Raw genomic sequence first — 115,343 nt, forward strand, 5'->3', positions numbered from 1 at the left:
GCGCTTTACATGCCCGGCTTTTTGAGGCCGACCAGCGCCTCGCAAGGGCCCCGAAGTCAAGCGCCAATCGCAATCGTCGCGAAGCGGCGATGAAAAACCAAAGCTCGTCAATACCTACGCAACCACCTACGCAAGGTGACATCACGCAAGCCAGGCGACCACCAAGCCGAACCGGCTCAGCCAGGCCGAAGATCAGTCACCGGTACCCCGAACTCGGCCTGCACCCGCGCAGCCACGAGCGACCGATGGCACGCCTCAGGATCCCATTCCACACAGAACAACGCCGCAAAGCCGGGAAGCGCCCCAACCAGCGCACCAAGGTCGAACGGTTCGAGGATCTCCCGGCTGTACCGCGACGCGAACGCTGGCGCCAGCACGGCCCGGTCCCGCTTGCCCACCCCGTGCAGTTCATCCTCGCGGTACTGCAGCTGCCGCATTTCCGTCGTAGGCGCGAGCTCCTTCACATGCCGGTACCCGACGCCCGCATCAGCAAGCAGCCGCTGCAGCCGCGCCGAGTTCGCCCACGAGTACTCGGAACCCCGGACGCCACGACGCTGCCGAACATCGACCAGCAGGTCCACGCCGGCACCGGTGAGCGTCGAGACGAAGGTGGCGGCCGTGAACCCGTAGACGCCGATCGTCGCGATCCGCTTCGTCGCAGTGTGTTTCACGGCCACCACCTCCAGGAGAGCCTCTACGGTACGAGCGGCACGAGCATCGGCTGGTCAACGACCCACAACCATGACCCGTCCGGTTGACGCCGGGCGATCTCGACCGTCATCTCACCGGTGGTCAAGGTGGTGGCGGTGAGTGCCAGGTCGCCGCACACCAGCGCTGGATGCTGCGTGCCTGGTGCCAGCACCGGTGCCGCCGCCACGAACTGCTCGTACACCTTGCGGATCTCGGCGTGTCCGGTGGCGATGCTGCCCGGCGGGAACGCCAGGACCGCGTCCGGCTCGTACAACGCCACCAGGCCGTCGACGTCGCCCGCGTTGCCGCGCTCGATGAAGAACCTGCTCAGGTCGTTGGGCTCGGTGGCCACTGCCTCACTTGTCATGGAAGCCAGCCTGCCAACGAATCACGACATCCTGTGTCATGTATTCCGTAGAGTTTTCGAACGTGCGCGCGGATCGGTTGGTATCGCTGGTGTTGCTGTTGCGCCGGCATGGGAGGTTGTCCGCGGCTGCGCTCGCCCGCGAGCTCGAGGTGTCGACTCGAACGGTGCTGCGGGACATCGAGGCGCTGTCCGCGGCCGGTGTCCCCGTCTACGCCGAGCGCGGCCGGCACGGCGGGTTCGCTTTGCTGCCTGGGTTTCAGACCGAGCTCACCGGGTTGAACCACGACGAGGCGCTCGCGTTGCTGGTCGCCGGGTCGCGGCGGGGTGCGCAGGCGTTCGGGCTCGGGGCGGCGCTCGCGTCGGCCATGTGCAAGGTTGTCGACGCGCTGCCCGAGAGTTATCGGGTCACCGCGGCCGGGGCTGCGCAGAGGTTGCTCATCGACCCCGACACCGATCTCCTCGCGCGCAGGCAGGTTCCTGACGAGGTGCCCGATACCGTCGTGGCCGAGGTGCGCCGTGCGGTGTTCGCGGGGCACAAGGTGCGCATCCACTACGCGGCTGCCGGACAGGCGCCGAAGTGGCGCACGGTTGACCCGATCGGGCTGGTCACCGTGCGGGGGCAGGGGTATCTGCTGGCGATCAGGTCGGGTGAGGATCGGACGTACAGGTTGTCGAGGATCGTGGCCGCCGAGGAGCTCGACGAACCCGCGCAGCGACCGGACCGGGTCGATCTGGACCGGGCGTGGCAGGAGCGCGGCACGCGGTTCCGGACCGGGGGTGACCAGGTCGACGTGGTGCTGCGGCTCAACCCGGCACGAAGGGATGACTTGGTGGCCACCGCACTGGCCATCAGGACCGAGGAAGCGGAGGCGGACGGCTGGCTGCGGCTGGAAGTGACCTTTCAGGACTCGCGCCACGCCGAATGGGCGGTGTGGCAGCTCGCGACGAACGCGGAAGTGCTTGCGCCGCAATGGTTGCGCGCGGCCGTCCGGGACCGTGCCGCGGCGTTGGCCGCCCGCTACGACGCGATGTGATCTGCTGTCTCAGCGCTGGGGAGCGCGGGACGATGGGATCTCGGTCCGGCTCGCGGAGGCGAGCAGCAGTGCGACCATCACCAGGCCGAAGCCGATCAGGCCCAGCACGACCATGATTCCGAGGTGGAGGGCGGCGCCCGCGATCACCGCCCACCGCCGGACGCGGACACCGCAGAATGCCGACACCGCGAGGAACGCCTCGAGCGCGAGCGTGCTCCACGTCATCAGCGGGCCCAGGCCTTCGACGAGCTCGGCCAGTGCGGGTCTCGCGCCGAAGTACGCGTCCTGCATCGCGTAGTGCATCGCCTCGCCGGTGCGCCACTCAGGTTCGCGTAGTTTGAACCACACCGCTTCGCCGTAGACAACGGCGACCTGGACCCGGATCGCCAGGTGGGCGGCGACCGCCGCGCCGTGCCAGCGAGGGGCCATCGGTGTGCTCGGGGTGGTCCAGTGCCAGCGGCGGTCGTCGCCCAGCAGCAACGGGATCAGGAGCAGGGCGAGGATTTTGCTGATGTGCTCGCCGCCGTTGGACGCGACCAGGGCGGCGCTGAAGCTGAACGCCACGTACCAGTGCGGGACGCACGTCCACCGCGGTCGATAGCCGACGGCCACGGCGACCAGCACCGCGATGGCGGTCCAGCGGGCGATCAACGGGTTGAAACCCAGGCACCACAAGGAAGTTCCGCGCAGACCGGTGCACTGCGGGCCGTCCGGCGCGCCGTCGAGGCCGGGGAACAGGCCGGCGTCGGAGGTGAACCCGAGGGTCAGCAGCTGCGCCGCGGCGACGAGGGTGCGGGCCGCGCCGAGCAGCGGTGATCTCGGGTCGGCTGCCAGGAGCCGGTTCAGCACGTCAGCTCCACGGCGGCGACGCGCGTGACGCGTCTGGTCGTGCGGTCGGCGGACGGACGTTCGACGGCGAAGACGACCGGGCCGCACACGTGGGGTGCGAACCGGTCGGGGATCGGTGTGCGCGGGGCTTCGGTGATCACGCCAGAGCACCCGGCGATGTCCGCGGCGTCGCAGTCGCGCCACTGGCCGGGCTGAACGGACCTCGCGGCCGACACCAACCGGGCCATGTCGCCGTAGGACGTTCTGTTCAGTCCGTACTGGTAACGGGCGTCGGCGGCAGGGCGGGTCAGCGGGACGAACGAGTCGCCGGACTGCCGATAGGCGACGGTGAACTCGCGTTCAGCGGAATTGACGTAGAAGCGCCACGCCATCGGCCAGATCAATTTAGCGGTGTCCTGGCGCGCGTTGATCGAATCGCCGACGACACCTGTCGGCAGATATGTGACGGCGATGCCGATCGTGAGTGCCAAAAGCGCCGCGCAGGTGAAGGCGAAACCCCGCGCGGCGCCTGTCCGGTCGTCAGGGTCGCCGGGCACCGAACCAGCTCAGCATCCGGTCGAGCACGGCGCGAGGCCGGCCTGCACGGTCTCGGACGAGCCGGGGCCCGATTTGTCCGAACCGGCCAGGAGGAGCGCCGCAGCCAGTGCCAACACCGCTGACAGCGCTCCCAGTAAGGCGTACCACCGCATTTCGAATGCCCCCTCGTCACGTTGGACCGCCACAGCAACTGTGGCGGCGGTTACACATAAGAGCCGGTCCAGCGCGCGCTGTCAACGTTTACTGCACGTGTCCGAATGGGTTCGAAGCGTAGTCGGAATGATCCTTTTAAAACAGTTCTTCGGTTCCGCGCGGATGTGGTATTCAAAAGGTTCCCACATTGATTCGGGGGAGTCCGTGGTTCTTGAATATCGGATGCTCGGCCCGCTGGAACTCCGGCGGGCCGGCAGTCCTGTCGAGCTCGGAGGAGAACGGCAGCAGAAGCTGCTCGCGGTGCTGTTGCTCAACCCCGGTTCGGTCGTCTCGTTCGACCGGCTCGTGGACGAACTGTGGGACGACCCTCCGCAGACAGCGCGCCGTCAGGTGTCCAACGCGGCGGCGGGCGTGCGCCGCGTGATCGGTGCGGCCGGAGGGCGCCTCGTCACCACGACGCACGGCTACCGAGTGCAGATCGACGGCGAGACCCTCGACACCCATGTCTTCAGAGCCCTCGTGCGTGATGCGGACGCCGCGGCCGAAGCGGGACGCCTGAAGGAGGCAGCCGCCGCGCTGACCGATGCGCTGGCGTTGTGGCGCGGGCCGTTGCTGGACGGGCTCGTCTCGTCGTCGATCACGGCCGCCCGCGACGCGATGGCGGAGCAACGGCTGGTCGCGGTGGAACGGCTCGCCCTATTACGTCTCGAGCTCGACGACCCCGCCCTGGTCGCCGAGCTCGTCGCGCACGTGGCCGAGAACCCGTTCCGGGAGTCGTTGCGCGCCACCCTGATGCGGGCGTTGTACCGAGCCGGACGGCAGGGCGACGCGCTGGCCGTGTTCGAGGAGGGCCGCCGGCTGCTCGCCGAGGAGCTGGGCGCGGATCCCGGTCCCGAACTGCGCGCGCTGCACGAACGGATGTTGCGCTCCGAGCCCACCGGAGAGCTCGCGCAACCATTGACCACAGAGCCGGTCGGCTCGTTTCTTCCTTACGACACACCGGATTTCACCGGCCGCGGCGCCGAGGTGGAGCAGTTGCTCGCCTCTGCGGCCGACGGCTTGATGATCCTCGTGGTCGAGGGCATGGGCGGTGTCGGGAAAACCGCGCTCGCCGTGCACGTCGCGCATCTGCTGGTCGATCGTTACCCGGACGGTCAGTACTTCGTCGATCTGCGCGGCCACACCGACGACGTGCGGCCGATGACGGCGGACGAGGCGGTGGACGCGCTGCTGTGGCAGACCGGCGTTCCCGCGCACCAGATGCCGGGCGATCCGGCGTCGCGGCGGGACCGCTGGCGCGAACGCACGGCGGGCAAGCGGGTCCTGGTCCTGCTCGACAACGCCGCCGACTCCGCGCAGGTGCGGCCGTTGCTGCCGGGTGGGCCGAGATCGCTCGTGCTGGTGACCAGCAGGCGGCAGCTGCTCGATCTGCCCGGCGCGGTGCCGCTGCCGTTGGACGTGCTCGAACGGGACGGGGCGGTGGAGCTGTTCGGACGGATCGCGTCGGCCGACCGCGTCAACGCCGAACGCGAGGCGACGGAGGCGGTGGTCGCGTTGTGCGGTGGCCTGCCGCTGGCCGTGCGCATCGCCGCGTCCCGCTTCCGCCGCCGTCCCAAGTGGACGATGGCGGACCTCGCCGACCAGCTGCGCGACCGGCGCCGGCGCGACCGCACGTTCACGATGGAGGACCAGAGCGTCTCCGGTGTGATCGCGTTGTCCTACCGCCACCTGAACCCGGTGCGGCAGCGGCTGTTCCGGCTCCTCGGACTCGTGCCGGGACACGACTTCGACGCGTACGTGGCGGCCGCGCTGACCGGCATGTCGCCCGCCGACGCCGAGGACGTGCTGGAGGCGTTGCTGGAGACGAACCTGGTGATGCAGCGCGATTCCGGCCGTTACTGCCTGCACGACCTGGTGCGCGACTGCGCCCGCGGCATGGCCGAGCAGCTGAGCGCCGACGAGGTGCGCGGCGCCCGGCACCGGCTCTTCGACCACTACCTCGGGTTCGCTGAGAAGCACTGCGCGTTGCTGACGATGGGCTATCCGCGGTTCACCCCGGAGATCGCGCACGCGTCACCGGCACCCGCGCCGGACAGTGCCGAGGTGGCGCTGCGCGGCTTGCGGGCCGAGCACAGGAACTTCGTCGCGGTCGTCGAGCACGCTGCGACGCATGGCTGGCTGACGCACGCGTGGCAGCTGCCGTGCGCGCTGGTGCCGTACTTCCAGCGGATCGGCCAGCGGGCCGGTGTGCTGGAGCTGGCCGACCAGGCGGTGCGGGCGGCCCGCGAGCAGGGCGACCAGCGCGGGCTCGCGCTGGCGTGGCAGACGGTGGCGTTCGCGTTGCGCGAGCAGGGCCGCAGCCTCGAAGTGAGGGACGTGCTGGAGCGGTCCGTCGCGATCTGCCGGGAGCTCGACGACCTGCCCGCGCTCGCCGGCGGGCTGCGCGATCTCGGCGTCTCGCTGCTGCAGGCCGGTGACCTGACCGAGTCCGCGCTGCGGTTCGAGGAGGCACGTCAGGTCGCGCAGACGCTCGGCGACGCGGACAACAGCGTCAACTCCGCGATCAACCTCGGCATCGTCGCCTGCCAGCTCGGCATGTACGACCGGGCCCGGCTGCTGTTCGAACAGGCTCTCGTGCACCACCAGCGGGTGGGGTCGGTCGAGGGCGAGGCCATCACGCTGATCAACATCGGCTGGCTGGAGCACAACCGGGAACGCGACGAGTTCGCGGTCGACCCGCTCGACCGGGCGATCCGGCTGAGCCGCACCATCGGGTTCGTGCGCGGTGAAGTCGTGGCGCTGTCGTGGTTGTCGGTGACCTACCGGGCGCAGGGCCGTCTCGACGAGGCGAAGTCCGTCGCCGTCGAGTCCCGGGAAGCCGCGCGGTCGTCGGATCTGCACGAACCTGAGTGCGACGCGATCACCGCCGTGGCCGAGGCGGATCTGGCGGCCGGTCGGCTGACCGAGGCACAGGCGGGGTTCCACGAGGCGGAACGGGTGTCGCTGGAGGGCGACCTGCCGCTGGCTCTCGCCAGGGCGCGGGAAGGCCTGGCCCACGTCGCCGCCGCGCTCGGTGAGCACGACAGGGCCCGCAACCTGTGGGGCAAGGCGTTGCCCGTCTATCACGACGAGGCGCCGGAGAGCACGCAGATCCGGGCTCACCTGGTCGCGCCCGGTGACAAGTCGGTGCTGTGCAGCCGCTGCCGGACCCGCGCGGGTGTCCTGCGTCAGATGACCGAGGTGCTTGTTCCGCGGAAGGTGCGCGCGTAGGACCCGGCCGATGTCGAGCGAAGGCCGAGCGGATGCTGAGCGTTGCTTGACTCCCCATCCAGCGGTGACGCCGGAAGGGACCGGGGGGTCGGATGCGTCTGCACGTGCTGGGTCCGATGGAGGTGCACGGGGCTGAGGGGCGCCTCGCCATCGGCGGGGTGAAACGGCAGGGGGTGCTGGTCGCGCTGTTGCTGCGCGCCGGCGAGATGGTCTCCACCGACAGGCTGGTGGAGACGTTGTGGGGTGAGGCGCCGCCGCGGTCGGCACCGTCGAACGTGCGCACGTACGTGTCGGATCTGCGGCGGATGCTCATGGGGACCGCCCAGGTCAGCAGCGTGGGTGTCGGTTATCGGATGGAGGTCGATCCCGGCGAGGTCGACCTGCACGTGTTCCACCGGCTCGCCGACGAGGGCGACGAAGCGGTCCGTGCGGGGGAGCACGGGCACGCGGTCGACCTCCTGACGCGGGCGCTCGGGTTGTGGCGGGGGCGGGCGTTCGGCGGGGCCGAGCTGGGGCCGTGGGTGGACGCGGCGGCGACCGCGCTCGACGACCGGCGCTGGGCGGCGTTGTCCGCGCTGGTGGAGGCGCTCACCGCGACGGATCGTGGGGACGACGCGATCTGCCTGCTGCGCGAGATGGTCGCCGAACGCCCGCTGGCGGAGGGCACCTGGGCGCAGCTGGTCGGGGCGCTGCACCGGGCCGGTCGGACGGCGGACGCCCTGGCCGTCTTCGGCAAGGCGCGCGATGTGCTGCGCGCCGAGCTCGGACTGGATCCCGGAGCCGCGCTGCGCGACGCCCAGCGCCGGGTGTTCGCCGCGGTGCCGCGCGGCCTGCCGCCGGGTCCGGCCGACTTCGCAGGACGCAGAAGGGAACTCGCCGCGATCGTGGCCTCGACCAGCCGGATGACGGTGGTGTGCGGCCCGCCGGGGATCGGCAAGTCCGCCCTGGTCCTGAGGGCGGCCGAGCGCCTCGCACCGTCCTTTCCGGACGGTCAGCTCTACCACGCCGTCACGCGTGGCACGGGTGAGGCCCTCACGGAGCTGTTGTGCGCGCTGGGTGTCCGCCGGGACGACGTGCCGAGCGAGATCGCCGACAGGGCCACGGCGTACCGGTCGCTGCTGGCGCAACGGCGCGTGCTGATCGTGCTGGACGGCGCGCGGGAGATCGCCCCGTTCGTGCTCGGCGCGGGACAGAGCCGCGTGCTCGTCTCGACCCGCCGCACACCCGCCGGGTTCGACGCGCTGAGACTCGGGCCGCTCCCGGACCGGGATGCCGTCCGCGTGCTCGGCGTGGCGAGAGCCGCGGCCGAGCCCGCTGCCGCGCGGGCGGTGGTCCGTGCCTGCGCCGGCAACCCCCGTGCGTTGCGGATCATCGCGGAACGCCTGGCGTTGCGGCCGGGGATGTCGTTGCGGCGCCTGGCCGACCGGATGGCCGACGACGCCGGAGTGCTGGACGAGCTCGCCATCGGCACGACCAGCGTGCGCGCGGAGATCGCCACCAGCCTCGACGCGCTGTCACCCGCGGCACTGCGGGCGTTGCGCGCGCTCTCCACCACCGGCTCCGCCCGCGAGCCGGGACGCACCGAGTCCGCCATGGACCTCGCCGTCGAGGAACTCGTGGCGGCCGGTCTCGTCGATCCCGCCGGCCGGGTCGACGCGCTGGTGCGGCTGTGCGCCCGCGAGCTGTCCGCCGAGTCCGTCCCGCTCTGACCGGAGGTTCTCCCGATGTCACTCGACCCGATCGTCGACGAGTTCCTGGTGAGCGGTGAGCCGGACGTCGCCGTGCTCGAACAGGCGCTCACCGCGGAAGCCGCGCGGCGCGTGGAGCTGCGCGCGTACTTCCGCGAACTGGACGGCGCCCCGGTGCGGCTGGTCGCCCGCCGGATCGCCGTCAAGATCAACGACGACACCCCGCTCGACCCCGCGAACCCGCCGCTGTTCCGGATCTCGCTCGCGGACGGCGTGCTCAGGGTGGTGATCCACCCGTTGCTCGACAGCCATCCGCTGCCCGGCGCAGATCTGCCCCCGCGCACGAACGGCCCAGGTGAGGCCAGCGGGTGGATCGAACTCGACGGCGTCACCGAGGAAACGGTGGCCGCGCTCGGCGGGCTGCTCGTCGAGGACGACTCACCCTCCACAGTGGACTTGGCCGGGCACGTGCTGACGCGGTCCGTCCCAGTCGTCTCCGCCGACGAACCGGTTGTTCGCGTGCGGGGCGGGCAGGTCCGCGTCGAGCATGCCGACGCGGAACGGTGGCTGGCTCGCCTGCGGTCGTTCGTGACGACCGGCGAACTCCTTCCACCCGAGGAGATCGCCCAGCTCCGCGCCTGGTCGGCGGGTCCGGTCGCGCCCGCGTCGCCGCCCGTGCACGAACTGGTGGAAGCCGCGGCAAGGAACCACCCCGACGCCATCGCCGTCCGGTACCACCAGGACGAACTGAGCTATCGCGAACTCGACGAGCGAGCGAACCGGCTGGCGAACGCGTTGCGGGCCAGGGGAGTGCGCGTCGAGGACCGGGTGGCGGTGTGCCTGGACCGCGGCCTGGACCTGCCGGTCGCGTTGCTCGGCGTGCTCAAGGCCGGTGCCGCGTACCTGCCGCTCGATCCCGCCAACCCGCCGGGACGGCTCGCGTTCCTCGTGGCCGACGGCGGGGCGCGCCAGCTCGTCACCTCGCCCGAGCTCGCGGGCCGCGTTCCCGTGCTGCCACGCAAGACCGTGCTGACCACCAGCCTCGACCGCTTTCCGGCCACGAGGCCGGAGATCGAGGTCCACCCGGACAACCTGGCCTACGTCCTGCACACCTCGGGCTCGACCGGAGTGCCGAAGGGCGTCGGCGTGACGCACGGCGGGTTCGCCAACTACGTCACGTGGGCGCGTGAGTCCTACGAGCTCGACCTGGGTGCCGGTTCACCGCTGCACTCCTCGATCGGGTTCGACCTCACCGTGACCTCGCTGTTCCCCGCTCTGGTCGCAGGACGCACGGTCACGCTGACCGACGCCGACGTCACCGGGCTGGCGCGGGTGCTGGGCGGGCAGAGCCTCGTCAAGCTCACGCCCGCGCACCTCGACCTGCTGGGCGCGCTGCTGTCGCCCGCCGAGGTGGCGGCCGCGACCAGACGGCTGGTGGTCGGCGGCGAAGCGTTGTCCGGTCAGGCGTTGCGGGCGTGGACCGAGCACGCGCCGGACACGCTGGTGGTCAACGAGTACGGGCCCACGGAGACCGTCGTCGGCTGTTGCGTGCACGAGGTGGCGGCCGGCGCCGCACCACCCGGACAGGTCCCCATCGGCAAACCGATCGTCAACACCCGCCTGTACGTCCTGGACGACGAGCTGCGTCCGGTGCCCGTCGGGGCGGTCGGGGAGCTGTTCATCGGCGGAGCCGGCGTGGCCCGCGGGTATCTGGGCCGTCCTGGGCTCACGGCCGAACGGTTCGTGCCGGACCCCGCGCAGCCCGGCGAACGCCTTTACCGCACCGGGGACCTCGTCCGCTACCGCGCGGACGGCGTGCTGGAGTACCTCGGGCGCAACGACGACCAGGTCAAGGTGCGTGGCCACCGGATCGAGCTCAGCGAGATCGAGATGACGCTGGTGCGCCACCCCGCGATCACCGCCGTGGCCGTGCTGGCCCGCGAGGACGTGCCCGGCGACCGCAGGCTGGTGGCCTACCACGTGCCGGGCGGGGCGCCGGCCGACGACCTGGCCGGGTTCCTGCGGCGCACGTTGCCCGAGTACATGGTGCCCGCGCACTACGTCGGGCTGCCCGAACTCCCGTTGACCCGCAACGGGAAGGTGGACAGGGCCGCGTTGCCCGCTCCCGGCGCGAAGAGCGAGCTCGAACGGGACGCGGTGCTCGACGACGACATCTCGCCCGCACCGATCCGGGCGGACGTCCTGCACCCGCGGCACGTCCTGATCACCGGCACGACCGGCTACCTCGGCGCGTTCCTTCTCGCCGAACTCCTGCACACCGGCGACGCGATCATGTACTGCCTGGTCAGGGCCGACGACGACACCGCCGCCTGGCAACGGCTCGAACGCTGCCTGAGCGACTACGAGATCTGGGACGAGGAGTTCCGCGACCGGATCGTCGTGGTGCCGGGAAGCCTCGACCAGCCGGGACTCGGGCTCGGCAAGGAGCGGTACGAGCAGCTGGCGGGCGAGATCGACGTGATCTACCACTGCGGCGCGCAGGTCAACTTCGTCTTCCCGTACTCGGCGCTGCGCCGGGTGAACGTGCTCGGCACCAAGGAGATCCTGCGCCTGGCCTGCACGACCAGGACGAAAGCCGTGCACCACTTGTCCACGTTGGACGTCCTGATGCACGGCAGCGAGCGCGATGTCCGCGAGGACACCGTGATCCCGCCGTCCGAGGTCGTCGGTGGCTACGACCAGAGCAAGTGGGTCGCCGAACAGCTCGTCGCCGCCGCCGGTGCGCGAGGCCTCCCGGTCGTGCGGTACCGGCCGGGCGCCATGCTCGGCCACAGCGCCACCGGGGTGGCGAACCCCGCCGACTACTCGTGCGTGCTGGTGAAGGGCTGCGTCCAGCTCGGGATCGGGCCCGACCACGACCTGACGCTCAACTTCATGCCGGTGGACCACGTCAGCCGGGCGATCGCGCACCTGTCACGGCAGCAGGCCTCGTTCGGCCGCGTCTTCCACCTGAACAACCCTCAGTCGTTGCCGCTGAAGGACGTCTGGCAGTGGATCACCGACTTCGGCTACCCGTTCGAGGTCGTGGACGACGACCGCTGGCGTGCCGCGCTCGCCGGGGTCGGCCCGGACAACGCCCTGTTCCCGGTCGTCCCGCTGCTGTTGCGGGAGGACTTCGTCGATCCGCGCGCCGGCGGCGAGTACCGGGTGGACCGCACCAACACCGAGACCGCGCTGGCCGGCACCGGTCTCACCTGCCCGCCGCTGGACGCCGCGCACGGTTCGCGAGTGCTGGACCACCTGGTGCGCACCGGTTTCCTGCCGCCGGTTGTGCGGGGAATGTGCGCCGCCGCACCAGCATTGCGCGACACGGCCCGGCGAACGGATTCGACTGGAGTGATCTCGCTATGAGCGACACCGATGCCCGGCTGCTGCACCGCTTGGTCGAGCAGCAGGCCGATCGCGCCCCGCAGGCGTGCGCCGTCACCCACCTCGGTGCGGACCTGAGCTACGCGGAGCTGGACGTGTGGGCCAACCGGCTGGCGGACGCCCTGCGAGAGGCGGGCGTCGGCGTCGAGACCAAGGTCGCGGTCATCGCCGAACGTTGCACGGAGACGGTCGTGGCGCTGCTCGCGGTGCTCAAGGCCGGTGGCGTGTACGTGCCGATCGACCCGGCGAACCCGCCGCGCCGGTTCCACTACCTGATGACAGACTCCGGCGCGTCCGTGCTGGTCACGCCGGAAGCGTTGCGCGGAGCCGCACCGGAGGGCGAGTGGACGACCGTCCTGTCCGACGCCGAGCACCTGACGGGCCGCTCGGCCGACCGCCCAGAGTCCGGGGTGCGGCCGGAGAACGCCGCGTACGTGATCTACACGTCCGGCTCGACCGGTGAGCCCAAGGGCGTCACGGTGGCGCACCACCAGATCGTGCACACCACGTTGGCGCACGACGACTTCGACCGGCAGCCGCCGGCGTGCTTCCTGATGCCGATCTCGTTCTCGTTCGACGCCAGCGCGGTCGGCCTGTACTGGACGCTCGCGACGGGCGGGCAGGTCGTCCTGCCGTCGCCGGAGGAGCACCGCGACCCGCGCAAGCTGCGCGACCTGATCGCCAAGCACCAGGTCACCCACCTCGACTGCACGCCGTCGCTGTACTCGTTGATCCACGCCGACGACGCCGGTCCGCTCGGCAGCCTGCGGTGTGTGATCGTCGGTGGTGAGGCGTGCCCGAAGTCGTTGGTGGACCGGCACTACGCGCTGCTGCCGGACTGCCAGCTGGTCAACAACTACGGCCCGACCGAGCTGACGGTGTGGGCCACCACGGCCCTGCTCGACCCGAAGGCCGACGTCGTCCCGATCGGAACGCCGATCCCCGGTTCCGGTGCGCACCTGCTGAACGAGGACGGCGAGCCCGTTGCCGACGGCGAGATCGGCGAGCTGTTCGTCGGTGGGGTCAACGTGGCCCGCGGCTACCACAACCGGCCGGGGCTGACCGGTGAGCGGTTCCTGCCCGACCCGTGGACCTCCGGCGGCCGGATGTACCGCACCGGCGACCGCGCCCGCCGCCTGCCCGACGGCCAGCTGGAGTACTGCGGCAGGGTCGACCACCAGGTCAAGGTGCGCGGCTACCGGATCGAGCTGGCCGAGGTCGAGCACGCGCTCCTCTCGCATCCCGGCGTGACCGAGGCCGTCGCGGACGTCCGCCAGATCGGCGAGAGCCGCAACCTCGTGGCGTGGATCGCCGGCGAGGTGGACGCGGACGAGGTGCGGGCTCACCTGGCCGAGATCGTCCCCGCGCACATGGTGCCCAGCTCGCTGGTCGTGCTGGACGTGTTGCCCCGCAACGTGGCCGGCAAGCTCGACCGCGCCCAGCTGCCGGAGCCCGTGCGGCAGACCGGCAACGGCCGCGAGATGACCGCGCTCGAGACCGAGGTCGCCGAGCTGGTCGGCGAGATCCTCGGCGCCGAACGGGTCGGCGTGCTGGACCCGTTCTTCGAGCTGGGGGCCAACTCGCTGCACCTGGCCAGGCTCGCGCTCGCGCTCTGGAGCAGGTTCGGCGTGAGCATCCCGATGCACCAGCTGTTCGAGGTCCCGCACGTGGCGGGCGTGACCAAGATGGTCGAGGCCGCCAAGCGCAGTGCCGCCGCCGAGCAGACCGGCACCCTGGAGGAGATCCTCGCGGAGACCGTGCTGGACGAGTCGATCCGGCCGGCCGCCGACCTGCCCGACGCGTCCTGGACCACGCCGTCGCACGTGTTGCTCACCGGTGCCACCGGCTACTTGGGTGCGTTCCTGGTCAAGGAACTCCTCGACCGCACCGACGCCACCGTGTGGTGCCTGGTGCGCGCAAGTTCCGTCAGCGCCGCCAAGGACCGCCTGCGCGACGTCATGCGCCAGTACCTCATCTGGGACGACAGGTACGAGGACCGGATCGTGGCCGTCGTCGGCGACCTCGCGGAACCGTTGCTGGGCGTGGGCGAGGAGGGGTTCGCCAAGCTCGGCGAGATGATCGACTCGATCTACCACGTCGGCGCGCTGGTCAACTTCGTGTACCCGTACAGCGCGCTGAAGCCCGCGAACGTCGACTCCGTCGTCGACGTGCTGCGGCTCGCGGTGACCGGGCGGCGCAAGGCCGTGCACTACATCTCCAGCATCGACACGTTCCTCCACACCGGACTGAACCGGCCGTACATGGAGGACGAGGAACTGGTGCCCGCGGAGGCGCCGGAGGCGTACGCGCGCAGCAAGTGGGCCGGTGACCACCTCGTGCGGATCGGCCGTGAGCGCGGCATCCCGGTCGCGCTGTACCGGCCCGGCATGATGATCAGCCACACCGAGACGGGCGCGACGCAGACCAGCGACTACCTGTTGCTGCAGATCAAGGGCCTGCTCGAGTTCGGCGTGGTGCCGTCGATGGACTACCTCTTCGACGCCATCCCGATCGACTACGCGGCCAGGGCCATCGCGCACATCTCGTTGCGGGACAAGTCACTCGGCCGCAACTTCCACCTCTGGAACCAGAACCCGGTGCCGCTCGTCGAGGTCTACGGCTGGGTGCGGTCGTTCGGCTACGACTTCGAGATCGTGCCGCTGGAGACCGCGGTGCAGCACCTCGTCACGCTCGGACCGGACAACCCGCTGTTCCCGTTGCTGCCGCTGCTGTTCGAGGAGCGGACGACGTCCGTGCTGCCCGCCTTCACCCGCGAGGTGCTCGCGGTGACGGACCTGCACGCGGAGTGCGCCAACACGCTGGACGCGTTGCGGGACATCGGGGTCGAGTGCCCGTTGATGACGGCGGAGCTGGCGCACAAGTGCTTCGCCTACATGGTCGACATCGGGTTCCTGCCGACGCCGGAGGAGCAGCGGGCCCGGCTGCGGGACAAGGCCGAGGTCGCTCGATGACCCTCATCCTGTTGCACCCCACCAGCCTGCCGCGCCGGGAGGAGCAGCTGAGCCTCGCCGTCGACGCGCCGGCCCCGTTGCGGCTGGCGCGGCGGCTGGCGGCCGGGGTGTCCGGTACCGATCTGCTGGACCGGTTGCGTGCGTTGCCCGCGCGCAGCGGCTCGGTCGCGCTGCCCGAACGCGTGAAGTCCGGGGTGCCGTACACGTACGACCACCGCCTGCGCGAGTTCGACGAGCACTTCGGCGTGGAGCGGGTGGACGTCGACACCGACGGCGTGTTCGCGAGGTCGTTGCTGGTGGCCTACCGATCGTTGCTGGAAGAGGGCCTCGCGAGCGGCACCAGGATGAGCTGGGCGCGGTGGTCCGCGCTGGTGTCGATGCTGCAGACGATGATCGTGCGCTGCGCGGGGGAGACGGCCGATCTCCCCGTCGCGGTGCGGCCGCCGTTGTTGCGCTGGCACCTCGACCCGGAACGGCGCTGGCGGGTCGGGCACCACGTGTTCTTCGTGGTGACGCAGTGCCTGATCGTGGCGCTCCAGTCGTTCGTGACGGCGCTGCGCGAGGACGACCTCGCGGGCGCCAGGCGGGGGCTGCGGCTCGCGACGAGGCTGCTGGACGCCTCCAGCGCCGCGTTCGTGTTCACCGCGGAGTTCGGCGCGAACCAGTACCACCACACGGTCCGCCCGACGATGGAACCGCCGTTCGTCTCCGCCGGGTTCAGCGGCCTGCTCTCGCCGGACCACCACTACCTCGTGCGGCTGTTCGCCGAGGTGCGGCCGACGCTGCGGGCCCTGCCCGCCGACCTGGTCGCCGACCACGCCGCCTTCGTCCGTGCGCTGGGCGCGGTCTACGAGTCGCACAAGTACGTCTGCGCCCGCTTCGGCGGTGACACCGGCGCGAGCCTGCGCACCGGCGCACTGCCCGCCGTGGAGGTCCTGCACGCGTTGAAGCTGGCCCGAACCAAGATCGTGGGGCGTCCATGAACTTCGCACACGTGCTGTGGGAGCGCGCACAGGCCACACCCTCGCGGAAGGCCTTGACGTTCGACGACGTCGCGCTCGACTACGGCGGGTTGCACCAGCGGGCGGCGGTCGTGGCCGCGCGACTGGCCGAGGTCACGCGGCCCGGTGATCGGGCGGTGCTGTTGCTGCCGCCCGGCCTGGAGTACGTGGCGGCGTTCTTCGGCTGCCTGTACGCCGGGGTGATCGCGGTGCCGACCTACCCGCCGCTCGACGAACGGCAGATCCCGCGCCTGGTGTCCGTGCTGCGCGACGCCCGTCCCGCCGCGGTGCTCACGCTGCCCGCGCTGGCTGACTCGGCACGGGAAAGCCTGGCCCGCCAAGGGTTCGCCGAGCCCGTCGTGTGGCTGTCGGCGGAGGCCGGGCACGGTGAGGACGAGATCACCGCTGTGGCCGACGGTGAGGTCGCGTTCCTGCAGTACACCTCGGGGTCGACCAGCACGCCCAAGGGAACGGTGGTCACGCACGACAACCTGCTGCACAACTCCACGGCGATCCAGACCCTGTTCGGCACCACCGAGAACAGCGTCGGCGTGATCTGGCTTCCGCCGTACCACGACATGGGGCTGATCGGCGGAATCCTGCAGCCGATCCACGGCGGGTTCCCGGTCCACCTGATGTCCCCGCTGGACTTCCTGGCCGACCCGCGAAAGTGGCTGGCGGCGATCAGCGAGCACGGCGGCACGGCCAGCGGTGGCCCGAACTTCGCGTTCGACCTGTGCGTGCGCAAGATCGCGCCGGAGCAGCGCGCGGGGCTGGACCTGTCGAGCTGGGAGGTCGCGTTCTGCGGTGCCGAGCCGATCCGGCCGGCGGCGCTGGAGCGGTTCACCGAGGCGTTCGAGCCGCACGGGTTCCGGCGCGAGGCGTTCTACCCCTGCTACGGCCTGGCGGAGAGCACCTTGATCGCCACGGGCGGGGTGCGGCTGACCGGGTACCGCACGCGGGACGGCGTCGTGTCGTGCGGCACGCCGATCGCCGGTCATTCGCTGGAAATCCGCTCTGCCGAAGGGGAACTGCTGCCCGACGGCGAGGTCGGCGAGATCTGGCTGCGCGGGCCGAGCGTGGCGCGCGGGTACTGGGGTGACGAGGCGTTGTCCGCCGCGACGTTCACCCCTGACGGCCTGCGCACCGGCGACCTCGGCTCCCTCGTCGACGGTGAGCTGTACGTCTCCGGACGGCTCAAGGACGTCGTGATCGTGCGTGGCCGCAACCTGTTCGCCGAGGACGTCGAGCACGCGCTCGCCGGCTGTCACGCCGCGATCCGGCCGGGGGCGGTGGCCGCGTTCGAGGTCGACGGCGAACTCGCTGTCCTCGCCGAACTGGTCGGGTCCGCCGACGGGGTGGCGGCTGCCGTCCAGTCGACGTTGATCGCCACGTTCGGGGTGCGTGCCGAGCCCGTCCTGCTCGTGGCGCGCGGCACGATTCCCAAGACGCCGAGCGGCAAGATCCGGCGGGCCGAATGCGCGCGGATGCATCGTGACGGCGAACTGTCGTTCCTCGCTCCGGCCGCGTCCACCGTGGACTCTGATGCTGATCCGCGTGCGGCGCGGATCGCCGAGCTGGCGACGGCCGTGCTGGAGACTTCGGTGGCTGTCGACGCCTCGTTGACCGCGGCTGGCCTCGACTCGTTGCGTGCGGTCGAGCTGCGCCAAGCGGTGCAGCGCGAACTGGGGGTGGAGCTGCCACTCGCGGACCTGCTCGGCGGGGCGAGCGCGCGACGGCTGGCCGAGGCCGCCGTGGCAGCCCGGCCGGTCGAGGCAGAGTCCTCCGACGGGAGCCTGCTCAGCGACGGCGAACGCGGGCTGTGGCTCGCCACGAGACTCTCCGGCGACCCCGACCACTACGTGCTGGCGATCGGGCTGGAGGTCTCCGGCGGGATCGACGCGGAGATCGCCACGCACACGATCGACTTCCTCGCCGAACGGCATCCCGCGCTGCGCACCTACTTCCCGGACGTGGCCGGTGTCCCGCGCCGCGAGCCGTGCCCGAAACCGCTGGCACTGCGCGTGGTGGACACGGCGCCGGACGAGTTCGACGCGGTGGTGGCCCGGCACGCGGCCGAGGGCATCGACCCCGCGGGCGGGTCGCTGTGGCGGGCGGCGCTGATCCGTGCTGCCGGACGCGACGACACGCTTGTGCTGTGCGCGCACCACATGGCGTGCGACGTGTGGTCTCTGGACGTGCTGGCACGGGAGTTCGGCGAGGCCTATCGCTCACTCGCCGCAGGCATCACTCCACAATGGACCGAACCTGGTGACCCGGCACGTTGTGCGGCCAGGCAGGAGGCGCTGCTCAGCGGGGACCGCGGACGTGAGCTCGCCGAGTTCTGGCGTTCCGAGCTGGCCGAGCTGCCGCCGTCCGCCGCACTGCCGCAGGCCCGTCCGCACCGGCGGGTGGCCGCCCCGACCGGACGGCACCGGATGCGGCTGTCCCCGGAGGTGCTGGCCGCCGTGCGCGCAGTGGCCGCGCAGGCTGACGCGACGCCATACTCCGTGCTGGCCACCAGCTTCGCGTGGACGTTGCACCGCTATACCTCCGAACACCGGTTCGTGCTCGGTGTTCCCGCGCCTGGGAGGCTCGACCCGGAGTCCGCCTCCGCGGTCGGCTACTTCGTCAACCCGCTGCCGCTGGTGTGCGAGATCGACTCCGAGGCGGACTTCACCGCACACCTGGCGGCGTTCAGCCGCCGTGTCGCTGCGGTGCAGGCTCATCAGGAGTACCCGTACCAGCGGATCGTGGAGAACTTCGTGCCGGCCGAACGCGGGTCGGACCTGATCCGCGTGCTGTTGCTGCAACAGCAGACTCCTGGCGGGCACGCGCTGTCGTTGCTGGCCGACGAAGGTGATCTCGGCGGACTCACGGCACGAACCCGGTTCGTCACCCAGCGGACCGCGCCGTTCGAGCTGACCGTGGAGATCGTCGCGACGGCCACCGGGCTGACCTGCTCGCTGACCTACGACAGCGAAGCGCTGCGCGGGTCCGAGGTGGCCGCGTTCGCCGGGCACTGGGCGAACGTCCTCGACGCCGTGGTGACCACTCCTTCGCTGCGTCCGCACGAGGTCGCGATGCTCACCGCCGCCGAACGGCAGGCCGCGCTGGAGCTCAATGCCGGCTCACCGGTCAGTGGGATGTCGATTCCGGAGGCGGTGCTCGCGATGTGCGCGGAACACCCTTCGGAGATCGCCGTCGAGGACGAGGAAGGCTCGCTGACCTACGCCGAACTGGCGGCACGTTCCGCCGGGCTCGCCCTGGCTTTGGGCGAGGTGCCTGCGGAAGCACCGATCGCCGTGCTGCTGCCTCGCGGACGCGACCTCGTCGTGGCGATGCTGGCCGCCCAGCGCATCGGCTCGCCGTACCTGCCGCTGGACGTCGACCACCCGGATGCCCGGTTGTCCGCGATCCTGGCCGACGCCGGCCCTCCGGTTCTGGTGACGAACGCCGAACTGGCCCGTGACCGCGCGTCGTTGCTGCGCGGCCGGGTGGTGCTCGTCGAGGACGTTCCGGCGGACGCCGAGGCGCCCGCGGGTCCCACGCACCCGGACCGGTTGGCGCACCTCATCTACACGTCCGGCTCGACCGGCACGCCCAAGGGTGTCGCATGTGGACACAGAGGTGTGCTCAACCTGGTCGCCGACTACCGCGCCCGCGTGCCGCTCGGCCCCGGCGACGCGTGCGGCTGGTGGACGAGCCCCGGCTTCGACGTCTCGGTGCACGAGGTCTTCACCGCGCTGACGGCGGGTGCGACGGTGCACATCTGCCCGGCCGGCATCCGCAACGACGCCGACGCCGTGATGCGTTGGCTGGCCGACCGCCGGATCGTGAGTGCGTATCTGCCACCGCACCTCCTACCCGCCGCGGCCGACTGGCTGGCCACGCATCCCGTCTCGCTGCGGGCGTTGCTGGTCGGGGTCGAGCCGATCCCGCAACCGTTGCTGCGCCGGATCGCCTCGTCCGTGCCGTTGGTGATCAACGGTTATGGCCCGACCGAGACCACCGTGTGGGCCACGTTCCACCACCTGGATCCCGAGGGTTCCGAGGAGGGCATCACGCCGCTCGGGTTCTCGGTGACGAACGGCCCGATCCACCTGCTCGACGCCGCGGGCAACCTCGTGCCGCCCGGCGGGGTGGGCGAGATCCACATCGGCGGCCTGGGCGTCGCGCGCGGCTACCACGGCCGTCCCGGTCTGACCGCCGAGCGGTTCGTCCCGTCGCCTTTCGTCGCGGGACAACGGCTCTACCGCACCGGTGACCGCGCCTACCACCGCGCCGACGGGCAGCTCGTGTTCCTCGGCCGGTCCGACTCCCAGGTGAAGGTGCGCGGCATGCGCGTCGAGCCGCGGGAGGTGGAGGCCGCGCTGGCGGCGCACCCGGACGTGCGGACCGCGCTCGTCATCGCCTCGGGTGCGGCGCCGGACACCAGGCTCGTCGGGTACGCCCAGGTCGACGATCTCTCGCTCCCGGCGGATCTGCAGCAGCACCTGCGTTCCCGGCTGCCGGGTCCGATGGTGCCCGACCAGGTGGTGCTGCTGACCGAGTGGCCGATGACGGTCAACGGCAAGATCGACAGGACTCGCCTGCCCCACCCGGTGACCGCCGAGTACGAGCCGCCGTCCGGCGAGATCGAGTCGGTTCTCGCGTCGATCTTCGCGGAACTGCTGGCCCAGCCACGTGTGGGCCGCACCGACAACTTCTTCCACCTGGGCGGGCACTCGTTGCTCGCGGCACGGGTGTCGGCCGAGGTGGCTTCCCGCCTGGACCTGGCGGTGGAGCTCCGGCACGTCCTCGAGCACCCGACGGTCGCGGCGCTCGGCGCCGTGCTGGCCGGGCAGACCGCCGCGGCACCGACCGGCATCGACCTGAGCGAGGTGCTGCTGAGCCACGTGGCGGCGCTGCCGGTGGAGGCACTGGAGCAGCTGGAGGGTGATCGGCCGTGACCACGACCCTGACCGAGGCCCAGCGCGCGCTGCTGGCCCGCATGAGCGCTCCGCCCGGCGAGCGCGAGGGGCTCTTCCCGGTGACGGCGGCCCAGCGCGGTCTGTGGCTGCACGACCAGGTTCACCCCGGCGACAACGCCTACCACATGCCCGCGTTGTTGCGGCTGCACGGCGAGCTCGACGTCGCTCTCCTGGAGCGCCGGTTGCAGGACCTGGTGGATCGGCACGAGTCGTTGCGCACGACGTTCGTCGCGGTCGACGGCCAGCCGCTGCAACGGGTCGTCGCCTCACGGCAACACCCTCTGTCCGTTGTGGACGCCGCGTCGCTCGACGAGGCGCTCGCTTCCGCGCGATCTCTCGCGATGGAGCCGTTCTCGCTGCGGTCCGGTCCGTTGTTCCGGTCCGTGTTGTGGCGGTTGAGCCCTGTCGACCACCTGCTGCTGCTCGTGGTGCACCACATCGTGGCAGACGGCGTGGCGGTGTCGGTGCTGTTCGCCGAACTCGCGGGTGCGCCAGCCGCGTCGGCGTCGCACCCGGTCGACCTGGCGCTGCGTGAGGTCGCGGCCGGTTCTGACGACGGCTACTGGACAGCGTCGCTGGAGGACTGGACACCCGCGCTGCTGCCGTTGATCGCGGGCTCAGCGGGCTGCCGGACTTCGCACCACGACGCTCCGGACGTGGCTGTGCTCGCGCGGGAGACCACCGAGTACACGGTGTGGCTGGCGGCTCTGGCCGCCGCGTGGGGACGGCTGACCGGCCGGACCGACGTGGTGATCGGCATGCCGTTCGCCGGTCGCGGCACACCGGACACCCAGCACACCGTCGGCTTCCTGGTGATGACGCTGCCCGTGCGGCTGCGCTGGGACGGTGCCACCACGTTCCACGAGCTGGTGGAGATCGCGGGAGCGGCGATCCGTTCGGCGGTGGGGCATGCCGCGGTGGTGCAGCGGCCGCGTCTTTTCGACGTCCTGCTGACGATCACCCCGGATCTGCCCGTGGACTTGCTGGCCGGCGCCCGTGCCTCGACGGTGCCGGTGGAGGCGCGGTCGGCGAAGTTCCCGCTCACGGTGGACGTGAACTCCGAGGGGCTGACCTGTGTTCACGACACCGCTGTCCTGGACACCGACATCGTCGCCGGTGTCGTGACGGCGATGCGCGCGGTGATCGCGGCGCCGTCACGGCCGGTGGAGGACGTCCCGCTCGCGCGGTTCACTCCTCGTTGGCCTGGTGTGCTGGCGCCTCGCGATGAGCTGACGCGTCGTGCGGACCGGTTGGCGCGCACGATCCGCAGCCACTGCGACGACGTGACGCTGGCGAGCCGCCCGGTCGCGGTGTTCGCCTCGGCGGGACCCGATCTCGCGATGGCGTGCCTGGCTGTCGTGCGGGCGGGCGGACATCACCTCGTGCTGAACCCCGACGACCCGGCCGACCGGATCTGGACGGCGGTGGCCGAGCACGACCCGTGCCTGGTGGTCACGGCGGGGTCGGCGTCGATGGTCGGGTTCTCCGGGGTGCCTCGGATCAGCGCCGACAGCACGGCCGACCCCGGTGGGGAGTTGCCGGTGCCGCACCCGAGTCTGCCCGCGGCGGTGCTGCCGCCGGGGGTCGTGGTGAGTCAGGGTGATCTCGCGCGGTTGGCCGCGGGCCCGCCCGCCGGAGGCTTCGCGCCGGTCGGTTCCGCGGAGGCCGTGATCGAGCTGTGGCGCACCCTGTTGGTGGACGAGGAAACCCGGCGCGACCAGCGGCCGGTGCGGCACGACGATGGCGCCGTGGTGATCGGCGACCGGCCGTGGTGGCACGACGGCGACACCGCCGTCCTCGACTCCCGGCTCCGCCCGCAGCCTCCGGGCTGGCCCGGTGAGCTGTGCGTGGCCCTGGACGGCATCGGCTTCGCCGACCTGCCGCGCCTCACCGCCGAACGGCTCGTGCCGGGCGACCACACCCGTTTGTTGCGCACAGGCCTGCACGCCGTTGTCCGCACCGACGGCATCGAACTCGTGTCGCTGGAGCGCTGGCTGTGCGCGCAACCCGACATCACGGACGCGGCGGTCGTGCACCGAGACGACGCCACCGTCGCCTATCTCGTCGGCGCGGCCGACCACGAGGACCTGCGTGCCCGCCTCGGCGGACACGCGCCGGACGCGTTCGTCACCCTCGACGTCATCCCGCGCACCCAGGACGGCGAACCGGACACCGGCCGACTCACCCCGCCGCCCGACCGCGAACCGCCCGCCGGCGCGCTGGAGGAGCTGGTCGCCCGGTGCTGGGCGGACGTGCTGGGCGTCGACCAGGCCGCCATCGCCAGGACCGACGACTTCTTCGCGCTCGGCGGTCACTCGCTGCTGGCGACCAGGCTGGCCGCGCGCCTGTCGCGTGAGCTCGACCGCGACATCGGTGTGGCGGCGGTGTTCGGGCATCCGACGGTCGCGGGCACCGCACGGGCCATCGAGCAGCAACAGGATCGCAGTCCGTTGCAGCGCACGGGAAGCGCGGAGTCGCCGCTGTCGTTCACCCAGCAGCGCCTGTGGTTCACGCAGCAGTACGACCCGGACTCGCCGCGCTTCACGGTTCCGCTGACCGTGCGGCTGGAAGGCGACCTCGATCTGACGGCACTGCGCCAGGCGCTCGCGGTCGTGGTCGAGCGGCACGAGCCGTTGCGGTCGCTTGTCGACGACGGAATCCTGCTCGTGTCGGAGAATTCTGCTCCCGAACTGTCCGTTGTGGACGCTGTCCCGGAGGGTGCGCTGGGGATCCTCGAAGCAGCCGCGCGCAAGCCGTTCGACCTCACCACCGAACACCCGTTGCGCGCGCTCGTCGTGCGGCTGGCGGACACCGAGCACATCCTCCTGCTCACGGTCCACCACATCGCCTGCGACGGCTGGTCGGTCGGTGTCCTGGCCGGCGAGCTGTCCGCCGCGTACGGCGCGATCCGGGAGAACCGGGAGCCCGACCTGCCCGAACTGCCCATCGGCTACGGCGACTTCGCCCGCTGGCAACGCGAACTGCCGCACGACGACCTGCTCCGCCATTGGGAACACCGCCTCGCCGACGCGCCGCTCGTCCTCGACCTGCCCGCCGACAAGCCGCGCCCAGCCGTGTTCCGCGGGCGGGGCGGCACGGTGCCGATCGGGCTGGAGGTCAGTGGCACCTCCGCCGTGCGCAAGGTCGCGGCCGCCCACGACGTCACGCCGTTCATGGTGTTGCTGGCGGGGCTCGCGATCGTGTTGCGCCGGTGTGCCGGGCAGGACGACATGGTCATCGGCACGCCGATCGCCGGGCGGGAGCGGCCGGAGGTCGAGCACCTCATCGGCTGCTTCATCGACGTGGCACCGCTGCGGCTGGACCTGACCGGTGACCCGTCGGTCGGTGAGGTGCTGCGCAGGGTGCGGGACACCTGCCTGGACGCCTACGCGCACCAGGGCCTGCCGTTCGAACGGCTCGTCGAACACCTGAAGCCGGAACGCGACCTGTCCAGGACGCCGGTGTTCCAGGTGATGCTCGCGCTGGAGAGCGGACCGGTGCCGACACCGGAGTTCCCCGGCGTGGCGGCCACGCCGATCCGGGTCGACAACGGCACGGCCCAGCACGACCTCACGTTCTGGTTGCGCGACCAGCCCCACGAGATCGGCGGTCACGTCGAGTTCAACCTCGACGTGTTCTCCGAGTGCGGGGTGGAACGGCTCGTCGAACGCCTCGGCACCGTGCTCGAACGGCTCGCCGACACCGCCGACGACACTCCGGTGTCCGAAGTGGACGTGATGTCCGACGGTGAACGGCGCTGGCTGCGCAGCCTAGGCCAGGGTGTCAGCGTGCCCATCAGGCCCGGCACGATGGCCGTAGCGGTCGACCCGCTGGCGGTCGTGGCGGACGACGCCGTCGAGCTGACCGCGAGCCAGGTTCTCCAGCGTGCCAACGAGATCGCCACCTCGCTCGCGAACAAGGGCGTGCGAAGGGGGGACGTCGTCGGAGTGCTGCTGCCCCGATCCGCGCACGTGGTGGAGGCGCTGCTGGGCGTGTGGCTGGCGGGCGCGGCCTACCTGCCGCTCGATCCAGCGTTCCCCGAGCAGCGGTTGCGCGCGATGGTGGCCGACTCCCACGCGAGGCTCGTCATCCACACGACTGACGACCTGACCGGAGAACAGCACCCGTTGCCAGAGGTCACCGGCGACGATCGGGCGTACGTGATGTACACGTCCGGTTCGACCGGGCGGCCCAAGGGTGTGCTCGTGCCGCACAGCGCGGTGCTGAACCTTCTCGGTTCCATGACGGAGGCCTGGCAGCTCACACCGGCGGACACCGTGGTCGCGGTGACGACCCTGTCGTTCGACATCTCGGTGCTGGAGCTGTTCGGGCCGCTGCTCACGGGCTCGCGGCTGGTGGTGGCGTCGGCGGACCAGGCGACCGACCCGGTGTTGCTGGCGGATCTGATCACACGGACGAAGGCGACGGTCGTGCAGGCCACGCCGTCCACCTGGCGGATGCTGCTCGACTCCGGCGCACAGCTGCCCGCGGGACTGCGGGCGTGGTGCGGTGGCGAAGCGCTGCCGGCCGATGTGGCGAAGGCGTTGCTCGAGGCCGGCCTGGTGGTGGGCAACCAGTACGGCCCGACCGAGACGACGATCTGGTCCACAGTGGACAGCGTCACCGACCCGGACGCGATCGGTCTCGGCCGGCCGATCGCCAACACCGACGTGATGATCCTCGACGACGCGTTGCGGCCGGTACCGGTGGGCGTGCTCGGCGAGGTGTGCCTGGGCGGCGCCGGTGTCGCGCACGGCTACCACGGCCGTCCGGGCCTGACCGCCGAACGGTTCGTCCCGTCGACTTGGGCCGCGGGGCAACGGATGTACCGCACGGGCGACCTCGCCCGGTTCACCCAGGACGGGGTGCTGCGGTTCGAGGGCAGGCGCGACGCCCAGGTGAAGATCCGCGGGCACCGGATCGAACCCGGCGAGGTCGAGGCACGGCTGGCCGAGCACGACGGTGTGACCGAGGCGGTCGTGGTCGCGCGGGACGAACGGCTCGTCGCCTACGTCGTCGGACCGGCTTCTGCGGAGGAGCTGCGCGCACACCTTCGGGAGTCCCTGCCCGAGTACATGGTTCCGTCCGTGTTCGTCGAGCTGGCGCACGTCCCGCACACGCCCAACGGCAAGGTCGACCGCGCGGCGCTGCCCGATCCGGCCGCGACGACGGCCACCGCGCACCACGTCGCCCCACGCACACCGCAGGAACAGACCCTCGCACGGATCTGGGCGGACGTGCTGGACGTGAGCGAGAAGGACATCTCCGTCCTCGACTCGTTCTTCGACCTCGGCGGCCACTCGATGCTGGCCACCCGGATGGTGACGAAGCTGGGCCACCGGATCGCGCTGCGCGAGGTCTTCGAGCACCCGACCATCGCCGAACTGGCACCACGGCTGGCGGACGAGGCGATCCAGTCGCCGATCGAACCGTCGACGAGGGACGAGTTGTCGTCGGCACAGGAACGACTCTGGTTCCTGCACCGCCTGGACGGCCCGAACCCCGTCTACAACATGCCTTTCGCGCTGCGGCTGACCGGTGTGCTGGACGTGTCGGCGTTGTCCGCCGCGCTCATCGACCTCCAGGAACGGCACGACGTGCTGCGCACGGTGTTCGCCGAACGTGGCGGCGTGCCACGGCCGGTCGTGCACGAACCCGCGGACGTCCTGACAGTCCGCGGCATCACGGAACCCGACCTGAACGCCCAGGTCGTCGCCGCTGCGGCGCACGCGTTCGACCTGACCACCGCCGCACCCTTGCGGGCCTGGTTGTTCCGGCTCGGCGAGCAGGACCACGTGCTGCTGATCGTGCTGCACCACATCGCGGGTGACGAGTCGTCGATGCGACCGCTCCTCACCGATCTCACCACCGCGTACAAGGCCCGCGCGAGTGGAAACGCCCCGGGCTGGACACCGTTGCGGGTGCAGTACGCGGACTACGCGGCTTGGCAACGGCATCAGCGCGACGACTCGCTGCCGTTCTGGCGCGACCGGCTCGCGGACCTGCCCGCACGGCTGAGCCTGCCCGGCGAGCGGCGCGGACCGGCCCACCCGACCCACCGCGGCAACACCGTCCACTTCGGACTCGAAACCGACCTGCGCCAGGCACTGCTGGACCTCGCGGCACGCCACAACGCGACGCCGTTCATGGTCTGGCAGGCCGCCGTCGCGGTGCTGTTGCACCGGATGGGCGCGGGCACGGACATCCCGCTCGGCACCCCGGCCGACACCCGCGGCCACGGCGAGCTCGACGACCTCGTCGGGCTCTTCCTCAACGCGGTGGTGCTGCGCACCGACGTCACCGGTGATCCAGGCTTCGCCGGGCTGCTGGCACGGGTGCGTGACGCGGACCTGGAAGCCTTCGAGCACGCCGACCTGCCGTTCGACCGGCTGGTCGAGGCGCTGAACCCGGCTCGCTCACCCGGTTCGCACCCGTTGTTCGGCGTGTACGTCGCCTACCGCGACAAGCCCGTCGCGTCACCCGCCCTGCCGGGGCTGATCGCTCGCCCGCACCCCGTGCCGGAGCTGTCCGCCAAGGCCGACCTCGCGTTCGCCCTCGACCACACGGGCCAGGCCTCGATCATCTACGCCACCGACAGGTTCGACCGGGCCACGGTGGAAGGCATCGCCGCACGCCTGCACGAGGTGCTGCGCCAGGTCGCGGCCGATCCGGACCTCCCGATCAGCGGCATCGAGGTGCTGACGGACAACGAGCGGACCACCTTGCTGACCGACTGGAACGACACGGTCTGCACGATGCCGGACGCCTGCTTCGCGGACCTGTTCGAGGAGCGGGCGAAGGTCCGCCCGGACCACTCGGCGGTCGTGTTCGGCGACACGGCCCTGACGTACCGCCGGCTCGACGAGGCCGCGAACCGGCTGGCGCACAAGTTGACAGAGCACGGTGCGGCGCCGGACCGCCTCGTCGGGATCATGCTCCCACGATCGCTGGAGATGATCGTCGCGATGGTGGCCGTCCTGAAGTCCGGCGCCGGTTACCTGCCACTGGACCCCGCCTACCCGGCACACCGCGTGGAGCTCATGAAGGCCGACGCGAAGCCGGTGTTCGTCATCGGACCGGACGACCTCGACACCACCGGTTACCCGGACCATGCCCCCGAACGGACAGCACAACCCACCTCGTTGGCGTACGTGATCTACACGTCCGGTTCCACCGGAACGCCGAAGGGTGTGGCGGTCACGCACGCGGGAGTACCGGGACTGATCGCCACCGCGACCGAACGCTGTGGCGTGACCGAGAACAGCCGCGTGGTCCAGTTCGCCTCGATCAGCTTCGACGTCGCGTTCTGGGAGCTGTGCATGTCGCTGCTGGTCGGTGGCACGCTGGTGGTCGCGCCGAGCGAGGTCCGCCTGCCCGACCGGGTGCTGACGGACTTCCTGGCCCGCAACGAGATCACGCACCTGGCGTTGCCGCCCTCGCTGCTCGCGGTGCTGCCGGAAGGCTGCGAACTGCCCGCGAACGGCACGGTGCTGACCGGCTCGGAAACGGTGCCCGCCGAGGTCGTCGGCCGCCACGGACCGGGCCGCACGCTGTTCAACGCCTACGGCCCAACGGAAGCCACGGTGAACTCGACGTTGTGGCGTGCCACCGGCGGGCCGGTCACGACGGTGCCGATCGGCGTGCCGGACCCGGACACCACCGTGTACGTGCTGGACGGCCTCGACCTCGTGCCACCCGGCGTGATCGGCGAGCTGTGCATCGCCGGCAGGGGCCTCGCCCGCGGGTACCTGAACAGGCCTGGCGCGACGGCGACGGCCTTCGTGCCCAACCCGTTCGGCCCGCCCGGCAGCCGGATGTACCGGACAGGCGACCTCGTGCGGTGGACGACCGAGGGCGAACTGGAGTTCTTCGGCCGCGCGGACCACCAGGTGCAGGTGCGCGGGTTCCGGGTGGAACCGGGCGAGGTGGAGGAAGCGCTCAGACGGCACCCGTCCGTGCGCGACGCCGTGGTTCTGGCGGACACCCCAGGCACTGGGCAGACCCGGCTGGTGGCCTACGTGGTCACCGACGACGTGGAACCGTTGCGGGATCACCTGCGTGAGCTGCTGCCCCCGCACATGGTGCCGTCGCTTTTCGTGCCGATGGACCGGATTCCCCGCGCCACCAACGGAAAACTCGACCGCGTCAACCTGCCGCGACCCGGCGTGGCGGCCGCGGGCGTGCAGGAACCACCGGTCACGGACCAGGAGAGGGCGGTCGCCGCCGTGGTGTGCGAGGTGCTCGGCATCGGGGACATCGGCCTGCACGACGACTTCTTCGAGCTCGGCGGCCATTCCCTGCAGATACCGCGGATCGCCGTGGGCGTCAGGGAACGCACCGGCACGGACGTCTCGGTGAAGGACGTGTTCCTCGCGCCGACCGTGGCGGGAGTGGTGGCCGCGCTGGGACGTGGCACGCGGACCGCCCCGATCGTCGCGGTCGACCGCACGGCACGCCGGCGGGTGGCGCCATGACCGAGTACACGTTCCCGTTGTCGTTCCAGCAGCACAGGTTCTGGTACCTGGAGCAGCTCAACCCCGGCGGCGCTTACCACATGCCGATCGTGCTGCGGCTGCACGGCGAGCTGCGGGTGGACCTGCTGCACGAGGCGTTGCAGCTGGTCGTCGACCGGCACGAGGTGCTGCGCACGCGCTACCAGCCCGACGCCCAGGTGCAGGTCGTCGCCGAGGAGTGGACGGTGCCGCTGACCGTTGTCGAAGGCGACCTCGAGCAGATCAAGGCCGAGACGCTGGCGGAGCCGTTCGACCTGTGGTCGGCACCGCCGTTGCGGGTCGTGCTGGTCAAGATCGCCCCGGACGAGCACGTGCTGCTGATGGTCGTGCACCACATCGCGTGCGACGGCTGGTCGTTGGGCGTGCTGGGCCGCGAACTGTCGATCGCCTACACGGCGTTGCACGAAGGCCGCAAGCCGGAGCTGCCGGAGTTGCCCGTGCAGTACGGGGACTACGCGCTGTGGCAACGGGACCGGATGTCCGGCGACGTGCTGGCCGCCGGGCTCGCGCACTGGGCGAACGTGCTCGTCGGTGCGCCTGCCACGCTGGAACTCCCGACTGTCCGGCCGCGTCCCGCCGAGCCGACCCTGGTGGGCGACCGCGTTCAGCTGACAGTGCCCGAACCGTTGACCCGGCGGGTGGAGGAACTCGCGCAACGGCACGGCGCCAGCGTGTTCATGGTCGTGCTCGTCGCCTACGCGACCGTCCTGACCCGCTTGTCCGGTCAGGACGAGGTCGTCATCGGCACCGCGATCGCCGGACGGGAACGGCCCGAGGTCGCCGGCCTCGTCGGCTGCTTCATCGACGTCGTCCCGTTGCGGCTGTCCACGGCGAAGACCTCGGCCGAGGAACTGCTCGCCGACGCACGCCGCGTCTGCCTGGACGCCTACGCCCACCAGGACGTGCCGTTCGAGCGGCTCGTCGACCACCTCCGCCCGCCGCGCGACCCGGCCCGCGCACCGTTGTTCCAGGTGATGTGCAACGGCCAGGACACACCGCGGCACGACGTGAGCTGGCCTGGTGTCGAGGTGACCGGAGAGCAACCGGAGCCCGGAGTGTCGAAATACGACCTCACCCTCGACGTGCACCAGCGCCCCGGCGCTCTGCTGCTGGATCTGGAGTTCAACCGGGACGTCTTCGACACACCGCAGATGACCGACCTGCTGGACCGGATCGTCGTGGTGCTCGACTGGCTCACCGACGACACCCGGCCGCTGTTCGGTGACGAGCCACCCCGGCCGGCACCGCGGGTCGAGCGGATCACCGCGCCGAAATCCCTGCGCCCGGCGGGCGTCGAACCGCGCGACGACCTGGAAGCGCTGGTGCTCGGCCATCTTCGCGCCGCGCTGGGCGACGAGCGGCTCGGCGTGACCGACGACTTCTTCGAGCACGGCGGATCGTCGCTCGCCGCGATGACCGCGCTCGTCCGGATCCAGCAGGACACCGGGCACCGGCTTGGCCCCGCCGACCTCTTCGGCGAGGCGACCGCGGCGGCGTTCGCGGCACGGATGCACGAGAGCGACCACGAAAGCGAGCGGAACCGATGAAACGTGTCTCCTTCCGGCGGCTGCTGGACGTGCTGGGCGGACTGCTGTTCGCGCTGCTCGTGCTCGTGCCGTCGGTCACCGGCCTCGGCGCGCTGCCCGCGCTGGGCACCGCGCTCAACCCCGGCACCGGCGTGTGGCGCCTGTCCGCCGACGCTCGTACCGCCCAGTCGGGCGAGATGGCGTTGCCCGGCCTGAAGAACCCGGCGACGGTGTCGTTCGAGGACAACGGTCTCGCCCACGTCAAAACGAGCGACGACCAGGACCTGTTCCGCGTGATCGGCTACCTGCACGCGCGTTTCCGGTTGGTCCAGATGGACCTGACGCGCAGGCAGGCCAACGGCACGCTGTCCGAGGTGATCGGCGCGGCGACGCTGGACGTCGACAAGTTCCAGCGTGATCTGGGCCTGCGCAGAGCCGCCGAACGGGACTGGGTGGCGCTCAAGGACGACAACCCGGCGAAGGCGACGCTGCAGTCCTACAGCGACGGCGTCAACGCGGCGATGCACGAGCTGCGGTCGGCCAACCGGATGCCCACGCAGTTCGCCGTGCTCGGCTACGAACCGGCCGAGTGGTCCCCCGTGGACAGCCTTGCCGTGCAACGACTCGTCGGGCAGAAGATCAGCTTCGACTCGCAGGCGCCGTTGTTCTCCTACGCCGAGAAGGCGATGGGGCAGGAGGCCTTCAAGGCCTGGTTCCCGGACGTGCCGGAGAACAAGCAGCACCCGTACGACAAGGGGCCGTTCAAGAAGCTTCCGCTGACCCCGTTGCCGCAACGGTCGTTCCCGGATCCGGGCAGCGGCTCCGCGAAGGCGAGCGCGGCCGGCCAGACCAGGCCGGAGGGGCCGCTGGCGCTCGGCGCGGGCTCGGAGCTCGCACCGCTGCTGGAACGGCTGGGCGAACTGCCGAACAGCGGCATGGGCACCATGGGTCACAGCAACAGCTGGGTCGTCTCCGGCAGCCGCACCGAGTCCGGCAAGCCGATCCTCTCGGCCGACCCGCACCTGCCGCACAGCCTGCCGTCGATCTGGTACCAGCTCGAGGGCCACAGCCCCGGCTACCACTTCAGCGGCGTCACCACACCCGGCCTGCCGGTGCCGTTGCTGGGCAAGACCGACGACTTCAGCTGGGGCCTGACCGCCTCGCAGCGCCCGACCACGCTGTACTACCTGGAGAAGACCGAGCAGGGACGGCCGGACGAGTTCTACTCGAAGGGCTCGTGGCAGCCGATGGCGAAGCTGCACGAGAAGATCGCCGTGCGCGGTCAGTCCGATGTGGACCACACGATCAAGCTCAGCTCGCACGGCCCGGTGATGGAGGTCGAGGGCCTCACGGCGGCCGTGTGGTGGGCGGGCACGTTGCCCAACGACAACCTGAACAGCATCCTGAAGATGTTGCGCGCAAGGAACGTGCAGGAGTTCCGCGACAGCCTGAGCAACTGGGTCACCCCGGCGCTGAACTTCTCCTACGCCGACCGGCACGGCGACATCGCGATGTTCAACGCGGGTGTCGCACCCCAGGTCGACGGGCACCCGCCGACGCTGCCGCTGCCCGGTGACGGCACGGCGGAGATCACCGGCTCCATCCCGTTCGAGGCGCTGCCGTCGTCGGTCAACCCGCCGGAGGGCTACATCGTCTCGGCGAACCAGCGCGAGGTCACCGGCGACTACCCGTACCAGTACTCGACCTCGTACAACTGGGTGCTGCACGGCTGGCGCGACGGCGAGATCGTCGACCGGATCACCTCCGCGGGCAAGCTGTCGTTCGCCGAGACGGCGGCGATGCAGAGCGACTGGCACGACAACAACGCGCGGCAGCTGGTGCCGTTGCTGCTGGACGCGCTGACCGGCGAGCAGCTGTCGGGCTCCGAGCAGCAGGTCGTGGACATGTTGCGGAGCTGGGACTTCAACGCGACTCCGGAGTCGCTCGCACCGGCCTTCTTCGACTCCTTCAAGAACCGGGTCTCGTGGGTGACGTTCGAGCCGTGGTGGAAGCACTACGGCGTCAAGCAGAACCCCGGCGAGTACCTGCTGCCCAAGGGGCCGGACGCCGGAGCGTGGGCCCAGGAGACGTTGCGCGGCACCGTGCTCGGCTGGATCCAGCACGACCCGGACAACAAGTACTTCAGCCTTCCCGACGGCACCAAGCGCACCACCACCCAGGTGCTGCGCGAGGCGTTCCACCAGTCGGTGAAGCGGACCGTCGAGAAGTTCGGCGCCGACCTGAACGGCTGGCGGTACGACAAGTACCAGCGAATCCTCTTCCCGTCGCTGCTCGGCATCTCGGCGCTGGACGTGGGCCCGATGCCGTGGGGCGGCAACCCGCGGACGATCAACACCGCGGTCGGCACGCGGGACGACGACGCGGGCAACCCGCTGTCCAACCTGGCCACCGCCGGTCCGACGTGGCGGCTGAACGTGGACTGGGGTACCGGCGAGGCGAACTCGATCTTCCCGGCCGGGCAGAGCGAGAACCCGATGTCCCCCTGGTACGCCAACGGGGTTCCGGTGTGGATGAGGGGGCAGTTCTGGCCCGTGCTGGAAGGCGACGCGGTCAAGGGAACCGCGGAATGGAGGTTGCGGCCATGAGGGTCGTGCTGATCACCGGAGTGATTGCTGTGGCGGTCGCGGCGCTGGACGCGGCGGCACTGCTGGTGGGCTGGTGGTGGGTCACGGTCCTGGTCGCCGCGGTGGCGGTGTACCGCTTCGCCGGCAAGCGGGTGCTGCTGGCCGTGCTCGCGGGCACGGTGGTCGCCTGGGGCGCGTCGATGGCGGCGCAGGCGGGTTCGCAACTGGGTGCGGTCGCCGATCTCGTGGCCGCCATGGCGTTGAACGGCCGCGGTCTCGGCTGGGTCGTGATCGTGGTGTCCCTGGTGTACGCGCTGCTGCTGGCGCTCGCCGGGAGCTGGGTCGGAGGCGCGGCACGACGACTGCGCCGCACCGAAGGCGTTGCTGAGCAGGAAGAAACCTTGGAGGCACAGCATGTCTGAGCAGTACACGGTCGTGATCAACGACGAGGAGCAGTACTCGATCTGGCCTGCGGGCCGCGAGGTGCCGCAGGGCTGGCGCGAGGCCGGCGTGAGCGGGGACAAGCAGACCTGCCTCGCCCACATCGACGAGGTGTGGACCGACATGCGGCCGCTGAGCCTGCGCAGGCACATGGCGGAAGCGGGGCTGTGACGTGACGCGGGCGAACCCCGAGGTGTCCGTGCGCGGAGTCTTCCTGCCGCTGCGGCACGCCGAGTTCCGGTGGCTGGTCGGTGGTCAGATGCTGTCCACGTTCGGCGACATGCTGCTCGTCGTGGCACTGCCGTTCGTGGTGCTGCGACACGGCGACGCGGCCGACCTCACCGTGATGCTCACCGCACTGGGGATCGCCCGCATGGCAGGGTCCCCGCTCGGCGGGTGGCTCGCCGACCGCTGGCAGCCGCGCACGGTCATGCTCGGCACCGACGTGGCCCGTGCGGCCGTGCTGGCCGCGCTCGCGGTGATGGTCGCGGGGGAGAGGTTCGAGCTGCTGCACTTCGGGATCGGAGTGGTGTTGCTCGGCGCGCTGGACGGCGTGTTCCTGCCCGCGTACTGGGCGGTGCTGCCCGCGCTGGTCGAGGAGGACGAGCTCGCGGCCGGCAACGCGATCGGAGAAGGGCTGCTGGTGTTCACCGTCATGGTGGGCACGTTCGTCGGCGGGCTCGCGAGCGCGGTGCTCAGCCCGACGGCCGTGCTCACCATCGACGCGGCCACGTTCGCCTTCTCCGCCTGCGCGCTGTTGTTCCTCCGGTCACGGCCGGGAGTGCGCACGGAGGAGGGCAACGGCGGGTTCTGGGCGTTCGTCAGGGGATCACGGCTGTTCCTGTCGATCACGCTGATCGCGGGCGTGCTGCACCTCGCGTCGGCGGGCACGTTGAACGTCGCCCTGCCGGTGCTGGTGGACGAGCGGTCGGCCGACGGGCAGCGGGTGTTCGGTGTGCTGCTCGGCGCACAGGGAGCCGGGCTCCTCGTGGGAACCCTGATCGCGGGCCTGCTGTGGGGATTCCGCCGGCGCGGCCTGGCCGCGGTGGCACTGCTGGTCGTCCACGGGGCCGTGCTGATCTTGTTCCCGCAACTGCCCGGTCCGGTCGCGCCGATGGCCGCGATGTTTGTGCTCGGCGTGGTCGCCGGGGTGCTGAGCATTCTCGCCGTGACGATCCTGCAGCAGATCTCGCCACCGGACGTGCGGGGCCGGGTGATGGCGGCGTTCTCCGCCGTGACGCTCGGCGCCTACCCGTTGTCGGCGGTGCTCGTCGGGACGGTGGTGGTCGGTGCGGGAGCGCCTATGGCGTTCCTGGCGAGCGGACTGGGTGTGCTGGTGACGGCGGCGATCGGGTTCGGCCAACGCGCGTTGCGCGAAGCCTGAGGAGTGGTGATGACGTATCCCGAGGTAGATGCACCGCCGTTGCCCGTGCTGCCGCCGCCGTGGAGCGTCCGGGTCCTGACCCCGGACGACGCCGGGCTGGTGGCGGACTGGATGAACACCCCGCACGTGGCCGCCGCGTGGGACCAGGCGTGGCCGCTGCAGAGGTGGGCGGACGAACTGGCGCGGCAGCTCGCGGGCGATCACTCGCTGCCGTGCGTGGCGAGCTACGACGGACGTCCGTTGGCGTACCTGGAGATCTACCGGGTCGTGCGTGATCGGCTCGCCGCGCACTACCCGGCCGGACCGCACGATCTCGGTGTGCACGTGGCGATCGGCGACCCGCAGGACATCGGACGCGGTCTGGGCAGCGCGCTGCTGCGGGCGGTGGCGGACGGTCTGCTGGCCGCCGAACCCGGCTGCTCGCAGATCGTCGCCGAACCGAACGTGCTGAACCCGGCGTCACAGCGGGCTTTCCGCAACGCGGGGTTCCGGTACGCCGGAGAAGTCGTGTTCCCGCACAAGAAGGCGGCACTGCTGATCAGGCCGCGGGCGGAGGAGCGCACCGACGTCGTAGGCATCGGCTTCGGGCCGGCGAACCTGGCGCTCGCGGTAGCCCTCGCCGAGCATCCCGGCGTGACCGCGCGGTTCCTGGAACGCCAGGACGGGTTCGCCTGGCACCGCGACATGCTGCTGGACGGCGCGACCGTGCAGGTGTCGTTCCTCAAGGACCTCGTGACCATGCGCAACCCGACGAGCGAGTACGGGTTCCTGTCCTACCTCGCGGCCAAGGACAGGCTGGTGGAGTTCATCAACCACAAGACGCTGTTCCCGTCGCGCGTCGAGTTCAACGACTACATGTCGTGGGTGGCGAGCCGGTTCGCCGCGCAGGTCGAGTACGGCTCGGAGGTCGTCGGCGTCCGGCCGGTGGCCGGCGCGTCCGGCGTCGACGAGGTGGAGGTCGTCACGAGGCTCGGCCGCCGGGTGCGCTGCCGGGACCTGGTGATCGCGACCGGGTTGCGGCCCGTGCTGCCCGCCGGGATCGAGGCGTCGGACCGGGTGTGGCACAGTGACGAACTGTTGTCACGCCTGGAGAAGGTGGATTCGGAGCCGCGCAGGGTCGTCGTGCTCGGTGCCGGGCAGAGCGCCGCCGAGGTGGTCGAGTACGTGCACCGGCGATATCCGCACGCCGAGGTGTGCGCGGTGTTCGGCCGGTACGGGTACTCACCGGCTGACGACAGCCCGTTCGCGAACGGGGTGTTCGATCCGGCCGCGGTCGACACGTTCTACGGTGCGCCGGACGCGGTCAAGGAACGGGTGCTCGCCTACCACCGCAACACCAACTACTCGGTCGTGGACCTGGAGCTGATCCAGGAGCTGTACCGGCGCGGCTACCAGGAGATGGTGATCGGTGAGCGGCGGCTCAGGGTGCTGAATCTGTCCACTGTGGACCGCGTCGGAACCGGACCGGACGGTGTTCTGCTCGGCGTCGTGTCGCTGGCGACCGGTGAACGTTCGGAGCTGGAGGCGGACTTCCTCGTCTGTGCCACCGGGTATCGCGAGGCGGACGTGTTCGGGATGCTGGGTGAGCTGGGGCGGTACTGCCTGCGGGACGATCACGGACGGCCGTTGGTGGACCGCGACTACCGGGTGCGTACGGTGCCGGAAGTATCCTGTCGCATCTACTTGCAGGGACCGACCGAGCACTCGCACGGCATCAGCTCCGGGCTGTTGTCGACGGTCGCTGTGCGGGCGGGGGAGATCGCCCGGTCCATTGTGGAGCGTGAGCGGGTGGCGGTGCTGTCATGAGCTTCGGCGTGGCCGGGTTCGGTGTGTTTCTGGGCGAACCGCTGTCCGTGGAGGTGGCTGCGGCCGACTACATCACTGACCGGCGACAACTGTCCCGATGGGGGTACCGGGCGTTCCACCGGGCGGACTCGGCCGTCGGGATCACCGATCTGGCCGTGGCGGCGGGACGACGGGCGCTGGACGCCGCCGGTGTTTCCGCGGACGAGGTGGACGTGGTCGTGCTCGCGATCTCCGACATCGCCGAGCACCTGTACTGGGACCCGGCCGCCGCGTGCCAGTACCGGCTCGGCGCACACCGCGCGGAGGCGATCCTCGTCAACCAGGCCTGCGGTGGGGCGGTGACGGCGTTCGACGCCGTCGCCGGGCGGTTCGCGACCCATCCCGAGCACCGGGTCGCGTTGATCATCGGCGCGAACCGGGTGTGCGAGGCGTACGTGAACCGGATGGCGGTCAACACCTGCGTCAACGGCGACGGCGCCGCCGCTGCCGTCGTGCGCCGAGACTTTCCTGGCCGGCGGTGGCTCGTGACCGAGACGCTGACCGACGGCAGGTACGCGGACTACTTCCGGTTGGCCGGCGGCACCGCCCGGCCGTTCGGGGGCGGTGAGCCACCGCGGCTGCGCGACCCGTTCACGCGGCTCGTGGAGTTCTTCGACGGCGACGTGGCGGCGATGGTCGAGTTCGGGCGGATGACCGTGGACCGCACCCGCGAGGTCGTCGAACGGGCGTGCAAGCGGGCCGGGGTTTCCGGGGTGGCGCGGGTCGTGCACCTCAACGACAACGTGACGGCGTTGAGCGACCTGGCGCTCGCGCTGGGGCTGCCGTTGTCCGCCCTGAACGCCGATGTCGCGGCCGCACATGGGCATCTGGGCTGCGCGGATCAGCTCTTGGGGCTGTCGTGGCTGGTCGAGCGCGATCTCGTGGCGGCGGGCGAGGTCGTGGCGCTCACCAGCACGGGCAGCGGAATGCACTGGACCTGCACGTTGATCGAGGTGTGAGGATGACCCGAGTGGCAGTCGTGGCCACGTTCACGGCCGACGGGGTGCTGCCGCTGCTGCGGTCGGCACTGGAACAGGCGGGGATCGAGGCGGAGCTGCACCTGTGCCCGTTCGGCCAGGTCGAGACCGAGCTGACGGCACCGGACTCCGGGCTCGCCCGGTTCGCTCCCGACGTCACGCTGGTGTTGCTGCACGACGGCGCGTTCCTCCCGGCCGCCTGGGATCCGACCCGGCTGGACGGGGTGGAGGACGCCGTCCGCGCGCGGCTGGAGTCGCTGGAGTCGGCGATCGCCGGACGCGGAACGGTGGTGCTGCACACCGTTCCGTTGTCGCGGGTGGAGCAGCGGACCGTCGTGTCGTACCGGGGTCGTGCCGCGCTCGGCCGGTTGTGGCGGCGGCTGAACTCGGCGCTGCTGGAACTGCCGGACCGCCATCCGTCGGTGCACGTGCTCGATCTCGAGGCCGTGCTGGTCGACGAGGCCGGGCCGGTGCGGGACGAGCGGCTGTACCGGTACGCCTCGATGGCCTGGAGTGCCGTGGCTGAGCGGGCTTACGCGAGGGAGGCGGCGGCGTTCTGCCGTGCTGTGGCTGGACGTTCGGCGAAGGTGCTCGTGCTCGACGGCGACAACACGTTGTGGGGCGGTGTTGTGGGCGATGACGGCCTCGCGGGGATCCAGCTGGGGCCGCTCTACCCCGGCAACGCGCACGTCGATCTGCAACGGCGGGCGCTGGCGTTGCGGCGCCAGGGCGTCCTGCTCGCGTTGGCCAGCAAGAACTCTGCGGAGGTCGTCGACGAACTGCTGGCGGAGCATCCCGGCATGGTGCTGCGCCCGACCGACTTCGTGGCGCTGGCGGTGAACTGGCAGCCCAAGGACGGCAATCTGCGTGAGCTGGCGGCCGAGTTGAACGTGGGGCTGGACTCGTTCGTCTTCGCGGACGACAGCAGGTTCGAACGGGAACTGGTGCGCGAGGCCCTGCCGTCGGTCCGGGTGGTGCCGCTGGACGGCGACCCGGCCGGCTTCAGCGACCTCGTGCTCGCGGATGATCACTTCGCCGTGCTGGAGACGACCGAGACCGACAGGTCGCGCACCGACCTGTACCGGGCCCGGCGCGAGCGGAACTCCCTGGCCGCGTTCAGCTCGCCGGAGGAGTACCTGCACGAGTTGCAGCTCGTGGTGGCCGTGCGTGAGGCCACCCGGTACGACCTGCCTCGGCTGGTGCAGTTGTCGTTGCGCACCAACCAGTTCGTGATGGTGCGAGGAGCGCATTCCGAAACCGGGACCCGTGAGTTCGCGGAGTCTCCCGACCGGCTGCTGCTCGCGATCTCCGTGTCCGACCGGTTCGGGGACGAGGGTGTGGTCGGTGGTATCTGGGTCAGCCGCGGCGAGCGGGCGTGGACCGTGGACAACTTCGTGCTCAGCTGCCGGGTTTTCTCGCGCGGGGTCGAGCACACCGCCCTGCAAGCCGTGATGGACCGTGCGATCGCCGCCGGTGCGGAACGGCTGGACGCTGCTTTCGTTGCGTCGGAACGCAACCAGCCCGCCGCGTCCTTCTACCCGTCCGTCGGGTTCGAGGCCCGTGAACCGTCCGGCTACTCGCTGCCGTTGCGTCCACCGCCCGCCGTCCGGCCCGCGTGGGCGACGTTGATCGAGGGGGAGACCGCTGATGTCTGACGTGCTGACCGACCTCGTCCCGCTGGTCGCGGAGGTGTCGCGCACCCGGCCGCACGAGGTCACCGGATCGTCCCGGTTCGAGCAGCTGGCCGAGTGGGGGAGCATGGCCGCGCTGCGGCTGCTCGCGGAGGTCGAGCCGCGCTGGAACGTGCGGCTCGACCTGCGGCGCTACCTGGCCACCGAGACGGTGGCGGAACTGGCTGACGTGATCGCGCAGGAGCGGCTCAGGTCGGCCTGAGGATCCGGAAGCCGAGGTCGGAGGCGGCCCTGCGCGGTCTGCCGACGTGCATCGTGCGCACGCTCGCGGGCGCGTCGCCGTCCCGTGCCGCGGAGACGATCGCCGCTTTGGCGCACCAGCCTGCCGCCAACGGTCACGTCGTCCACCTGCCACTGTGCTCGGTCGACACCGCGATCCGCGCCGAACGCGCGGCTGCCCTGCTTGCGGTTGGCTGCGCGAGTGATGGTCTGAGCGGACCTTGTGAGGTGCCAGTGGGTGAATTACGTTCAGACCAGTGGCAATGAGGTCTGTGCGAATCCAGGTGCTGGGTTCGATGCGGGCGTGGAAAGACGGTGTGGAACTCGAACTCGGCCCACCCGCCCGGCGAGCCGTGCTGGGGTTGCTGGTGCTCGCCGAGGGCGAGACGGTGCCGAGCGGGAACCTCGTCGACGCGCTCTGGGGCGACCGGCCGCCGCGCAGCGCTGTGAACGTCCTGCAGACCCACGTCAAACACCTGCGCCGGTTGCTGGAACCAGGCCGGTCGTCGCGGACGAGCAGCGAGGTCCTGCCCTACGTCAACGGTGGCTACGCCGTGAACCAGGCGGCGGTGACCGTCGACCTGACGGAGTTCCGCCTCCTCGTCGCCGAGGCCAACGAGGCCTATCGCAACGACGACTGGGAGCGTGTCGCCGCCGGTCTGGGGGAGGCACTGGTGTTGTGGCGCGGCCGGCCGGCCGCGGACATCCCGCTGCTCGCGACGCATCCGAAGGTCGTGTCGCTGGTGGCGAAGCACCGCGAGGTGGTCGCCCGCCATGGTGACGCGATGATCGCGATCGGTGCCGCGGCGGAAGTGTTGCCCGAGATGGCGGAGGCCGCCGCCGAACAGCCGCTCGACGAGTCCGCGCAGGCCCGGCTGATCCGCGCGTACCACGCCGCCGGTCACCGCGCCAAGGCGTTCCAGACCTACCACGAGGTGCGGGACCGGCTCGTCGAGGAGCTCGGCATCGACCCCGGGCCGGAACTCCGCGCGGCCCACGCGACGCTGCTCCACGACGACGGCAGGACGGGCACGGCGCAGCCCCGCGCCGTGCCGAGGGTGCCGAGGCAACTCCCGGCGCGGCCGCCCGGCTTCACCGGCCGCACCGCGCAGCTGTCCACATTGGACGAACTGGCGGCGGGAGGCCCCGGCGGTGGGATGACGATCGCGGCGATCTCCGGCACGGCGGGCGTCGGCAAGACGGCTTTGGCCGTGCACTGGGGGCACAGCGCCAGCGATCGGTTCCCGGACGGGCAGCTCTACGCGAACCTGCGCGGGCACACCAGTGCGGGGGCGGCGGCACCGATCGAGGTGCTCGCCCAGTTCCTGTCGGCGCTGGACGTTCCGGCCGAGCGGGTGCCTCTCGACGTGGAGACGGCGTCGGCCATGTTCCGGACGCTGACCACCGACCGGAAGATGCTGGTGCTGCTGGACAACGCCGCGGGCCCGGACCAGGTCCGGCCGCTGCTGCCCGCCGGTTCCGGCTGCCTGGTGGTGGTGACCGGCCGCGATCGCATGACCGGTCTCGTCGCGATGCACGGTGCCCGGCAGATCACGCTCGACGTGCTCAGCCCCGACGACGCCCTGGAGCTGCTCGCCTGCATCCTCGGGCCACGCCGGGTCCGTGCCGAACCCGCTGCGGCAGCGGACTTCGCCAAGCTGTGCGCCTACCTCCCGCTCGCCCTGCGGATCGCGGCCGCCAACCTCTCCGACCGTCCCGGCTACGGGATCGAGGACTACGTGCTGGAACTTCGGGAGGGCAACGTGCTGACCGCTCTCGCGGTGCCGGGCGACGAACAGGCCGCGGTACGAGCGGCGTTCGACCTCTCCTACGCGGCACTGCCTCCCGAGGCACGGCGGCTGTTCCGCCTGCTGAGCCTGATCCCCGGCTTCGACGCGAGTACGGAGGCCATCGCCGCACTCACCGGCACGAACCCCGAACGGTCGCTCGACCGGCTCGCCGGCGCGCATCTCGTCGAACTGCAGGCGCCGGGCCGCTACAGCTTCCACGACCTGCTTCGCCGGTACGCGGCCGAACAGGAGGAGCCCGACCGCGAGGCCGCCCTCCAACGCCTGTACGACTGGTACCTGCACGCGGTGGACGGTGCCGCCCGTCGGCTCTACCCGCACATGCTGCGGCTGCCGGTCCCCGACCTCGACGCCCGGATGCCTTCCGGTGTCACCGGACCAGCGGAGGCCGCGAACTGGCTGGACGCGGAGCGCGGCAACCTCGTCGCGGCGGTCCGGTCGGGCCCGCGGCCCACGGCGTGGCTGATCGCCGACGCACTGCGCGGCTACTTCTGGATGTCCACGCGCAGGGTCGAATGGCAGGCCACCGCGGAGGCGGGTCTGGCCGCGGCCGAGGAGGCGGGCGAACCCCGTGCGCGGGCGACCGCCCGGCTGAGCCTCGCCGACCTGTACTTCCGGCAGGGCCGGTACCGGGAGGCCGTGCGGCACTACACGCACGCCCACCTGCTCGCGCGGCAGGCCGGGTGGGTCGAGGCCCAGGCCGCGGTGCTCGGCAACCTCGGCTGCGTCTACTGGCAGTCCGGCCGGCTCGAAGCCGCCGCGGCCAGGTTCCGCCGCTGCCTGGCGCTGAGCCGCGGCATCGGCCAGCGCGCGGGCGAGGCCGTGGCACTCGGCAACCTCGGCCTCGTCCATTGGGAGATGGGCAGGCTGGCGCAGGCGTCCGAGCACTACACCCAGGCGTTGAACCGGTACCGCGAAATCGGGTCCCGCTACGGCGAGGCGATCAACCTCGGCAATCTCGGCCATGTGCAGCGCCTGCGCGGATTTCCCGGTGCGGCGGCCGAGCTGCTGACGCGGGCACTCGCCCTGCACCGCGAGGGCGGCAACCGCAGCAGTGAGGCCCAGACGCTGAGCAGGCTGGCCGCCACGCACCTCGACCTCGGCCGCGTCGCGGAAGCGCTCGAGAACGCCCGTGCCGGCCTCGTCCTGGCGCAGGACACCGGTGATCCCCGGATCGAGGTGGAGTCGCTCGCCGTGCTCGCCGGTGTGGACCACCGGCTCGGCCACCGGACGGACGCCATCCGTCACTACCGGCAGGCGCTCGATCTCGTGCGCAACACCGGCGACCGTTATCCGGAGATCGAGATCCTGATCGGCCTCGCGACGGTCACCGCGGACGTCGATCATGCGAAGCACGCGCTCGACCTGGCTGAACGCTCCGGTTATCGCGCGTTGCAGGGTCAGGCGATGACCGCTCTCGCCGGAATCCTGCTGGCGTCCGGGAAAGCCCAGGACAGCAGGGACCACGCGCAGACCGCACTCGCCATCCACCGGGAGACCGGCCACCGCACCGCGGAAGCGCTCACACTCGCCGTGCTGGAACGGGCAGGTCGCTGAGCCGCAACTGGGTCTAGTCACCGATTCCCTTGTGCGGCACCGTGCTGCTGCCGTTCGGATGCACGGTGATGACGGCCCACGGGTTCACGCTGCCCGGCCTGCCCCCGGCGTCCTTGCAGGAGAACTCGGACATGTTGAACGCGTTCCAGGCTCCGCTGCCGTCCTGCACGGGCGTCATGGCCTCCTCGGCGCTGCCCACCCACACGCACCACCTGCTGTCCTCCTCGTGCGTGACGTGCGGCGTGATCGTGGTGACCTTCCCGTCCTCCACGCACCAGGAGACGTAGTAGGTGTAGGTCCACTTGCCAGGCTCGGACAGCCGGACCACCTCGGACTTCTTCTCCGGCGTCGGGCAGCTCGCCTCCGCGGCCTGAGCCGTGCTCACCGGCAACCCGGCCAGGAGGACCACCGCACATCCGATGATCGTCGCTTTCATCGTGTTCCCCCTCGCAATCGTAGGCCCCCAATGTGGTGCCTGCACCGGGTTGTCCGCAAGGCATGTCCACGCCGCGTCCAATCGACGTCCAGTCGCACTGAATAGCTTGTCCCGCAGGGCTTTCCTACCGGAGAGGGAATGATGAGGGCGCGAATCGAGAAGGGCCTTGCCGCGGTGGCCGTGGCGTTGTCGGTGGCGGCGGTCGTCGTCAGTGGTGGAGGGAGCAGCGCCGCTGCGCCGTCCGGCCTGCGGGCGTTCGGGATTTCGGCCGACGGCACGCTGATGGCGACGTTCACCACCGATCGGCCGCAGGTGCTGGACTGGGTGCGGACGATCCAGGGCTTCTCCGGCGACACCGCCGCCGTCGGCCTCGACTTCCGGGTCCAGGACGGCCTGCTGTACCTGGTGGGCAACAAGGGCGGCATCTACACGGTCAGCCTCCCGTACCCGCCGCAGTACCCCGACCCGGTGATCAAGAAGGTCTCGCAGCTGACGGTCGGGTTGCAGGGCACGAACTTCGGCGTCGACTTCAACCCGGCGGCCGACCGGCTGCGGGTGATCAGCGACACCGGGCAGAACCTGCGGCACGACCTCAACGCGCACAGCACCGCCGTGGACACGATGCTGACCACCCCGCCGACGACCGGTGCCACCAAGGGCGTCAGCGCCGCGGCCTACACGAACAACGACCTCAACCCGGACACCGCGACCACGTTGTTCGACCTCGGCACGCTGACCGACCAGGTGCTGATCCAGTCACCCGCGAACAACGGGACGCTGGCGCCGACCGGCAGCCTCACCGTGAACGCCGGTCCCAACGCGGGCTTCGACATCTACAGCACACTGAGCAACGGGAAAGCGGTTTCAGCGGACGGCTTCGCCACTCTCTCCGGACCGGACGGCTCCGCGTCGCTGTACAGCGTCAACCTGCTCAACGGGACGGCGACCAGCATCGGCAAGTTCCCGCTGCAGATCACGGACCTCGCGATCTCGCTGACCGGCAGCTGATATTCCCGCCCGCTCGTCCAGTCGACGTCCAGACCTCTCGAATAGCTTGTGCCACAAGGACTTCGGCACAGGGAGTGGGCTGATGAGGGCACGGGTCAAGAAGGGTGCCGCCGCAGTGGCCGTGGCGTTGTCGGTCGTGGCGGCGGCCGTCGTCGGCGGCGGGCAGAGCAGTGTCGCGCAGCCGTCCGGCCTGCGGGCGTTCGGGATCACCGCGGACGGCACGCTGATGGCGACGTTCACCACGAACAAGCCACAAGAGCTGAACTGGGTGAGAGCGATCGGCGGGTTCTCCGGCGACACCGCGGCGATCGGCCTGGACTTCCGGGTCCAGGACGGCCTGCTGTACCTGGTGGGCAACAAGGGCGGCGTCTACACGGTCAAGACCCCGCCGCAGGTCGACGACGTCACCGTCACGAAGGTCTCGCAGCTGACGGTTCCGCTGTACGGCACGAACTTCGGCGTCGACTTCAACCCGGCCCTGGACCGCCTCCGGATCATCAGCGACACGGGCCAGAACCTGCGGCACAACCTCGGCGACAACACCACGACGGAGGACGCGGTCCTGTCCACCCCGCCCGCGCTCGGGCCCACCAGGGGCGTCACGGCCGCGGCCTACACCAACAACGACCTGAACCCCGACACCGCGACCACGTTGTTCGACATCGGCACGGCCACCGACGAGCTGCTCATCCAGTCGCCGGCCAACAACGGCCTGCTCACCGCGGTCGGCAAACTGACCGTCGACGCCGGTGCCAACGCGGGCTTCGACATCTACAGCACGCTGAGCAACGGCAAAGCCGTCACGTCGACCGGATTCGCCACTCTCGTCGCACCGAACGGCACTGCCTCTCTGTACAGCGTCAACCTGCTCAACGGCACTGCCGCCAGTCTCGGCCAGTTCCCGCTGGCCGTCACGGACCTGGCGATCACGCTGACCGGAAGCTGACCACCGTAAAGTGGCCTCTCGGGATACCTTCGAAATGGGTATCCCGAGAGGCCACTTTCTGGTGAACGCTTGCCGGTGTGACCGAACAACACACCATCATCGAGCTCGACGACGAGAACACCGGGCTGGCGTACGAGGCGATGCGTGCACTCCGCCCGCACCTCACCTCCGAGGACGCCTTCGTCTCCGCGGTACGGATCCAGCGCAAGGAGGGCTACCGGCTCATCGCCTCCCTCGACTCCGCCGGTCGGGTGGCCGCGGTGGCGGGATTCCGGCAGATGACGAACCTCTACGCCGGATCGCATCTCTACGTCGACGACGTGAGCACGCTCCCGTCCGCGCGGAAGCAGGGCCACGCGGGCGCCCTGCTCAGGTGGGTCGACGAGGAAGCCCGCCGCCTCGGTTGCGCGGGAGTCCACCTGGACTCGGGGACGCATCGGCACGACGCTCACCGGCTCTACCTGGGTTCCGGCTACGTCATCCCGGCGTTGCACTTCAGCAAGACGTTCTGAGAACGGCAGACTGGCCGGTGTGCGGGTAGCTGTCGTCTCAGGGGGCGATCCGGGCCACGTCGTTCCGGCGATGGCGCTGTGCCTGCGGTTCGCGGAGGCCGGGGACACGCCGGTCCTGCTCACCGGAGGCCGCTGGGTCGACGCCGCCCGCCGGGAGGGGATCGCGGCCTCTCACGTTCCCGGTCTGTCGCTGGCCGATCTGCGCGACGTTCCCGATCTCGGGCAGGCTTTGCACGACCAGGCCGCGGTGCTGGCGAAGGCGCTCACCCCTCAACTGGCCGCTCTCGCACCGGATCTGGTGGTGTGCGACGTCCTCGCGCTGGGGGCGAGCATGGCCGCCGAGCTGCTCGGCGTGCCGTGGGCGCAGCTGTCGCCCCATCCGCTCTACGAGCCGTCTCGGCGGCTGCCTCCGATGGGCAGCGGACTGGCCGCCGGAACGGGCGTGCGCGGCAGGCTGCGCGACGCCGTGCTGCGCGCGATGGCCGCCAGGTCGATTCGTCAGGGCGAGAGGCAACGCGCCGTTGTGCGGCAACGGATCGGCCTGGGCGTACGGGAGACGGGCCCGGTGGCGCGGCTGATCGCGACGTTGCCCGCGCTGGAGGTGCCGCGCCCGGACTGGCCGGCCACTGCTCACGTCGTCGGCCCGCTGTTGTGGGAGGCCAGTCAGGAGCGGATGACCCCACCTCCTGGCACCGCCCCACTGGTGATGATCGCGCCGTCGACGGCGTGGACCGGCGCCGCCGACATGGCCGGGATGACGCTGGAGGCGTTGCGGGGCCTGGGAGTGCGGGCCGTGGTGTCGACGTTCGCCCCGGCACCGGCGGTCCTGCCGGAGTGGGCCCGGTCGGGGCCGGGCAGGCAGGACGAGCTGCTGCGCGAGTCGTCCGTGCTGGTCTGCGGTGGCGGCCACGGGATGCTGGCCAAGGCGTTGCGGGCGAAGGTGCCCGTCGTGGTGGTGCCGGGCGGCGGCGACCAGTGGGAGATGGCCAACCGGGTGGCGCGGCAGGGGAGCGGGCTGATCGTCCGCCCGTCCACAGTGGACGGGCTGCGAACGGCGGTAGGGCGGGTGTTGGACGAACCGGGTTTCGCTGCCGCCGCGGCCAGGGCGGCGGCGACCGCGGCCGAGGTGCGCGACCCCGTCGAGGTGTGCCGCGCGGCCCGGCTGCCGGAAGGAACGGGGAGATGAGCAAGGAGTTCGGCGCCGTCTCCGCGAGGTGTGGAACCGTTGTGGGCCACGGTATGACCGCGACATGGGCTTCTTCGAACGGATTCGGTTCAAGCAGTGAGGTGCTGCCATGCCGCGCACCGTACATGACAATGGTTATCGGTACACATAAGGGTGGCTGAGTATGCTCAACGCAAGTCAGGTGTAGGCTCCGGACCATGCCCATGCAGATGAGCGGGCCGCTGGCCGCATTGGACAAATGGCAGCCGGACGGGTGTTCCATGGCGATGGCCCTGGACATCATCGGCACCAAGTCGGCGATGTTGCTGCTGCGGGAGGCGTTCTACGGCACCACGCGGTTCGACGGCTTCGTGCGCCGCGTCGGCATCACCGAGGCGGTCGCCGCCAAGCGGCTCAAGGAACTCGTCGAGGCCGGCCTGCTGGAGAAGCGGCCGTACCAGGAGCCGGGCTCGCGGACGCGCTACGAGTACGTCCTCACGGAGATGGGCAACGCGCTGCTGCCGGTGATCGTCGCGTTGATGCAGTGGGGCGACACGTACCTGCGCGACGGCGAGGGGCCGCTGCGGGTCGTGTCGGCGGAGACGGGCGAGCCCGTCAGCGTGCGGGTCGCCCCGTCCGGCACCGACTCGCTCGGGCCGGAGGGGCTGGCCGTCCGGATCAATCGGAAGGGATGAGCAGGCACGTCGTCACGGCGTGGGCGATCATCCTGCCGGAGCCGTCGGTGATGCGAGCCTCGGCGGTGGCGGTGCGGCGGCCGATGGTGACCACGGTGCCCTCGCAGGTGAGCAGCCCGCTGTCCACAGTGGCCGCTCGGGTGAACTTGATCGTCAGGTCCAGCGACGTGTAACCAGTGCCCGCTGGCAGTTTCGTGTGGACAGCGCAGCCCAGCGCGGTGTCGGCGAGCGTGGACAGGATGCCGCCGTGCACCGTGCCGAGCGGGTTGTAGTGCCACTCCGCGGGTTCCAGCTCGAACCGCGCCCACCCGTCGCCGACCTCCACCGGCACGATGCCGGTGGTCTGCGCGGCCGGAGGCGGTGGCAGGTCGCCGGTGCCGATGCGTTTGAGGAACTCGATCCCGTCCATCCCGGTGACGGCGTCCGCGAGGATCCGCGGGTCACTCCACTCGTAGCTGCGCTGCCGCACCGTCAGAGCCTTTCGACGATGGTGGCGTTGGCGAGTCCGCCCGCCTCGCACATCACCTGGAGCCCGTAACGGCCGCCGGTCTGCTCGAGGTTGTTGATCAGCGTGGTCATCAGGCGCGCGCCCGAACTGCCGAGCGGGTGGCCGATGGCGATGGCGCCACCGTTGATGTTGACCTTGGCGAGGTCCGCGCCGGTGTCCGCCTGCCACGCCAGCACGACGGACGCGAACGCCTCGTTGACCTCGAAGGCGTCGATGTCGTGGATCGTGAGCCCGGCGCGGGCGAGAACCTTGTGCGTGGCCGGGATGATGCCGGTGAGCATGAGCACCGGGTCGTCGCCGACGACGGCGAACGAGTGGACGCGGGCGCGCGGGCGGAGCCCCAGCCGGGCGGCCGTTTCCTCGCTCGTCACGAGCAGTGCGGCGGCGCCGTCGTTGACCGGTGAGCTGTTGCCCGCCGTGACCCGCCAGTCCAGGTCCGGGAACCGCTGCTCCCAGTGCTCGTCGCGGAACGCGGGCCGGAGTCCGGCGAGGACCTCGGTGGTGGTGTCCGGCCGGATCGTCTCGTCGGTGCGCAGGTCGTTCACGACTGTCACCTGGGAGTCGAAGAAGCCGTTCTTCCACGCCGTGGCGGCGCGCTGGTGGGACTCGGCGGAGAACTCGTCGAGCCGTGCGCGGGAGAGGTTCCAGCGGTCGGCGATGAGCTCGGCGCTGATGCCCTGGGGGACGAGGTCGTAGCGCTCCAGCACCTTCATGCCCGCGAAGTTCCGGCCGAGCGTCTGCGAACCGATCGGGATGCGGCTCATCGACTCGACGCCGGACGCGATGACGACGTCGTACGCGCCCGCCATCACGCCCTGGGCTGCGAAGTGCAGCGCCTGCTGGCTGGACCCGCACTGGCGGTCGACGGTCACGCCCGGCACCGACTCCGGGAACCCGGCGGCGAGCGCGGCCCAGCGGGCGGTGTTGCCGGACTGCTCGCCGACCTGGCCGACGGCGCCGCTGATGACGTCGTCGACCACGGCCGGGTCGATGCCGGTGCGCTCCACGAGCGCGGCGAGGACCGTGCTGTGCAGGTCGACGGGGTGGATCTCGGAGTACGCGCCGCCGGGCTTGCCCTTGGCGAGCGGCGTGCGAACGGCGTCGACGATGACCGCAGTCTGACTAGTGGTAGCCATAGTCAGCACACTAACCGCTGACTATGGAAAAGCAAAGTTAGATGTGGGTCACAAGGTCTTGTGGAAGACGAGGAAGTCGCACGGACACGCGAGCCGCGGCACCAGCGACGGGTAGTCCTCGCCGAGGTCGCCCGTGCGCACGACCTGGTAGCCGATGCGCGTGTACCAGCCGCGCAGGAACTCCTTGACCGGGTGTTTCCACGTCCGCGGCACGAGCAGCTCCAGCTGCATGTGCGACAGACCGCGGTCGCGGCCCCACTGCTCGGCGAACGACACGAGCTTCCTGCCGACACCGGTACCGCGCTCCTCCGGGGCGGCGACGAGCATCCCGAACTCGCCCAGGCGGTCGTCGAGCTGCTGGATGCGGACGGCACCCACCACGCGGTCGTCCGGCCGGACGACCGCGATCTGCCCGGCGTCGATGAGGTCCGCCACCTCGGCCTCACCGGTCCGCGCGGCGCCGTCGAGCCAGAGCCCTTCCTCTGCCGCCGCGTACACGCGGTTCACCAGGGCGGCGATCTCCGCGGCGAGCCCGGTGTCGCCGGTGAAGGTCACCACGGCGGCGGCTGGGTGGTCTCGGCGAGCTTGTGCGCGTGCTGCAGCACGCCCAGTTCGCGCAGCATCCGGTCGCGCTGCACCGGGTCGTGCGCGACGTGTGAGGCGTGCAGGGCCTTGCGCAGCCGCCTGGTACGGAACGGAGTCCATCGGCCGGCTAGGGCCAGCCTGGCCGCTCGCAAGGCGGCCCGGTCGCGCGTGCGGGCCAGGGCGTCGCGGTGGTCGTCACCCAAGCCCAGCAACGACAGCAGGCGTTCCCTCAGCTCCCGCCCCACCCGTGCCCAGGTGGTCGTGCGTTGCCGCGTCGCGCGGATCTCGATGCCGAGCGCGAGGTGCAGCATCACCAGGCCCAGCACCGGTCCGAGCAGGACGCGGGCCGTACCCGCGACCGGGCCGGACAGGCTGAGGGCGGCGAACGCGGCGAACGCCGTCAGCGCCCACGCCACCAGGCGGGCCGCGCCGGGACGACCGTCCCGGCGCACTCCCGCGCGCATGGCCCAGCCGCACGCGATCAGCGCCGCCTCCATCACGGAGAACAGGACGACCCGCTCCACGACGTCGGTGATCCCCAGGCGCTGCGCGAAAAACCGCCACGAGGTGTCCACGCTGACACCGATGCTCAGCACCGCGACGGCGTAGAAACCCTTGGCACCGGCGGGTTTCTGCGGTTCGACGGGCGCGCCGCCGTCCGCCTCGTCGAGCTTCGCGATCAGTTCCGGAGTCAGCGGTATGTGGCCGCTCGTGTCGGTCACACCGTTGCGGGCGCGCCATTCGTTCACGATCGGCGCGGTGTACGGCCGGCTGGGCGTCTCTTGCCCGTGTTCGCCCAGCCAGCTGCGCACGTCCTCGACGGTGCTCCCGCGCGGCATGTGCTCCAGCGCGTACAGGATCTTCTGCTTCTTGGTTTTGAGCCGGCCTAACGCGGCGTCGTGCAGGGTGTTGTGGCCGACCTTGTCCGTGGTCACCCGCGGCACCCTACCGTGTCACGAGGCGTGGTCCTCAGCAGGTTTTCGTGATGCTCCCGAGCTGGGCTTTCGGCGTCGCGGTGGCCAAGCCGGACAACGTGATCGCGACTCGGACGCAGTTGTTGCGCTCACCGGACTCGCGGATCTTGTCGGTCGGGTCGACGCGGGTGACCAACGTGTAGGTGCCGTCGGTCAGCGCGCTGACCTCGATCATCTGGTCGGGCAGCGCCCACCAGTACTCGTCGGCCCATCCTCGTGAGATGCCGTTCTTGAACGCGTCCACACCGGGCGGTGACGTCGGTTCCGGGTCCAGGCAGCGCGGCGCCGGGTAGCTCTGCCGCGCGTTGCCCTTGCGCGCCCACCAGGGCATTTCGGTGTCCGCCATGCAGAAACCGTTCTTCTTGCCCGTGGCGACAACGGTTCCGGCGGAGTTCTCCAGCGTGGAGACCGAGAAGTCCTCGAAGTGGTAGTGCCGATGGATCGCGTGGTAATGCATGACGCCCACGGACGGCACGTCGCGATACGTCCCGTCGGCGCGGTGGATGCGTTGCGAGCCAGGCACTTCCGGCGGACGCTGACCCGCGGGAGTCGAGTACCGCACGTCGACGGGACCTTCTCCGACGTTCGCCATCGCCTGGCCGAAGCGCAGGCACTTGCGCGCGTTCTGCTCCTCCACCTCGCTGCGGAAGCACGACGAACCGGGCGCTGCGACGTCGTCGAAGAACGGCGGTGGCGTCTCGAACGTCGCGTACCGCTGGGGGAGTGCTTCCAGGTCCGGCAGCAGTTCCGCCGACGACGGCTTGGGCGAGTTCTCGTTCTCCAGCAAGCCTTCGTACTTCACGACGTCCGATCCCAGCTCGGGCACGAACGGGTTGTAGAAGACGTAGACCGTGTAGCGCGCGGAGGTCTTCGGCAGCCACACCGACCGGGCGGGGCCGATCTGCGCGTCGGCGAGCGCGACGCGCCGGGATCCCTGGTAGACGGCGAACCCGAGACTGTCGTCCGGGGTGGCGCCGACCGCTCGGATCGCCAGCTCCACCCCACCGGGTTTCGCCCGCAGGCCGGCGGGCAGCCGGACGGAGACGAACGCGCGGTCGCACCCGTTCTTGCGGCATTCGGGCACGTCACGCAGCCGCGGGTCGGACTTGCGCACCTCGCCCTTCCAGAACGACGGGCGGTGGGAGTCGACGACGGCCGACGCGGAAGCGACCGCGGACGGCGTCAGAACCAACAAGAGCGTTGCGAGTATTGCCAGGCCTCTCATTCCGTGCCCCCTCGGTGCGGGTTTGGTCACGCTCAGCAACCAGTGCCGTCAGTCACGCTACTCGCCGCTGCAACGTTGACACTGTCATGATTGCAGTGTCACTATCGGGGTGTGTGGACGCTCGACGAGTTGCTGGAACGTGTCTCCGCCGCACTCGAAGCGGAGTACTCGGGCGCGCCCAACGGTCGCGTGCGGGACGTGCCCGACCGGCGGGCCGTCCGCTGGTACGCGACGACGGGGCTGGTCGACCGGCCGTCGGCGATGCGCGGCCGCACAGCGTTGTACGGCAAGCGCCACCTGCTCCAGCTCGTGGCGGTGAAGAGACTGCAGTCGGAGGGGAGGACGCTGGCCGAGATCCAGGCCGAGCTCGCGGGTGCCGGCGACCCGACGCTGGCGGCGATCGCCCGCGTGCCCGACCGGCTGCTCGACTCCGGTGATCCACCGCCGCGACCCGACGTCCGTCCCCGGTTCTGGGCCGACCCCGTGGCCACACCTGGGCGAACTCCCCAGGCGAAGGCGGTTCCGCTGAACGGCGTCGCGCTCGGGGACGGTGCCGTTCTCCTGGTGCCGGGCGCGCCCACCGCCGCCGACTGCGCGGACATCGCGGCCGCCGCCCGGCCGTTGCTCGACCTGCTGGCCGCCCGTGGTCTGCTCACGAACGAAAGGGAATCGTCATGACCTTCACCGTCGCCCCGATGAAGTCCGCGGAAGAGGACAGGATCGGCAGGACGACCGAGGACGCGGGTGTCGGCGCGCTGCTCACCGACCGCGGCAACCTGCCGCTGGAAAGCCTCGACGTGCGGGCGACGATCACCGGGCTGATCGGCAGGGTCGTGCTGACGACCGGCTTCGTGAACTCCCACGACACGGCCCTCGAGGCGACGTACGTGTTCCCGCTGCCGGACCGCGCCGCCGTCACCGGCATGAAGATGACCGCCGGCGACCGCACGGTGGAGGCCGAGCTCCAGGAACGCGGTGCCGCGCGCCAGGCCTACGACGACGCGATCGCGGCCGGCCGAAGAGCGTCCATTGTGGAGGAGGAACGGCCGGACGTCTTCACCATGCGGGTGGGCAACATCCCCGCGGGCGAGCACGTGACGGTCGAGCTGAGCCTGGTCGGGCCGCTCGTGTACGAGGACGGCGCGGCCACGTTCCGGTTCCCGCTCGTGGTGGCGCCGCGGTACGTGCCGGGCACGCCGCTGCCGGGCCCGTCCGTCGGCGACGGGTACGCCGAGGACACCGACGTGGTACCGGACGCCTCCCGGATCACGCCGCCGGTGCTGCTGCCGGGCTTCCCGAACCCGGTGCGGCTCGGCATCGGCGTGGAGATCGACCCGGCCGGTCTCGGACTCGGCGAGGTGCGGTCGAGCCTGCACACCGTGACGGCCGAGGGCAACACCGTGACGGTCGCGCCGGGAGAACGCGTCGACCGCGACTTCGTGCTGCGGCTGGCGTACGCGGGGAACAGCACCGCGGCCGTGTGCGTCCCCGACGACGACGGCGACGCAGGCACCTACCAGCTGACGGTCCTGCCGCCTGACCTCGCCACCCCGGTCCGTCCGCGCGACGTGGTGCTGTTGCTCGACCGTTCCGGCAGCATGTCGGGCTGGAAGATGGTCGCGGCCAGGCGAGCCGCAGCCCGCATCATCGACACGCTGACGATGGACGACACGTTCGCCGTACTGACCTTCGATCACCAGGTGGAGCGCCCGGCCGAGCTCGGCACTGGGCTCGTCACGGCCACCGACCGCCACCGCTTCCGCGCTGTCGAACATCTCGCGGCCGTGCAGGCGCGCGGCGGAACCGAGCTGTTCGAGCCGCTGCGCGAGGGGCTCACGCTCCTGGCCCGCACGAGCGAGGAACGCGACCCCGTCCTGGTCCTCGTGACCGACGGCCAGGTGGGCAACGAGGACCAGCTCCTGCGCGACATCGCGCCGGTGATCAACCGGACGAGGGTGCACGCCGTCGGCATCGACACGGCCGTCAACGCGGGCTTCCTCGGCAGGCTGGCGGCGCAGGGCGCCGGCCGGTGCGAGCTCGTCGAGAGCGAGGACCGCCTGGACGAGGCGATGACGCACATCCAGCGCCGCATCGGCGCGCCCGTGATCACCGACGTGGTGGTGACGCCGGAGTCCTCGGTGCCCAGGCAGCCTTCTGCCATCTATCCCGGTGTGCCGCTGGTCGCCTTCGGCCGGTATCGCGGGCCCGTGCCGGAGTCGTTGACCGTGTGCGGCCGGACGCGGGACGGTGCGGACTGGCAGGAGAACGTCGTGGTGCGCCAACACACCGAGCCCGCGGTCCGGGCGCAGTGGGCTCGCGCGGCATTGCGTGATCTGGAGGACCGGTACGCCGTTGGCGAGAAGGCGGTGGAGCCGGAGATCTTGCGGATCTCGTTGCAGTACGGCGTGTTGTGCCGCTTCACCGCTTTTGTCGCGGTGGACGAGCGTGTGGTGTCGGATGGCAACGTGCACCGGGTGGTGCAGCCGGTCGAGCTGCCGTCGGGGTGGGAGCTGCAGGCTCCCGGATTCGCCGCGCCGATGGCAATCGCCGGTGGCGGCTACGGGGCACCGCCGCCCGCTGCCCCTGCCGCTCCTGGGAGGTTCGACGCGGCTGTGCCACTCTCCGCGCCACAAGGGATCACACGTGATTTCCGGCCTGCCGCGCCGCGGCTGAAGGTGAGTGGTCCGGCCGTCGCGCCCGACAACCCGGTGGACCTGCGCGAGATCGCTGTGCTGGAGGCCCGGCGTCTGGAGAAGGAAGCGGGCCGGCCGGCCTGGGAACGGCGGGACCTCCTCGCCGACCTCGCCAGCAGGCTCGGAATCCTCGTCGCCACCACGCAGGGTCCGATGTACGAGCCGTTGCGCCGGTTGGTCGCGGACCTCAACGCGGGCGGGGACGTGGACCAGCTGTGGGCGCGGGCTCTGCAGGTGCTGCGGGAGTTCTCCGCGGGGAACGAACGCCGCCGGAGCTTCTGGCGCTGAACGGACCTAGCTCGTCGTCGGTCTTGACGCGACGCTTCTACCGTGAGCGCGTTCGGGGAGTGGACGACGACCGAGGGCCTGCCCGCGTTCGAGTACCGGGCGGGCTCTCGGCCCTGGGATCCGATCATCGACCCGCCGTCGACACAGCACCGGGTGCACGTCGGCAACCGCCGGATCACCCTGGTGACCGACAGCGACGGCCTCGCCGGCGTGTGGGACGAGCACCTCGACTGCCGGTGGCTCGCCGAGCACACCGGTATCGGCCGGTTCGGCGCGTTGTCCACCGACACCGCCGCGACGAAGTTGTTCGGCCCCACGTTCTTTCGTGTCGCGGTGGCCGACGAGGAGGCTTCGGTCGAGCGCACGGTCCTGTGTCCCGAGGGCGAGATCCCGTGGGTGCTGATCAAGGTCGACGTGGTGAACCGGGGCGACGTGGTGCTGCGCCGATCGGTGACCGAGGAGTGGGTCGTCCGGCCACGCCTGGTGGATCTGGAGTTCGGGCCGCCGCGGGATGTGACTCCGTCGGACGGCCCTGTTGTGGCGCTGGAGGAACTCGGCGGCGATCGGGTGGAGACGACGTCCGGGCTGTTGACTGTCGGGGGCCTGGTCGAGCTGCCACCGGGCGAGCGGACGACCGTGTGGTTCCGGTTCGGGTTGCTCGACGGGCAGGCGGATCCGGCCGAGTTGTACGACACGAGCCTGGCCGCGCTGCGAGAACGTCTTCCTGCTGCAGCGCCCGCCGAGATCCAGTGGCACGCGGCTCTGCTCACCGGCGGCGCGTGCGTCGACGGCGTTCTCGGCGGTCACACCCTGAACCAGGGCTCCGCCTACGCGTTCCGGCACGGTTTCAACGGCGCGGCAAGGGACCCGCTGCAGCACGCGCTGCCACTCGTCCACCTCGAACCGGACCTCGCGCTGTCCGTGCTGCGCAACACCTGTGCCTGGGGCAGCCCGGACGGCGACCTGCCGTACGCGCTCGACGGCCGCAAACAACCGTGGACCCAGCTGTTCCGGCCGTCCGACCAGAACCTGTGGGCGCTCTGGCTGGCAGCCGAGTACGCCGCGGCGACCGGCGACCTCGCCGCGTTCAGCCGCCCCGTGCCGTACCACCCGTGCCACGGCGCCGATCCGGTGCCGCTCGCCGAGAACCTGCGGCGCCAGTTCCGCTTCTTCGCCGACGAGGTGGGCGTCGGCGAGCACGGGCACGTCCGCATCCTGAACGCCGACTGGAACGACCTGGCCGTCACCGAGTCCAAAGTGGACCGTGAGCTCATGATCGAGCGCGGCGAGTCGGTGCTCAACTCGGCGATGGCCGCCTGGGTGCTCCCGGTGTACGCGGATCTCGCCGCACAGCTCGGTGATCACGCCACCGCCACCGAGGCGCGGCAGCGTGCGGCCGATCTTCGCTCACGTGTCGCGGAGGAGTGGAACGGCCAGTGGTTCCGGCGCGCGCACGCTCCCGGTGCCGGTCCGATCGGTGATCACGACCTGTGGCTGGAGGTCCAGCCTTGGGCGATCCTGTGCGGTGCGGCCACACCCGCGCAGGCACGGGCTTTGCTCAGCACGATCGACGACAAGTGCCGCACTGGATCACCGCTCGGCGCACGGCACCGGTGGCCGGCCGGGCCGTCGGGCCAGGTGTGGTTCTCGGTCAACATGACGCTGGTCTGGGCTGCCTCCCGATACGACCTGGACCTGGCTTGGGACGAGTGGCGGCGGATGACCCTGCACGCGCACACCGCCGCGTATCCCGGCACGTGGATGGGCACGCTGTCGGGCCCCGACTGCTACCTCGCGCCGGAGAGCGACCGGCCCGGCGAGACCTGGGCCCTGCCAGACCTCGGCGTCGCGATGCAGGCGTATCCCGTGGCCAACCTGCACAGCCATTCCGCGCCGCTGCTCGCCTACCTGCGGCTGCACGGCGTGGATCCCGGCGCCTGACCTCAGGGCCTGCGGCCGCGGAAGGTGCGGCGCAGGTCGCTCACCCAGGCGTCCGGGTTCTCCCAGGGGACGAAGTGGCCGCCGTGGTCGTGGGCGTTCACGTTGACGTGGTTGAACCAGGCCGAACCCTTCTCGAACGCCCGGACGCGCTCCTCGGCGGTGTGGATGCCGGGCGGGTTCTCGTAGGTGACGAAGGTGAGGCCGGTCGGGGCTTCCACCACGGGGGTGCGGTCGTGGGAGGGAGTCCACGGGTAGCGGTTGGCGTTGGCGTAGTAGCGCATCGAGGTGGCGATGGAGTTGGTGGCCCAGTAGATCGTGGCGTGGGTGAGCAGGTCGTCCTTGGTGAAGACGGACTCGACGTCGCCTCCGTTGTCGCTCCAGGCGTTCCAGCGTTCGAGCAGCCAGGCGAGCAGTCCGGCGGGCGAGTCGCTCAGCCCGTGCGCCAGGGTGGCGCCGTCGATCATGTGCACGGCGAGGTGGGACGCCCAGCGACGGTCCTGCTCGATGATCCGGGCCCGGATGTCGGCGGGCTGGTCGTCGGTGAGGGGACGGTTGCGGGCGAAGTCCCAGGCGCGGGGCCCGGTGAAGAAGTCGAGCGGCAGCCCGGAGCCGATGTGGATGCCGTACAGCGAGTCGGCGTACTTGTGGCCGAGCTGGCTGGAGACGATCCCGCCGATGTCGCAGCCCCCGGCGGCGTACTTCTCGTAACCGAGGGTCTCGGTCATCAGACTGTGCCAGAGGTCGGCGACCTTCCAGAAGTTGACGTCGGGAAAGCCGGTGAGCGGGCCCGGGAAGCCGAAACCCGGCAGGGACGGCACGATCACGTCGAACGCGTCGGCGGGATCACCGCCGGACGCGGCGGGGTCGGCGAGCGGGTCGATCACCTTCGACCAGTGCCAGAACGTCCACGGCCAGCCGTGGGTGAGGATCAGCGGGATCGGGCGTGGTCCGCGGCCGGGTTTGCGCAGGAAGTGCAGCGGGACGTTGCCGACGGTCACCTCGTGGTGCTCGTACGCGTTGATCGCGGCCTCGGCCCTGCGCCAGTCGAAGTCGTTGCGCCAGTAGGCGACCAGCTCGCTCAGGTAGCTCCGCGGGACGCCGTAGGACCAGTCGTCGTTGCCCTCGTCCAGCGGTGCGCGCGTGCGTGCGAGGCGGGCTTTGAGGTCGTCGAGGATCTCGTCGGACACGTGGATCGGCTTCAGCACGTCACCCGATGCTACCGCCCGGACATGTTTGGAGTGCCGGAAGCCGGGTAAGCGTTCGTTGTGCGAACGCGTCGGTGGGCCGTGTTGATCAGCGTGGGTGCGGTGCTGCTCGCTCTCGTACTGACCGGGGTCTGGCCGGAGACACCCGGTCAGTTCCGGTCCACAGTGGAAACGAGCGTCCAGGACGCGCTCTCTTCGGTCGGCACCGCGCACACAACCGGACAAACCGCACTGCGGGGCAACGCCTTCGGTCCGTACGAGTCCACAGTGCTCGAAGACGCGCGCAGGAGCGTGGCCACGGCGATCACGGACATCGTCGAGTCGGAGGTGCCCGACCAGGACTCGCGGCGGCTGCGTGACGAGGTGCTGCCGCTGTTGCAGGAGTCGGCCCGGCTGATCAGCGACCTCGGCACCGGGTTGAGTGAGGACGACCGCGGCGCGGTGTCCGCCGCGGCGGAGGGGCTCGTCGGGGTGCGGGAGCGGCTGACTGCGGTGTTGGGAGGGCTGCGGTGAAGCGGTTCCTGGCCGTCACACTCGGCATCCTCACGGCGATCGGCGGCTTCGTCGACATCGGCGACCTGGTGGCCAACGGCGAGACCGGCGCCAGGTTCGGCATGCGGCTGGCCTGGGTCGTCGTGGTCGGCGTCCTCGGCATCTGCCTCTACGCCGAGATGTCCGGACGGGTCGCCGCCGTCAGCGGCCGCCCCGTGTTCGACCTCGTGCGGGAACGGCTGGGCGCCAGGGTCGCCCTCGCCAACCTGGCCGGGTCCTACCTGGTCACGCTGCTCACCCTGAGCGCGGAGATCGGCGGTGTCGCGCTCGCGATCCAGCTGGCCACGAGCGTGCACTACCTGCTGTGGGTGCCGATCGCCGCGTTCGTGCTCTGGGTTGTGCTGTGGAAGGTGAAGTTCGAACCCATGGAACGGGTGTTCGGGCTCGCCGGGCTCGCGCTCGTCGTGTTCGTCGTGGCGCTCATCGCGCTCGATCCGCCGTGGGGGCAGCTCGGGGACCAGATCGCGAACCCGGTCCCGCCGGCCACTGAGGACTGGGCGACCTACGGGTTCTTCGCCGTCGCGCTGTTCGCCGCGGCGATGACGCCGTACGAGGTGTTCTTCTTCTCCTCGGGCGGTGTCGAGGAGAAGTGGACGCGGCGCGACCTCGTGATCTCGCGGGTCAACGTCTTCATCGGCTTCCCTCTCGGCGGCGTGCTGTCGCTGGCGGTCATGGGGTGTGCGGCGGTCGTCTACGAGCCGCTCGGAGTCCACGTGGACACGCTCGGGCAGACCGCGCTGCCGGTGGCGATGGCGGTCGGCAAACTCGGGCTGGTCGTGGTGATCCTCGGGTTCTTCGCGGCCACGTTCGGCGCGGCGCTCGAGACCGGGTTGTCCGCCGGGTACACGGTGGCGCAGTACTTCGGCTGGCAGTGGGGCAAGCTCGTGCGGCCGCGGCAGGCCGCGCGGTTCCACACCGTCGTGCTGATCAGCGTGTTGCTCGGGGTGGCGTTGTTGCTCACCACGGCCGATCCGATCGCGATCACGGAGTACTCGCTGGTGTTCAGCGCGGTCGCGTTGCCGTTGACCTACCTGCCGATCCTGATCGTCGCGAACGACCGCGACTACCTGGGCGACCACGTGAACAGCCCGTTCACCAACGTGCTGGGAGTGACCTACCTGGTGATCATTCTGGTCGTGGCGGTCGCCGCGGTGCCGCTGATGATCGTGACGGGGATGGGATCGTGACGGACAAACCGCTGAGGGTCGACTTCGACCTCCTGGACCGCCAGATCGTCGATCTGGACGGGTACCTCGTCGGCAAGGTCGACGACATCGAGTTCGGCACGGCCGCGGACGGACGACCCGTCGTGGCCGCGATCCTCGTCGGGCACCACGCGCTCGGCAGGCGGATCGGGGGAGTGCTCGGCCGGTGGATGGCGGCCGTGGCACGGCGGTTGCACACGACCGGTGATCCGCAGCCGCTGCGCATCCCGTTCGAGCGGGTCGCCAAGATCGGCAGCGCCCTCTGGCTCGACGTCCGGCACGAGCTGCTGGACACACCCGCGCTGGAGTTGTGGTTGCGCGACAACGTGATCGGACGCATCCCCGGAGCCTCTGATGCTGGCCAGTGACCTGCTCGGACGTACGGTCCGCGACCGCGCGGGGAACCCGCTCGGCAGGGTGGCCGACCTGCTCACCGAACCGGACGAGCACGGCAGGCACCGGGTGGTCAGGGTGCTCGTGACCCCGCGATGGCGCGGGCGGCTGCTCGGGTTCGAACGGCCCGGCATCCAACGGCCGTGGCTGCTCGAACGGATCTCCTACCTGCTGCACCGCGGCACGCGCGAGGTGCCGTGGGAGGACGTCGACTGGTCGTCCGAATAGGACTCACCGCGCGTCGATGCGTGCCGCCTTGCCGCTGCGCAGGTGGTCGACGACCGGCTGGGTGATCACCTCACCGGGCAGCACGGGCAGGAACACCGGGTGTGCACGTGCTGTCTCCTTTCCCGAGGCGGATGCGGCCGGATTCGGCCGCACCCGGCGGGTTCTCAGGCGACGTCGAGGATCCAGGTCACGCCGAACCGGTCGGTGAGCATGCCGAAGCCGGGTGTCCACGGCGCGGGACCGAAGGCCTCGATCACGGTGGCCCCGTCGGCGAGACGGTTCCAGTGCTCGGTGACCTCCTCGACCGTCTCGGCACGCACGGACAGGAAGAACGGCTCGTCGGTGATGGTCACGCCGTTCTCCCGGCGCGTCGTGCCCTGCGGCCGCGGCGCGTTCTCGCCCGGCACGTCGTAGGCCATGACCCGGAAGCCGTTGTCGGCGACGACCTGGCCGAACACCACATTCTGGGCGCCGGGCAGGTCGGCGGGCATGCCGAAGTCGCCGTAGGTGGCGATCACGGCCTTGCCGCCGAACACCGACTCGTAGAACTCCAGGGCCTCCCTGGCCTGGCCGCGGAAGTTCAGGTGGGCGACTGCGTTGAGCGACATGGTGGTCCTTCGGAAATCGTTCTGGCCGCGGGAGGTTTCCGGCGACGAGAACCACGATGTCAGCAGTAGCGGACAGGGAACGTCCGCTACTTGTGCGAGGCTTCGTCCATGCCGATCGCCTCCTCCGCGACCACCTCCGGCCGCCTGCTCGCCCTGCTGTCGATGCTGCAGGTTCGTCGCGACTGGCCGGGCGTGCTGCTCGCGCAACGGCTCGGCGTCAGCGAACGCACCGTGCGCCGGGACGTCGACCGGCTGCGCGAGCTCGGCTACGCCGTCCACGCCATCAAGGGGCCGGACGGCGGCTACCGGCTGGAGGCGGGCAGCGAGGTGCCGCCGCTGCTGTTCGACGAGGACCAGGCGGTCGCGCTGGCGGTGGCGTTGCGGATCGCCGTCGGCACCGGGGCGGGGATCGAGGAGGCCGCCGCGCGTGCCCTGGTCACCGTGCGGCAGGTGCTGCCCGCCCGCCTGCGCCGCCGCGTCGACGCACTCGAAGTCACCACGGCGGAACCAAGGCGACGCCAGGTGGACACCGAGGTGCTGCTCGCGTTGAGCAGCGCCATCCGTGCGCGTGAAGAGGTGCGGTTCGACTACCACTCACCAGGTCAGGGAGATGACGCGAAACCGGCCCGCCGGGTGCAGCCGCACCATCTCGTGGTGAGGGCCGGTCGCTGGTATCTCGTCGGCTGGAGCGCCGAACGGGAGGACTGGCGGACCTATCGGGCCGACCGGATGACCCTGCGCATCCCCAACGGGCCGCGTTTCACGCCGCGGGAGGTGCCCGGCGGGGACGTCGCGGCCTTTCTCGCGGCCAGGTTCAAGGGATCTGACACCAACGCCTGGCCGTGCGAGGGAGAAGTGGTGCTGCATAGTCCCATCGCGGAGGTGGCGCCCTTCCTCGGCGACGGCGTCGCCGAGGAAATCAGTCCACTTAGGACTCGTTTGCGGATCGGGTCGTGGTCCTGGGCCGCGCTCGCCGCCCGGTTGGCGCGGTTCGACACCGACGTCGATGTCGTTGCGCCACAAGCTCTGCGGGACGCGTTCGCCGATCTGGCGCGGCGTGCCGCCCGTGCGGCGGAGGTGGTGCGGCAGGCGTAGGTGTGGGCGGCGACGCCTGCCGCACCGGTCTAGGATCGGCGGCCGTAGATTCCGGCCACCAGGCTCACGCCACCCGCGGCGAGAGCGATCTGGATGATCAGCTCGATCCAGTCGATGCCGCGCGTGTCCCCGACACCGAACGCGTTGGCGACGAAGGTGCCGAGCAGGGCGGCGACGACACCGATGAGGATGGTCATCCAGATCGGGATCCGCTGCTTCCCCGGTACGACGAGCCTGCCGAGCGCGCCGATGACCAGTCCGACGAGGAGGGCGCTGAAGATTCCGGAGATCGCCACGGGATCAGTCCTCGTCGTCGAAGAAGTCGTTGGCGACGCTGCCGAGGGCCATGCCGCCGACCACACCGGCCGCACCGGCGGCCATCATGCCGCCCATGCCCGGCCCACGCCGCTGGCCGTAGCCGTCGTGGTCGTAGCCCCGGTTGCCGAAACCCGCCTGCTGGTTGCCGAAGGGCGCCTGCTGGTTGCCGAAGGCCGGGTTCAGCCGGCCGCGCTGGGCGACCTGCGTCAGCCAGCCGGTGATCGCCGACGCCCAGTCGGTGACCTGCGCTTCCTGGTGGGAGAGCCGCATCTGCCCGGTGGTGTCCCCTGAGGGGAACCGGCCACTGAGCTTGTCGGCCTCCAGCACGACGTACAGCTCGTCCGCGCTCGCCACGAAGGTCAGCTCCACGTCGCTGACGCCGCCAGCGAACTGGGCGGGCGGGAAGAACGCGAGCTCCTGGCGGCCGGCCTCGATCTCGGTGCCGCGGAAGGTGAAACCGAGCTGCCCGAAGGCGTCCAGCACCTTGTTCTGCGACGGCAGCGGCCCGACCATGATCGGGTCGAGGTCGCCCTTGTCGGGTGCGCCCGCGATCGTCAGCTCGGTCCGCACGCCCACGCTCACGCCCGGCAGCTGCATGCCGCCGACCGCGGTGATCGGGGTCTCCCACGGCAACGTCAGCTGGAACGGGATCGACACCAGCTGGTTGGCGGGAACCCGCACGCCCTGCTGCACGACGACGCGGGAGAACTCGGCCTCGTTGCCCGTCACGAGCGAGAGGACGACCTGCTCGATCTCGGTGTCCGAGCTGCCGCCCTGGACTCGGACCTGGCCGGCGATCACCTGGCCTGGCACGGCGTGCGGCGAGTCGAGGACCGTGTCGACGGACGGACCGCCGATTCCGAGGGCGCTCAGCATCCGGTTGAACATGACCTGTCTCCTCACCACAAAGGACTGAACTCGTGTGCCACCAGCTTCGTGGCGCAGGCCCCGCCGCGACCATCTGCCGGGCGTCCGGAACACCCCGTCGGTCGGCTGGAGGCGCCCCGCCGGGTGACGGACCACACGGGCAGACGCGACCGCCCGGCCGCAAGTCGCCGATCGTCTCGATGTGGTCGTCCGGCCGTCTCGCCGTCGCGAGCCGATCGTGCACTCCTCCGCGCACGCGTGAACGCGGCGCGAGCACACCTCCGTACGCCTGCCCAGGAGGCCCGAGCACGGGCCGGAAGCGGAAGGAAACCCCGATGCACACCAAGTCCGCCAAGCGTTCCCTGCCGGTCCTGATCGCGGTGGCCGTGGTCGTTCTCGTCGCCGTGGGGTTCGCGGTTCTGCACTTCACGAAGGCGCAGTCCCACGCGCAGCCGGGTGACTGCGTGACGGTGTCGAACGACACCGATGTCGCCGCCGCGAACTGCGGCGGCACGGGTTCGATGTACAAGGTCGGCAAGGTGCTCGCGAGCGCGAGCGAGTCGTGTCCCGGCGGGGAGGACAGCGACTATTACGAGGTGACGGACGGCGCCGGGCAGAAGATGTGCCTGATGCCCAAGGTCGCGGAAGGCACCTGTCTCGAGCTCGACGGCACGTTCGGCGTGAAGCAGGACTGCACGGGTGAATACGCCGCGAAGGTCACCAAGGTCGTCGCCGGGAAGGCGGACGAGGCAGCGTGTGGCGACAGCGGCGAGGCGATGGTGTTCGCGGAGCCGCCGACCACGGTGTGCCTGAGCATTCCGCAGGCGCAGTGAGTCCGGGACGGTGATCGGTGCGTATTACCTGACATGGCTGCATTGGTGGTGACGCGACCGCGGCTGCCGGCGTGGGCGAGGCCGGTGGCGGAGGAGGCCGCGCTGCCGGTCTTCGTGGTCACGATGACGTTCATCGGCCTCACGTTCGCCTTCGGTCCCCGGCCCGAGGACACCGGCGTCGGGGTGCGCATGCTGGTCGCGGGGGCCGCGCTGGTGGCGATCATGCTGCGCCACCGCTTCCCCGCGACCGGCCTGCTGCTCGCCTCGGCCCTGTTCTCCTGGTACCCGGCGACCGGCGTCGCGCTGGTGTTCGCCGCGTACTTCGCGGCCCAGCGGGTCGCCCCGGTGCGGCGCAAGGTGACGGTGCTGGCCGTCGCCGTGCTGGTGCCCATCGTGGTCGGCGTCGTGGCGTGGGAGTTCAAGTGGCCGATCGGCCTGCTGGTGTTCGGCATCGCCTCGCTGGTGTGCGTGATCGTGCCCGGCATGGCGCAGACGTTGCTCGGCCAGCACGAACGGCTCGTCGGGGCGTTGCGCGAGCAGACCGGTTACCTGCGGGCGAACCAGCGGCTCGCGGCGTCCACCGCGAAGCTCGAGGAACGGTCCCGGATCGCGCAGGAGATGCACGACCTGCTGGGCCACCGCCTCAGCCTCATCTCCCTGTACGCGGGCAGCCTCGAACTCGACGCCGCGAAATCCGGCACCGGTCAGCAGGCCCGGCTGATCCGCGGCACCGTGCGCGTCGCGATGGACGAGCTGCGCACCACCCTCGGCGTGCTGCGGGACAACGACGGGGGCGACAGCACCGTGCAACCCGCCGCCGAGATCGGCACCAGGGCCGACGTGACGCGCCTGGTCGACCAGTTCCGCGCCGCCGGCCTGACCGTGCGCCTCACGTGGACCGGCGCGGACCTGGTCGACGCCGCGCCGCCGATCCGCCAGGCGGTGCACAGGGTCGTCCGCGAGGGCCTGACGAACGTGTGCCGGCACGCTGCCGGTGCCGCGGCGATGGTCATCGTCAGGCACGACGACGAACGGGTGCTGATCGAGGTCGTCGACGACGGCGGCCAGGAGCGCGCCGGGTCGTCCGGCACCGGCTCCGGACTCGTCGGCGTGCGGGAACGGGTTCGCCTGCTGGGCGGGACGTTCGCGGCCGGCCCGGTCCCCGGCGGCGGCTTCCTGCTGCGGGCGGGCCTCACCCTGACGATCACCGCTCCGAGCGCTCCCGAGACCGAAGCGGCGGACCAGGAGCAGCACCCGGCCAAGTCCGGCTCCGACCGGTGGACGACCGCGGGGAAGGCCGTGCTGGCCGCGTTCGGCTCGATCGCCGCCACCGCGCTGATCATGGTGACCTTCAACGCGGTGCCCTGCGAGGACGTCGGCCCGCCGGTCAAGTCCTTCGACACCATCGCGCTCGGCGCCCCGGCCTCGGAGGTGAAGGCGTTCACCGGGGGCAACGACGTCATCGCCCGGCAGGCCGCCCGCGGCCTCGAACCGAAACGGCCGCCGAACGCCACCTGCTGGTACTCGTACCACTACGTCGGAACCGGCCCGGTCATCACGTTCGAGCGGTACTGCTTCCGCCAGGACCGGCTGATCGACAAAACCCAGTTCCACCTCAACGAGCGCTGAGACGGGATCACATGGAACACAAGCCTTTGCGAGTGCTGGTGGCAGACGACGAGGAACTCCTGCGCGCCGGAGTGCGGATGCTGCTGCGGCACGCGGAGGACATCGAGGTCGTCGGCGAGGCCGGCGACGGTGCCGAGGCCGTCGAACTGGCCTGTGCGCTCGACGTCGACGTGGTGCTGATGGACATCCGGATGCCCGGCACCGACGGGCTCACCGCGGTCGAACTGCTCGCCTCGCGCGCACCGGACATCAAGGTCGTCATGCTCACCACGTTCGGCGAACGCGACTACGTGGCCAAAGCGCTCCGCGTGGGCGCCAAGGGTTTCCTGCTCAAGGACAGCGGCCCGCGCGAACTCATCCACGCTGTCCGCTCGGCGACGGCGGAGGGGCCGATCCTGTCGCCTCGGGTCGCCAAGGACATCATCGACGAATACCTGACGGCCGACGACACGCACACCGGTGCTGCGCGGCGGCTGGTCGGGTCGCTGACCGAGCGGGAACGCGAGGTGCTGGTCACGATCGGGCTCGGGATGTCGAACGGTGAGGCTGCTCGGAAGCTGTTCATGGGGGAGGGCACGGTGAAGACGTATGTCAGCCGCATCCTGGCGAAGCTGGGGTGCGCCAACCGGGTGCAGGCGGCGATCCTCGCGCATGACGCCGGCCTCCTGACCGCGCACGCCGGGGCTGGGGCCGCCGGGGCCGGCACCTCGGACTAGGAGCGCCGGCCCCGGACGTTCAGGGATTACTTGTTGTTAGCGCAGGCCTTCGCCGCGTTGTTGGCCTGCTGGGCGAGCTGCTGCGCGTTCTTCTTGGCCGCCGCGGCCTGCTTCGCCCGAGCCTGGCTCACCCGCTTGGCGTTGTTCGCCTGCTGGGTGCGCTGCTGGGCGGTCTTCTGCGCGGCCTGGACCTGCTGCTTGTTGTTCTTGCTCTGCACGGCCTGCTTGTTCGCGGCGGCGGCCTCTTCGGTGCGCTTGTTCGCCGTCTGGGTCGCGGCCCGCGCCTGGCGGTCACGCAACGCGGCCTTGCGCTGCTGGGCGTTCGCCTGTTGCAGCGCCTTCTCGACCGCCTGGCGCTGGGCGGTGTTGCACTTGGCCAGGCTGGCCTGTGCCTGGGCGTCGAGCTGAATCTTGTTGTTGTTCGCCGGTGCCGCAAGGCCGGTGCCGGCGCCCAGGACCAGTCCGGCGCCGATGGCCGCCGCGAACGTCGCCGCGAGAACAACGTGCTTCGAGTTGTTGCTTTTCTTCTCGCTCACTGCAGGCTCCTTGAACCGTGGGAGAGAACTTCGCATCGGATGAGCGAAGCCGTTGCACCGACGAATACGGGCACGCAATCCGGGGCGTTCGGCGATTCGGGTGGGACGAGCCGGTCGGGCACGAACCGCGAAACACCTGGCAGAAAGGATGAGACGGTCAGCGTCTTGCCGAAAGAGTGACCTTTTGGTACGGGAAATCCGAATTGAACCACCGGTGCCGCGATAGCCGTTTTCTCCGGCAGACGGAGGAATTCTGAAATCGTGGAGGTCAGTCTTGGGCATGCACCGAAAGGGCGGCCGGGCCAAGGTGATGGCGGCAGGCGTCGGCGCGCTGGCGTTGATCATCACCGGCGTCACGTTCGCCAGCAGTCAGGCGGCGCAGGACACCGGCGGGCCGGAGCGGGCGAAGTCGGCCACCGACACCCTGCGGCAGAAGGCCTCGATGCCGGGCACGGCCTGGGCCGTGGACCCCGGTACGAACAAGGTGATCGTCACGGCCGACAGCACCGTCACGGGCGACCGGTGGAACACGCTGGTGTCCACTGTGGACTCACTGGGTTCGCAGGCGAGCCTGCGGCGAGCGCCGGGCGTGTTCCGCACGTTCGCCGAGGGCGGCGACGCGATCTTCGCCGGACGCAGCCGGTGCTCGCTCGGGTTCAACGTCGTCACGGACGACGGCAGGCCCGGTTTCCTGACCGCGGGCCACTGCACGGCCGCCGGTCGCCAGTTCTCGCTGTCGGCCGGTGGCAGGGCCGCGGCCACCGTCGCCGAGTCGACGTTCCCCGGCGACGGCGACTTCGCGTTGCTCACCTACAACAACCGCAACACCGACGCGCCCGGTGAGGTCGACACCGGCGGCGGCCGCACCGTGCGGATCCGGCGCGCGGCCGAAGCGCAGGTCGGCAGGCAGGTGCAGCGCATGGGCAGCACGACCGGGCTGCGCACCGGACGCGTCACCGGGCTCAACGCCACGGTGAACTACCCGGAGGGCAGCGTCACCGGCCTGATCCAGACCACCGTGTGCGCGGAGGGCGGGGACAGCGGTGGCCCGCTCTTCGCCCGCAACGGCGACGCGATCGGGCTGACGTCCGGTGGCAGCGGCGACTGCCGCAACGGTGGCGTCACGTTCTTCCAGCCCGTGACGGAGGCCCTGAACGCGGTGGGCGCGCGCCTCGCAGGAGACTCCGCCGGCCGGTAGGACACCAGCCGCCTGGCTGGACTGACCGGCCGGTGCGCGGATACCGCGGCCACACCGCCACGTCGAAGATCGGAACGAACCGATCACCGACGATGGAGATGTTTCACCGTGCGCGCCAAGTTCGACCGCACGGCCTGGCGGATGCTCATGTCATACGCCAGGCCGCAGCGGCGCACCGTCCTCTTCGGAGGGACGCTCGTCCTGCTGGCCGGTCTGGCCGCTGCGGCCCAGCCGCTCGCGGCGAAGGCACTGGTCGACCGGCTGGGAACGGGCGACGAGATCACCGGCTTGCTCGTGCTGCTGGTCGGCCTCGCGCTCGCCGGTGCCGCGATCGCGATGGCGGGCCAGTACCTGCTCGAACGCGCAGGCGAGTCGGTCGTCCTGGTGGCGCGGAAGCGGCTGGCCAGGCGGCTCGTCTCGCTGCGGGTGCCCGCCGTGCAACGGGCGGAGCCCGGCGACCTGCTGTCCCGGTTCACCAGCGACACGACCCTGCTCCGCGAGGTGTGCACCAACGCGCTCGTCGGGCTGGTCACCGGCGCCGTCACGACGGTCGTGATGATCGTGATGATGGGCGCGATGGACATCGTCCTGCTCGGTGTGACCGCCCTCGTGCTGGTGGTCGTGGGTGCGCTCGCCGGTGCGGGAATGCCGATGATCGAGAAGGCGTCCCGCGCCGCCCAGGAGGCCGTCGGCGAGACCGGCGCACGGCTGGAGCGCGCACTCGGCGCCTTCCGCACGGTCAAGGCGGCCGGTGCCGAGACCAGGGAGATCGCCGCGATCGAGGACAGCGCCGAACGCGCGTGGCGGGCCGGCATCCGCTCGGCGCGGTGGGAGTCGATCGTCCACGGCTCCAACGGCCTCGCGATCCAGGCCTCGTTCCTCGCCGTGCTCGCCATCGGCGGCGCACGAGTGGCGACCGGTGCGATCTCACTGTCCACTTTGGTCGCTTTCCTGCTGTTCCTGTTCTACCTGACCGAACCGATCGGGGAGCTGCTGCACGCGGGCACCAGGCTGCAGGTCGGGCTGGCCGCGGTGCGCCGCCTGGCCGAGGTCGACCGGATGCCGGTCGAACCGGCTCCGCGACAGGCCGCGGAGACCGGTTCCGGTGCGGTGTCGCTGGCGTTCGAGGACGTGCGGTTCCGGTACGGACCCGAGCGGCCGGAGGTGCTGCGCGGCGTCGGCTTCGAGGTTCCCGCCGGTGGCATGACCGCCTTCGTCGGCGCGTCCGGCGCGGGCAAGTCCACGATGTTCGGGCTGATCGAGCGGTTCCACGAGCCGGACGCCGGCCGGATCCTGCTCGACGGCCGTGCTCTCGCGGACTGGGAGCTGCAGGAGCTGCGGGCGTCGATCGGGTACGTCGAACAGGACGCACCCGTGCTCTCCGGGACGTTGCGCGAGAACCTCGTCTACGGCCGTCCCGAAACCACCGATGAGGAGATCTGGGACGCCGTGGTGCAGACCCGGCTGGACACGCTGGTCGAACGCCTGCCGGACGGCCTCGACACCGCGGTCGGGCACCGCGGCAACCACCTCTCCGGTGGGGAGCGGCAACGGATCGCGCTCGCCCGTGCCCTGGTCCGGCGACCCCGCGTGCTGCTGCTCGACGAGGTCACCTCGCAGCTCGACGCCGTGAACGAGATGGCGATCAGGGAGGTGGTCACGACGGTGGCCAAGACGGCGACCGTGCTGGTTGTGGCCCACCGGCTGTCGACGGTCACCAAGGCCGACCGGATCGTGGTGCTGGACAACGGGATGGTGCGCGCCGTCGGCACGCACGACGAGCTGGTCGTCAGCGATCCGCTGTACGCGAAGTTCGCCGCGACTCAGCTGCTGACGGAGTGAAGCGGAAGCTGCAGCCGCAGCTGGAAACCGCCGTCCGGCGTCGGTCCGGTGTGGACCTTCCCGTCGAGCAGCGCGGCACGTTCGTGCAGTCCGACGAGACCGTGGCGGGCGCTGGGCAACGCCAGCGCCGGCCTGGTCGGCGGCGTGTTGGTCACGGTGACGGTCAGGTCCGTGTCGTCGTGGCTGATGTCGACGACCGCGCTGGCGCCGGGAGCGTGTTTGCGGACGTTGGTCAGCGCCTCCTGGACGGTGCGGTAGATGGCGCGCTGCGCAGCCGGTTCCACAGTGGACGGTGCGCTGCCCACGAGCCGGGCGTCGATCGCGCTGCCCTCGACGAGCCGCTCCAGGTCGGTCAGCTTCGGCTGGGGAGCGAGCTCGGTCGCCGGGGTGCCGGAGGCGCGCAGCAGGTTCACCATGTGCCGCAGCTCGTCGAGCGTGTTGACCGACAGCTGCCGCACGTTCTCGGCGGCCTGCTTCACGTTCGGATCAGGGGTGCTGACCTGGAGCGCCCCCGCCTGCACCGCGATCAGGCTCACCTGGTGGGACACGACGTCGTGCATCTCGCGGGCCAGCTGGTTGCGTTCCTGGGTGAGGATCGCCTGGGCGTCCATCCGCCGCTCGTGCTCGCGGGCCTGCTTGACCTCCTCGAGCCGCAGCGCCAGCTCGCGCTGGGTGTGCAGGAACTGGCCGAGCAGGATCGGCGCGAGAGCCGTCATCGTCATGTAGATGAGGCCGAGCAGCACGTCGGTGGTGAAGAACGTCTCGCTGATGTCGGACAGGGGGAAGGCGAGGCTGCCCGCGGCGAGCAGGCCGCAGCCGGCGAGCAACCACCAGTTGCGGTAGCGGGCGGACACCGAGTACAGCGCGACGATCATCGGGACGATCGCACCGGCCAGCACCGCGGCGGGCAGCGTCGCGGCGAACACCGGCAACGGCCACCGGTCGCGCGCCACGAGCGCCAGGACGGCGAGCACCGTCACGACGAGGTCGAGGGTCGTCGTCTCGGAGATGTCGGTGAGGGCGGTGAGCGTTCCCTCGACCGCGGCCACCGCGATCAGCGCGGCGGAGGTGACCCACGCGGGCAGCCGGCGCGTCACGACCGGCCGTCCGCGAGAAGACCCGCCCGTTCCGCGACCAGTGCGGCCTGCACCCTGCTGCCGACCCCCAGTTTGGTGAGGATCGCACTGACGTGGTCCTTCACCGTGCCGACGCTCACGTGGATCCGGACGCCGATGTCCGAGTTGGACAGTCCCTCGGCGATCAGCACGAGCACCGCGCGTTCCCGCTCGGTCAGTTGTTCGACCTGCGTCACGGCACCCGAGTCCGCCGCCGAGCCCAGATAGCCGTCCACGACGGTCCTGCTGACCTTCGACGACAGCACCACCCCGCCGGCGGCCAGCGTCCGCACCATCTGCGCGAGCTGGTCGGGCCCGGTGTCCTTGAGGATGAAGCCCGCCGCACCCGACCGCAGCGCCGTGGAGATGTACTCGTCGGAGTCGAACGTCGTCAGCATCGCGACGGTCGGCGGCGGCGTGAGGCGCTGCAGCTCGCGGAGGATCGTGAGCCCGTCCACGTCGGGCATCCTGATGTCGAGCAGCACGACGTCGGGCCGTTGCAGACTCACTTCGCGCACCGCCTGCGCGCCGGTGGCGGTGGCGACGACGTCGATGTCGCCCGCCGCCTGCAGGATCAGCCGGAAACCCGACCGCACCAGCTCCTCGTCGTCGACGACGACCACCCGGATCATGCCTTCTCCTGGATCCCGCACCTGCTCAGTGTCGTGGATCTCGCAACACCCGCATCATCCGGGGCCCATCAGGCACAACCGGCCGACTGGCTGGTAGCGGCCCCCCGACCGGCGGGGGAGCCGTGCCGGGACGTGTCCTCAGTGGACGCTAGGCTTGCGCGCACCCTGCGGCCAGTCGACGAGGAACACCACGCATGAACTCCTTCCTGCTCGCCATCGCCCTTGCCATCGCGGTGCGGTCACTGGCCGCCGGCCGGCTCGACCGGTGGAACCTCGGCGCGCCGATCATCATGGTCGTCGCGGGTGTCGTCGTGGGCCTGCTCAACGACAACTCGATCAACGCCGTGCTGAACACCGAGACCGTGCAGTACGTGGCCGAGATCATCCTGGCGGTGCTGCTGTTCGTCGACGCCACGGAGGTCCGTGCGGGCCGGTTCTGGGGCAACTGGCCGGGCGTGGTGGCCCGCCTGCTGTTCCTGGCGCTCCCGCTGAGCCTCGGCGCGGCGATGCTGGTGGGCTGGGCGCTGTTCCCCGGCCTGCCCTGGCCGGTGCTCCTGCTGATCGCCGGGGTCGTCGTCCCGATCGACTTCGCGCCCGCCGAACGCGTGGTGCGCGACCGCGGCCTGTCCGCGAAGGTCCGCAGCGTGCTGAACGTGGAGGGCGGCTACAACGACGGTATCGTCTCCCCGCTGTTCCTGTTCGCGCTGCTCATGGCGGGCGACGTGACCCAGGAGCGCACCCCGCTCGAGGCGCTCGCGACCGTCGTCCCGTTCGCGCTCAAGGCCCTGCTCGTCGGCATCGTCGTCGGTTCGCTGCTGGCGTGGCTGATGGACCGCGCCCAGCGCGCCGGCTGGCTCACCGACCAGTCGGGCCGCGTCATCGTGCTGCTGGCGCCCCTGACGACCTACGCGTTGACGGCCCTCATCGACGGCAACGGCTTCGTCGCCTCCTTCGTCTGCGGCATCGCGTTCCGCTACGTCCACCGCACGGCCACGGCCCGGCGGATCCGGCAGACCGCGACCGAGCACAACGGCGCGAGCTCGATGCACGAGAACTTCCGCCTGCTGGAGGACGTCACCTCGGTGCTGATGATGCTGATGTGGTTCGTCGTGGGCATCGCCGCCGTGCTCGTCTACTCCAACGGGGTGTCCTGGCAGGTCCTGCTGTTCTGCGCGGCGGTACTCACCGTCGTGCGGATGGTGCCGGTCCACGTCTCCCTGCTGGGCTCGACGCTGTCGCAACGCGAACGCCTGCTCGTCGGCGCCCTCGGCCCGCGTGGAACCACGTCGATCGTCTTCGGCCTGCTGGCGTTCAACAAGCTGCCGAGCAGCGACGCGGCCGACACCATCCTGCTGATCACGGTGACCTGCGTCCTGGGCAGCGTGCTGCTGCACGGCTTGGGCGCAGGCCCGCTCGTGCGCCGCGTGAAGACCACCGGCGCCGTCCACAAAGGATGATCAGCGCCGCTTGGCGTACTCGTTCTCGCCCTCCCAGTCGACCAGTACGCACGGCTCGTCGCCCAGCACCCACGCGTCGTGTCCCGGCGCCGCGACCATGAGGTCGCCGGGGCCGATCTCCTGCTCCTCGCCGTCGTCCATGACGATCTTCATTCGGCCCGACACGCAGTAGCCCCGGTGGGCCACCTGACAGCTGTCGGTCTGGGCGATCGGCTTGACGTGCTCCGACCAGCGCCAGCCGGGCTGGAAGACGGCGCGCCCGACGGGGCCGGAGTCGATGTTGAGCAGGTCGAGCTGACCCATGCCCTGCTCGAAGGGGCGGGTTTCCTCTGGGGTGTCGAAGTGCTTGACGAGCAGACCGGACATGGCCGCCTCCTGAGGGTGGGAACTGGTCCCCCAGGACAGCACCCGACAGGCCCTGCCCGCCCGTGGCAGATGGCCTGTTCGGTAGGGCCGAAAGGACGCAGCCATTGGGCCTTGGCGACGTGGCGTGGCAGGCCGGTTCCGCTGGGTGACCCAGGTCGGAGCCGCGTACCAGCGGAGATGAAAGAGTGGCTACCCGAGCCCGTGGATCACGGCCAGCGCGTGCTCGCGCGCCGGTGCGCTCAGCCTCGTGTTGAGCTCCTCGAACAACGTCTCCGCCGTCACGCCGTTCCACCCCGGCGGGAGGAGCGACAGCGGCAGGCCGGGATCGCTGTAGGGCAGGCGCCGCCACTGGGTCAGCATCGGCACGTACGTCTGGAAGGCCTGCTCCGGCGTGGTGACGCCGGACGGCAGGGCGTCGAGGACCGGGCGATGGCGGCGCACGAAGTCCGCGTACAGGTCGGCCAGCTCGTCGAGGTCCCACCAGGCGCGGACCTTCGAGCGCAGGTCGCCGAACGCGAAGTGGTCGCCGGTGAAGATGTCGACGTACTCGGCGAGGCCGCGGCGTTCCAGGGTGCGCCTGGTCTCCGTGGCCAGGTTGCCCGGTGCCACCCAGACGCCGGGGGCGGCGGTGCCGAAGCCCAGCTGGGTCAGGGTGGTGCGCAGGGCGTGGCGCTTCTCGCGTTCGGACTCGGGGACGGAGAACACGACGACGAGCCAGCCGTCGTCCAGCGTCGCCCGCCGGCGTTCGAAGATCCGGGCGTCGCCCTCCGCGAGGGTGTCCAGGGTGGACTCGGAGAGGGCGTAGCCAGCGGCACCGTCACGGCGGTCGCTGCGCACGACGCCGCGGCGCTTCAGGCGGGAGATCGACGACCGGACGGCCTGGCCCTCCACGCCGAGGTCGGCCATCAGCTGCACGACGGAGGCCACGGAGAGCCAGTTGTCCTCGCCGCGCGCGTACAGGCCGAAGATCGTGACGATCAGCGGGCCGAGCCGGTCGCGCCCGGCAGGGGCCGCCGGGCCGGGTTCGGTGGTCACCGCGACGTTCAGCGCCCTCTCCTCACCTTGATCAGCTGCGGGTGAGCTTATCGGTCAGCGTGACGGTGTTGCGCAGCTCGCCCAGGCCGCTGACCCGCGTGACGACGACGTCGCCGTCACGCAGGAAGATCTGCGGCTCACGTGCGTTGCCGATGCCGCTGGGCGTGCCGGTGAGGATCACGTCCCCGGCGCGCAGGGTCATGCCGTGGCTGAGCTCGGCGATGATCCGGGCGAACGAGAACGCCATCTGCGCGCTGGAGGCATTCTGCAGCAGCACGCCGTTGACCTCGCACTGCACCTGCATCTCCGTGAGATCGGCGGAGTCGGCGGTTGTGATCCACGGGCCGAGCGGCATCGTGGCGTCGAGGCTCTTGCCCTTGAGCCACTGTCCGCCGTGCGCGCGTTGGAGGTCGCGCTGGGACACGTCGTTGGCGACGAGGAAGCCGAAGACGTGGTCGAGGGCCTTCTCCTCGGGGATCGAGCGCCCGTCGAGGCCGATGACCAAGGCGATTTCGGCTTCGTAGTCCCACTTCTGGGAGATGTCCGGGTCGTAGGCGATGTCGTCGTACGGGCCGATGACCGTGTCCGGGCCCTTGGTGAAGAAGGTGGGGTGCTCGGGCAGCGCGACGGGATCCTGGCCCTCGCGCCTGCCCTTCGACTCCTCGAAGTGGTCGACGTAGTTCCAGCCGGTGCACAGGACGTCGCGGTTGAAGCGGTGCAGCGGTGACTCCAGGCGGACTGACGAGAGTGGCAGCACGTCGCCGCGCTCACCCGCCGGGCCTCCGCGCACGATGTCGTCCACAGTGGTGGGCAGCAGTGCGATCGACTGCTCGGCCTCGTCCACGACTCCGGCCCGGCGGACGCCGTCGACGGTCACGGAAGCGAGTTTCACTATCGTGTCCCCATTTCGATGATCATGAAACCGCTATGGTCTGATCAGGCGGTTCTCGGGGATCACGGCGACCCCGAGGATCTCGATGAGGGCCTCCGGCTGCCACAGCGCGGTGCAGCCGATGCCCGCCATGGCCGGGTAGACGGGGCCCGCGAGCTCGCGCCACACCTTGCCGATCTCCTTGCCGTGGGCCTGATAGTCCGGGATGTCTGTGAGGTAGATGGTGATGCTGACCAGGTCCTCCGGCTCGCCGCCCGCCGCGCGCAGCGTGGTCAGCACGTTGCCGAACGCCTGGCGGAACTGCTCCACGATGCCGCCGGGGACGATCTTCATGTCGGCGTCGAGCGCCGTCTGCCCGCCCAGGTACAGGGTGGTGCCCGCGAGCGTGCCGTGCGAGTAGCCGCTCGGTGCGGGAAGGCTGGCCGGGTTCACTGCTACAGGCCTCATGCGTATTGACAATATCTGACGGCGGTGAAGAATGCGATATATGGAGCCCGACCTGAGCAAGTACCAGCTCGAAGGCGACAACTCGATGTACCGGCTGCCCAGTGGCCTGGTCGCCCCGGTGGTGACGCGCGGCGGCATGGAGAACCCGGACACCGCGAACTCCGGCGGCGCGATCCGGGTCTCCGGCGTGAGCATCCAGCACACCCCGGCGACGAAGCTGTGGTTCGGCAAGGTCACCAACGAACCCGGCTACCGCTCGGTGACCCACCACCACGGTGAGGCCGAGACCGGCGGCTACGTGCTGTCCGGCCGCGCGCGGATCTACTTCGGCGAGAAGTTCGAGGACTACGTCGACATGGAGGAGGGCGACTGGGTGTTCGTGCCGCCGTTCATGCCGCACATCGAGTGCAACCTCTCCCGCAACAAGCCGCTGACGTGGATGACGACGCGCACCCCGGAGAACATCGTGGTCAACCTCGACGACGTCCCCGACGAGGACCTGCGCGACTGGCTGACCCGATGACGGCCGGCACCTCCGCGATCTTCACTTCGGCCATCACGCTGGAGAAAGCCGATCCGGAGCACTTCGACCTGGCCTTCACCGCCGTCACGCAGCAGTGCCCGTGGCCCAAGGCGTACGGGGGAGACCTGGTCGCCGCCGCGGCCGCCGCGGCCATGCGTTCGGTGACCGACGGCAAGACGATGCACTCGATGCACAGCTACTTCCTGCGCCCGGCCGACATCGGCGCGCAGGTGCGCTACGAGGTGGAGGTGCTGCGCGACGGCAGGGGCTACAGCACCCGGCAGGTGCGCGGCTACCAGAACGGCAAGCCCCTCTACGTCTGCCTGGCGAACTTCGCCGTCGGCGAGTCCGGCGGCTGCTTCGAGGCCTCGTTCACCGATGACCTGCCCGGCCCCGACGACCTGCCCAGTTCGGCGGAGTACCTCGCCGGACGCAGCGGCGGCTCGATGACCGAGGTGTCGAAGGCGTACTGGTCCGGTGGCCGCAGTTTCGACATGCGGCACGTGCCCGGCCCCGTGTACCTCGCGGTCGAGGGCGAGCGGGCGCCGCACCAGGCGGTGTGGATCAAACCGTTCGACGCGCTGCGCCCGGTCGAGGGACTGACCGACGCCCAACGGGATCTCGCCGCGCTGGCCTACGTCTGCGACTACACGATCCTGGAGCCCGTCCTGCGGGTGCTCGACCTGCCGTGGGCACAGCCGGGACTCGTCACCGCGAGCCTCGACCACGCGATGTGGTTCCACCGCCAGGGCCCGGTCGGCGACTGGCTGCTCTACGCGCAGGACGCGGTCGCCGCCGACGGGGGCCGTGGCCTGGGGTACGGCCGCTTCTTCACGCGCGACGGCGGGCACCTCGCCACCGTTGCCCAGGAAGGCATGATCCGCGCCTCTTGACCCGCCGCCACGGGTCCAGGAAGGACTCAGCATGGACACCTTCGCCCGCGACCACCTACCGCCCGCGGCGTTGTGGCCGACGATCGAGTTCACCACGCCGGAGCTGCAGTACCCGGACCGCCTCAACGCCGCCACCGAGCTCATCGACGTGCCCGTGGCGAGGTTCGGCCCCGACCGCCCGGCGCTGCGCACCCCGGCGGGCGAGGTGTGGTCCTACGGCGAACTGCGGACCCGCGCCAACCAGGTGGCGCGGGTGCTGACCGAGGACTTCGATCTCGTTGCAGGGCAACGGGTTCTGCTGCGTTCGCCGAACAACCCGTGGACCGTGGCCGCGTGGCTCGGCGTGCTGAAGGCCGGCGGTGTCGTGGTGACCACCATGGCGGCGCTGCGCACCCGTGAGCTGACGCCGATCGTGGAGCGGACCCGTCCGTCGATCGCCTTGGTGGATGACCGGTTCGCGGAGGACGTTCGCGCTCTGCCGACGCTGACCGTGGTGACGTACGACGACCTCGCGGCACGCTGCGGGACGAAGCCGGGGGAGTTCACCGCCGTGGACACCGCCGCCGACGACGTGGCGCTGCTGGCACCGACGTCCGGCAGCACCGGCACACCCAAGATCACCATGCACTTCCACCGCGACGTGCTGTCGATCGACAACACCTTCGGCCGCCATGTGTTGCAGTTGAACGAGAACGACCTAGTCGCGTGCACGGCGCCGTTCGCGTTCACGTTCGGTCTGGGCATGCTCGTCGTGTTCCCGTTGCGGGCCGGTGCCTGCGCGCTGCTGACCGAGGCCGCCACGCCCGCCCAGGTCGCGGATCTGGTGCAGCAGCACGGAGTCACGGTGCTCGCGACGGCACCGACCGCGTACAAGGCGATCCTGCGGGACGGCGTGGACGGCAAGCTCGCCGGGTTGCGGACCGCGGTGTCGGCCGGTGAGCACATCCCGCGCGAGACGTGGGAGCGCCTGCGGGACAGGCTGGGGCTCAAGGTGATCGACGGCATCGGTGCCACGGAGTTGTTGCACATCTTCATCTCCGCCGCCGGTGACGACATCCGGCCGGGTTCCACCGGGAAGCCGGTGCCCGGCTACCGCGCCGCGATCCTCGATCCCGACGGTCTCGAACTGGGTGTCGGTGAACCGGGCCGGCTCGGCGTGATCGGGCCGGTCGGCTGCCGCTACCTCGACGACGTGCGGCAGAAGGACTACGTGGTGAACGGCTGGAACGTCACCGGCGACGTCTTCCACCGGGACTCCGACGGCTACTTCCACTACCACGCCCGCAGCGACCACATGATCGTCTCGTCCGGCTACAACATCGGCGGGCCGGAGGTCGAGGAGGCCATCGACACGCACCCGGACGTGGTGGAGTCCGCCGTCGTCGCCAAGCCCGACGAGGAACGCGGCTCGGTCGTGTGCGCCTTCGTGGTGCTGCGCGAGGGCGTGGAGGGCGACGCCGCGAAGGCCAAGGAGATCCAGGACCACGTCAAGCAGACCATCGCCCCCTACAAGTACCCGCGCGACGTGCGGTTCCGCACCTCGTTGCCGCGCAACGCGAGCGGCAAGCTGCAGCGGTTCGCGCTCCGCAAGATCGTCGAGGACGAGGTTCTGACGTGAAGATCGCTGTCGTCGGCGGTGGCCCCGGTGGCCTGTACTTCGCCGCACTGATGAAGCAGCTCGACCCTGCCCATGACATCACCGTCTGGGAACGCAACGCGCCGGACGACACCTTCGGCTTCGGCGTGGTGTTCTCCGACGAGACGCTGGGCGGCATCGAGAACGCCGACCCGGAGTTCGCCGACGCCATGGCCCGCAGGTTCGCCAGGTGGACCGACATCGACATCCACTACCGCGGCGAGAGCCACACCGTCGGCGGGCAGGGGTTCGCCGCGATGAGCCGCAAGGAGCTGCTCCGCCTGTTGCAGGAGCGGTGCCGCGCTCTCGGTGTCACCGTGCACTTCTCGACGCCCGCGCCCGACGCTCACCACCTGCGCGAGTCGCACGACCTCGTGGTGGCGGCGGACGGCCTCAACTCGCTCGTGCGACAGTCCTTTTCGGACTCGTTCCGGCCCGTGCTGGACCGCGGGCACAACAAGTACATGTGGCTCGGCACGGATCTCGTCTTCGAAGCGTTCCAGTTCTTCATCAAGGACACCGAGTGGGGGACCATGCAGGTCCACGGGTATCCCTACTCCGACAGCGGTTCCACGTTCATCGTCGAGATGCGTTCCGACGTCTGGCGCCGGGCCGGTTTCGACACCGGTGAGGAGTTCCCGCCGGGTGCCTCGGACGACCGCGCCGTCGAACGGATCCGCGAGCTGTTCGCCGAGGAGCTGGCCGGACATCAGGTGTTCGCCAACAACTCGAAGTGGCTGAGCTTCACCACCGTGCGCAACGAGCGGTGGCACCACGGCAACCTCGTGCTCGTCGGCGACGCCGCGCACACCGCGCACTTCTCGATCGGCTCCGGCACGAAGCTCGCGATGGAGGACTCGCTCGCGCTCGCCGCCTGCCTGCACGAACACCAGGACGTCGAGACCGCGCTGACGGCCTACGAGGCCGAGCGACGCCCCGTCGTGGAGTCGACGCAGCGTGCCGCCCAGGCGTCGCTGGAATGGTTCGAGAACATCGGCATGTACGTCGGGCAGGAGCCGACCCGGTTCTGCTTCAACCTGCTGACGCGGTCCCGCCGCATCACCTACGACAACCTCCGCACCCGTGACGCGGAGTTCGCCGACCGCGTCGACGCCGCCTTCGCCGCCTCCCAGGGACTCGACACCGTTGCCCCGGCGATGTTCCAGCCGTTCCGCCTGGGACAGCTGGAACTGAAGAACCGCGTGATCGTCTCGCCGATGGACATGTACTCCGCCGTTGACGGCGTGCCGGGCGACTTCCACCTCGTCCACCTGGGCTCCAAGGCGATGGGCGGGGCGGGCCTGGTGATGACCGAGATGGTGTGCGTGTCGCCTTCGGGCCGGATCACGCCCGGCTGCACGGGGTTGTGGACCGACGAGCAGCGTGACTCGTGGGCGCGGATCGTGTCGTTCGTCCACTCGCAGAGCACGGCCCGCATCGGTGTGCAGCTCGGCCATTCCGGGCGCAAGGGCTCGACCCGCCTGATGTGGGAGGGCATGGACGAACCGCTGCCGGAAGGCAACTGGGACGTCGTCGGCCCGTCGCCCCTGCCGTACGGCCCGGGCTCGCCGATCCCGCGCGAGATCGGCCGCGACGAGATGGACCGGATCACCGCCGAGTTCGCCGCCGCCGCCCGCCGCGGTGCCGACGCGGGTTTCGACCTGCTCGAACTGCACTGCGCGCACGGCTACCTGCTGTCGTCGTTCCTCTCGCCGATCGCGAACCGGCGCACCGACTCCTACGGCGGCTCGCTCGCCAACCGGCTGCGCTACCCGTTGGAGGTGTTCGACGCCGTCCGCGCGGTGTGGCCGGCCGAGCGCCCGATGATCGTGCGCATCTCCGCGACCGACTGGATGCCTGACGGCAACACCGAGCACGACGCCGTGGAGATCGCCCGCGCCTTCATCGCCCACGGCGCCAACGCGATCGACGTCTCCTCCGGCCAGGTGACGGCGGACGAGCGCCCGGCGTTCGGCCGCTCGTACCAGACCCCGTTCGCCGACCGGATCCGCCACGAGGCCCCCGGTGCGGCCGTCATCGCGGTGGGCGCCATCGCCTCCTACGACGACGTCAACTCCATCCTGCTGGCGGGGCGCGCGGACCTGTGCGCGATCGGCCGCACGCACCTGTACGACCCGCACTGGACCCTGCACGCGGCCGCCGAGCAGGGGTACCGCGTTCAGTGGCCCGTTCAGTACCAGGCAGGTAGCCGGAAGCCGCCGTCGGCGCGCACCGATGCGGTGCGGCCGCGGTTGTCGTTGTTGCGGGCGGAGGAGTCGGATCGGAACGTGCACCTGCGCTGGATTCCGCACCGTGAACCAGCGGCCGTCAGGGGGCGATGAGGACCTTCCCCTTGGCGTGGCCGCCTGCACGCGCGGGTGGCGGGACTGCCCTTCGAGGAGGGCGTGTTACCGCTCTCGGAGCAGTCAGAACGGCTGTTCCGCAGCGTGATCAACGCGCCGGGTGGTCGAGATCCAGCTCCCGCAACTGCGACCTGGTCGCTATGCCGAGCTTGGGGAAGATCTTGTACAGGTGGTGGCCGACGGTCCGGGGGCTGAGGAACAGACGCGCGCCGATCTCCTTGTTGGTCAGGCCCTGTGCGGCGAGGCGCGCGACGCTGAGTTCCTGCGGTGTCAGGCCGGTTGCCGTGCCGGTGGCGGGACGGAGCTGGAGGGCTGCCGCGCGGGTCCAGTGGGTCGCGCCCAGGTGCGTGAAGGTGTCGTGGGCCAGCCTCAGCTGCGAGCGTGACTGGTGTTTGTTGCGGCGCAACCATTCGCCGTGCAGCAGGGCCGCACGAGCCTGTTCGTGGGGGTGGTCGGGGAACGCTTCGGCGGCGGCCTCGGCGAAGAGCTCGGGTGTGCCGGTGAGCAGCGCTCGGGCGCGACAACGCCTGCTGCGCAGGAGGGGCGTGGTCGCGGGCGGGAGGGCCACGTGGCCGGCGGGAGTCCCGTTGCGGAGGCAGGCTTCGACGAGATCGGCGGCGGCCCAACGGCTGACGAGGGTGTGTCCGGTGGGGGAGGTCGGTTCGGCGATGGCGGAGAGGTGGGCGACCGCGGTCTCGTTGTCCCCTGTGGACAGTGCGAGCTGGCCCAGTGCCCACGCCGCCTTGGCTGCGGCCAGCCGGTTGTGCAGCGGCACGGCGAGGGCAAGCGCCGCGGACGCGTGTTCGCGGCAGAGCTCCGGGTTCGGTGCGGCGAGGGCCAGCACCGCGTGGAAGTCGGCGGCACGGGCGCGCTGGCCGGTTTCGCGGGCCGAGCGAAGTCCTTCCCCGGCACGGGAGAACGCCGCGTTCCAGTGGCCGAGTTCGTGTTCCAGCTCGGCCAGCCACAGCTCGGGGAACGCGAGCACGGCCTGCATCCCGTTCACGGAGAACGATGTCCTGGCCTCGATGCCGAACCGCAGCGCGGCACGCGGGTCGGCACCGTGGCGGGCGATCACGAGCGGCCACAACCACTGGTGGACGTCGCTGCGCAGCAGCGCGGCTGGTGCGGTGGCGCGCAACTGCCACGGGTCGGCGGTCGTGCCGACGCGCAGCCGGGCGAGTTGCTCGACGAACGTCGTGAAACCCAGCTCCGCGCCGGCCTCGGACAGGTGGGCCAGCGCGGGAGTGGTGTCGATGTCGGCGTGGAGGGCGGCCGCGACCGCCATGAAGAGCAGACCGACGGCTTCCTCCGGCGGCCTGCGCATGGCCGCGCGCACGAGGTGGTCGTGGGCCGAGCGCTGGTCGTCGTCGCTCAGCGCGATGAGGCCGTGCAGGCGGTCCAACGCGGCGGCGTCGGACACCGACGCGGTCAGCGAGCGGGCGAGCGCCGGGTGGCCGGACTTCCACGCCGCGTAACCTGCGGCCGCCAGCCTGCGTTCGCGGTCGGACGGCGCGGACAGGTCCGCCGCACGCCGGAGCAGATCGGCCGCGGTGGCCAGGCCACCGCGCCTGGAGGCGGTGGTGGCCTCGGCTTCCAGTGCGGCCGCCAGGTCCTCGTCCGGCCCGGACGCGGCCGGCGCGCGGTGCACGTCAGACCGATCCGTGGTCTCGGTGCCGGGCAGCACCAGTTCCGGCAGATCGAGAGCCGGGCCGTCGGTGGCCAGCACGAACGCGACGGGCGCGTCGGCGACGCGGCGTGCGCAGAACCCCAGCGCGGTGGCCGAGGAACGGTCCCACCACTGCAGGTCGTCGACGATCACCAACACCGGCCCCGCCGAACGCAGCAACCGCAGCACGGCCGTGTACACGACGAGGTCGGTGCAGGCGGCGGTGGAGCGACCGAGCACCACCTCGATCGCCGACCGGTGCGGCTCGGGCAGGACGGAGCTGTCCAACGGGGTCAGCAGTTGCTGCAGCCCGGCGAACACCAGCTCGGCCTCGGCTCGGACGCCCGTCCCGGACAGCACGGTCATCCCAGCCGCGCGGTCCGCGGCCCAGCGCAACAACGTGGTCCTGGCGTCACCCGGTCCACCGCGCAGCACGAGCGCACCGCCGTGTCCCGAGCGCGCGTCGGCCAGCAACGCGGCCAGAGCCTCCTGCTCGAAGATCACACTGCCACGCTAGACCAGTCACTTTGACAGATGTCTCGGTCACGACGGCCCGCCGAAGATCAAGGCCATGAACAACATCACTCGCCGCACGGTTCTGGCCGCAGGCACCGCAGCAGGACTCGCCGCCGTGGTTCCGGCGCGGGCGCGACCGCACGGCAAGATCGTCATCATCACCGGCGGCACGTCCGGAATCGGCAAGGCCGCCGCGAAGGCGTTCGCCGCCCAGGGCGCCAAGGTCGGCTTCTGCGGCCGCCGCGAACAGCTCGGCCGGCAGGTCGAGCAGGAGATCCGCGCGGCCGGGGGAGAGGCCTGCTACATCCGGGCCGACGTGCGCAAACCCGACGAGGTCAAGGCTTTCGTCGACGCCGTCGCCGACCGCTGGGGAGGCCTCGACATCGCCTTCAACAACGCGGGGATCGGCGTCTCGGCCGCGCCGCACGACCTCACCCTCGAACAGTGGGACGACGTCATGGACACCAACGCGCGTGGCGTGTTCCTGGCGATCAAGCACGAGATCCCGCACATGCTGAGGGCCGGGCACGGCGTGATCATCTGCACCTCGTCCTCGGCGGCGGAGCAGGCCCGGCCGACCGGCGCCGCCTACACCGCCAGCAAACGCGCCGTGCAGGGCATCGTGAAGGCGGCCGCGCTCGCGTACGGGGCCAAGGGCATCCGGGTCAACGCGATCCTGCCCGGCACCACCGACACGGCGTTCGTCCGTCCGCCGGGCATCCCGGACGACGCCTGGGCGAAGTTCAAGGCCGCCTACGGGCCGCTCAACATCGACGGCATCGAGCGGATGGCGTCACCCGAGGAGATCGCGAACGCCGTCGTCGGGCTGGCGTCCGATGGGTTCGGCTACCTCAACGGCGCCTCCGTCGTGGTCGACGGCGGTGCGACGGCAGGCCGCAGGATGGTCATCCCGCCGGGCTTTCCCGGTTCGGAACAGTAATCACGATTACTTCAGTGCTGACTAAAAGCAGTTACCAGGGGTGCCTCCGCGCCGTCAGCCGCCATTTAGGAGAATCTCTGCTGACGCCCGAGCACAGCTCCAGGAGGATTGTTGATCCACAAGTTCTCGGTTCGCTCCGCGGGCACCGCGGAGCCCGACATCCGTGAGCTAGGCCGATCGTGGGAGCTCGACGACCTCGAGGTGTGGCGCGACTACTACGTCGAGTTCGAGGGCGAGCCAGAGGCGGCGGCGCTGAACGAGGTGGCCGCGGTGCTCGGCGACCAGCTCGACGTCGTGGTCTCCGTGGACCAGCCGCTGGAGCCGGGCGACGTGCAGGTCGCGTACAAGCGCGGCGTGGTGGACAACGAGAGCGACTCGATCGTCACCGTGTGCGGTCTGCTCGGCGTGCGGGCGCGCGCGGGCAAGGTCGCGACCACCTACCGGTCGGCGTCGCCGCGGCTGCGCGAGCTGGTCGCGTCCACGCGGTTCAACGCGACGATCGAAGAGCTGCACGACTCCGAGCCGCACTACGACACCCTCCTGCCGCAGGGTCATTACGAGCCGACCGTGCACTACGACCTGCGCGGGCTCGACGACGCGGCGCTCGCCGAGCTGGGTGTCGCCGGTGGGCGCAACCTCTCGCTCGCCCAGATGCGGCACGTGCGGCACATCCAGGAGACGCTCGGCGACGAGTACGTCACCGAGGTCCTGCTGGAGGCGTTGGACGCGCGGTGGAGCGACCACTGCGCGCACACCACCTGGAAGTCGCTGGGCAGCCTGCTCGGCAGGCTCGTCGATGCCGCCAAGGACGTCGCGAACCCGAACGTGCTGAGCATGTTCCACGACAACGCGGGCGTCTGGGACTTCTACGACGGCCACGCGATCGCGATCAAGGCCGAGACGCACAACGGGCCGTCGGCGATCTCCGGCTACTTCGGCCAGCTGACCAAGCTCGGCGGCGTGCTGCGCGACATCCTCGGCACCGGCCTGAGCGCCGACCCGATCGGCAGCTTCGAGTACACGGCGGTCGGCGAGCCGGAGGCGCCCGCGCCGATCAAGGGCCGTCCGGACGCGCGCAGGCTCGCCCAGGAGACGATCCGGGCGATCAAGGAGTACGGCAACACGTTCGGCGTGCCGATGATGTCGTCGCGCATGACGTTCCACCCGGCGTACCGCGCCAAGCCGTTCGCGCTGGGCGGCAGCATCGGCCTGCTGCCGGTGTCGGCTGCGCAGCGGGGCACCCCGCGGCCGGGCGACTTCGTCGTGCTGATCGGTGGTCTGACCGGCAACGAGGGCATCCACGGCGCGTCCGCGAGCTCGGCGGGCGCCACGATGGACACGACCGCGGTGCAGATCGGTGCGCCGCTGGAACAGGTGAAGTTCCGCAAGGCGCTGATCGAGCTGCGCGAGGAGGGCTGCCTGAGCGCGCTGACCGACGTCGGTGGCGCCGGCCTGAACAGCGCTGTCGGTGAGATCGGTGAGGCGTGCGGGGTGTGGATCAACACCGCGCTGGTGCCGTTGAAGACCGCGGCGCTGCCGATGTGGCGGATCCTGCTGTCGGAGTCGCAGGAGCGCATGCTGCTCGCCGTGCCGCCGGAGCACCAGGAGCGCGCGAAGAAGATCCTCGACAAGCACATGGTCCGCTCGACGGTCATCGGCCGGTTCGCCGACACCGGCCGCTACCACGTCTTCCACGCGCCGGACCTGACCGAGGAGAAGCTGATCGCGTCCGCGCCGGACGCGGTGCCGGCGCACCAGGGCGAGACCGGTTTCGACGTGTCGTACGACCTGCTGGACATCGAGGTCGAACGGCAGGAGGTCGGCCCGCCGCCGCGTCCGTCCGGCGTTCCGGAGTGGCCGTCGCTGGCGCCCGCCGAGCTCGCCGGGCTGCTGGAGCAGGTCGTCTCCGACGCGGAGGTGGCGTCGCAGCACTACGCGGACTCGCAGTACGACTCCACGGTGCAGGGCCACACCTGGTACGGCCCGCACTACGGCACCGAGCAGGCGGTGCGCACGGCCTACTGGGCGGGCACGCCGGTCGCGGGTTCGCCTGCCGCGGCGGTGCTGAACACCGCATTCAACCCGTGGCTGTTCGAGGCCGACCCGGTCGCGGCGACCCGGCAGATGTTCTGCGCGGCGATCGCGGGCCAGGTGCTCGCGGGCGTCGCCGTGCACGACATCTGCATGTGCGACAACTTCTACACCCCGCACCTGTCGGAGAACTGGCGCGAATGGCTGGTCGGCATGGTCGACGAGCTGGCGGTGCTGGTCCGCCACTTCGGTGTGCCGCTGATCTCGGGCAAGGACTCCTCGGCCGGTTCGGTGCACACCGACGAGGGCCTGGTCAGCGTGCCGCCCGCGGTGTTCCTGAGCGCGCTGGGCAAGGTGCCGCACCGCGACGGCCTGCTGCGCGAGCAGTGGACCGCGCAGGACAACGTGCTGGTCCACATCGGACTGTCGACGTCGTCGCCGGTCGGTACCGTCGCCGGGCGCAAGCTCGGTCTGACGGCCGGTGCGCTGGACGACCTTTCCCTGTCCGAAGTGGACAGCTACCTGGCGGCACTGGCGGCGAGCAGGGACCTGCTGCGCAGCGGTGCCCGCATCGGCGCCGGTGGTGTCGCTGCCGCGCTCGCCCAGGGCGTGCTGGCGAGCGGCATCGGGGTGCGGCTCGGGTCCGCGACCACCGAGTCGCTCTTCGCGGAGCACCGCGTGGGCGCGGTCGTCGAGGTCGCCCAGGCCGATGTCGACCGCCTGCCAGCCGAGCTCAATCCCGTCGTGCTCGGGGCGCTCGTGCCGGGCGCGGGCATCCTGGTCGACGGCACCGACCTGTTCACCCCGGCCGCGCGCGACGGCTGGCTCAACTCGTTCACGGCGAGGATCGCATGAAGCCGACCGTCAACGTCCTGTACCTCCCCGGCACGAACTGCCAGGAGGAGACCGTCGCGGCGTTCGCCGCGGTCGGTGCGACCCCGCGGCTGAGGTTCGCCGCCGATCTGCTGGCCGGTGACGAGCGGCTCGACGACGCCGACATCCTCTGCATTCCCGGCGGGTTCTCGTTCGGCGACCACCTCGGCGCGGGTGCGGTGGCGGGCGCGTTGCTGCGCAGCCACCTGGCCGACCAGTTCGAGACGTGCCGGACGCGGCCGCTGATCGGTATCTGCAACGGTTTCCAGATCGCGGTGCGCGGCGGCTGCTTCGGCAAGGTGGGGCTCAAGGTGAACAGCTCCGGCACGTTCCGCAACGAGGAGAACCAGCGCCACGTCGTGGACGAGGACAACGACAGCCCGTGGCTCACCGGCCTCGGCGGTCAGACCCTCGTCTTCCCGTGTGCGCACGGTGAGGGCCGTTTCCACCCGGACAGCACCGGGGCGGAGTACCGCGTCGCGTTGCGCTACGAGAAGGAGTCCAACCCGGACGGCTCGTTCGAGAACATCGCGGGCATCACCAGCCTGGACGGGCTGTCGTTCGGGCTGATGGACCACCCGGAGCGGGCGGTGGACCCCGAGGTGCGGCTCGCGTTCTTCGAGAATGGTGTCCGCGCGGTGCGCTGACGTCGTCTGAACGGTGCGGGGCAGGGAGTTCGCTCCCTGCCCCGTTTTTCAGCGCTCGACCAGGCGGGTGAGGGCGAAACCGGTGATCGCGGCCATGGTCGCGGCCATCACGAGACCTCCGAGCGCGCCGATGAGCGTGATCAGCACGGTGGTCTGACCCGGTTGCCACAGGGGAGTGGTGACCGCGGTGAACGCGATCAGGCCCGCGCCCCACGCCAGGGCGTTCGCCCAGATCCAGTTGGAGGCGTGGCGCACGTAGTGGCGCAGCACCAGCCATTGGCCGGTGCCCAGCGACAGCAGGACGGCGGCGCCCGACATCGCGGCCAGCAGGATCACCGCGGGCAGCGGCAGGGTGCCCAGGCGTTCGGCGTTGCCGGCGGCGAGCATCGCGATCGCCCAGGCGAACCCCGCCGCGAGGGCCGTGACGCCGATCCAGCGCGATGCGTCGAAGTCGTGGAACGTGCGGCGCAGGACGACGCACTGTGCCGCACCGAGGACCACGCCCTCGACGATGCCCGCGAGGACGAGCAGCGGTGCCGACGACGTCAGCGCGCCGGCGAGGGCCGGGGCGAGGAAACCGGTGAACTCGCCGGCCGTCACCCAGGTGAACCAGCTGTTGCGGACGGTCGTCAGCGTGGTGCTCATGGTTCCACGATCGGCCATCGACCGCGGTGAGCGCAGGGACGAAGGTCCTCATCTCGGCGGTGCGCAGTCCTCGTGTCCGGCAGGGGAATCGGGGAAGACAGTGTGGTGGTATGACGCACATCGTGATCGCCGGCGGAGGGCCGGCCTGCTCGTCGCCGCGGTGAGCGCAGGTCAGTCCCGGCGCAACGGGACGACCACCTCGGTGAGGTAGTCACCAGGCGTCGCCGCGGTGTCCGGTCCCGTGAGGTACAGCTCCCGCGGCGGCCCGGCCTGCTCGAGGCCGTGTTCGCGAATCCACGCGAACAAAGCCTCGTAGGCAGCGTTGATCTCGTCGTAACGGCCGCGGTGGAACGTCATCGCGACCGGCCCCTCCGGCAGCACGACGATGTCGATCGCCTCGCTGCCGTCGGGGCTGCCGGAGATCGGCAGGTACAGGTCGAGATCGACTTCCTGACCGGGGGCCGGGCAGCTGAGCTGCGGCGGCCCGGTGGGTGTCACGGCGGAGCGTGAGGCGAAGTCGTAGAGGTTCTGCAGTCCTTCGCCGACGGCGCTGGCGATGCGGGCAGCCGTCGTGTGCACCCGCTGGTGGCAGGTGACGGTGGAGGGGAACTCGGTGAGGGTCACGTCGTACGTCATGAGCCTGAGGATCCGCAGCGGACGGGGTGCGGGGCAGAGTCCAACGGCTCGTGGTGCCGGGAAACTCGGCGGTTCGGGCGTGCCCGGTGCGGCAGGGCGAGCGGCGGCGGGTCTCCCTGCCGCACCGTGTCGTCCCGCGATCAGAAGATGATCTCGCAGCCGGACAGCGACTCGAAGCGCGAGTCGCAGCGGTCCGCGCCTCCCTCGCGGCCGTCGCCCACGTCCAGGCCGGACTGGTCGGTCAGCGTGTCGTTGCCCGCGCCACCTTCGAGCCGGTCCGGACCCTCACCGCCGAGCAGCGTGTCGTCGCCCGCCTCACTGCCGAGGACGTCGCTGCCGTTCGTCCCGACCTGCGTCGCTGCCAGGCCGTTGCACGTCTGCGGTTGCGCCGACGCCGTGGCCGTCGGCCAGGGCACCATCCCCGCGGTCGGCAGGAACAGGTCAAATCCAGGCGGCTCAACGGGTACGGCGCAGCCAGGTGCTCACGAGACTGGTGGCGAGCAGCACCGCGCCCGCCACGAGGAGCAGCACGCCTCCACCCACGGCACCATCGGTCAGGTCCCACACCATTTCCGGCACCACGATCGTCGTGGCGACCACACCCGCCACGAGCAACACCGTCGAGTGCACGACGAGGTAGACGGCGAAACAGGCGACAGCGAGCCCGGCGGTGAGCGAGTAGGTCACCCATGCCTTGTCGCCCAGCGGTTGCTGCGCGCCGAACAACGCCGTCGCGGCACCGACGGCCAGCGCGAGCGGAACCGGGCGCAGAACGTCCACAAGGGACAGGAGAGCGCCGATCAGCCCGAGCGCGAACAACGCCACACCCACGACGAGCAGGGTGTCGCCGGCGAACTCGGTGGTCCACGCGACGACAGCGGCGATCGCGGCCCCCGCCAGCGCCAGGTAGGCCAGCGCCGTCGGCACCAGCACGTAGGCGACGACCGCCACGACGAAGGCGGTCGTCGCACCGACGACGAACTCGCGAGACGACACCGCTGTTCCCGCCGTGAACGCCGACGTCACCACGGCGAGCGAGAACAACGTGGTGACCACTCGCCCGCGCACACCCGCGACGGTGCGCACCGATCCGCCCGCCACGACGAGGGCAGCCACGACCAGCCCGACCGTGGCGGCCCCGAGCACCGCGACCCTGGTGAGGCGGGACATGTCCTCCCAGGACAGTCCGAGCAGCAACGCGGCCCCGCCGAGGACGAGCCCGCCGCCGACGTACGCGGCCAGCTCGGTGACGAGATCGGCCACGCGCCGCGGGGCGCCGGTGTCCTCGAGTGCCTGGCGGACGGCGCTTTCCTGCTCGGCGGACAGCACGCCCCGCGTGGTGAGGTCGTGCAGCGCCTGGTCCTGCCTCGCGGTCATCGCCATGGTCGTCACCCCTTCGCCCGCGTTTTCATTGTGGCCTGGCAGGACCAGGACAGCGACACTGGTTGGTTCACGGGTGGTTCGCCCTCCCGGACGGCCCACGCCGGAGCATCCTTCGCGGCGGGCGAGCCGTCGCGGAAACCGTCCTTCCCCGAGGTGACCAATGACCCTGGGAATGCGATCCTGGTCAGGAGAAACCTTGCTCGCGGAGGTGGACACCATGGGTTCGAAGCCGCTCTCGCGAGTCGTCCGGCAGGCCTTCCCCGGCCGCAACGAGCTGGCGACCGCCGGCGATCGCCTCGAAGGCGCGGTGCTGGCCGCCGCCCTGGTGATCGCGCTGCTCGCCGTGCCCGTCGCGGGCGCTGTCGGCTCCGAACTCCACGCGAGGCAGCAGACGCGGGTGGCGGTGGACCAGCAGACCCGTCAGCGCGCCGACGCCGTGCTGGCGGAGAACGCCCCGCCCGCCGCGCACGTGGATGATCGCGGCACGGTGCTGGAGGCGGTACCGGTGCGGGCGAGGTGGCTCGGGCCGGACGGGCAGGAGCGGCAGGGCGAGGTGCAGGCCCACTACGGAGCGACCGCCGGCACCACCGTGCCGATCTGGATCGACCGGCACGGTGGCCTGACGGCGCCGCCGTTGTCCGCCGAGGGCGCGGTGATCACGGCGATCGGCGCGGCCCTGCTGGTGTGGGGCGCGGCGACGGCGGCGGTCGCGTTGCTCTACCTCGTCACCCGGTTCGTGCACACTCGGCTGCGCAGGCGGCGCTGGGAACTGGAGTGGCGGCAGGTCTCCCGCGAGTGGACGGCACGCTGACTCAGCCGCGCCGGGCCCTGACGATGCGCAACGCCACGAAGAGCGCGGCGATGGCGACCGCACCGGCCGTGGCGACCAGGCGGTTCACGTCGACGGCAGGCTCCCAGCGGACGTTGCCGTCCTTGATGACGTAGGCACCGGTGGGCTTCGCGTTGAGCCCGAAGCCGCCGCCCTCTCCCTGCTGGCCCTTCTCGTCCTTCCCGGTGCCCCCGCCCGCGCCGCCGGAGAGCGTCGCGGCGGCGATCACCGTGACGCCGTCCTTCTCGTAGGGCTCGGCGTAGACCTTCCTGGCCTCCAGCGAGTCCTTGGTCTTCGCGATCAGTTCGTCGACCTTCATGAGCACTCCTCGAAGTCAAGAACGGCACGCGTCCGACCCGCGATCTCCAGGTCTTCCCGCGCTTCCACCACGAACACGTCCATCGCACCGAGAAACGCCAGCCTGGCGCCGACCTCGGTGCGCAGCTCTGCATCGTGTTCACCCACGCCTCCGGTGAACACCAGGACATCGATACCACCGAGAGACGCGGCCATGGCGGCGATTGCCTGACACAGCCGATGCACGTACACGCGCAACGCCAGCATCGCGCGCTCGTCACCGGCCTCCGCGGCACGGCGCACGTCCCGCATGTCACCGGTCCCGCTCAGACCGGCGAGCCCCGAGTGGTGTTCCAGGCCGTCCTCCAGCTCGTCGAGCGAGAGGCCCGCCCGCAGCAGCCACACCAGCAGGCCGGGATCGACGTCACCGCTGCGGGTCGCCATCACCAGACCGGCGAGGGGAGTGAAGCCCATCGTGGTGTCGACGGATCGTCCCTTGTGGATGGCCGCGAGCGATGCCCCGGCGCCCAGGTGGCAGCTCACCACCCGAGCGTCCGGTGCGCCGGCCAGTTCGACCGCCCTGCGTGACGCGTAGGCGTGGGAGAGGCCGTGGAACCCGTAGCGGCGCAGATCCCATTTCTGCCGCCACTGCGAGGGCAGCGCGTAGGTGGTGGCGTGCGGCGGCATCGTGGCGTGGAACGCCGTGTCGAAGCACGCCACCTGCCGCACTCCGGGCAGCACCTCACCCACCGCGTCGATGCCGGCCAGCGCACGGGGTTGGTGCAGCGGCGCGAGAGAGGTCAGCCGTTCGAGATCGGCGCGCACGTGGTCGTCGATCAGGAGAGCCGACGTGGCAGCGCCGCCGTGCACCACGCGGTGCCCGACGGCGTCGACCGCGGGAGCCGCGGCGAGAAAGTCCCGCAGCGGCCCGGTGTCCGCGTCCCAGCGTTCGACGTGCCGCGCGGCGAGGACGGTGTCGTCCGGGCCGAGCACGCCGAGCTTCAGACTCGACGAGCCCGCGTTCACCACGAGCACATTTCTCTTGGCAACGTTCCCGGAGAGTGTCACTGCCACGTCCAGTCGCGCACCTCGGGCAGGTCCTCGCCGTGCTCGCGGATCCACGCGTGGTGGCGGGTGCGCTGGTCCTGCATGAGCTGCCGCAGCCGGGCGGCCTTCGGGCCGAGCCCCGGCACGCGGTCGACGACGTCGATGACGAGCCGGTAGCGGTCCATGTCGTTGAGCACCAGCATGTCGAACGGCGTCGTGGTCGTGCCCTCCTCCTTGTAACCGCGCACGTGGAGGTTGCGGTGGTTGGTGCGCCGGTAGGTCAGCCGGTGGATCAGCCACGGATAGCCGTGGTAGGCGAAGATCACCGGGCGGTCCGTCGTGAACACCGCGTCGAACTCGCGGTCCGGCATGCCGTGCGGGTGCTCGGTGTCGGGCTGCAGCCGCATCAGGTCCACCACGTTCACCACGCGCACGCGCAGTGACGGCAGATGCTGACGCAGCAACGACGTGGCGGCCAGCACCTCCACGGTGGGCGCATCACCCGCGCACGCGAGCACCACGTCCGGCTCGTCCTCGTCGTTGCTCGCCCACTCCCAGATGCCCGCCCCGCGCGCGCAGTGCAACGCGGCTTCGTCGGCGGAGAGCCAGTCCGGGGTGTCGTTCTTGCCCGCGACGATCACGTTCACGTAGTCGCGGCTGCGCAGGCAGTGGTCGGCGACCTGGAGCAACGTGTTGGTGTCCGGCGGCAGGTAGACGCGGACGACCTCGGCCTTCTTGTTCATCACGTGATCGATGAAGCCGGGGTCCTGGTGGGAGAAGCCGTTGTGGTCCTGCCGCCACACGTGCGAGCTGAGCAGGTAGTTGAGCGACGCGATCGGCCGTCGCCAGTCCAGCCGCTGGTGCGTCTTGAGCCACTTGGCGTGCTGGTTGAACATCGAGTCGACGATGTGGATGAACGCCTCGTAGCAGTTGAACAGCCCGTGCCTGCCCGTCAGCAGGTAGCCCTCCAGCATGCCCTGGCACAGGTGCTCGGACAGCACCTCGACGACCCTGCCGTCGTGCGACAGGTGCTCGTCCACGGGCAGCGTCTCGGCCTGCCACTGCTTGCCGGTCACCTCGAACACCGCGCCGAGCCGGTTGGAGGCCGTCTCGTCGGGCCCGAACACGCGGAAGTCGGCGGCACCGGCGTTGAGCGTGATGATGTCGCGCAGCATCCGGCCGAGCGCCCTGGTCGGCTCGGACTGCGTGGTGCCGTGTTTGACGACGTCGACGGCGTGCTCCCGCACCGACGGCATCTTCAGTTCGCGCAACAGCAGACCGCCGTTGGCGTGCGGGGTCGCGCCCATCCGGCGGGTGCCGTGCGGCACCAGCTCGGAGAGTTCCGGCCGTGGCGCGCCGTTCGCGTCGAACAGCTCCTCCGGCAGGTAGCTGCGCAGCCACGCCTCCAGCTGCCTCAGGTGGTCCGGGTTGTCCCGCACGCCGGCGAGCGGCACCTGGTGCGCGCGCCAGGTGTTCTCGACCGGCACACCGTCCACTTCGGACGGGCCGGTCCACCCCTTCGGGCTGCGCAGCACGATCATCGGCCAGCGCGGCCGGTCGGTGCGCACCTTGATCCGCGCGATCTCGCCCACCACCTGGTCGAGCACCTCGGCCATGCGGGCGTGCATCACGTCCGGCTCGTCGCCCTCGACGTAGTACGGCGTGTAGCCGTACCCGCGCAGCAACGCGTCGAGCTCGTCGCGCGGGATGCGCGCGAGCAGGCTCGGGTTCGCGATCTTGTAGCCGTTGAGGTGCAGGATCGGCAGCACCGCGCCGTCCCGCACCGGGTTGAGGAACTTGTTGGCGTGCCAGCTGGTCGCGAGCGGCCCGGTCTCGGCCTCGCCGTCACCGACCACGCACGCCACGATCAGGTCCGGGTTGTCGAACGCCGCGCCGAACGCGTGGGCCAGCGAGTAGCCCAGCTCACCGCCCTCGTGGATGGAGCCCGGCACCTCGGGCGCCACGTGGCTCGGCACGCCGCCGGGGAAGGAGAACTGCCGGAACAGCCTGCGCATGCCCTCGCCGTCGCGCGGCACGTCCGGGTAGGTCTCGCTGTAGGTGCCCTCCAGCCAGGTGTTCGCGAGCAGCGCGGGACCGCCGTGCCCCGGCCCGGTCACGAACAGCACCTCCAGGTCGCGTTCCTTGATGACGCGGTTCAGGTGGGCGTAGACGAAGTTCAGACCCGGCGTCGTTCCCCAGTGCCCGAGCAACCGGGGCTTGATGTGCTCGGGCGCGAGCGGCTCGGTCAGCAGCGGGTTGTCCATCAGGTAGATCTGGCCGGCCGACAGGTAGTTGGCGGCTCGCCAGTACGCGTCGACCAGCGACAGGTCGGCGTGGGACATGACGCACTCCTCTGCTCGATGTGCCTCCCACGGTGCTGACTGAACGGATCCAGGACCAGGGACTCAGGTCCCGGTGTGCCCGGCTCTTTCGGACCTGTCTCGGTTGTCACTTCGTACGGAGGTTCAGATGAGGCACGCGGGCGCGACGGAGCGACAACGCGCTGAGGAGCTCCGCGACGAGTTCCGGCTCGCCCTCGACCTTGACGAACACGCCACGGACGTCGTTGCCCGCCAGGCCGGTGAAGAATTCCCGGGACGTCCGGGAGCCGCAACGCCAACCCTTTCCTCGTAGCCCTCGCAAGACTGATCTGCCAATGGCCTGGACAATGTTGTCGGGGGTCGGAAAATGGGCCGGAAGGGTGACGGGGTCGATCGAGGTCTTTCCCGTCGTGGAGCTGACCCGGAGTGTTCTCCGCAAGGCCGCCCTCGGTGCCGGAAATGCGACTTCATCCGCCGCTGCGCCGACGGCGCCGGGGCTGGGCGGCAGGGTGCAGGTGTCGTGCCGCACCTGCCCCCAGCCGGGTCGAGGTCGACGTGCAACCGCCGCCCACCGAGTTCCTTCACCCAGGTGGTCGGCACCCGAACGAGTTGACTTCGCGCAGGTCAGAGGAGCCTGATCCGGCGGACGGCGACATGGAGCCTGCGACCTTCGCCGAGCGGATAACGGCCGTGCTGGCCTGGGAGGGGGTCACTCGCGAGGCAGCCAGGCGTGCCGGTCAGGACGGTCAGCGGATGGGCGGGCGGCGAGCCGTTTCGCTGACGGTCGAGTCGCGACCATCAGCATTCTTCATGAGGAGGAATGGTGTGGTCTTGCGTGTCCTGCCGACCGTGAAGTAAACAACCACACCTGACTCACTCAAATGTCTGCCGACGTGAAGAAGGGCTCGTGGCAAAAGCTCCGACTACTGATCGTGTCGACCGTTTCAACGAATTGTCACAACGGCGCGCCATCCCTTTGGCCGATCTCGCCGACGACATCGCGCGCATCTGTCACCGAATGGCCGAACGGTTCCGCGCGGGAGGCGAGCTCGTCGTCTTCGGCAACGATGGCCCGAGTACCGGCGCCGGGCACGTCGCGGTGGAGTTCGTCCACCCGGTGATCGTCGGCGAACGCGCCCTGCCCGCCGTCTCCCTGACCTCGGGCGTCGCCACGCTGGCCGGCGTGGCCGCGCGGGCGGGCTGCGAAGAGACGTTCGCGCACCAGATCCGCTGCCTCGGCGAACCGTCCGACATCGCGCTGGGCCTGTCCGCGGACGGCACGTGCGAGAACGTCGCGCGCGGCCTGGCCGTGGCCGCCGAGCTCGGCATGCTCACCGTCGCGCTGACCGGTGGCGACGGTGGCCGGATCGTCGCCGACCACGTGCTGGTCGCCGAGGATCCGCTGGTGGTCGAGGAAATCCACGTCACCGCCTACCACCTGCCGTGGGAGCTGACGCACGTGTTCCTGGAGGGTGTGGCGTGAACGACGACAAGGAGGTGTGCCGGGAGGACCTCTGCGTGACGTGCGCGGACCTCACGGTGCCCGGCAAGGTCGTGTACCTGCTCCCCGACGACATGGCGGTCGTGCGCGGCGACGACGGCCACACCTGGGAGGTGAGCATCGCGCTGGTGACCGCCGAGGTCGGCGACGTGGTGCTGCTGCACGCCGGTGAGGCGATCGCCCTGCTGCCCGGTGGCGCGAGATGACCGAATCGCTCCACCCGCTCCTGTCCACCGATCCGTCCGAAGTGGACTTCACGGAGGTGGCGGCGTCCACCCCCGAGAAGATCTCCGACTCCGACGCGGAGCTGCTGGAGGACTGCGCCTCCTCCATGACCTCCCGGTTCGCCGCCGGCGGCGCGCTTTTGGTGTTCTTCGTCGTGCCTTCCTCGTCCGTGCGCCGGATCCAGGAGACCCAGACGACGCTTCACCACGTGCTGTGCGAGCTCACCACGGCTGCATCGGAGAGCCGATGAAGCACCCGATGGAACTGGCCAGGGCGATCGCCGACGCCGTGCTGTACGAGGGCTACCTGCTCTACCCGTACCGCGCGTCCGCGACGAAGAACCAGCTGCGCTGGCAGTGGGGCGTGCTGATGCCGCCGTCGTTCACGCTCGGCGGCGAGCACCCGGACTCGACGGCCGAACTGCTCGTCGTCCCGAGCCTGTCGGCGACCCTGCACCTGCGGTTGCGGTTCCTGCAGCTGCAGGAACGCGTCGCGGAGGTCGGTGGCCGTGCCGTGCGCTCGGTGACGGCGGGCGGACGCGAGTGCACGACGTGGGACGAGGCGGTGGACCGCGAGGTCGACGTCGTGCTGCGGATGTCGGACCTGATCGGCATGGACACCTGCGTGCCGTTCACTGTGGACGGTGGTGCGGACATCGAGCCGGTCGAGGACGAGGTGCGGCTCGTGCGGCGGCGGCACGAGCTGAGCGGTGTGATGACGGTGCGCGCCGATCCCGTGCCGCCCGGCCTGCTGCGGCTGCGCGTCGAGGTGCGGAACACCTCGCCGTGGGAGGACGTCGGCGCAGGCCGGAACGCGGCGCTGCGGCATGCGCTGATCGCCGCGCACACGTTGCTCTCGCTGTCCGGGGGACAGTTCCTGTCGCTGGTGGACCCGCCGGACTGGGCGGCGCCGGCGACGGCCGGGTGCCGCAACGAGCGGACGTGGCCCGTGCTGATGGGTGGGCCGGGGCGGGCGGACACCGTGCTGTGCGCGCCGATCATCCTCTACGACCACCCGTCGGTCGCGCGGGAGGAGAGCCACGGCGACCTGCACGACGGGACGGAGATCGACGAGCTGCTGACGTCGCGCACACTGACGTTGACAGAGGAGGAGAAAACGCAGGTGCGGGTGACCGACGCCAGGGCGGCCGAACTGCTCGACCGGGTGGAGGGGGTGCCGGGCGAGTGGATCGAGGCGCCGCACGGGACGATGCGCCGCACCGAGTCAGGGGCCGACGGTTCGGTGGTCATCGCCGGAGTCCAGGTGTCCAAGGGGTCGCGGGTCCGCCTGCGTCCACGCAGGGCAGCCGACGCCCAGGACATGTTCCTCACCGGCCGCATCGCCGAGGTCCGGGCCGTGCTGTCCGATGTGGACGGTGCCTGGCGCCTCGCCGTCACCCTGGAGGACGACCTCGCCGCCGACCTCCTCGCCGACTGCGGCCTGTACCGGTACTTCGGCCCGGAGGAGGTCGAACCCCTGTGACGGCACGGGGAAGGGTGGCGGGCGTCGGCAACGTCTTCCTCGCGCGCGTCCCGCTGCCGGACCGGGCCCTGATCCGACGTGGTCAGCTCGTCGAGTTCGTGGGCTCCATCAGCAGTTCGGTGACCGGTCGCCGCGGCGTGGCGGGGACCGGTGTGCTGTATCCGACGCGCAGCACGGTCTGCGGCACCAGCATGCCGCCCAGCGCACGGCGCAGCTCCTCGCGAACGGCGCGGACCTCGACTGGCTGCGACATGAACGACGCGGACAGGCCGATCGAGGTGGCGGTCAGCAGCACCCGCTGCATCGCCTGGCCGGCCTGCAGCTCACCGAGCTGCCCGTCGTAGAACGAGCACACGACCACGACCAGCGGGTTGGACTCGTAGTCCTTGCCGTCGGGGCGCGCACCGGCCTGGAAGTCGCGGAACATCCACTCGTCCTGGGCCTCCGGCCGGAACCCGGCGGAGGAGGGCGGCACGCCGTCGGTCGCGTCCGGCCGGTGACCGGTGAACGATCGCAGCTCGGCCAGCACGCCGGGATCCTGTTGCTGGATCCCGTGAGCGCGCCGCACGAACTCCTTCATCCTCGCGACCTCCTGGCGCGTGTCGACGACGTGCAGCCAGGAGCGTTCCAGCTCGGCGGCGCGGACCAGCGCGTGCCGGTGCCGTCCGTCCACACCGGACTCGAAGAACGGGCGGCGGTTGGTGCGGCGGGCGGGCACGGCCTTGAGCAGGTCGCGCATCTCATCGTCCGCTCGCACCGTGCCGCCGCGGCGGACCGTGGCGAGCGCGCCCTGTGCGTCCTTGCCGGGCAGGAGCGTGACCAGCGGCCGGACCCCGAACCCGTGCAGCGCCACGCGGAGGTTGAACAACGCGGCACCGCAGGACAGTCGCAGCTCCCGTTCCTCTGGGTCGGTGGCGGGCAGCATGCGGTCGTGGTCCGGGTGCAGCTCGATGCGATCCTCCAGCACCCGGAACCGCCACGGCTGGGTGTTGTGGACGGACGGCGCGAGCGACGCGGCGTGGAGGGTGGCCTCCACCTGCTCCGCCGGCAGCCCCAGCGCTTCGGTCACTTCGGGCATCCCTGTCACCCCGTTGTCGTCGTGCGTTTGTGTTGTTCCCGCCACTTTCACCCGTTCGCGCGGCAGCCCCCAGCGCCGAAGGTCCCGACCTGGCAGGGACTGCTTGGCGACGCAATCACCGCGTGCGAGGCTTGATCCATGACGGGTTCAGCTGAGAGCCGGTCGCGCAGTCTGCTGGGCGGGTTAAGACTGGACGACCTGCTCGACGAGATGCGCGAACGACTTGCCGAGATCGGGTCGACGCGGGACAAGATGCAGGGCCTGCTCGACGCCGTGCTCGCGGTCGGTGCCGGCCTGGAGCTGGACTCCACCCTCCAGCGCATCGTCCAGGCCGCTGTGGAGCTCGTCGGGGCCCGCTACGGGGCGTTGGGTGTTCTCGGCCAGCGCGACAACCTCTCGCAGTTCGTCTACGTCGGCATCGACACGGAGACGCGGGCGAAGATGGGCCACCTGCCCGAGGGCAAGGGTCTGCTCGGACTGCTGATCAAGGAGCCGAGGGCGATCCGCCTGCACGACCTCGCCGAGCACTCCGCGTCCGTGGGCTTCCCGCCCAACCACCCGCCGATGCACAGCTTCCTCGGCGTGCCGGTGCGCGTGCGCGACGAGGTGTTCGGCAACCTGTACATGACCGAGAAGAAGGGCGACGTCGACTTCACGCCCGACGACGAGGTGGTGCTGGAGGCGCTCGCCGCCGCCGCGGGTGTGGCCATCGAGAACGCCCGCCTGTTCGAACGGTCCCGGCTGCGCGAACGCTGGCTCGAGGCGACCGCCGAGATCAACTCGCAGCTGCTGGGCGGCGCCTCGGCCGACGACGCGCTCCAGCTCATCGCCCAGCGCTCCGTCGAACTGGCCGGCGCGTCGAGCTCGGTGGTGCTGCTCGCCGACAGTGCGGATCGCCGGCTGCGCCCGGTGGCGCGCGCGGGCGTCCCCCTGGTCGAGGACACACTCGACCCGAAGGGCAGCGTGCTCGGCGAGGTGCTCGACTCCGGCGCGCCGGTCCTGGTCGAGGACGTGGACGCCCTGTTCGGCGTCGACGGGCCCGAGCTCGGTGCCTGCGTGGTCGTGCCGATGCGCGCGGGCACGACCGTGAGCGGCCTGCTGGTGACGGTGCGGGAGAAGGGCGCCGCGCACTTCGGGCCGGACCTCATGCCGTTGCTCGCCTCGCTGGCCGACCAGGCGGTCGTGGCGCTGGAGTTCGCCGAGAACCAGAACGCACGACGCATGGTGGACGTGCTGGAGGACCGCGACCGCATCGCCCGCGACCTGCACGACCACGTCATCCAGCGGCTGTTCGCCACCGGCATGAGCCTGCAGGGCGCGCTGACCTGGGTGAGCCACCCCGAGGCCAAGCGGCGCCTGCAGAAGGCCGTCAACAGCCTCGACGAGACGGTGCTGGAGATCCGCACGTCGATCTTCGACCTGCAGGCCGCCGACGACGACACCGGTCTGCGCCGCAGGCTGCTCGACATCGTCGCCGGGCTCACCGACGACGCGCCGGTCTCGCCCGCGGTCAGGATGAGCGGCACGATCGACAACCTGGTGCCCGACCACATCGGCGAGCAGGCCGAGGCCGTCGTCAGGGAGCTCGTGAGCAACGCGCTGCGGCACGCCCGCGCCACCGAGATGACGCTCACCGTGGAGGCGGGCGACGCGCTGATCATCAGCATGGTGGACAACGGCGTCGGCATGCCGCCGCAGGTCGCGCGCAGCGGCCTGCGCAACCTCGAGCAGCGGGCGGCCGGGTACGGCGGCACCTGCACCGTCGCCGGTGAACCCGGCGGCGGCACGCGGGTGACCTGGCAGGTGCCTCTGGACTAGCAAGCTAGGTGTCCTGCGCCGGAAATCCGGCAACGAAGTCGTTCCTCACTGCCCGGCGTGTCCAGCCACGACACGCCGGTGCTGAAGAGTACGCGGGGAGCTTTCGTACTCTCGGAGCGGACGAAAGGCCCCCGCGTGCCGAAAGAAGCAAGACTGGACTTCTGCTGCGGATTTCCGGCGCGGGACACTGGTGGTACGACTCGGAACGTTGGCGAGGTAGTTCACGCTCAGCAGGGCACCCCGCGCGGCATCGCCCCCACGCCCCGTACAACCAGTACGAAGGTGTGGGGGCGGCAAATCCCCCGGCGACATTCCGCGCCACACCACTAACCGTCCTCGCGCGGCGCGGGCTTGTTGCCCAGCTTCGACGCGAGCACGGCGGCCTGCGTGCGGCGTTCCAGGCCGAGCTTGGCGAGCAGGTGCGACACGTAGTTCTTCACCGTCTTCTCGGCGAGGAACATCTCGTCCGCGATCTGCTTGTTCGTGAGGCCTTCGCCGATCAGGTCGAGCACGGTGCGTTCCTGCTCGGTGAGCATGCGCACCGGGTCGCCCTGCTCGCGTTCGCGCCGGATCCGGTTGAGCAGCGCGGCCGTCGAACGGGCGTCCAGCAGCGAACCACCCGCGGCGACGGTCTTCACGGCGTTGGTGAGGTCGCTGCCGACGATCCGCTTCAGCACGAAGCCGGAGGCGCCCGCCATGATGGCGTCGAACAACGCCTCGTCGTCGGTGAACGACGTCAGCATCAGGCACTTGAGGTCGGGCAGCCGCGACATCAGCTCGCGGCACAGCTCGATGCCGTTGCCGTCGGGCAGCCGCACGTCGAGCACGGCGACGTCCGGTGCCACGGCGGGCACCCTGGTCAGCGCCTCGGTGACCGAGGACGCCTCACCGACCACCTCCAGGTCGTCCTGGGCGCTGAGGAGTTCTCTGATCCCGACGCGGACCACCTCGTGGTCGTCCACCAGGAAGACTCGCGCGGCCACGGCTACCACCTCTCGTTCGCCGACATCGAGTTGAACGATCCCTCACCCGGATGGTCGCACACAGGGACCAAAGACTCTGATCATCTGGATCGCAAGGTCTTTCGCACGCGGTCGAACTCGTCGGCGTCGATCTCGCCCTTGGCCAGCCGTTCCTCGAGAATGCGCGTCGCGGTGCCGTCGTGCCTGCGCAGCAGCAGCACGACGAGCGCGATCAGGCCGCCCCAGAACACGATCATGCTCAGGGTCGTCACGACGAGGCCGCCCCAGCCCATTCCTCCGCCGTAGTACGGGTACATCACGGTGTTCTCCTCACTCGGTCAGCTGGGCGGGAGCCTGGGTGACGCCCTCGATGTCGGTGGCGGCGGCGTCCAGCAGCAGATGCGCGAGGTCGGACAGCGCACGGGACGCGGCGAGCTCGTCACCGATCTCCGGGACGTCACGGTCGGCGGGGTTGAGCCGGGCCTGGCCGACACCGACCAGGTTGGTCCTGTCATCGGTGTGCAGCCGTGCCTCCGCCCTCGTGCGCGCCTGGTGCTCGTCGATGCGGATCTCGACCGTCCACCTCTTGGCGATGCTCATGAGATCTCCTCGTCCGGGGAGTTCCAGGTTCGGCCGCTGTACGGGCATGCGCGCAGAGTCCAAGGGCCCGGACCGGGTGAGACCGTCCGCCCTGTCGGACGCACCCCGCCGGCCGGATCGTCGAGGCATGCGCTGGAGTACCGCCGAAGCGGCGGAAATCGTGGAAGCAGCCAGGACCGCGCCCGTCTACAGCGGGAGCAAGCCGTGGGTGCTGGAGCTGCACGGGCGGTCCGTCTACGTGTACGAGGTCGCGCAGAAGTCGATGCACGACCCGCTGGGGATGGACCGCCTGCTCACGTGCGGCGCGGCGCTCGAGCACGTCGTGCTGGCCGTGCGGTCCTGCGGGTGGCACGCGAAGGTCGTCTTCCCGCACGACTACGCCAACCCGGATCTGATCGCGGTCGTCAAGGCGGACGGCAAGCAGCCGCCCACACCGCAGGAGCTGAGCCACCACCGCGCCATGCTGCTGCACGACGGCACGGGCGACGGCGAGGCCCGCGAGCTCGTGTACGCCAACCACTGGGCCGGCACGGAACTGCACCCCGTCGCCGAGGACACGCTCGTCGTCGTGACGGTGGGCGACGGACGGCCCGACCACATCCGCGGTGGCGCCGCGCTGGAAGCCGCCGTGCTCGCCGCGCGGGCCGCGGGCATGCGCGTGCGGCCGGTCGTGCACCTCATGCACCGCCAGCAGTGGCGCGCCGGACTGATCGAACGGCACGGCCTCGCGGGCTACCCGCAGGCCGTGCTGGTCGTGGGTGCCAAGGACCCGGACGGCGCGGGACCAACGACCGCGTCCACGGGCGCGACGCGCTCCTAGCGTCGCAAGCGACGAAGGGAGGAGCGCCATGCGCGCTCGCGACATCATGACGAGTCCGGCCATCACGGTGACACCGGAGGTACCCGTGCGCGGCGCGGCGGCTCTGCTCGTGTCGCACGGCTTCACCGCGCTGCCGGTGGTGGACGGCGACAAGAGGCTGATCGGCATCGTGACCGAGGCCGACCTGCTGCGCAACGGCTACGTCGACGAGACCCGCGGCAGCACCGTGGGCGACGTGATGACCACACCGGCGTTCGCGATGGACGGCGGCGCCCAGGCGGAGGTGCTCGCCCGCGTGATGCTGGACGACCGCGTCCGCTGCGTGCCGATCGTGGACGGCTCGAAGGTCCTCGGCGTGGTGACCCGCCGCGATCTCGTGCGCGCGCTGGCCCGCACGGACACGACCGTGTCGGCGGAAGTCCAGCACGTGCTGGACATCTACGGCGGCGGTCGCAAGTGGACGGTCGCGGTCCAGGACGGTGAGGCCACCATAGCGGCGGAGAACCCGGACGCGGAGACCGAAAGGGTGCTGACCGCGCTCGCGGGTTCCGTGCACGGTGTCGTGCGCGTCCGCGTTCTGACAGGAGGAAAGCGATGAAGGGACCGTCCGCCCCGGTGGTCGTCGGTGTCGACGGCTCGTCGTCCGCGCTCGCCGCGGTGCGCTGGGCCGCCGACGACTGCGCCCGCCACCACGCCCCGCTCCGGCTGGTGCACGGATATTCCTTGCCCACCAGGGGATATCCGGAGATCGTGCTGACCGGTAGTGAAGTCAGGCGCGCGATCGAGGAACAGGCCAACGACTGGCTGACCGAGGCCGTCGCCGCCGCCCGTGCTGTGGCTCCGGACATCGAGGTGACCACGGAGGTCGTCGCCGACGCCGTGAACCACCTGCTGATCGAGGAGTCGCGCGACGCCAGGCTCATGGTCCTGGGCTCGCAGGGCCTGGGCAACGTGACGGGCCTGCTGGTCGGCTCCACCGCACTCGCCCTGGCCTCGCACGGGAAGTGCCCGCTCGTGGTCGTGCGCGGAACCGAGGTGCCGGGCGGCCCTGTCGTGGTCGGCGTGGACGGCTCCCCGACGAGCGAGGCCGCGCTCGCGTTCGCCTTCGAGGCGGCGTCGATGCGCGAATGCCCGTTGACGGTCGTCCTGTGCTGGCAGGACTTCATGGTGGAGAGCAGCTACTCGGCGACCCGGCTCACCGCCGACTGGGGTCAGGTGGAGTCCGAGGAACAACGACTCCTGGCGCAACGGCTCGCCGGGTGGCAGGAGAAGTACCCGGACGTCCCGGTACACCGCGTGGTGCTGCGGGACCGTCCGGTGCGGGCCCTCATGAGGTATGGCGCCGAAGCACGGCTCGTGGTTGTGGGCAGCCACGGGCACGGCGGGTTCGCCGGCATGTTGCTCGGGTCGACGAGTCAGGCCCTCGTCTACAACGCCCCGTGCCCGCTGGCGATCGTGCGCCCGGCCGAGTGAGTGGGATCGAGGCGGCCTCTCGGCGGCGGGAGGCCGCCTCGGCGTTCATCGCGGCCACACGGCCCAGCAGCGGACCACCTCGCCGAAGCGTCCGAACACGCCGAACTGCTCGTCATCGGCACGCATGGGCGTGGCGCGCCGGCACGGGCTCTGGATGCCGTTTGCGATCATTCACCGTACGGGTGCTGGTGCGGCACTGGCGACGAACGCGGTCGTGAAGCTCGTGCCGGCCACCGCCACCGGAGGGCCGCGGCTCGGCGCGTGGCCGGCCCCGGTCGTGGCGGTCGTGGCGTTGGGCATCGTTTGGTAGGACCAAGGTCCTTCGGCCTCGGGGACTGCGGGCACTCACCCGCCACCGGCGCGAAGACGACGCTGAAGTCATGAGCGAGAACGAATCCCGGCCCGTGGTGGTCGGCGTAGACGGATCAGCCGCCGCGCAGGAAGCCCTGCGCTGGGCCATAGAGGACGCGCGCAGGCGTGGCAGCCGGGTGGACGCGGTCTCCGCGTGGCATCCGGACTACGGCATCGTGATCGGACCGGTGCCGGCCGAGGTCGGCATGCGGATCTCGCCAGAGGCCATGCGCGCCGCTCAGCAAACCGTGCTCGACACCGCCGTGCAGGAGATCGAGGGCGCCGAAGGCGTCGAGATCCGCCGCGTGCTCGTCGAGGGTGACCCGCGCACGGTCCTCACCGAGGCGTCGAAGAACGCCGAGCTGCTCGTGGTGGGCAGCCGCGGCCACGGACCTCTCGCCGAGGCGGTCCTCGGCTCGGTCAGCTCCTACTGCGTGCACCACGCGTCGTGCCCGGTGGTCGTGCTCCGCGCGCCGAAGGCGGAGAAGGAGCGTTCGGTCGCCGAGGCCGCCGCGCCCGTGACGCCCGGACCGCTGCTGTGACCGCGACGGCACTGCTCACCGACGGCTCGCTCGTCACGGTGCGCGAGCTCGGGCCCGGTGACGTCACGGCGTTGCTGGAGCTGCACCGGTCGTTGCCGCTGGAGGACCAGTACCTGCGGTTCTTCAGCACGTCGCCGCGGCAGCTCGAGGACTTCGTGCAGCGCATGGTGTCACCGCAGGAGCCACGGCACGTGGTGATCGGGGCGGTGCGCGGCGAGCGGCTGCTCGGCGCGGCCAGTTACGTGGTGGCGGGGGAGTCCGCAGAGGTGGCCCTGGTCGTGTCGCACGCCGAGCAGACCCACGGCGTCGGCACCCTGCTGCTCGAACACCTGGTGTCGCTCGCCCGCGGGCGCGGCATCCGGCGGTTCACGGCGGAGGTGCTCGCCATCAACTTCCGGATGCTGCGCGTGTTCACCGACATGGGGCTCGTGTGGACGGTCGTGGCCGACGGCGACGTCGTCCACGTCGACCTCGGCCTCGACCCGTGCGAGCGCTACCTGGAGGCCGTCGCCGAACGCGAGCAGGTCGCCGAGGTCGCGAGCCTCAGCCACGTGCTGCGGCCCGGCTCGATCGCGGTGGTGGGCGCGGGCCGGTCACCCGACTCGGTCGGGCACGCCGTGCTGCGCAACCTCGTGGACGGCGGCTTCACCGGCGATCTGTACGCGGTCAACCCGCACGCGAAGTCGGTCGCGAACGTCGACTGCCACGCGTCGGTGACCGAGCTGCCGGAGGCACCCGAGCTCGCCGTCGTGTGCGTGCCGGCGAAAGCCGTGCCGCGCGTCGCCGACGAGTGCGGACGTCGTGGCGTGCGCGCGCTGGTCGTCATCTCGTCCGGGGTGAACCCCGCCGAACTGCTGAGAATCGTGCGCACGCACGGAATGCGGCTCGTCGGGCCGAACTGTCTCGGTGTCTCGACGAGCTCCCCTTCGGTGCGGATGAACGCCACGTTCGCGGCCCACAGCACTCTCGCGGGCCACATCGGCCTGGTCACCCAGTCCGGCGGCATCGCCATCGCGGTGCAGGAGGAGCTGCGGCGGCTCGGCCTCGGCCTGTCGAACCTGGTCTCCACCGGCGACAAGCTCGACATCAGCAGCAACGACCTGCTCATGTGGTGGGGTCAGGACCCGGAGACCCGGATCGTCGCGCTGTACCTCGAATCCTTCGGCAACCCGCGCAAGTTCGCCCGCCTGGCCAGGGAGATCGCCGCCCACAAGCCGGTGCTCGCGATCCGCGCCGCCAGCAGCGAGGCAGGGCAACGCGCCGCCGCCTCGCACACGGCCTCGACCGCCACGCCGTCAGTCACGCGGGACGCGTTGTTCCGGCAGGCCGGGGTCATCGCCGTCGACGGTGTGCCGGAGCTGGTCGACGTCGTGATGGCGTTGAGCCGGCAGCCCATGCCCGGCGGACGATCCGTGGCGGTGCTGAGCAATGCGGGCGGCCTCGGCGTGCTCGCGGCGGACGCCTGTGTGCGCGAAGGACTGCACATGGCCGAACTGTCCGACGAGACGCTGGCGGCGCTGCGCGAGCTGCTGCCCGCGGCGGCGAGCGCGCACAACCCGATCGACACGACAGCCGTGGTGGGCGAGCGGACGTTCGCCCGCTGCCTCGACCTCGTCGGCGCGGATCCCGCGGTGAACGCGGTGATCACCGTGACCGTCCCGACCGCGCTCGGCGACCCGACCTCCGGTGTGCACCGCGTCAACGGCAAGCCGGTGCTCGCCGTCCGCACCGGGCAGACGGGACGGCTCGCCGACGAGGTGCCCTGCTACGCCGAACCGGCGCGGGCCGCCGCGGCGCTGGCCCGACTGGCGGAGCGCGCGGAATGGCTCGACCGGCCCAGGGAGTTCGCCGACCTCGGCGGGATCGACCTGGCGACGGCGGAGGAGATCGTGACGAGGCAAGGCGACGGCTGGCTCCCGCCGGACCAGGTCGTGCGGCTGCTGAAGGCGTTCAGCCTGCCGGTTCTCGGCGGAACGCTCGTCACCACCGCCGAACACGCAGTGGCCGCCCAATGCGCCTACGACGCGCCGGTCGCGCTCAAGGCCGTGGCGGACGACCTGCTGCACAAGAGCAAAGGCGGTGGCGTGGTGCTCGGTGTCGCCGGGGAAAGCGCTGTGGCGGAGGCGTTCCGCGGCTTCCAGGACCGCTTCGGCACCCGGCTGCGGGGCGTGTTCGTGCAGCCGATGGCGGCACGCGGACGTGAGCTGCTGGTCGGCGTGGCGACGGACGAGAAGTTCGGGCCGCTGCTCGTCACCGGGCTCGGCGGCGTCGACACCGACGTGATCGACGATCGCGCCGCCGCACTCGCCCCACTGTCCACAACGGACGCCGACGCGCTGGTGCACGGATTCCGGTCCGCCGGCCGCGTTCTCGCCGACGTCGACGCCAAGGCCGTGCGCGACGTCCTGCTGCGCGTGGCCGAGCTGGCCGCGGCGTTGCCCGAGGTCGTCGAGCTCGACATCAACCCGCTCGTCGTGACGGACACGGGATGCCTGGTGGTGGACGCCAGGGTGCGCGTGGCGCGGCCACGGCGGATCGACCCGTTCCTGCGGCAGCTCCGCACTCCCTGAATCGCACAAGAGGAGGATCCAGTGAGCACGAACTCAGCCCCTGTCGTCGTCGGTGTCGACGGGACACCGGCATCGGACCGAGCGCTCCAGTGGGCGATGGACGAGGCGGTCGTGCGCGGCTGCCCGCTCACCGTCGTCAACGCCTGGACGTACGAGCCGTTGACGGACTGGCACGAGACCAGCGCCCAGCAGGCGCAGGCCGACTCGGAAGCGGTGGTCGAGAAGGCGGTGCACGCGGCGTCGGCCGGTCGCGCGGACGTGCCCGAGATCGTCCGGCAGAGCCTGCGCGGCTACGCGGCCGCGGTGCTGGAGACGGCGTCGGAAGGTGCGGCGATGCTGGTTGTCGGATCGCACACCGGACATCCGGTCCGTCAGATCGTGCTGGGCTCGACCAGCATGCACTGCGTGCGGCACGCTCACGCCCCGGTCGTCGTCATCCCGGTGCGTGACCGCGAACTTGCGGAGACGAGCCGATGAAGGCGAGGGAGGTGGTGGTGCGGCCCCTCGTGTCCGTGGGGCCGCGTGACTTCGCCCGCCACGCCGAGGGACTCATGGACGACTTCGGGTTCACGATGCTGCCCGTGATCGACGAGGGCGGCGTGTTCCTCGGCGTGGTGACGAAGTCCGGTTGCGTGCTGGGCCGGAACGGCGTGGAGTCACCGCACGTCGAGCACGTGATGTCGCAACCGAAGCTGACCGCGGGCCCGGACATGGACGCGGAGACGCTCTTCAGCGCGATGAGCCTCTACGAGGTGCTTTGCGTGCCGGTCCTCGACCAGGGAAGGGTCATCGGCATGGTCACCAGGCGCGACGTCCTGGAGGCGCTCAGCCACGACGATCCCCATCTGCGAGCCGGTCATGCCGGTCACCACGGCTGACCGCGACGCCGTCGGGCATCACGGTCTGCCGGTGCCCGACGTCGTGCTGCTCACGGAAACCGACTCGGACTCCGGGCTCTCGACCGAGCGGTGGCGGCAGCGGCTGGCCGAACTCGGGCCGAACGAGCTGCCGCCGCGGCGCGGGCAGAGCTGGGTGGTGCGACTGCTGCTGCAGCTGCACCACCCGTTGATCTACGTGCTGCTCGCCGCCGCGACGATCACCGCCGCGCTGGGCGAGGTCGTGGACGCCTCCGTGGTGTTCGGTGTCGTCGTGGTCAACGCGATCATCGGCTTCGTCCAGGAGGCCCGTGCCGAACGTGCGCTGGACGCGCTGGTCGCGATGGTGCGCACCGAGGTGACCGTCGTGCGCGACGGCGTGAGCGCGCGGGTGCCGTCGGCCGAGCTGGTGCCCGGTGACGTCGTGCTGCTCGACGCGGGTGACCAGGTGGGCGCCGATCTGCGGCTGGTCGGCGCGCGGGAGCTGCGCGTGGACGAGTCGGCGCTGACCGGCGAGTCCGTGCCGGTGACCAAGGATCCTCTTGTGCTGCCGCCGGACACCGCGCTGGCGGACCGCGCCAACATGGCCTACTCCGGCACGCTGGTGACGTCCGGCAGCGGCCGCGGGGTCGTGGTGGCCACCGGTGCCGAGACCGAGATCGGTCGCGTGCACCGGCTCGTGAGCACGACGGCGACCGTGCAGACGCCGTTGACCCGCAAGCTCGCGCACTTCAGCCAGGTGCTGACGGTCGTGATCCTGGGCCTCGCCGCGTTCAGCGTGGTGGTCGGCGTGCTGCGCGGCGAACCGTTCGCGGAAATGGTCACGGCCGCCGTGGCGCTGGCCGTCGGCGCGATCCCCGAGGGACTGCCCGCCGCGGTCACCGTGACGCTCGCGATCGGGGTGTCGAGGATGGCGCGGCGCAACGCGATCATCAGGCGGCTGCCCGCGGTGGAGACGCTGGGCAGCACCACGGTGATCTGCACGGACAAGACCGGAACGCTCACCGCCAACGCCATGACCGTGAACGCGGTCGTGGCTCGCGGAGTGCGGTACGACGTGGCCGGAATCGGTTATGTGCCAACAGGAACGTTCACACCTCCGGCGAACGCGGCCGTGCGCGACTGCCTGCTCGCCGGACTGGCGTGCAACGACGCCAGGATCGTCGAGGACGGCGGACGCTGGCTGCCAGTGGGCGACCCGACCGAGGCCGCGCTCGTGGTGGCCGCGCGGAAGGCGGGCCTGACCGGCGAGGACGTGCCGCGGCGGGTCGACGTGCTGCCGTTCAGCTCGGAACGGCTGTTCATGGCGACCAGGCACGCGAACGACGTGATCTACGTGAAGGGCGCCGTCGAACGCGTTCTGGAGCTCGCCGGGCGCGAGCACAGCGCCGAGGCGGAACACCTCGCGGCCGCCGGGCTGCGGGTGCTCGCGATCGGCCGCGCGGCCGGCGCCGACCTGACCGAGGAAGGCCTGCGGGGCACCGTGGAACTGCTCGGCTTCGTCGCGATGCACGACCCGGCCCGCCCCGAGGCGATCGAGGCCGTCCACGCCTGCCAGGCCGCTGGGATCGAAGTCAAGATGATCACCGGCGACCACCCCGCCACGGCACGGGCCATCGCGGCGGAGTTCGGCATCTCCGACGTGCACGCCCGCGTCGCACCGGAGGAGAAACTGAGGCTGGTCAAGCAGTTCCAGGCGGACGGCCAGATCGTCGCCATGACCGGCGACGGCGTGAACGACGCTCCGGCGTTGCGGCGGGCGGACATCGGCGTGGCGATGGGCCGCGGCGGCACGGAGGTCGCCAAGCAGGCGGCGGACATGGTGCTGACCGACGACAACTTCGCCTCGATCCGCGCCGCCGTCGAGGAAGGCCGGGCCGTCTTCGACAACCTGCGCAAGTTCATCATCTGGACGTTGCCGACGAACATGGCGGAAGGCCTGGTGATCCTCACCGCGATCCTGCTCGGCGCGGCACTGCCGATCCTGCCGGTGCAGATCCTGTGGATCAACATGACGACCGCTGTCGCTTTGGGACTGACGCTCGCCTTCGAGCCGCGCGAACCGGACGTGATGCGCAGACCGCCGCTGCCGCCGTCGTTGCCGCTGCTGACGCGCACGCTGGTGGGCCGGATCCTGTTCGTGTCGGCGATCCTGCTGGCGTGCTCGTTCTGGGCGTTCCGCTGGCAGTTGTCGACGGGCGCGTCGCTGGAGGTCGCGCGCACGGTCGCGGTCAACGTGTTCGTCGGCGCCCAGATCGCCTACCTCGCCAACTGCCGTTCGCTGGTGCGGATCCGCCCGCGCACCGGCCCGAACCGCTGGCTGCTCGTGGGCGTGGCGCTGACCATCGGCCTGCAGCTGCTGCTGACCTACGTGCCGTTCATGAACTCGCTGTTCCACACGGCCCCGCTCGGCTGGCAGCCGTGGCTCGTGGTGTTCGGGTTGAGCGCGGTCTCGTACGTGCTGGTGGAGCTGGACAAGTGGCGGCACCGCCTGCTGCGGGGTTCGCGATGAAGCGCGAGGTCTACGAACGGGAGCTGCTGCGGCTGCAGATCGAGCTGGTGCGACTGCAGGAGTGGGTGCGCGACACCGGCGCCCGGCTCGTGGTCCTGTTCGAGGGCAGGGACGCGGCGGGCAAGGGCTCGGCGATCAAACGGATCACCGAGCACCTCAACCCGCGCGTCGCGCGGATCGCGGCCCTGCCCGCGCCGAGCGAACGCGAGCGCACCCAGTGGTACTTCCAGCGTTACGTCGCCCATCTGCCCGCGGCCGGCGAGATCGTGCTGTTCGACCGCAGCTGGTACAACCGCGCTGGAGTCGAACGGGTGATGGACTTCTGCACGCCGGAGGAGCACAGGGTGTTCCTCCGGCAGTGCCCGGTGTTCGAGCGGATGCTCGTGGAGGACGGGCTGCTGCTGCGCAAGTACTGGTTCTCGGTCAGCGACGCCGAGCAGGAGCGCCGCTTCCGCAAGCGCCTCTCGGACCCGTTGAAGCGGTGGAAGCTCTCGCCGATGGACCTCGAGTCGTTCGCGCGCTGGGAGGACTACTCCCGCGCCAAGGACGAGATGATGGTGCACACCGACATCGCCGAATCCCCTTGGTACGTGGTCGAAGGAGACGACAAGCGGCGCGCGCGGATCAACATGATCGCGCACCTGCTCGGCACGATCGAGCGCCACGAGGTGAAGGCACCGGAGATCGTGTTGCCGCAACGCCCGCCGTCACAGGGCTATCGCCGCACGCCGCGCGTGTTGCAACGCGAGGTGCCCGACTGGGCCGCTGGGCTCGATGACCAGCCCCGGTGAGCTGAACCGCCGCCTCGACACCGCGGCCGCCCACGCGTCCGCGAACGTCCCCGTCGTCCGCCCGGACGACACCGTTGAAACGGCACTGCAAGGCCTGCTGGGCAAGCGGTTCGACAGCGCCGCGGTGCTCGCCGTGTGCCGAGGCGACGTGCTGGCGGGCGAGAAGTGGCGTCTGCAAGTACCGCCAACTCGACATCAACGGGCACTTTTCTACTACCAACAGCTCCGGACGCGGGTTGCGGGCGACACTTCAGGAAACGGGGCGCCCCGTTTCCGTGCTGCCGTCACCGCAGCCAGGGGTTGGACTTCACGAACGGCAGACCGCCCCACCAGCTCGCGACGCTCCACGTGATGGCGGACGCCGTGGCGGCCACCGCGATCAGCACCAGCGCGTAGACGATGTGGTAGTCGATGACGGGGTTGGTGGACATCGTGAGCTCACCGGCGGCGTTGTGCTGCGCTGGCGGCCACTCGGCGGCCCACATCAGCAGCATCATCACCGAACCGGCGACGGCGGCGAGCCGCAGGCCGATGCCGAGCACCAGCGCGACGCCGATCGCCAGCAGCCCCACCATGAACAGCGTGTCGGCCCACCAGGCGCCGGCCCAGCCGCGGAACGTCTCCTGGAACGGTCCGGCGTCGACGCGACCGAGGAACCCCTTGGTGGGCGAGCCACCGGAGAACCACGCGTTCTTGGACTGCGTGGCGTACCCGAGGCCGAAGGCCTTGTCGAAGAACGCCCACAGGAACAGCAGACCCGTCGCGATGCGCAGCACCGCCAGGGACGCGGCGCCAACCTCGGTGCGCGTGCGCACAGCTGCGTGAACAGTGGACATCGTTACCTCCCAATTGTTTTCGATTCACCGGCGGCGTGGTTCGAGCTTCACTCGCGGGCGGACGACGGCGGGCGGCGGTGACCTCAGCGAGCGGCGGGTGGTCACTGCCGTTCCTGACCGGTGAGGACGTCGACGAGGGGGCGGCGGGGCGTGGCGGGCAGCGGGTCGGCGTTGAAGGCGGCCCAGCCGACGCGGATCACGAGCTGCGGGCAGGTCGACCCGCCGAGCACCTGGTCGCGCACGAGTTCCCTGGTCTCGACGACCTCGAGCGGCTGGCTGAGCGGGCACGTCGCGAGCCCTGCCGACGTGGCCTCGAGCAGCACCGCGCTGGTCGCCTCACCGGCGCGCAACCGCGACAGCACGTCGTCGGACGAGGTGCTCAGCACCAGCAACGACCCGGCGTCCTGGCCGAGCAGCCGGTTGTCGGCCTGGAGCAGCTCACCGGGCGCGAACTCGCGCAACCGCAGATCGCCGTACTGCCGCGACCCGGCCGGGATGTTCGCGGCGGGAACGCCCGCGGACGCGCCGGGGTAGACACCGCTCCACTCGCGGATCTCGGCCCGGTACGCCGGATCCGACTCCTGTGCTTCGGCGGCCGTCACGATCGCCGCCAGGAGTTCGGAACGGGCCGTGCCGACGACCTCGTGGGCTTCCACGCCTTCGGCACGCGCGGCCCTGACGAGCTGGTCGATGATCCCGTCGGGCACGGACCACGACGAGAACGCGCGACGGTCCGTGCGCCGGCGCGGAATCGCCGCCGCGAGGGCGATGTGCGGCTCCCGGGGCTCGCGCTCCTCGAACTCGACGGCGGCGAGGTGGTCCGGCATCGCGGGGTTGGGCAGCCGGTGCACGACCGCCTTCCACCCCAGCGCGGCCAGCCCGACGCGCAGGTGGTGCAACGCGGCACCGC

Annotated in this window: 95 protein-coding genes (1 of these 95 running past the window's edge); 59 read left to right on the forward strand and 36 right to left on the reverse strand. The window is 70.7% G+C overall.

Translation table 11 applies throughout. From position 1 onward, the window contains the following. Positions 1 to 176: 176 nt before the first annotated feature. Together JOD27_RS37550 and JOD27_RS37555 are read right to left on the reverse strand one after the other, a co-directional pair. Positions 177 to 671 carry a DUF488 domain-containing protein gene (locus JOD27_RS37550; protein ID WP_204767118.1) on the reverse strand — a complete coding sequence of 165 codons (495 nt, stop codon included), beginning with the start codon at positions 669 to 671 and terminating at the stop codon, positions 177 to 179. A gap of 23 nt (positions 672 to 694) precedes the next feature. Continuing rightward, positions 695 to 1,042, reverse strand: a complete 348-nt coding sequence (locus JOD27_RS37555; protein WP_204767219.1) for a YybH family protein — start codon at positions 1,040 to 1,042, stop codon at positions 695 to 697. Between the two features lie 77 nt (positions 1,043 to 1,119). Between JOD27_RS37555 and JOD27_RS37560 the strand changes: the two genes are divergently transcribed. Beyond that, complete coding sequence (locus JOD27_RS37560) at positions 1,120 to 2,091, forward strand: helix-turn-helix transcriptional regulator (RefSeq protein WP_204767119.1); 972 nt, start codon at positions 1,120 to 1,122, stop codon at positions 2,089 to 2,091. Positions 2,092 to 2,100: 9 nt separating this feature from the next. Here the strand turns inward: JOD27_RS37560 and JOD27_RS37565 are convergent, their stop codons facing one another. After that, a complete protein-coding gene (locus tag JOD27_RS37565) occupies positions 2,101 to 2,940 on the reverse strand; it encodes a sporulation-delaying protein SdpB family protein (RefSeq protein ID WP_204767120.1) in 840 nt (279 codons plus the stop codon). Beyond that, positions 2,934 to 3,476 carry a hypothetical protein gene (locus JOD27_RS37570; RefSeq protein ID WP_204767121.1) on the reverse strand — a complete coding sequence of 181 codons (543 nt, stop codon included), beginning with the start codon at positions 3,474 to 3,476 and terminating at the stop codon, positions 2,934 to 2,936. The genes JOD27_RS37565 and JOD27_RS37570 overlap by 7 nt, the downstream gene beginning before the upstream one ends. A gap of 358 nt (positions 3,477 to 3,834) precedes the next feature. Here JOD27_RS37570 and JOD27_RS37575 point away from each other — a divergent pair, with 358 nt between their 5' ends. The 16 genes from JOD27_RS37575 (at position 3,835) to JOD27_RS37655 (ending at position 40,088) form a co-directional block, all read left to right on the forward strand. Next, a complete protein-coding gene (locus JOD27_RS37575; RefSeq protein ID WP_204767122.1) occupies positions 3,835 to 6,900 on the forward strand; it encodes an AfsR/SARP family transcriptional regulator in 3,066 nt (1,021 codons plus the stop codon). Between the two features lie 92 nt (positions 6,901 to 6,992). Further along, the gene (locus JOD27_RS37580) at positions 6,993 to 8,609 is read left to right on the forward strand and encodes an AfsR/SARP family transcriptional regulator (protein WP_204767123.1); all 1,617 of its coding nucleotides are present in this window, start codon (positions 6,993 to 6,995) and stop codon (positions 8,607 to 8,609) included. A 15-nt stretch (positions 8,610 to 8,624) separates the two neighbouring features. Further along, the gene (locus JOD27_RS37585; protein WP_204767124.1) at positions 8,625 to 11,960 is read left to right on the forward strand and encodes an amino acid adenylation domain-containing protein; all 3,336 of its coding nucleotides are present in this window, start codon (positions 8,625 to 8,627) and stop codon (positions 11,958 to 11,960) included. After that, a complete protein-coding gene (locus JOD27_RS37590; protein ID WP_204767125.1) occupies positions 11,957 to 14,950 on the forward strand; it encodes a non-ribosomal peptide synthetase in 2,994 nt (997 codons plus the stop codon). The genes JOD27_RS37585 and JOD27_RS37590 overlap by 4 nt, the downstream gene beginning before the upstream one ends. Then, positions 14,947 to 15,933 (forward strand): 3-methyl-L-tyrosine peroxygenase-related protein, encoded by a 987-nt coding sequence (locus JOD27_RS37595; RefSeq protein ID WP_204767126.1) that lies wholly within the window; start codon positions 14,947 to 14,949, stop codon positions 15,931 to 15,933. The genes JOD27_RS37590 and JOD27_RS37595 overlap by 4 nt, the downstream gene beginning before the upstream one ends. Beyond that, positions 15,930 to 20,903, forward strand: coding sequence for a non-ribosomal peptide synthetase (locus tag JOD27_RS37600; RefSeq protein ID WP_204767127.1), 4,974 nt, complete (start codon positions 15,930 to 15,932; stop codon positions 20,901 to 20,903). Before JOD27_RS37595 ends, JOD27_RS37600 begins: the two co-directional genes overlap by 4 nt. Further along, the gene (locus JOD27_RS37605; protein ID WP_204767128.1) at positions 20,900 to 29,398 is read left to right on the forward strand and encodes a non-ribosomal peptide synthetase; all 8,499 of its coding nucleotides are present in this window, start codon (positions 20,900 to 20,902) and stop codon (positions 29,396 to 29,398) included. Before JOD27_RS37600 ends, JOD27_RS37605 begins: the two co-directional genes overlap by 4 nt. Continuing rightward, positions 29,395 to 30,984, forward strand: a complete 1,590-nt coding sequence (locus tag JOD27_RS37610) for a condensation domain-containing protein (protein ID WP_204767129.1) — start codon at positions 29,395 to 29,397, stop codon at positions 30,982 to 30,984. The genes JOD27_RS37605 and JOD27_RS37610 overlap by 4 nt, the downstream gene beginning before the upstream one ends. Continuing rightward, complete coding sequence (locus JOD27_RS37615; RefSeq protein WP_204767130.1) at positions 30,981 to 33,569, forward strand: penicillin acylase family protein; 2,589 nt, start codon at positions 30,981 to 30,983, stop codon at positions 33,567 to 33,569. The genes JOD27_RS37610 and JOD27_RS37615 overlap by 4 nt, the downstream gene beginning before the upstream one ends. Next, positions 33,566 to 33,970, forward strand: a complete 405-nt coding sequence (locus tag JOD27_RS37620) for a hypothetical protein (protein WP_204767131.1) — start codon at positions 33,566 to 33,568, stop codon at positions 33,968 to 33,970. The genes JOD27_RS37615 and JOD27_RS37620 overlap by 4 nt, the downstream gene beginning before the upstream one ends. Beyond that, complete coding sequence (locus tag JOD27_RS37625; RefSeq protein ID WP_204767132.1) at positions 33,963 to 34,160, forward strand: MbtH family protein; 198 nt, start codon at positions 33,963 to 33,965, stop codon at positions 34,158 to 34,160. The genes JOD27_RS37620 and JOD27_RS37625 overlap by 8 nt, the downstream gene beginning before the upstream one ends. Before the next feature lies 1 nt (position 34,161). Beyond that, positions 34,162 to 35,373 (forward strand): MFS transporter, encoded by a 1,212-nt coding sequence (locus JOD27_RS37630; RefSeq protein ID WP_204767133.1) that lies wholly within the window; start codon positions 34,162 to 34,164, stop codon positions 35,371 to 35,373. Positions 35,374 to 35,382: 9 nt separating this feature from the next. Further along, the gene (locus tag JOD27_RS37640; protein ID WP_239570816.1) at positions 35,383 to 37,179 is read left to right on the forward strand and encodes a GNAT family N-acetyltransferase; all 1,797 of its coding nucleotides are present in this window, start codon (positions 35,383 to 35,385) and stop codon (positions 37,177 to 37,179) included. Continuing rightward, positions 37,176 to 38,177 carry a 3-oxoacyl-ACP synthase III family protein gene (locus JOD27_RS37645; RefSeq protein WP_204767134.1) on the forward strand — a complete coding sequence of 334 codons (1,002 nt, stop codon included), beginning with the start codon at positions 37,176 to 37,178 and terminating at the stop codon, positions 38,175 to 38,177. Before JOD27_RS37640 ends, JOD27_RS37645 begins: the two co-directional genes overlap by 4 nt. 2 nt (positions 38,178 to 38,179) lie before the next feature. Continuing rightward, positions 38,180 to 39,850 carry an HAD-IIIC family phosphatase gene (locus JOD27_RS37650; RefSeq protein ID WP_204767135.1) on the forward strand — a complete coding sequence of 557 codons (1,671 nt, stop codon included), beginning with the start codon at positions 38,180 to 38,182 and terminating at the stop codon, positions 39,848 to 39,850. Next, positions 39,843 to 40,088 carry an acyl carrier protein gene (locus JOD27_RS37655; protein ID WP_204767136.1) on the forward strand — a complete coding sequence of 82 codons (246 nt, stop codon included), beginning with the start codon at positions 39,843 to 39,845 and terminating at the stop codon, positions 40,086 to 40,088. The genes JOD27_RS37650 and JOD27_RS37655 overlap by 8 nt, the downstream gene beginning before the upstream one ends. On the opposite strand, the gene JOD27_RS37660 is transcribed toward JOD27_RS37655, so the two are convergent. Continuing rightward, positions 40,075 to 40,218 (reverse strand): hypothetical protein, encoded by a 144-nt coding sequence (locus JOD27_RS37660; protein ID WP_204767137.1) that lies wholly within the window; start codon positions 40,216 to 40,218, stop codon positions 40,075 to 40,077. The genes JOD27_RS37655 and JOD27_RS37660 overlap by 14 nt on opposite strands. 150 nt (positions 40,219 to 40,368) lie before the next feature. Between JOD27_RS37660 and JOD27_RS37665 the strand changes: the two genes are divergently transcribed. Beyond that, entirely contained in the window at positions 40,369 to 43,470 is a 3,102-nt protein-coding gene (locus JOD27_RS37665; RefSeq protein ID WP_204767138.1) for an AfsR/SARP family transcriptional regulator, read from the forward strand. 13 nt (positions 43,471 to 43,483) lie between these two features. Here the strand turns inward: JOD27_RS37665 and JOD27_RS37670 are convergent, their stop codons facing one another. Then, on the reverse strand, positions 43,484 to 43,906 hold the full coding sequence (locus JOD27_RS37670; protein WP_204767139.1) for a hypothetical protein: 423 nt from the start codon (positions 43,904 to 43,906) through the stop codon (positions 43,484 to 43,486). A 141-nt stretch (positions 43,907 to 44,047) separates the two neighbouring features. Between JOD27_RS37670 and JOD27_RS37675 the strand changes: the two genes are divergently transcribed. The 5 genes from JOD27_RS37675 to JOD27_RS37695 all read left to right on the forward strand — a co-directional run bounded on the left by JOD27_RS37675 (position 44,048) and on the right by JOD27_RS37695 (position 48,232). Continuing rightward, positions 44,048 to 44,914 (forward strand): DUF4394 domain-containing protein, encoded by an 867-nt coding sequence (locus JOD27_RS37675; protein WP_204767140.1) that lies wholly within the window; start codon positions 44,048 to 44,050, stop codon positions 44,912 to 44,914. Positions 44,915 to 44,996: 82 nt separating this feature from the next. Continuing rightward, the gene (locus JOD27_RS37680; protein ID WP_204767141.1) at positions 44,997 to 45,860 is read left to right on the forward strand and encodes a DUF4394 domain-containing protein; all 864 of its coding nucleotides are present in this window, start codon (positions 44,997 to 44,999) and stop codon (positions 45,858 to 45,860) included. A gap of 77 nt (positions 45,861 to 45,937) precedes the next feature. Continuing rightward, a complete protein-coding gene (locus tag JOD27_RS37685; RefSeq protein WP_307830562.1) occupies positions 45,938 to 46,372 on the forward strand; it encodes a GNAT family N-acetyltransferase in 435 nt (144 codons plus the stop codon). Positions 46,373 to 46,391: 19 nt separating this feature from the next. Further along, positions 46,392 to 47,558, forward strand: a complete 1,167-nt coding sequence (locus JOD27_RS46980; protein WP_204767142.1) for a glycosyltransferase — start codon at positions 46,392 to 46,394, stop codon at positions 47,556 to 47,558. A gap of 197 nt (positions 47,559 to 47,755) precedes the next feature. After that, positions 47,756 to 48,232 (forward strand): winged helix-turn-helix transcriptional regulator, encoded by a 477-nt coding sequence (locus JOD27_RS37695; protein ID WP_239570819.1) that lies wholly within the window; start codon positions 47,756 to 47,758, stop codon positions 48,230 to 48,232. Here JOD27_RS37695 and JOD27_RS37700 read toward each other — a convergent pair. The 5 genes from JOD27_RS37700 to JOD27_RS37715 are packed head-to-tail and all read right to left on the reverse strand — an operon-like array spanning position 48,216 to position 52,630. Then, entirely contained in the window at positions 48,216 to 48,701 is a 486-nt protein-coding gene (locus tag JOD27_RS37700) for a PaaI family thioesterase (protein WP_307830563.1), read from the reverse strand. The genes JOD27_RS37695 and JOD27_RS37700 overlap by 17 nt on opposite strands. A gap of 2 nt (positions 48,702 to 48,703) precedes the next feature. Further along, complete coding sequence (locus tag JOD27_RS37705; protein WP_204767143.1) at positions 48,704 to 49,876, reverse strand: thiolase family protein; 1,173 nt, start codon at positions 49,874 to 49,876, stop codon at positions 48,704 to 48,706. A gap of 48 nt (positions 49,877 to 49,924) precedes the next feature. Further along, on the reverse strand, positions 49,925 to 50,431 hold the full coding sequence (locus JOD27_RS37710) for a GNAT family N-acetyltransferase (RefSeq protein ID WP_307830564.1): 507 nt from the start codon (positions 50,429 to 50,431) through the stop codon (positions 49,925 to 49,927). Next, the gene (locus JOD27_RS45535; protein WP_239570822.1) at positions 50,428 to 51,396 is read right to left on the reverse strand and encodes a hypothetical protein; all 969 of its coding nucleotides are present in this window, start codon (positions 51,394 to 51,396) and stop codon (positions 50,428 to 50,430) included. The genes JOD27_RS37710 and JOD27_RS45535 overlap by 4 nt, the downstream gene beginning before the upstream one ends. Before the next feature lie 34 nt (positions 51,397 to 51,430). Continuing rightward, positions 51,431 to 52,630 carry a lysyl oxidase family protein gene (locus tag JOD27_RS37715; protein WP_204767145.1) on the reverse strand — a complete coding sequence of 400 codons (1,200 nt, stop codon included), beginning with the start codon at positions 52,628 to 52,630 and terminating at the stop codon, positions 51,431 to 51,433. A gap of 141 nt (positions 52,631 to 52,771) precedes the next feature. Between JOD27_RS37715 and JOD27_RS37720 the strand changes: the two genes are divergently transcribed. Genes JOD27_RS37720 through JOD27_RS37730 form a run of 3 tightly spaced genes read left to right on the forward strand, consistent with a single transcriptional unit; the run spans position 52,772 to position 57,582 of the window. Next, positions 52,772 to 53,338 carry a MerR family transcriptional regulator gene (locus JOD27_RS37720; RefSeq protein ID WP_307830565.1) on the forward strand — a complete coding sequence of 189 codons (567 nt, stop codon included), beginning with the start codon at positions 52,772 to 52,774 and terminating at the stop codon, positions 53,336 to 53,338. Further along, positions 53,335 to 55,641, forward strand: a complete 2,307-nt coding sequence (locus JOD27_RS37725) for a VIT domain-containing protein (RefSeq protein ID WP_239570825.1) — start codon at positions 53,335 to 53,337, stop codon at positions 55,639 to 55,641. The genes JOD27_RS37720 and JOD27_RS37725 overlap by 4 nt, the downstream gene beginning before the upstream one ends. 42 nt (positions 55,642 to 55,683) lie before the next feature. Next, positions 55,684 to 57,582, forward strand: a complete 1,899-nt coding sequence (locus tag JOD27_RS37730; protein WP_204767147.1) for a GH36-type glycosyl hydrolase domain-containing protein — start codon at positions 55,684 to 55,686, stop codon at positions 57,580 to 57,582. 2 nt (positions 57,583 to 57,584) lie between these two features. On the opposite strand, the gene JOD27_RS37735 is transcribed toward JOD27_RS37730, so the two are convergent. After that, positions 57,585 to 58,787: an epoxide hydrolase family protein gene (locus JOD27_RS37735; RefSeq protein ID WP_307830566.1), complete on the reverse strand. Its 1,203-nt coding sequence runs from the start codon at positions 58,785 to 58,787 to the stop codon at positions 57,585 to 57,587. A gap of 81 nt (positions 58,788 to 58,868) precedes the next feature. Between JOD27_RS37735 and JOD27_RS37740 the strand changes: the two genes are divergently transcribed. The 4 genes from JOD27_RS37740 to JOD27_RS37755 are packed head-to-tail and all read left to right on the forward strand — an operon-like array spanning position 58,869 to position 61,165. Further along, positions 58,869 to 59,300 carry a hypothetical protein gene (locus JOD27_RS37740; RefSeq protein WP_204767148.1) on the forward strand — a complete coding sequence of 144 codons (432 nt, stop codon included), beginning with the start codon at positions 58,869 to 58,871 and terminating at the stop codon, positions 59,298 to 59,300. After that, positions 59,297 to 60,526, forward strand: coding sequence for an NRAMP family divalent metal transporter (locus JOD27_RS37745; RefSeq protein WP_204767149.1), 1,230 nt, complete (start codon positions 59,297 to 59,299; stop codon positions 60,524 to 60,526). Before JOD27_RS37740 ends, JOD27_RS37745 begins: the two co-directional genes overlap by 4 nt. Next, the gene (locus JOD27_RS37750) at positions 60,523 to 60,912 is read left to right on the forward strand and encodes a PRC-barrel domain-containing protein (protein WP_307830567.1); all 390 of its coding nucleotides are present in this window, start codon (positions 60,523 to 60,525) and stop codon (positions 60,910 to 60,912) included. The genes JOD27_RS37745 and JOD27_RS37750 overlap by 4 nt, the downstream gene beginning before the upstream one ends. After that, positions 60,899 to 61,165, forward strand: a complete 267-nt coding sequence (locus tag JOD27_RS37755) for a PRC-barrel domain containing protein (RefSeq protein ID WP_204767150.1) — start codon at positions 60,899 to 60,901, stop codon at positions 61,163 to 61,165. The genes JOD27_RS37750 and JOD27_RS37755 overlap by 14 nt, the downstream gene beginning before the upstream one ends. Positions 61,166 to 61,329: 164 nt before the next feature. Here JOD27_RS37755 and JOD27_RS37760 read toward each other — a convergent pair whose 3' ends face one another. Further along, the gene (locus JOD27_RS37760; protein ID WP_204767151.1) at positions 61,330 to 61,773 is read right to left on the reverse strand and encodes a VOC family protein; all 444 of its coding nucleotides are present in this window, start codon (positions 61,771 to 61,773) and stop codon (positions 61,330 to 61,332) included. 108 nt (positions 61,774 to 61,881) lie between these two features. On the opposite strand from JOD27_RS37760, the gene JOD27_RS37765 reads away from it, so the two are divergent. Continuing rightward, a complete protein-coding gene (locus JOD27_RS37765) occupies positions 61,882 to 62,868 on the forward strand; it encodes a helix-turn-helix transcriptional regulator (RefSeq protein WP_204767152.1) in 987 nt (328 codons plus the stop codon). A gap of 29 nt (positions 62,869 to 62,897) precedes the next feature. On the opposite strand, the gene JOD27_RS37770 is transcribed toward JOD27_RS37765, so the two are convergent. Both JOD27_RS37770 and JOD27_RS37775 read right to left on the reverse strand, forming a co-directional pair. Then, the gene (locus JOD27_RS37770) at positions 62,898 to 63,164 is read right to left on the reverse strand and encodes a GlsB/YeaQ/YmgE family stress response membrane protein (protein WP_204767153.1); all 267 of its coding nucleotides are present in this window, start codon (positions 63,162 to 63,164) and stop codon (positions 62,898 to 62,900) included. Between the two features lie 4 nt (positions 63,165 to 63,168). Beyond that, positions 63,169 to 64,074, reverse strand: a complete 906-nt coding sequence (locus JOD27_RS37775) for a sporulation protein (protein ID WP_204767154.1) — start codon at positions 64,072 to 64,074, stop codon at positions 63,169 to 63,171. 314 nt (positions 64,075 to 64,388) lie between these two features. Between JOD27_RS37775 and JOD27_RS37780 the strand changes: the two genes are divergently transcribed. From JOD27_RS37780 to JOD27_RS37790, 3 genes are read left to right on the forward strand one after another with little or no spacing between them, the layout of a single operon-like run. Next, positions 64,389 to 64,886 (forward strand): LppU/SCO3897 family protein, encoded by a 498-nt coding sequence (locus JOD27_RS37780; protein WP_204767155.1) that lies wholly within the window; start codon positions 64,389 to 64,391, stop codon positions 64,884 to 64,886. A 33-nt stretch (positions 64,887 to 64,919) separates the two neighbouring features. Next, on the forward strand, positions 64,920 to 66,515 hold the full coding sequence (locus JOD27_RS37785) for a sensor histidine kinase (protein WP_204767156.1): 1,596 nt from the start codon (positions 64,920 to 64,922) through the stop codon (positions 66,513 to 66,515). Positions 66,516 to 66,526: 11 nt separating this feature from the next. Beyond that, positions 66,527 to 67,231, forward strand: coding sequence for a response regulator (locus JOD27_RS37790; RefSeq protein ID WP_204767157.1), 705 nt, complete (start codon positions 66,527 to 66,529; stop codon positions 67,229 to 67,231). A 26-nt stretch (positions 67,232 to 67,257) separates the two neighbouring features. Here the strand turns inward: JOD27_RS37790 and JOD27_RS37795 are convergent, their stop codons facing one another. Next, complete coding sequence (locus tag JOD27_RS37795; protein ID WP_204767158.1) at positions 67,258 to 67,767, reverse strand: hypothetical protein; 510 nt, start codon at positions 67,765 to 67,767, stop codon at positions 67,258 to 67,260. A gap of 280 nt (positions 67,768 to 68,047) precedes the next feature. Between JOD27_RS37795 and JOD27_RS37800 the strand changes: the two genes are divergently transcribed. Together JOD27_RS37800 and JOD27_RS37805 are read left to right on the forward strand one after the other, a co-directional pair. Then, entirely contained in the window at positions 68,048 to 68,965 is a 918-nt protein-coding gene (locus JOD27_RS37800) for a S1 family peptidase (RefSeq protein ID WP_239570868.1), read from the forward strand. A 108-nt stretch (positions 68,966 to 69,073) separates the two neighbouring features. Further along, complete coding sequence (locus tag JOD27_RS37805; RefSeq protein ID WP_307830568.1) at positions 69,074 to 70,807, forward strand: ABC transporter ATP-binding protein; 1,734 nt, start codon at positions 69,074 to 69,076, stop codon at positions 70,805 to 70,807. On the opposite strand, the gene JOD27_RS37810 is transcribed toward JOD27_RS37805, so the two are convergent. Both JOD27_RS37810 and JOD27_RS37815 read right to left on the reverse strand, forming a co-directional pair. Continuing rightward, entirely contained in the window at positions 70,789 to 71,904 is a 1,116-nt protein-coding gene (locus tag JOD27_RS37810; RefSeq protein WP_307830569.1) for a sensor histidine kinase, read from the reverse strand. The two genes, JOD27_RS37805 and JOD27_RS37810, sit on opposite strands and share 19 nt — an antisense overlap. Continuing rightward, positions 71,901 to 72,554 carry a response regulator gene (locus JOD27_RS37815; protein ID WP_204767160.1) on the reverse strand — a complete coding sequence of 218 codons (654 nt, stop codon included), beginning with the start codon at positions 72,552 to 72,554 and terminating at the stop codon, positions 71,901 to 71,903. The genes JOD27_RS37810 and JOD27_RS37815 overlap by 4 nt, the downstream gene beginning before the upstream one ends. A gap of 194 nt (positions 72,555 to 72,748) precedes the next feature. Between JOD27_RS37815 and JOD27_RS37820 the strand changes: the two genes are divergently transcribed. Continuing rightward, a complete protein-coding gene (locus JOD27_RS37820) occupies positions 72,749 to 74,011 on the forward strand; it encodes a cation:proton antiporter (protein ID WP_204767161.1) in 1,263 nt (420 codons plus the stop codon). On the opposite strand, the gene JOD27_RS37825 is transcribed toward JOD27_RS37820, so the two are convergent. The 4 genes from JOD27_RS37825 to JOD27_RS37840 form a co-directional block, all read right to left on the reverse strand. Next, positions 74,012 to 74,377, reverse strand: a complete 366-nt coding sequence (locus JOD27_RS37825; protein ID WP_204767162.1) for a cupin domain-containing protein — start codon at positions 74,375 to 74,377, stop codon at positions 74,012 to 74,014. It lies immediately after the preceding gene. Positions 74,378 to 74,566: 189 nt separating this feature from the next. After that, positions 74,567 to 75,412 carry a PaaX family transcriptional regulator gene (locus JOD27_RS37830; RefSeq protein ID WP_307830570.1) on the reverse strand — a complete coding sequence of 282 codons (846 nt, stop codon included), beginning with the start codon at positions 75,410 to 75,412 and terminating at the stop codon, positions 74,567 to 74,569. A 31-nt stretch (positions 75,413 to 75,443) separates the two neighbouring features. Then, positions 75,444 to 76,289: a fumarylacetoacetate hydrolase family protein gene (locus JOD27_RS37835; protein WP_204767163.1), complete on the reverse strand. Its 846-nt coding sequence runs from the start codon at positions 76,287 to 76,289 to the stop codon at positions 75,444 to 75,446. 48 nt (positions 76,290 to 76,337) lie between these two features. Then, positions 76,338 to 76,751 carry a RidA family protein gene (locus JOD27_RS37840; protein WP_204767164.1) on the reverse strand — a complete coding sequence of 138 codons (414 nt, stop codon included), beginning with the start codon at positions 76,749 to 76,751 and terminating at the stop codon, positions 76,338 to 76,340. Positions 76,752 to 76,791: 40 nt separating this feature from the next. On the opposite strand from JOD27_RS37840, the gene JOD27_RS37845 reads away from it, so the two are divergent. From JOD27_RS37845 to JOD27_RS37860, 4 genes are read left to right on the forward strand one after another with little or no spacing between them, the layout of a single operon-like run. Continuing rightward, positions 76,792 to 77,274, forward strand: a complete 483-nt coding sequence (locus JOD27_RS37845) for a cupin domain-containing protein (protein WP_204767165.1) — start codon at positions 76,792 to 76,794, stop codon at positions 77,272 to 77,274. Further along, a complete protein-coding gene (locus tag JOD27_RS37850; protein WP_204767166.1) occupies positions 77,271 to 78,167 on the forward strand; it encodes an acyl-CoA thioesterase in 897 nt (298 codons plus the stop codon). Before JOD27_RS37845 ends, JOD27_RS37850 begins: the two co-directional genes overlap by 4 nt. A 31-nt stretch (positions 78,168 to 78,198) precedes the next feature. Continuing rightward, positions 78,199 to 79,785 (forward strand): AMP-binding protein, encoded by a 1,587-nt coding sequence (locus JOD27_RS37855; RefSeq protein ID WP_204767167.1) that lies wholly within the window; start codon positions 78,199 to 78,201, stop codon positions 79,783 to 79,785. Then, entirely contained in the window at positions 79,782 to 82,145 is a 2,364-nt protein-coding gene (locus JOD27_RS37860; protein ID WP_204767168.1) for a bifunctional salicylyl-CoA 5-hydroxylase/oxidoreductase, read from the forward strand. The genes JOD27_RS37855 and JOD27_RS37860 overlap by 4 nt, the downstream gene beginning before the upstream one ends. Before the next feature lie 109 nt (positions 82,146 to 82,254). Here JOD27_RS37860 and JOD27_RS37865 read toward each other — a convergent pair whose 3' ends face one another. Then, complete coding sequence (locus JOD27_RS37865; RefSeq protein WP_204767169.1) at positions 82,255 to 84,336, reverse strand: helix-turn-helix transcriptional regulator; 2,082 nt, start codon at positions 84,334 to 84,336, stop codon at positions 82,255 to 82,257. 67 nt (positions 84,337 to 84,403) lie between these two features. Between JOD27_RS37865 and JOD27_RS37870 the strand changes: the two genes are divergently transcribed. From JOD27_RS37870 to JOD27_RS37880, 3 genes are all read left to right on the forward strand, one after another. Further along, positions 84,404 to 85,288 carry an SDR family NAD(P)-dependent oxidoreductase gene (locus JOD27_RS37870; RefSeq protein ID WP_204767170.1) on the forward strand — a complete coding sequence of 295 codons (885 nt, stop codon included), beginning with the start codon at positions 84,404 to 84,406 and terminating at the stop codon, positions 85,286 to 85,288. A gap of 111 nt (positions 85,289 to 85,399) precedes the next feature. Further along, positions 85,400 to 88,174, forward strand: coding sequence for an AIR synthase-related protein (locus JOD27_RS37875; RefSeq protein WP_204767171.1), 2,775 nt, complete (start codon positions 85,400 to 85,402; stop codon positions 88,172 to 88,174). After that, on the forward strand, positions 88,171 to 88,839 hold the full coding sequence (locus JOD27_RS37880; RefSeq protein ID WP_204767172.1) for a phosphoribosylformylglycinamidine synthase subunit PurQ: 669 nt from the start codon (positions 88,171 to 88,173) through the stop codon (positions 88,837 to 88,839). Before JOD27_RS37875 ends, JOD27_RS37880 begins: the two co-directional genes overlap by 4 nt. Before the next feature lie 48 nt (positions 88,840 to 88,887). On the opposite strand, the gene JOD27_RS37885 is transcribed toward JOD27_RS37880, so the two are convergent. The 4 genes from JOD27_RS37885 to JOD27_RS37900 form a co-directional block, all read right to left on the reverse strand. Next, the gene (locus JOD27_RS37885) at positions 88,888 to 89,484 is read right to left on the reverse strand and encodes a hypothetical protein (RefSeq protein ID WP_204767173.1); all 597 of its coding nucleotides are present in this window, start codon (positions 89,482 to 89,484) and stop codon (positions 88,888 to 88,890) included. Positions 89,485 to 89,655: 171 nt separating this feature from the next. Further along, the gene (locus JOD27_RS37890; RefSeq protein WP_204767174.1) at positions 89,656 to 90,120 is read right to left on the reverse strand and encodes a GyrI-like domain-containing protein; all 465 of its coding nucleotides are present in this window, start codon (positions 90,118 to 90,120) and stop codon (positions 89,656 to 89,658) included. Between the two features lie 140 nt (positions 90,121 to 90,260). Continuing rightward, positions 90,261 to 90,536, reverse strand: coding sequence for a hypothetical protein (locus tag JOD27_RS37895; protein ID WP_204767175.1), 276 nt, complete (start codon positions 90,534 to 90,536; stop codon positions 90,261 to 90,263). Between the two features lie 40 nt (positions 90,537 to 90,576). Next, entirely contained in the window at positions 90,577 to 91,503 is a 927-nt protein-coding gene (locus JOD27_RS37900; protein WP_204767176.1) for a DUF2157 domain-containing protein, read from the reverse strand. Between the two features lie 217 nt (positions 91,504 to 91,720). Between JOD27_RS37900 and JOD27_RS37905 the strand changes: the two genes are divergently transcribed. After that, on the forward strand, positions 91,721 to 92,314 hold the full coding sequence (locus tag JOD27_RS37905; protein WP_204767177.1) for an Rv1733c family protein: 594 nt from the start codon (positions 91,721 to 91,723) through the stop codon (positions 92,312 to 92,314). A gap of 1 nt (position 92,315) precedes the next feature. Here the strand turns inward: JOD27_RS37905 and JOD27_RS37910 are convergent, their stop codons facing one another. The 3 genes from JOD27_RS37910 to JOD27_RS37920 are packed head-to-tail and all read right to left on the reverse strand — an operon-like array spanning position 92,316 to position 96,018. Beyond that, entirely contained in the window at positions 92,316 to 92,651 is a 336-nt protein-coding gene (locus JOD27_RS37910) for a spore germination protein GerW family protein (protein WP_204767178.1), read from the reverse strand. Further along, positions 92,648 to 93,703 carry an acetate/propionate family kinase gene (locus JOD27_RS37915; RefSeq protein ID WP_307830571.1) on the reverse strand — a complete coding sequence of 352 codons (1,056 nt, stop codon included), beginning with the start codon at positions 93,701 to 93,703 and terminating at the stop codon, positions 92,648 to 92,650. The genes JOD27_RS37910 and JOD27_RS37915 overlap by 4 nt, the downstream gene beginning before the upstream one ends. Next, positions 93,694 to 96,018, reverse strand: a complete 2,325-nt coding sequence (locus tag JOD27_RS37920; RefSeq protein WP_204767179.1) for a phosphoketolase family protein — start codon at positions 96,016 to 96,018, stop codon at positions 93,694 to 93,696. The genes JOD27_RS37915 and JOD27_RS37920 overlap by 10 nt, the downstream gene beginning before the upstream one ends. 886 nt (positions 96,019 to 96,904) lie before the next feature. Here JOD27_RS37920 and JOD27_RS37925 point away from each other — a divergent pair. From JOD27_RS37925 to JOD27_RS37940, 4 genes are read left to right on the forward strand one after another with little or no spacing between them, the layout of a single operon-like run. After that, entirely contained in the window at positions 96,905 to 97,480 is a 576-nt protein-coding gene (locus JOD27_RS37925) for a D-sedoheptulose-7-phosphate isomerase (RefSeq protein WP_372441788.1), read from the forward strand. Then, positions 97,477 to 97,704, forward strand: a complete 228-nt coding sequence (locus tag JOD27_RS37930; RefSeq protein WP_204767181.1) for a HypC/HybG/HupF family hydrogenase formation chaperone — start codon at positions 97,477 to 97,479, stop codon at positions 97,702 to 97,704. The genes JOD27_RS37925 and JOD27_RS37930 overlap by 4 nt, the downstream gene beginning before the upstream one ends. Next, positions 97,701 to 97,973, forward strand: a complete 273-nt coding sequence (locus JOD27_RS47310; protein ID WP_372441789.1) for a hypothetical protein — start codon at positions 97,701 to 97,703, stop codon at positions 97,971 to 97,973. Before JOD27_RS37930 ends, JOD27_RS47310 begins: the two co-directional genes overlap by 4 nt. Beyond that, on the forward strand, positions 97,970 to 99,205 hold the full coding sequence (locus JOD27_RS37940) for a hypothetical protein (protein WP_204767182.1): 1,236 nt from the start codon (positions 97,970 to 97,972) through the stop codon (positions 99,203 to 99,205). Before JOD27_RS47310 ends, JOD27_RS37940 begins: the two co-directional genes overlap by 4 nt. An 82-nt stretch (positions 99,206 to 99,287) precedes the next feature. Here JOD27_RS37940 and JOD27_RS37945 read toward each other — a convergent pair whose 3' ends face one another. Continuing rightward, positions 99,288 to 100,283 (reverse strand): Acg family FMN-binding oxidoreductase, encoded by a 996-nt coding sequence (locus tag JOD27_RS37945; protein WP_204767183.1) that lies wholly within the window; start codon positions 100,281 to 100,283, stop codon positions 99,288 to 99,290. A 138-nt stretch (positions 100,284 to 100,421) separates the two neighbouring features. Here JOD27_RS37945 and JOD27_RS37950 point away from each other — a divergent pair, with 138 nt between their 5' ends. Then, positions 100,422 to 102,101 (forward strand): GAF domain-containing sensor histidine kinase, encoded by a 1,680-nt coding sequence (locus JOD27_RS37950; RefSeq protein ID WP_204767184.1) that lies wholly within the window; start codon positions 100,422 to 100,424, stop codon positions 102,099 to 102,101. A gap of 326 nt (positions 102,102 to 102,427) precedes the next feature. Here the strand turns inward: JOD27_RS37950 and JOD27_RS37955 are convergent, their stop codons facing one another. From JOD27_RS37955 to JOD27_RS37965, 3 genes are all read right to left on the reverse strand, one after another. Continuing rightward, positions 102,428 to 103,084 (reverse strand): response regulator, encoded by a 657-nt coding sequence (locus tag JOD27_RS37955; RefSeq protein WP_204767185.1) that lies wholly within the window; start codon positions 103,082 to 103,084, stop codon positions 102,428 to 102,430. Positions 103,085 to 103,164: 80 nt separating this feature from the next. Next, a complete protein-coding gene (locus tag JOD27_RS37960) occupies positions 103,165 to 103,383 on the reverse strand; it encodes an SHOCT domain-containing protein (RefSeq protein WP_372441790.1) in 219 nt (72 codons plus the stop codon). A gap of 10 nt (positions 103,384 to 103,393) precedes the next feature. Beyond that, on the reverse strand, positions 103,394 to 103,663 hold the full coding sequence (locus JOD27_RS37965) for a DUF1876 domain-containing protein (protein WP_204767186.1): 270 nt from the start codon (positions 103,661 to 103,663) through the stop codon (positions 103,394 to 103,396). 127 nt (positions 103,664 to 103,790) lie between these two features. Here JOD27_RS37965 and JOD27_RS37970 point away from each other — a divergent pair, with 127 nt between their 5' ends. From JOD27_RS37970 to ppk2, 9 genes are all read left to right on the forward strand, one after another. Beyond that, complete coding sequence (locus JOD27_RS37970; protein WP_204767187.1) at positions 103,791 to 104,483, forward strand: hypothetical protein; 693 nt, start codon at positions 103,791 to 103,793, stop codon at positions 104,481 to 104,483. A 28-nt stretch (positions 104,484 to 104,511) separates the two neighbouring features. Beyond that, positions 104,512 to 105,081, forward strand: coding sequence for a CBS domain-containing protein (locus JOD27_RS37975; RefSeq protein ID WP_204767188.1), 570 nt, complete (start codon positions 104,512 to 104,514; stop codon positions 105,079 to 105,081). Beyond that, complete coding sequence (locus JOD27_RS37980; protein ID WP_204767189.1) at positions 105,078 to 105,956, forward strand: universal stress protein; 879 nt, start codon at positions 105,078 to 105,080, stop codon at positions 105,954 to 105,956. The genes JOD27_RS37975 and JOD27_RS37980 overlap by 4 nt, the downstream gene beginning before the upstream one ends. A gap of 380 nt (positions 105,957 to 106,336) precedes the next feature. Continuing rightward, positions 106,337 to 106,849 (forward strand): universal stress protein, encoded by a 513-nt coding sequence (locus JOD27_RS37985; protein WP_204767190.1) that lies wholly within the window; start codon positions 106,337 to 106,339, stop codon positions 106,847 to 106,849. Further along, the gene (locus tag JOD27_RS37990) at positions 106,846 to 109,419 is read left to right on the forward strand and encodes a bifunctional acetate--CoA ligase family protein/GNAT family N-acetyltransferase (protein WP_204767191.1); all 2,574 of its coding nucleotides are present in this window, start codon (positions 106,846 to 106,848) and stop codon (positions 109,417 to 109,419) included. The genes JOD27_RS37985 and JOD27_RS37990 overlap by 4 nt, the downstream gene beginning before the upstream one ends. A 21-nt stretch (positions 109,420 to 109,440) precedes the next feature. After that, positions 109,441 to 109,896, forward strand: a complete 456-nt coding sequence (locus tag JOD27_RS37995; protein ID WP_204767192.1) for a universal stress protein — start codon at positions 109,441 to 109,443, stop codon at positions 109,894 to 109,896. Further along, complete coding sequence (locus tag JOD27_RS38000; protein WP_204767193.1) at positions 109,893 to 110,297, forward strand: CBS domain-containing protein; 405 nt, start codon at positions 109,893 to 109,895, stop codon at positions 110,295 to 110,297. Before JOD27_RS37995 ends, JOD27_RS38000 begins: the two co-directional genes overlap by 4 nt. After that, positions 110,278 to 112,806, forward strand: a complete 2,529-nt coding sequence (locus tag JOD27_RS38005) for an HAD-IC family P-type ATPase (RefSeq protein WP_204767194.1) — start codon at positions 110,278 to 110,280, stop codon at positions 112,804 to 112,806. Before JOD27_RS38000 ends, JOD27_RS38005 begins: the two co-directional genes overlap by 20 nt. Then, a complete protein-coding gene (gene ppk2, locus JOD27_RS38010; protein WP_204767195.1) occupies positions 112,803 to 113,597 on the forward strand; it encodes a polyphosphate kinase 2 in 795 nt (264 codons plus the stop codon). Before JOD27_RS38005 ends, ppk2 begins: the two co-directional genes overlap by 4 nt. Positions 113,598 to 113,881: 284 nt before the next feature. Here ppk2 and JOD27_RS38015 read toward each other — a convergent pair whose 3' ends face one another. Together JOD27_RS38015 and JOD27_RS38020 are read right to left on the reverse strand one after the other, a co-directional pair. Next, positions 113,882 to 114,433, reverse strand: a complete 552-nt coding sequence (locus JOD27_RS38015) for a DoxX family membrane protein (RefSeq protein ID WP_204767196.1) — start codon at positions 114,431 to 114,433, stop codon at positions 113,882 to 113,884. A gap of 101 nt (positions 114,434 to 114,534) precedes the next feature. Next, positions 114,535 to 115,343: the 3' portion of an Acg family FMN-binding oxidoreductase gene (locus JOD27_RS38020; protein WP_204767197.1), read on the reverse strand. It continues 187 nt past the right edge of the window; only the last 809 of its 996 coding nucleotides appear in the window; the start codon falls outside the window, past its right edge — the gene reads right to left on this strand; the stop codon is at positions 114,535 to 114,537.

This window comes from Lentzea nigeriaca (genome assembly GCF_016907955.1).
Classification (GTDB): Bacteria; Actinomycetota; Actinomycetes; order Mycobacteriales; family Pseudonocardiaceae; genus Lentzea; species Lentzea nigeriaca.

Excerpts from the sequence above, each read along its gene's own strand:
- JOD27_RS37580 (WP_204767123.1), top strand. The coding sequence starts at position 6,993 with ATGCGTCTGCACGTGCTGGGTCCGATGGAGGTGCACGGGGCTGAGGGG.
- JOD27_RS37585 (WP_204767124.1), top strand. The coding sequence starts at position 8,625 with ATGTCACTCGACCCGATCGTCGACGAGTTCCTGGTGAGCGGTGAGCCG.
- JOD27_RS37590 (WP_204767125.1), top strand. The coding sequence starts at position 11,957 with ATGAGCGACACCGATGCCCGGCTGCTGCACCGCTTGGTCGAGCAGCAG.
- JOD27_RS37595 (WP_204767126.1), top strand. The coding sequence starts at position 14,947 with ATGACCCTCATCCTGTTGCACCCCACCAGCCTGCCGCGCCGGGAGGAG.
- JOD27_RS37600 (WP_204767127.1), top strand. The coding sequence starts at position 15,930 with ATGAACTTCGCACACGTGCTGTGGGAGCGCGCACAGGCCACACCCTCG.
- JOD27_RS37610 (WP_204767129.1), top strand. The coding sequence starts at position 29,395 with ATGACCGAGTACACGTTCCCGTTGTCGTTCCAGCAGCACAGGTTCTGG.
- JOD27_RS37615 (WP_204767130.1), top strand. The coding sequence starts at position 30,981 with ATGAAACGTGTCTCCTTCCGGCGGCTGCTGGACGTGCTGGGCGGACTG.
- JOD27_RS37620 (WP_204767131.1), top strand. The coding sequence starts at position 33,566 with ATGAGGGTCGTGCTGATCACCGGAGTGATTGCTGTGGCGGTCGCGGCG.
- JOD27_RS37625 (WP_204767132.1), top strand. The coding sequence starts at position 33,963 with ATGTCTGAGCAGTACACGGTCGTGATCAACGACGAGGAGCAGTACTCG.
- JOD27_RS37640 (WP_239570816.1), top strand. The coding sequence starts at position 35,383 with ATGACGTATCCCGAGGTAGATGCACCGCCGTTGCCCGTGCTGCCGCCG.
- JOD27_RS37645 (WP_204767134.1), top strand. The coding sequence starts at position 37,176 with ATGAGCTTCGGCGTGGCCGGGTTCGGTGTGTTTCTGGGCGAACCGCTG.
- JOD27_RS37650 (WP_204767135.1), top strand. The coding sequence starts at position 38,180 with ATGACCCGAGTGGCAGTCGTGGCCACGTTCACGGCCGACGGGGTGCTG.
- JOD27_RS37655 (WP_204767136.1), top strand. The coding sequence starts at position 39,843 with ATGTCTGACGTGCTGACCGACCTCGTCCCGCTGGTCGCGGAGGTGTCG.
- JOD27_RS37665 (WP_204767138.1), top strand. The coding sequence starts at position 40,369 with ATGAGGTCTGTGCGAATCCAGGTGCTGGGTTCGATGCGGGCGTGGAAA.
- JOD27_RS37670 (WP_204767139.1), bottom strand. The coding sequence starts at position 43,906 with ATGAAAGCGACGATCATCGGATGTGCGGTGGTCCTCCTGGCCGGGTTG.
- JOD27_RS37675 (WP_204767140.1), top strand. The coding sequence starts at position 44,048 with ATGAGGGCGCGAATCGAGAAGGGCCTTGCCGCGGTGGCCGTGGCGTTG.
- JOD27_RS37680 (WP_204767141.1), top strand. The coding sequence starts at position 44,997 with ATGAGGGCACGGGTCAAGAAGGGTGCCGCCGCAGTGGCCGTGGCGTTG.
- JOD27_RS37695 (WP_239570819.1), top strand. The coding sequence starts at position 47,756 with ATGCCCATGCAGATGAGCGGGCCGCTGGCCGCATTGGACAAATGGCAG.
- JOD27_RS37705 (WP_204767143.1), bottom strand. The coding sequence starts at position 49,876 with ATGGCTACCACTAGTCAGACTGCGGTCATCGTCGACGCCGTTCGCACG.
- JOD27_RS37725 (WP_239570825.1), top strand. The coding sequence starts at position 53,335 with ATGACCTTCACCGTCGCCCCGATGAAGTCCGCGGAAGAGGACAGGATC.
- JOD27_RS37755 (WP_204767150.1), top strand. The coding sequence starts at position 60,899 with ATGCTGGCCAGTGACCTGCTCGGACGTACGGTCCGCGACCGCGCGGGG.
- JOD27_RS37760 (WP_204767151.1), bottom strand. The coding sequence starts at position 61,773 with ATGTCGCTCAACGCAGTCGCCCACCTGAACTTCCGCGGCCAGGCCAGG.
- JOD27_RS37765 (WP_204767152.1), top strand. The coding sequence starts at position 61,882 with ATGCCGATCGCCTCCTCCGCGACCACCTCCGGCCGCCTGCTCGCCCTG.
- JOD27_RS37775 (WP_204767154.1), bottom strand. The coding sequence starts at position 64,074 with ATGTTCAACCGGATGCTGAGCGCCCTCGGAATCGGCGGTCCGTCCGTC.
- JOD27_RS37780 (WP_204767155.1), top strand. The coding sequence starts at position 64,389 with ATGCACACCAAGTCCGCCAAGCGTTCCCTGCCGGTCCTGATCGCGGTG.
- JOD27_RS37785 (WP_204767156.1), top strand. The coding sequence starts at position 64,920 with ATGGCTGCATTGGTGGTGACGCGACCGCGGCTGCCGGCGTGGGCGAGG.
- JOD27_RS37790 (WP_204767157.1), top strand. The coding sequence starts at position 66,527 with ATGGAACACAAGCCTTTGCGAGTGCTGGTGGCAGACGACGAGGAACTC.
- JOD27_RS37800 (WP_239570868.1), top strand. The coding sequence starts at position 68,048 with ATGCACCGAAAGGGCGGCCGGGCCAAGGTGATGGCGGCAGGCGTCGGC.
- JOD27_RS37815 (WP_204767160.1), bottom strand. The coding sequence starts at position 72,554 with ATGATCCGGGTGGTCGTCGTCGACGACGAGGAGCTGGTGCGGTCGGGT.
- JOD27_RS37820 (WP_204767161.1), top strand. The coding sequence starts at position 72,749 with ATGAACTCCTTCCTGCTCGCCATCGCCCTTGCCATCGCGGTGCGGTCA.
- JOD27_RS37825 (WP_204767162.1), bottom strand. The coding sequence starts at position 74,377 with ATGTCCGGTCTGCTCGTCAAGCACTTCGACACCCCAGAGGAAACCCGC.
- JOD27_RS37840 (WP_204767164.1), bottom strand. The coding sequence starts at position 76,751 with ATGAGGCCTGTAGCAGTGAACCCGGCCAGCCTTCCCGCACCGAGCGGC.
- JOD27_RS37845 (WP_204767165.1), top strand. The coding sequence starts at position 76,792 with ATGGAGCCCGACCTGAGCAAGTACCAGCTCGAAGGCGACAACTCGATG.
- JOD27_RS37850 (WP_204767166.1), top strand. The coding sequence starts at position 77,271 with ATGACGGCCGGCACCTCCGCGATCTTCACTTCGGCCATCACGCTGGAG.
- JOD27_RS37855 (WP_204767167.1), top strand. The coding sequence starts at position 78,199 with ATGGACACCTTCGCCCGCGACCACCTACCGCCCGCGGCGTTGTGGCCG.
- JOD27_RS37870 (WP_204767170.1), top strand. The coding sequence starts at position 84,404 with ATGAACAACATCACTCGCCGCACGGTTCTGGCCGCAGGCACCGCAGCA.
- JOD27_RS37880 (WP_204767172.1), top strand. The coding sequence starts at position 88,171 with ATGAAGCCGACCGTCAACGTCCTGTACCTCCCCGGCACGAACTGCCAG.
- JOD27_RS37885 (WP_204767173.1), bottom strand. The coding sequence starts at position 89,484 with ATGAGCACCACGCTGACGACCGTCCGCAACAGCTGGTTCACCTGGGTG.
- JOD27_RS37890 (WP_204767174.1), bottom strand. The coding sequence starts at position 90,120 with ATGACGTACGACGTGACCCTCACCGAGTTCCCCTCCACCGTCACCTGC.
- JOD27_RS37900 (WP_204767176.1), bottom strand. The coding sequence starts at position 91,503 with ATGGCGATGACCGCGAGGCAGGACCAGGCGCTGCACGACCTCACCACG.
- JOD27_RS37905 (WP_204767177.1), top strand. The coding sequence starts at position 91,721 with ATGGGTTCGAAGCCGCTCTCGCGAGTCGTCCGGCAGGCCTTCCCCGGC.
- JOD27_RS37910 (WP_204767178.1), bottom strand. The coding sequence starts at position 92,651 with ATGAAGGTCGACGAACTGATCGCGAAGACCAAGGACTCGCTGGAGGCC.
- JOD27_RS37920 (WP_204767179.1), bottom strand. The coding sequence starts at position 96,018 with ATGTCCCACGCCGACCTGTCGCTGGTCGACGCGTACTGGCGAGCCGCC.
- JOD27_RS47310 (WP_372441789.1), top strand. The coding sequence starts at position 97,701 with ATGACCGAATCGCTCCACCCGCTCCTGTCCACCGATCCGTCCGAAGTG.
- JOD27_RS37940 (WP_204767182.1), top strand. The coding sequence starts at position 97,970 with ATGAAGCACCCGATGGAACTGGCCAGGGCGATCGCCGACGCCGTGCTG.
- JOD27_RS37945 (WP_204767183.1), bottom strand. The coding sequence starts at position 100,283 with ATGCCCGAAGTGACCGAAGCGCTGGGGCTGCCGGCGGAGCAGGTGGAG.
- JOD27_RS37950 (WP_204767184.1), top strand. The coding sequence starts at position 100,422 with ATGACGGGTTCAGCTGAGAGCCGGTCGCGCAGTCTGCTGGGCGGGTTA.
- JOD27_RS37965 (WP_204767186.1), bottom strand. The coding sequence starts at position 103,663 with ATGAGCATCGCCAAGAGGTGGACGGTCGAGATCCGCATCGACGAGCAC.
- JOD27_RS37970 (WP_204767187.1), top strand. The coding sequence starts at position 103,791 with ATGCGCTGGAGTACCGCCGAAGCGGCGGAAATCGTGGAAGCAGCCAGG.
- JOD27_RS37975 (WP_204767188.1), top strand. The coding sequence starts at position 104,512 with ATGCGCGCTCGCGACATCATGACGAGTCCGGCCATCACGGTGACACCG.
- JOD27_RS37980 (WP_204767189.1), top strand. The coding sequence starts at position 105,078 with ATGAAGGGACCGTCCGCCCCGGTGGTCGTCGGTGTCGACGGCTCGTCG.
- JOD27_RS37985 (WP_204767190.1), top strand. The coding sequence starts at position 106,337 with ATGAGCGAGAACGAATCCCGGCCCGTGGTGGTCGGCGTAGACGGATCA.
- JOD27_RS38000 (WP_204767193.1), top strand. The coding sequence starts at position 109,893 with ATGAAGGCGAGGGAGGTGGTGGTGCGGCCCCTCGTGTCCGTGGGGCCG.
- JOD27_RS38005 (WP_204767194.1), top strand. The coding sequence starts at position 110,278 with ATGCCGGTCACCACGGCTGACCGCGACGCCGTCGGGCATCACGGTCTG.
- ppk2 (WP_204767195.1), top strand. The coding sequence starts at position 112,803 with ATGAAGCGCGAGGTCTACGAACGGGAGCTGCTGCGGCTGCAGATCGAG.
- JOD27_RS38015 (WP_204767196.1), bottom strand. The coding sequence starts at position 114,433 with ATGTCCACTGTTCACGCAGCTGTGCGCACGCGCACCGAGGTTGGCGCC.